The organism is Microbacterium sp. LMC-P-041, assembly GCF_030209555.1.
Lineage (GTDB): Bacteria > Actinomycetota > Actinomycetes > Actinomycetales > Microbacteriaceae > Microbacterium.
In genome coordinates this window covers 54980-168312 of record NZ_JARVRV010000005.1, presented here as the reverse complement: position 1 = coordinate 168312, position 113333 = coordinate 54980, and the positions used below count along the sequence as shown (strand labels likewise).

Below are 113333 nucleotides of genomic sequence, written 5' to 3'. Positions count from 1 at the left end.
ACACGGTGGGCGAGCCGACGTCGGCGGTGAAGATCGCGTCATCCGCGGCCTGCTCATCGAGCAGCCGGGCGAGGTACTGCGGATGGATGGGGCGGCCCGCCTTGGTCGGCGTCGCGAGGTCGTCGAGCTTGGCCCTGGTCTTGCGATAGTGCGCGGTGGAGTCGTCGAGGTGACCGCGGTCTTTCGTCTCGGCGAGTCGCGGCAGCAGCGCCGTGACGGTCGCGCCGACGTCGCCGACCAGGCCCAGATCGAGCGGATGCCGTCTGCCGAGCTGCGAGCCGCGGATGTCGACCTGGATCGTCGTGGCGTGCTCGGGATAGAACTGCTCGTAGGGGAAGTCGCTGCCCAGCACCAGCAGCGTGTCGGCGGCTTCCATCGCCCGGTAGCCGGAGGCGAAGCCGAGCAGCCCCGTCATGCCGACGTCGAACGGGTTGTCGTACTCGATGAACTCCTTGCCCCGGAGCGCGTGCACGATCGGCGCACCGAGTCGGTCGGCGAGTGCGATGACCTCGTCGTGAGCCCCCTCGACACCCGCGCCTGCGAGGATCGTTGTCTTCTTCGAGGCGTTGAGCAGCGTCGCGGCGCGCGCGAGCTCGTCTCCGCTCGGCACGATCACGGGGTGGGAGCGTTCGATGACCACGGCTCGGTCGTCGGCGATCTCCGAGAGCGCGACGTCGCCCGGGATCACGAGCACCGCGACCCCGCGCTGCTCGATGGCGGCGCGCATCGCGATCTCCAACAGGCGCGGCATCTGCTTGGGGTCGGCGACGTACTCGACGTAGACGCTGCACTCGCGGAAGAGCTCCTGCGGGTGGGTCTCCTGGAAGTACCCGGTGCCGATCTCGGTGGTGGGGATGTGCGCGGCGATCGCCAGCACCGGCACCCGCGAGCGGTTCGCGTCGAAGAGTCCGTTGATCAGGTGCAGGTTGCCCGGACCGCACGAACCGGCGACCACCGCGAGCTCACCCGTGAGCGACGCATCGGCCGCCGCCGCGAAGGCCGCAGACTCCTCGTGCCGCACGTGCACCCAGCGGATGCCGCCGTCCTTCCGGAGGGCGTCGGTGAACCCGTTGAGGGAGTCGCCCGGGAGGCCGTAGACACGGTCGATCCCGTTGGCGCGGAGGGTCTTGACGATGTTCGCTGCGACGGTTGCCATGCTTCCAACCTACGCCCGGGTGCTGCGGAGGGATCCGGCATCCGTCGAACATCCGCTCTCCGGATGCCGCACTGCGGAGACGACGATGGGGGCGGATGCCGTGGCATCCGCCCCCATCAGGGAGAGTCGCTCAGCCGATGCGGATCAGCTTCTTGTTGACGAACTCGTCGGCGGCGAGGTGACCCAGCTCACGCGACGTGCCGCTGCGCTTGATGCCGCCGAACGGCAGCTCGGGGCTGTCGGCCAGCACCAGGTTGACGTAGACCATGCCCGCCTCGATGTTGTCGGCGACACGCTCGGCCTGCTCGGCATCGGTCGTGAAGACGTACGAGCCGAGCCCGAAGGTCGTGTCGTTCGCGAGGGCGACAGCGGCATCCTCATCGGCGACCCGGTAGACGACCGCCGCGGGGCCGAAGAGCTCCTCGCGGTAGACGTTCATGTCGGGCGTCACGTCGGCGAGCACGGTCGGGGCGAAGAACGCCCCGTCGCGGGTGCCGCCGGTCAGCAGCGTCGCTCCCTGCTCGACGGCCTGGTCGATCTGCTTCTGCAGGTTCTCCGCCGCCGTCTCCGACGAGACCGGGCCGAGCACGGTGTCGTCGAGCGTCGGGTCGGTCGCCTGCACCGATGCCATCGCGGCCGTGAACTTCTCGACGAACGAGTCGTACAGGTCGTCGACGATGATGAAACGCTTCGCGCCGTTGCACGCCTGGCCGTTGTTGTCGAGACGCGCGTCGACGCCCGCCTGCACGGTAGCGTCGAGGTCGTCGGTCGAGAGCACGATGAACGGGTCGGACCCGCCGAGCTCGAGCGCGACCTTCTTGAGGTTGCGTCCGGCGATCTCGGCGACCGCTGCGCCTGCGCGCTCCGAGCCGGTGAGCGAGACGCCCTGCACGCGCGGGTCGGCGATCATGTCGGCGATCTGCTCGTTGGTCGCGAGGACGTTCTGGTACGCGCCCGTCGGGAATCCGGCGTCGTGGTAGATCGCCTCGATCGCGGTCGACGACTCCGGGCACTGCGGAGCAGGCTTCAGCAGGATCGTGTTGCCGACGATCAGGTTCGGCGCAGCGAAGCGGACGATCTGATAGGCCGGGAAGTTCCACGGCATGATGCCGACGAGCGGTCCGAGCGACGACCGGCGCACGATCGCCGAGCCCTCGCCGAGGATCGCGATCGGCTGGTCGGCCATGATGGCCTCGGCCTGGTCGGCGTAGTACTCGGCGATGTCGGCGGCGAAGTCGACCTCTCCGAGGGCGGCCTCGCGGGGCTTGCCCATCTCGCGCACGAAGACGTCGGCGAGCTCCTCGCGGCGCTCGCGGTGCAGCTCGGCGGCGCGACGGAGGAGCGCTGCGCGCTCAGCCACGGTCGAGGACCGGGACCATTCGCGGTGCGCCTCGTCGGCGGCCGCGACAGCCGCCTCGATCTGCGCATCCGTGAACGTGTCGAAGGACGCCAGCGTCTCTCCGGTGGCGGGGTTGATGACGGCGTAATCGGTCATGTTCTCTCCTCCTCTGGCCGACCGGTCAGGAGACCGGGATCAGCGTGTACTTGGTGGACAGGTACTCGTGGATGCCCTCGAGACCGCCCTCGCGGCCGACGCCGGACTGCTTGACGCCGCCGAAGGGGGCTGCGGCGTTCGACACCACGCCCACGTTGAGACCCATCATGCCGGTCTCGAGCCGGTCGATCATCCGCTGCCCGCGCTGCAGGTTCTCGGTGAACACGTACGAGACCAGCCCGTACTCGGTGTCGTTGGCGAGACGGACGGCCTCGTCCTCGTCCTCGAAGGTCGCGATCGCCAGCACCGGGCCGAAGATCTCCTCGCGGAGGATCGCCGAGCCCGCCACCACGTCGGTGAGCACGGTCGGCTCGTAGAAGGTGCCCGTGCCCTCGACGGCCTTGCCGCCCGCGAGCAGGGTCGCGCCGCGCTCGACGGCGTCGTCGACGAGCTCGCCGGCCTTCGCGACGGCATCCTCGTCGATCAGCGGGCCGATGGCCACGCCCTCTTCGGTGCCGCGGCCGATCTTCATCGCGTTGACGCGCTCGGTGACCTTGCGGCCGAATTCCTCGGCGACGTCCTTGTGCACGATGAAGCGGTTGGCAGCGGTGCACGCCTGGCCGATGTTGCGGAACTTCGCGGCCAGTGCGCCGTCGACGGCCTTGTCGAGGTCGGCATCGTCGAAGACGACGAACGGCGCATTGCCGCCGAGCTCCATCGACACGCGCAGCACGCCCTCAGCGGCCTGGGCGATGAGCTTGCGGCCCACCTCCGTCGAACCGGTGAACGACAGCTTGCGCAGGCGCGGGTCGGCGATGATCGGGGCCGAGAGCGCCGACGACTTGGAGGTCTGCACCACGTTCACGACACCGGCGGGGAGGCCGGCCTTCTCGAGCAGCGACGTGAAGAACATCGTCGTCAGCGGCGTGAGTGCCGGGGGCTTGATCACCACGGTGCAGCCGGCGGCGAGCGCCGGCGCGATCTTGCGAGTGGCCATCGCGAACGGGAAGTTCCACGGCGTCACGAAGAACGAGGGGCCGACGGGCCGCTGCGAGACGACCATGTGGCCGGTGCCCTCCGGGTTGATGCCGTAGCGACCGCTGATGCGCACGGCCTCCTCGCTGAACCAGCGGAGGAACTCGCCCCCGTAGCCGACCTCGCCGCGCGCCTCGGCGAGCGGCTTGCCCATCTCGAGGGTCATCAGCAGCGCGAGATCCTCCTTGTGCTCCTGCACGAGGTCGAATGCCCGGCGCAGGATGTCGCTGCGGGTGCGAGGTGCGGTCGCGGCCCATGCGTCCTGCGCGGCGACTGCCGCATCCAGCGCGCGGATGCCGTCACCCGGTGTCGCGTCGGCGATCGTGCGGATGACCGCACCGGTCGCGGGGTCCTTCACGTCGAACGTGCCCCCGGTCTCGCCGTCGATCCACTCTCCCCCGATGAAGAGGCCGGTGGGGATGCTGTCGAGCAGCGCCTGCTCAGTCTGAGTGCTCATGGAATCTCTTTCTGTGGGGAGGATGGGATGCCGGTGCCGCGGGATTCCGTCAGCGCCGGCGGTTGCTCGCGGGAGCATCCATGCTGAGGGTCTCGCCGCGGAAGAACGCCGGGCGCTTGATGGCCTGCCAGATCATGATGACGATGCCGATCACGATGATGCCGACGCCGAGGACGAACACGAGTCCGAGGCCCCCGATGTTCGATCCGCTGCCGTACGCGGGGTCCATCGAGTCGATGAGCGTCGTGACGAACAGGACGGCGAGGATCGCACCGCCGACGAGCGGGAACAGGAACGTGAAGAAGAAGCTCCTGGCGGAGTCGAACCACTGCTTGCGGAAGTACCAGACGCACGCGAACGCGGTGAGACCGTAGTAGAAGCAGATCATCATGCCGAGCGACAGGATGGTGTCGGTGAGGACGTTCTCGCTGACGAGGCGCATCACGGCGTAGAAGACGGACGCGACGACGGCCGACACGATCGTCGAGTATCCCGGCGTGAAGAACCGCGGGCTGACCCGTGCGAACTTCTTGGGCAGGGCGCCGTAGTGCCCCATCGCCAGCAGCGTGCGAGCGGGTCCGACTGCGGTCGACTGCAGAGAGGCCGCCGAGCTCGACAGCACCGCGAGCGAGACCAGGAACGCCAGCGGTCCGAGGATCGGATCCGAGAGCGCGAAGAACACGTTCGCCGAGATGTCCTCGTTCGCGAGCCCGTAGTCGCCCGTGCCGACGCCGGCGAACATGATGAGGCCGATGGCCAGCAGCAGGTAGAGGGCGACGACGACGACGACCGTGACCATCGCGGCGCGCCCCGGCGTCTTGGCCGGGTCCTTCGTCTCCTCGTTCATGGTGAGGACGACGTCCCAGCCCCAGAAGATGAAGATCGACAGCGAGAGCCCTGCGGCGAAGGCGCTGAAGGACGGAACCTCGAACGGGTTGAACCACGACCACGAGAAGGGGGTCGGCTCGGGAGCGTCTCCGGAGACGGCCTTGACGATCGCGACGGTGGCGAAGACCACGAGCACGAGCACCTGGAAGCCGACGAGGATGTACTGGAACTTCTGCGTCGTCTGCATGTCGCGGTACGACACGAGCGTCGCGCCGAGCATGAAGAGCAGGCACACGACGACGTTGATGATCGGGTTGAACGCCAGGTCGGCGATCTCGGGGTTTCCGCTGAGCTGGGCGATCAGCAGGAAGAGGAACTCGACCGCGATGCCGGCGAGGTTCGACAGCACGATCACGGTGGCGGCGATCAGGCCCCAGCCCGTCATCCAGCCGATCCACGGCCCGAACGCCCGCACTCCCCACGTGAACGAGGTGCCGGAGTCCGGCATCATGCGGTTGAGCTCGCGGTAGCCGAAGGCGGTCAGGAGCATCGGGATGAAGCCGACGAGCATGATCGCGGGCACCTGGGTGCCGACGACGGCGACCGTCGGGCCGAGCGATGCGGTGAGCGTGTAGGCCGGCGCGATGGTCGAGACGCCGATGACGACGGCTCCGAGCACTCCGACGGCACCCGCGCTCAGCCCTTTCTGCGAGATGCCGGTCGTCACACCGGATGCGGGCTCCGTCGCCCGGTTCGTGCTGCTCATCAGCGGACTCCTGCTTCGGCGCGGGTGCGCGGGACGACGATCATGGGAACGGGCAGTTCGTGCAGCATCTTCGCTGCGGTCGAGCCCAGGAACAGGCGGCGCGGCTGCGCCAGGCGACTGGAGCCGACGAGGACGACCTCGCCGGGGAGCCACGAGAGGTTCGCGACGGCATCTTCGACGGTGTCGCCGGGGGCCTCTTCGACCTCGGCCTTCAGCTCGTCGGGCAGCAGGCTCTTGGCGACCTCGAGCACGTCGTTCGCGTGCGCGTCGCCGACCACGCGGATCGCGCCGGTGTCGAGACCGGGCGGCACGTCGAACGGCACGAGCGAGACGAGGCGCAGGCCGACACGGGACTCGGTGGCGATCGCGGCGGCCTCGTCGAGGAGGTTGTCGGCACCCGCGCGGTTGCCGACCGCGGCCGTCACGCGAGGAAGCACGTGATCGTCCTGGTCCGCGGTGCCCGCGGGGGCGAGCGCGACGGGGATGGTCGACGAGTGCAGCAGCTCCGACGCGACGCTGCCGAGGCGGTGGCGGCCGAAGATGCTGCCGCCGGCCGTGCCGATGACGATCAGCCTGGCGCCGAACTCCTCGCCTGCGGCGATCAGCCCTTCGGCGAAGGACTCGCCGAACCGCACGTGGCCCGTGCGGGTGAGCTCCTGCGGCAGTCGGACGACCGCATCCTCGAGCCATTCCTTCGCCTGGCGGCGGATGTGGTCCTCATACGCCCGCTCGGGGGGAACGGCCGCGCTGCGGGTGCCCTCCGACGGCAGCACGATCACGAGGTGCAGCACCGCGCCGAGGCTGCGGGCGAGCCGCGCGCCGAGCGCTGCGGCATCCGCTCCCGCATCCGTCGCGGTGTAGCCGACGACGACCGCGCCGGTCATCAGCCGACCTCGGCGGTGTCGCCGGCGGCGCGCGTCGCTTCGACGATGTTCGAGGCGACGAGGTGCCCCATGCGGATCGCGCCGTCGACGTGCTGATATCCGGCGCCCGCCATGTCGCTGCACGCGAAGTGGATGGGGCCGACGGCCGAGCGGAGGTCGGCGCCATAGCGGTGGAGTCCGCCCATGTCGAAGCTCGCCGCGTACGCTCCGCGGGTCCACTCCTCCGTGCCCCAGTCGCTCTCGTAGTAGACGACCGGGTTCTTCGCCTCGTCGCCGTAGTAGTGCGAGAGGGACTCGAGGATGCGCTCCTTGCGCTCCTCGGCCGACAGCGTGAACAGGTCGTCGGCGTTCTGGTCGCTGACGAAGCCGACCAGGGTGCCGCGCTCGTCGCCGTGGTTCGTGTTGTCGTACGCCTCGTGCGCGAGCTCGTACGGGCTGAACGCGGTGCCGCTGAGGCCCTGCTCGCGCCAGAACGGGCGGTCGTAGACGGCGTGCACCTTGATGACGAAGCCCATCGAGATGTGCTGGTGCATCTGGTGCTGGCGCCGGGGAAGCGGCGGGACGAAGGCGATACGGCTGTAGAGCACCGGAGCATGCGCGAGGATCGCGAAGCGGGCGCGCACGGTGGTGTCGTCGGTCGTGGCGGTCACACCGTCGACGCCCCATTCGAGCGAGCGCACCGGCTGGTTGAGGATGACGTCGTCGCCCAGGCGCTCGGCGAGCAGCAGCGGCACCTTCTGCAGACCGCCCACCACCCGCTTGTCGAGGATGAAGTCGGCGTCGACGAGGTTGGAGTACGACCCGGCGGATGCCGCCATGAGCAGCGACTGCAGCAGCGAGAACGAGTGCGTCGGCTTGGTGAGCATCGCGGAGCCGGTGGCGAAGGCGAGATTGCGCACGGCCTCGTCATCGTCGGTCTGCACACGCAGCCAGGCGTCCCAGGTGATCGAGTCCCATTCCTTCGCGAGCGGGTGCTCCCACGGACGGTCGGGGTCGATCTCGGCGACCATGGCGTCGAGGCGCTCGGTGATCTCGGCGATGACGGCCTCGGTCTCAGCGGACACCGGGAACATCTCGCCGGTGAAGCGATGCGTCTGCCCGTCCGGACCGACGTAGACGCTGTCGCCCTCGCGATAGCGGCTGTAGGTCTCGAGCCCCAGCTCCTCGATGGTGTCCTTCAGGGCGTCCTGGTCGGGCGAGACCCACTGGCCGCCGATCTCGAGCATGGCGCCGTCGATGACGTCGGTCCACAGGCGTCCGCCGACGCGGTCACGCGCCTCGAGTACGGCGACCGACAGGCCGGCCTTGCGCAGGTCGTTCGCCGCCGTGAGCCCTGCGGCTCCGGCTCCGACGATCAGCACGTCGCGAGTGATCTCAGCCATCTGCTTCTCCTTCATTGGAAAGGTTGTGCCGGCCGCGACTCGAAATCCCCCGATCCTCGTCGCGGCCGGACGTGTGGTGGCAGTCGCGGACGAACCGCGGCTGCTGGTCTGTCAGCCCGCGGTGGCGGCGAGCGCGGCCGCGACGACGTCGAGGCCCTCGTTCAGGAGGTCGTCGCCGATCGAGAGCGGCGGGAGGAACCGGATGACGTTGCCGTAGGTGCCGCACGTCAGGACGATGACGCCCTGCGCGACGCAGGCCTTGGCGACCGCGGAGGTGAGGGCGGCGTCGGGCGCGTTGGTCTCGGGGTCGACGAACTCGGCGGCGATCATGGCGCCGTGGCCGCGGATGTCTCCGATGCGGGTGTCCTTCTCCTGCATGGCTCCGAGGCGTGCCGTGAGGATCTCGCCGATCTCGCGAGCGCGCTCGATCACGCCGTCGTTCTCGAACACATCGATCGCGGCGAGCGCCGCAGCGCAGGCGATCGGGTTTCCGCCGTAGGTGCCGCCGAGGCCGCCTGCGTGCGAGGCGTCCATGATCTCGGAGCGCCCCGTGACGGCGGCGAGGGGCAGACCGCCCGCGATGCCCTTGGCGGTCGTGATGAGGTCGGGCTCGATGCCGAAGATCTCGCTCGCGAACATGTGGCCGGTGCGGGCGAAACCGGTCTGCACCTCGTCGGCGATGAACACGACGCCGTTCGCGCGGGACCACGAGGCGATCGCCGGGAGGAAGCCCTCCGCCGGGACGATGAAGCCGCCCTCTCCCTGGATCGGCTCGATGATGACGGCGGCGAGGTTGTCGGCGCCGATCTGCTTCTCGAGCTGCAGGATCACGCGGGCGGCGGCCTCTGCGCCGTCGAGACCGTCGCGGAACGGGTACGACATCGGCGCACGGTACACCTCGGGGGCGAACGGGCCGAAGCCGCTCTTGTACGGCATCGACTTCGCGGTCAGCGCCATGGTGAGGTTGGTGCGGCCGTGGTAGCCGTGGTCGAAGGCGACGACGGCCTGGCGACCGGTGTGCTTGCGGGCGATCTTGATCGCGTTCTCGACGGCCTCGGCGCCGGAGTTGAACAGGGCGCTCTTCTTGGCGAAGTCGCCGGGAGTGAGGCGGTTGAGCGCTTCGGCGACACCGATGTACGACTCGTACGGCGAGATCATGAAGCAGGTGTGCGTGAACTGCGCGGCCTGCGCGGCCACGGCTGCGGCGATCTTGGGGTGCGCGTTGCCGACGGTCGTCACGGCGATGCCGGAGCCGAGGTCGATCAGCGAGTTGCCGTCGGCATCCACGACCACTCCCCCGCCGGCGGCGACAGCCGCGACGGGAACCGTGTGCCCGACGCCGGCGGCGACGGCATCGGCCTTGCGGGCGAGGATCTCGGCCGAGCGGGGGCCGGGAAGGTCGGTGACGAGACGACGCTCCTGGGGGAGGTCGGGTCCGCCGAGCGGGACTGCAACAGCTGCGGTGTCGAGGAGAGCCATGTCCGTGAGCGTACGACCGCATCCGACGTCGGCGCATTCGCCCGGCTGTACAATCTGGGAGAGATCATCGCCGGACCGTATAAGCACTGATCCGGATGCCGAGAGGACCGCAGCGCATGGACGACGCCGAACAGCCCACGCTCCGCGCTCTCTTCCGGCGCCGCGATCTCGGGCTCGTGCTGATCTCGGACGCGGACGGCCTTCCGGACGGCGCCCTCGATCGCCCCCTGCGGTGGGTGCACAGCTCCGACCTCGCCGACCCGACGCCGTTCCTCGCCGAGGACCTCGCACTGCTGACGACGGGCACCCAGTTCGACGTCGGCACTGATTTCGACGTCTACGTCGGGCGGCTGGCGGATCGCGGGGTGCTCGGCCTCGGATTCGGCACGGACGTGCACCGTGCCGCGATCCCCGACGAGCTGATCCTCGAGTGCGCACGCCGCGGGATCCCCCTCTTCGAAGTCCCCTATCGCACGCCCTTCATCGCCGTCGCCCGCGCGCACTCCGAAGCGATCGCGGCGCAGGCCTACGCCCGCAGGTCGTGGGCGCTCGACACCCAGCGCGCACTCGCACTGGCCGCGCTGCGCCCCCGCGGACTCGACGCGACCGTCGCAGAGCTCGGCCGCCGTCTGGATGTCTGGGCCGGAATGTACGACGCGTCCGGCGCCCTGCAGCTGTCGCACCCCCGATCGGCCGTCACTGCAGGACGACTGACCGAGCTCGGCGAACGGGTCACCGAGATCCTCACCCGTGGGCTCGAGGCCGGGCAGTCGCTCACGATCGACGATCAGACGTTCACGCTCTTCACGGTGGGGCGCGGCGGACACCTGCGCGGGGTGATCGCGTTGGCTGTCGATGCGCTCGACGCCGAGGCGCGCACGGTCGTGACGTCGGTGATCGCGATGGCCGGACTCGCGCTCGAGCAGAGCGACCAGCTCGCCCGCAGCAAGCGTCGGCTGAACTCGCAGCTGCTGAGCTCGCTGCTCGACGACGATCCGTCCCTCGCGCGGAAGGTCCTCGGCTCGATGCCCTCTGCACCCGTGGTGGTCGCGATCGCCGCGGATGCTCCGACCGGCCCGTTCGCCGACTGGTGGGATCGGCGCAGGGCCGAGCACGGCACCGCCAGCTTCCTCGCCGAATCATCCGAGGGCGTGGTGCTCTGCCTGTCCATGGCCGATGACGCACTGCTCGACGAGGTCGCCACCCGGTTCGGCATCCGCATCGGCGCGTCCGGTTCCGAGTCGTACGACGCGTTCTCCCGAGCCCACGCACAGGCGCTCGCGGCGCTGCGCCAGCAGTCCGGCGCCGGGGTGTTCCACTTCGCCGATGCCGCCGGATCCAGCATCCTCAGCGCACTGGCCACGGATGAGGCCCGGCTGGTCGCCGAATCGCGGCTCGCGCCGATCCGCGACCACGACGCGCGATCCGGCGGCGACCTCGAACGGTCGCTGCGCACCTGGCTCGAGCACGATGCGAAGGCGGATCCTGCGGCGGCGGCACTCGGTGTGCACCGCCACACGCTGCGGTCGCGGATCGCCCAGGCCGGAGCGCTCCTGGGAAGCGACCTGTCGTCGTTCCCCGCCCGCGCCGAGCTGTGGACGCTGCTGCAGACCGCACGGGACTGAACCGGGGTCCTCGACCGAACGGCCGGCGGTCCCCGCCCGGCGGGGTGGCGGATGCCGGGCCTCCGCCATCCGCGCGCCCTTCAGTCGGGCCGTCGTTCGGCGGGGTGAAGGTAGCGGCCGACGAACTCCTCGAAGAGCGGGACCATGTCGACGGAATCGTCGAGGAGCCACTGGAGCTGGATGCCGTCCATGACCGCGCTGATCAGCCGGGCCGCCCGAGCGGGGTCGATGTCCTCGCGCACCTCTCCGTCGGCCTGACCTCGCCGCAGGATCTCTTCTGCGGCCACGGCGCGCTCGCGGTATCGGGCGGCGAAGTCGGCGTGCGACGGGTGGCCGGGGTCTGTGGCCTCCGCCGAGACGATCGCGTAGAGGGCGGTGAGACCCCGCGAGGTCTGGTTGTGCGCGACGACGCGCGTGGCCTGTTCGATCAGGGTGTGCTCGGCAGGGTCGCCCGCCGCCTCCCGCACCTTCTCGTCACGCTGGTGGAGCACCTCGGCGAAGAGCTCCTCCTTGCCCGCGAAATGGTGCAGCAGGCCGGTCGGCGTCACACCGACGCGCTTCGCGATCTCCCGCAGGGATCCACCGTGGAATCCCGTGCGGGAGAACACCGCGAGCGCTTCGTCGACGATCGCCTGCCTGCGCGCCTGGCCGGTGGCGTAGGGACCGCGAGGCCGTCGCGCCGCCATCGGCTGCTCATCCGTGCTCATGCGCCCGTCCTGTCTCTCGGCGCGAACGCGCGGACCTCAGCCGTGGTGGCCGTTCCCTGTTCCCCACGACGAGCCGAACACCTGCTGCCGCATGGCGGGCCGCAGGCGCTGCTCCATGTCGCGATCCACGAAGTAGTCCTTGAGTGTATCTTTCGTGAGCTCGTTGCCGATCGCGGCCATGATCATCGACTGGTCGAGCGACAGGTAGCGCTCGGCGATCGTGCCGCTCTTCACCGCCACCGCGTCGAAGAACCCGCCGGGGCCGTAGGCGCCGAGGTCCGTCTCGATGCCGCGCAGGTTGTCGAGCGCGCCCGTGCGATCGTACGGAAGCGCCAGGAACGCGGCGTGCGGCGTCACGACCCCGTCACCGAACTCCGGAGCGGGATCGGTCCCCGTGGTGCATCCGGGCCTGTCGATGTCGACGTCGGTCTTCTCCGCGTCCGAGGTGTACCCGTCCGCCCGCATCCCGGCTACGTCGACCCCGTACTCCGCGTACCCGCCGAACGGGTCGCTCGCGGGCGAGAAGCCCCAATAGCCGTATCCGGCCTCGTCCAGCCCGTGCTGCTTCTGCACGGCGACGGTGATCGGGTGGTTGAGCTTCCACGAACGCGGACCCCACGTGGTCTCCGGCACGAGCAGGTCGGGCATCAGCGACTCGAACATGCTGCCGCCCCAGCTCGGCACGAACGACATCCCGTCATATGCGTAGGCGCCCTCCCACACCTCGACGCCGTCATAGGTGCGGTACTCGCCCTGAGGGAGCTGCTCCTGCCACGCCCAGTCGCACCCGGGAGGCATCGTGCGATGCGTGCCGTACAGGGCGGTGGCCGGGATCTGACCGTTCGCGATGCCGAGGTAGGTCGCGATGCGGCTCTCGCTCACGGTCGTGTCGTAGTGGTGGCACGTGTAGAACGCGGTGTCCCCCGAGCCGTTGTACATCGGCGCCTCGACGCTGCAGTCCGGCGGAGCCGCATCCCAGAAGCCCCCGCGGTTCGTGCCTGCAGGGAGTCCTGCCGCGCCTTCGGGGTCGAAGAACGCCGCGAAGTCCATGGAGTCGTACAGCGCGTCCGCCTGCTGCGCGAGGTCGGGCTCCGCTTCGCGGACGATGCGCAGTGCGGCGGCGAGCCACCCGTTGTCGACCGTGCTGAGGAACGGGTGCACCGGGTCTCCCGAGTCGGGCCATGTCGTGAGCTTCTCGCCGGTCGTCGGCGAGTACCAGTTGTAGAACATGCCGCTGGCGTCGTTGCGCTCGAGGGTTCCGAGCGTCTCCAGCGTCGTCGACATGCGATCGCGCGCCTCCTCGTCGCTGATGACTCCGAGGTCGCGAGCCGTGACCGTCGACCACAGGTATCCGCCGATGTTCGTCGGCGAGGTGTAGGCGCTCGGCGTCTCGAGGTCGCCGCTCACGTTGTCGGCGGGAAGGCCGGTCTCCTCATCGGTCATCGCGTCGAGGGAGTGCCAGGTGTCCACCGCCCAGCGGTTCAGGTCACCGGTGCCGGGGCGTCCACCGCCGGCCGTCGCGGGCCCGGCGACCGTCAGGCCCGCAGTCACGAGTCCGATCGTCGCCAGCGTGCTCATCCATCGCTTCATCGTGTCTCCTCATCGAGAACGGCGCCGCCGAGCGCGGCGCTCCGACCTGCGAAAACCTAACACGTGTTCGTTGTTCGCTCAACCCCCTCCTCGTGACAGGAAGGCGACCGGAATCGACGGCGCGTGCGGGCGCTCAGCGCGGCGCGTGCGCCTCGAGGAACTCGTACACATCCGTCGTGTCGACGCCCGGGAAGGCCCCGGTCGGCAGTGTGGCGAGCAGAGTGCGCGGGGTCCTGACGTTCGGCCACGAGTTCTCGCGCCACCGATCTTCGAGGTCGGCGGGCGCCCGGCGGCAGCACACCTCGACCGAGTGCTTCGAGACTCCGCGATGCGGGGTGTCGCGGCCGACGAACCACTTCGTGTCGTCGAATCGCACGCCGACGCTGACCGAATGCAGTCCCTCACTCGACGCCTCGACGCGGGCCGTGCACCAGTAGGTGCCGTTGCCCGTGTCCGTGTACTGGTAGTACGGGTTGAAGCGGTCGTCCTCGTCGAACACCACGCGGCTGGTCCATCGGCGGCAGCACATCTGCCCCTCGATCGATCCGAGGCGATCGGTCGGGAAGTTCACGTCGTCGTTCTCGTACGCCTTCGTGATCGTGCCCGACTCGTGCACCTTGAGGAAGTGCACGGGGATGTCGAGGTGGCGCGTCGCGAGGTTCGTGAATCGGTGCGCGGCGGTCTCGTACGACACCGAGTACGCGTCGCGCAGATCCTCGATCGAGATCGCCCTGCGCGTCTTCGCATCCTTCAGCGCCGGCACGACGTGGGCCTCCGGCACCAGCAGCGCCCCGGTGAGATAGTTCGTCTCGACGCGCTGGCGCAGGAACTCGGCATAGCTGCGCGGCTCGGAGTGACCGAGGATGCGGCTGGACAGCGCTTGCAGCACCGCGGTCCGGGCATCCCCCTTGGCCGGGACGCTGCTCGAGAGGTACAGACGTCCGTTCGCGAGGTCGGCGACGCTGCGGGTGGTCTGCGGCAGGTCCGGGGCGTAGTGCAGGGTGAATCCGAGGTAGGCGGCGATCTCGGAGGCCGTCCGCTGGGTGAGGGGTCCGCCGGGGTGCCCGACCGCCGCGAGGATCTCCGCCGCCTTCGTCTCGAGATCGGCGAAGTGGTTGTCCTGCCGCCGCATGAGGTGGCGGAGCTCGACGTTCGCGCGCCTGGCCTCCTCGGGAGTGGCCGCGCGCTCATCCTTGAGTCGGTCGATCTCGCCGTGCAGTGCGAGCAGGGCCTTGAGCGCGTCCGTCGGCATGCTCTTCGCGATCCGGAAGGGCTCGATGCCGAGAGCCTGGCAGGTCTGCCCCTTCATGGCCCGTTCGAGGGCGATCTCGATCGCACTGCGTTCATCGAGCGGCTCGCCCTCGAGCAGCGCGTCGATCGTGACGCCGAGAGCGCGCGCGATCGACTGCAGCTGCGTGAGCTTGGGCTCGCGCTTGCCCGTCTCGATCATCGACATCTGGCTGGGCGCTCGATCGACCGCCGCCGCGAGGTCGTCGAGGGTCATCCCGCGCGCAGTGCGCAGCTGACGGATGCGGCGTCCGATCGTGAGGGCGTCGGCGTCTTCTTCGACCGCTGGAGTGCTCATGCGGCCGATTCTGTCACAGAAACAGAATTTTAGCTGATCTTCACTCCCCCATCGGCCATCGAAGGGTGCGAACTTCACACACAGTGGAAACACGCCACCCGGCTTCACGATCCGGGCATCCAACGGAGGAGACACCATGACGAACACCGCCCAGAACCACACCCCTCGCCCCGCAGGGCTGCGCGCCGGGGACCAGGTTCAGACGGCCGCCGAGCTCCGGGAGATCTGGGAGACGGATCCCCGCTGGGACGGCGTCGAGCGCACGTACACGGCAGAGGACGTCATCCGCGTCCGCGGCTCGGTCCGCGAGGACGCGACGCTCGCGCACCGCGGAGCCGAGAACCTGTGGAACCTGCTGCACACCGAGGACTACGTCCGGGCACTGGGCGCCTACACAGGCGGGCAGGCGGTGCAGCAGGTGCGGGCGGGCCTCAAGGCCATCTACCTCTCGGGCTGGCAGGTCGCGGCCGACGGCAACCTCGCCGGTCAGACCTACCCCGACCAGTCGCTGTACCCCGCCAACTCGGTGCCGGCGGTCGTGCGTCGCATCAACAACGCGCTGATCCGCCAGGACCAGCTCGAGCACGCCGAGGGCGACGTCACGCAGGACTGGCTCGCGCCGATCGTCGCCGACGCCGAGGCGGGCTTCGGAGGACCGCTCAACGCCTACGAGCTCGCGCAGTCGCTGATCCAGGCCGGCGCCGCGGCCATCCACTGGGAGGACCAGCTCGCGAGCGAGAAGAAGTGCGGCCACCTCGGCGGAAAGGTGCTCGTGCCGACGCAGCAGCACATCCGCACCCTGAACGCCGCGCGTCTCGCCGCCGACGTGGCCGGAGTCCCGACGGTGATCATCGCCAGGACGGATGCTCTCGCGGCCGACCTGCTCACCAGCGATGTCGACGAGCGCGACCAGCAGTTCACCACCGGCGAGCGCACGACCGAGGGCTTCTACCGCATCCGCCCCGGCATCGAGTCGGTCATCAGCCGAGGCCTCGCCTTCGCGCCGTACGCCGATCTGCTGTGGGTCGAGACGGGTGAACCCGACATCGAGCTGGCACGTGAGTTCGCCGCCGCGATCCATGCCGAGTTCCCGGGCAAGCTGCTCGCCTACAACTGCTCACCGAGCTTCAACTGGAAGCGCCACCTGTCGGACGCCGAGATCGCGACGTTCCAGCAGGAGCTGGCTGACCTGGGCTACAAGTTCCAGTTCATCACGCTCGCCGGCTTCCACGCCCTGAACCACTCGATGTTCGACCTCGCCCGTGGCTACGCCGAACGCGCCATGAGCGCGTACGTCGAGCTGCAGGAGGCCGAGTTCGCCGCGGAGGCGAACGGCTACACCGCCACCAAGCACCAGCGCGAGGCGGGCACCGGCTACTTCGACGTCATCTCTACCGCGCTCAACCCCGACAGCGCGACCCTCGCCCTCGCCGGCTCCACCGAAGCCGCGCAGTTCCACTGAGCCACTTGTGAAGGACACACGATCATGACCACTCCCATCGCTCCCCCGACCACCAGCCCGACCACGGCTCCGATCCAGACCACGCAGCAGGGTCCGGCGATCGCGGTCACCGGTCCGCTGCGCGACCGCTACGACGAGATCCTCACCCCCGAGGCGATCGCCTTCCTCACCGAGCTTCACCACCGATTCGCCTCGCGCCGCCACGATCGGCTCGCCGACCGGATGCGCCGTCGGTTCGAGATCGGCAACGGCCACGACCCGCGCTTCCGCGACGACACCGCGCACATCCGCGCGGATGCCGACTGGCGGGTCGCAGGCGCGGGGCCGGGTCTCGAGGACCGCCGCGTCGAGATCACGGGTCCGACCGACCCGAAGATGACGATCAATGCACTGAACTCGGGTGCTCGCGTGTGGCTCGCCGACCAGGAGGATGCCACGAGTCCGACCTGGAAGAACGTCGTCGAGGGGCAGCTGTCGCTGCGCGGCGCGATCCGCGGCGAGCTGTCCTTCCGCTCCCCCGAAGGCAAGGAGTACCACGTCACCGCCGAGCGCACACCGACGATCGTGATGCGTCCGCGTGGCTGGCACCTGCCGGAGAAGCACCTGCAGTTCACCGACCGCGCGGGGCGCCGCACGGCGGCATCCGGCTCGCTCGTCGACTTCGGCCTGTACTTCTTCCACAACGCGCAGGAGCTCATCGCGAACGGTCGGGGCCCCTACTTCTACATCGCGAAGATCGAGTCGAGCGAGGAGGCGAAGCTGTGGGACGACGTGTTCTCCTTCAGCGAGGAGTACATCGGCATCCCGCACGGCACCGTCCGCGCGACCGTGCTGATCGAGACCCTGCCCGCGGCCTTCGAGATGGACGAGATCCTCTACGAGCTGCGCGACCACTGCGCGGGTCTCAACGCCGGGCGCTGGGACTACATCTTCTCGATCATCAAGAACTACCGCGGCCGCGGCGCGCGTTTCGTGCTCCCCGACCGCAGTGAGGTCACGATGACGGTGCCGTTCATGCGGGCGTACACCGAGCTGCTCGTGCAGACCTGCCACAAGCGGGGCGCCTACGCGATCGGCGGCATGAGCGCCTTCATCCCGAACCGCCGCGACCCCGAGGTGACCGAGCGGGCGATCGAGAAGGTCTCCGCCGACAAGAAGCGCGAGGCCGGCGACGGCTTCGACGGCACGTGGGTCGCGCACCCCGATCTGATCCCCACAGCGCTGGCGGAGTTCGACGCCGTGCTCGGCGACCACCCGAACCAGGTCGGCCGCCAGCGCCCCGAGGTCATGGTGACCGCGTCGCAGCTGCTCGACCTGCACATCGGGCGGCCGATCACCGCGCAGGGCGTGCGCGACAACGTGTCGGTGGCGATCCGCTACCTCGAGGCATGGCTGCGAGGGCTCGGCGCCGTGGCGATCGACAACCTGATGGAGGATGCCGCGACGGCGGAGATCAGCCGTTCGCAGGTGTGGCAGTGGATCCACCAGGACCGCTCCACCGAGGACGGCACCGCGATCACCGCCGACTACGTCGAGAGCCTGATCGCGGAGGTCCTCGGCGAGGTCGACCGGCACGACGGCGACAGGTTCGACGATGCCGCGTCGGTGTTCCGCGACGTCGCCCTGCAGGAGGAGTTCCCGGCGTTCCTCACACTCGGCGCCTACAGCAGGTTCCTCGTCGAGGAGGCCTGAGACTCTGACGAGGAGCCCCTCGGATGCCGCCATCGGCAGCCGAGGGGCTCCTCGTGCGTGATGCGGAGGACCGCCGGAGCCCGCCGTCGCCAGCGGGCGTAGCCTGAGAACATGAGCGACGTGTGGTCCGACATCTCGTCCGAGTTCCTTCACCTCTACCCGCGAGGGCGCCGACTGATCGCGGTCGCCGGAGCGGATGCCGAGCGCTCGCGTCGAGCGGCGGACGACCTCGCGACGGCGCTGATCGCCGCCGGGCAGCACGTCGAGCGTGCGCACAGCACGGATGCCGATGAAGCGGCGTTGCGCGGCGACGTGATCGCTCCGTTCCGCACCGGCTCCGATCCGGCGACGGTCCTGATCGTCTCGGGCCCGGCAGTGCTGCTCAGCCCGACGGCGAGGGGCCTCTGGAACTTCATCGTGTGGCAGCTCGCCGGTGATGAGGCCCCGCACTCGATCGCCGGCGCGATCGTCGACGTGACGGACCCGGCGGCTCCGACGCGGCGCTTCGCCGACTACTGCGCGCTGCCTTCCTCGTTCGGCGCGTGACGCCGAGGGGGATTCGCGGGTGCCCCGGTCTCCCCTGACCGAAGCACCCGCACGTCCACCCGCGCCCTCGCGCAGGTGGTCCGTCATGCCCGACGCTTTCGCGCCTGTCCCCCGAACTTCCGGACGGGCGATCCCGCCGCGTCCGGAAGCCGTGACGGCCGATGCGCCAGGAGCGGAGCTCCGTCGCGATCTGCCGTCATGGCCCGCCTGGGGACACGGGCAGGTTCAGGTTAGGAGCGGCTCCGACGATCCGGAAGCGCCGCAGGACGTTGCGTCACCCGGTGCGCTCGGCCCGGCACGCAGAACCCGCGTTGGCACCAGATTCGCGATCATGTGTCACTCTCTGTCGGAGTCGGCGAAGCAGCCGGACAGCACACGGCCGGCCCGCGGGCGCGCGCGTCGGTCCGCGACGGACAGCCCCGACCGGGTCGGCCCGATGGGCCGGCCTCGGTCAGGCGGTCGGGGCGGACTGCTCGTCGCTGAGCAGCATCGCCTCGGCGAGACGCGGCGGCTGCGTGCGGGCCGCGAGGCGGAAGGCACTGGGACTGTGCCCCACGTGCCGGGAGAACTGGGCCCGAAGCGCGGACGCGTCGGCGAAACCGGAGCGGGCTGCGACCGCCGCAAGGTCCTGCGGGGGCGTCGACAGCAGCTCTTCGCGCGCCGTCACGAGACGCCGACGCAGCAAGCGGTTCGCGGGGCTCTCGTCGGCACCTTCATTCAGGCGGAACAGCTGGCGACGGCTGACGTGCAGGTCGGCGGCGAGCTCTGCGATGCCGAATGCCGGATCACGATGCCGCCGCTCGATGATGCGCCCCGCCTCCGCGCGGAACTCACTCGTCCGGCTGGTCTCGCCGTCGCCGGGGAACTGTCGGAAGAGCCCTCGCACGAGCGCGATCAGCGCCGCCTCGGTGCCGGCGAGCGCCCCCTGACCCTGATCCGGATCCTGCGCCCACTCGAACAGCATCCGCGCGAGTGAGGCTCCCGCTGCCCGGGTGAGTGGGGTGTCCGGGAACATGTCGGCCCCTCGAGCGAGGACGTGCCGATAGCCGGGGAGGGCCGCCACGGGAACGACGACCCCGGTCGAGTTGGTGACCCCGAACTGCTCGACGGCCGATGGGCCCAGGCTCGACATGAAGCCGACGCGGCCGACGCCCATGGCCTGCACCCCCGCCGCGGTGTTCAGGCGCTGCCCGCCCTGCTGCACCATCCCGACGATGATGATGTCCTCGCCCTCGGCGATCGCTCGCTCGTAGCTCACGGTGTGCGCCGTCTCGAGGGTGCTGTAGAGCATGGTCGAGCCGATGGACCTGCGAAGCAGCGCCGCCTCGAACGCATCCGGATCGTCGGCCTTCATCGCGCCGAAGTTCGACAGCTGCAGCATGCCGATTCGACCGTCGAGGCGAATGACCTGCTCGGAGAACCACGAGGGAAACGCGAACGCCTCGGCGCCTCCGATCGATGACGACCACAGTCCGCCCGAAAGCCGGACGAGCCAGCCGGCCAACTCCGCGTCGTCGATCATTCGCCCCATCGCAACCCCCAGCGGAAGCCCGCCGCGTGCGCATCGGCTGCTCCGTCCCCGCCCTCACCCTAGGTTCGCGCCAGGAGCCATGCAATATACGTTGCGTGCGCCCGCGACAGCGGCGCGCCGCCAGCCGTCGTGCGGGTCAGCGGAACGACGCAGCCACCGAGTTGCGGTGGTAGTCGAACACGATGCTGGTCCTGGTCGAGGCGACGCTGCTCTGGGCCGAGAGATGCTCGAGCACGAACTCGCGCATCTCCGATGAGTCGGCCACCGCGATGTGCAGGAGGAAGTCGTCGTCCCCGCCGAGGAAGAAGACCTGGATCACCTGCGGCAGGGCGCGCACGCGGTCGGCGAACTCGACGATGCTCTCGCGCCGAGCGCTCGGCCGAAGGCTCACTCCGATGATGGCCTGCAGGCCGGCGCCCAACTTCCGCTCGTCGACGCTGGCATGGAAGCCGCTGATGACTCCGCGTTCGACGAGTGCGCGCAGACGCGCGTGCGCGGTCGACGGCGCGACTCCGAGGTGACCCGCGAGCTCGGCGTTCGTCATCCGACCGTCCGCGCTCAGCAGCTGTACGATCCTCGCATCGATCGCGTCGAGCGCCGGCGCCCGAAGGGTATTCGGCTGAGGGGTTTCGGGTGACGTCTCCATACGAACGATTATGCAGGAATCAGCCGAAGCGCGAATCTTCTTCAGGCATTCTGTCGAATGATCGAAGTTTCTGCGATTCTGAAATGCACTCACGCAACCGTCACTTGGAGGATCGATGAAGATCGGCGTGCCGACCGAGGTCAAGAACAACGAGAACCGCACCGCGCTCACCCCCGCAGGCGCAGACCGTCTGGTGCACGAGGGCCACCGCGTGCTCGTGCAGTCCGGGGCGGGCGTCGGTTCGGGCATCTCCGACGAGGCCTATCGGATCGCGGGTGCCGAGATCGTCGACACCGCCGAGGAGACGTGGGGCGAGGCGGAGCTGCTCATCAAGGTCAAGGAGCCGATCGCCCCGGAGTACGGGTTCCTGCGCTCGGATCTCACCCTCTTCACCTACCTGCATCTCGCCGCCGACCGAGCGCTGACCACGGCGCTCGTCGACGCGGGCACCACCGCCGTCGCCTACGAGACGGTGCAGCTGCCCGACCGCAGCCTCCCTCTGCTCGTGCCGATGAGCGAGATCGCGGGACGCCTGTCCGTGACGATGGGGTCGTACTCCCTCATGCGATCCGCAGGAGGACGGGGCGTGCTCATGGGAGGCATCGCGGGCGCCCCGCGCGCCAAGACCGTCGTGATCGGCGGCGGTGTCGCCGGTGAGCACGCGGCCGCGAACGCGCTCGGGCTCGGATCACAGGTGACCGTCATCGACATCTCGCTGCCGCGACTCCGCGAGCTCGAGCACCGCTACGGCGGTGCTCTGCAGACTCGCGCGTCGAGCCGGTACGACATCGCCGAAGAGCTCGCGACGGCCGACCTGGTCATCGGATCCGTGCTCATCCCCGGGGCTGCGGCGCCGAAGCTCGTGACCGACGACATGGTCGCGACCATGAAGCCCGGATCCGTGCTGGTCGACATCGCCATCGACCAGGGCGGATGCTTCGAAGGCTCGCGCCCCACGACGCACGACGACCCGACGTTCGCGGTGCACGACTCCATCTACTACTGCGTCGCGAACATGCCGGGCGCAGTGCCCGAGACGGCCACGCGCGCACTGACCAACGCCACGCTCCCCTATGTCTCGGCGATCGCCGGCAAGGGGTGGGAGCGTGCAGCAGCCGACGACGCCGCACTGGCCCAGGGCCTCAACGTCCAGGGCGGCCGCATCACCCTGGATGCCGTTGCGCGCGCGCACGGCATGCACACCGCCTGAGCGGAGAGCATCAGCACGAAAGAACCGTGATTCTTGACGACCATTCACTCGTCATCGGCGAGGTCGACCCGGGTACGCTCGTAGTCGTGACCGAACGCGCTCCTCTCTCCCGCAAGCTCTCCGCCATCGCCGAATCCGCGACCCTCAAGGTCGACGCCAAGGCCAAGGCGCTCAAGGCCGAAGGCAAGCCGATCATCTCGTACGCCGCCGGCGAGCCCGATTTCGCGACCCCGCAGTTCATCGTCGACGCGGCCGCCGAGGCGCTCGCCGATCCCGCCAGCTACCGGTACACCCCGGCTCCGGGCCTGCCCGCGCTGCGGGAGGCGATCGCCGCGAAGACGCTGCGTGACTCCGGCCTCGAGGTCTCGCCGAGCCAGGTCATCGTGACCAACGGCGGCAAGCAGTCGGTCTACCAGGCGTTCCAGGCCGTGGTGAACCCGGGCGACGAAGTGCTTCTGCCTGCGCCGTACTGGACGACCTACCCCGAGGCGATCCGTCTTGCGGACGGCACGCCGGTCGAGGTCTTCGCGGGCGCCGATCAGGACTACAAGGTCACCGTCGACCAGCTCGAGGCCGCTCGCACCGAGCGCACGACCGCGCTCGTGTTCGTGTCGCCCTCCAACCCCACCGGATCGGTGTACACGGCCGAGGAGACGGCGGCGATCGGCGAGTGGGCACTCGAGCACGGCATCTGGGTCATCTCCGACGAGATCTACCAGAACCTCACCTATGAGGGCGTCAAGGCGACCTCCATCGTCGAGGCCGTGCCCGCGGTGGCGGGGCAGACGATCCTCGTCAACGGCGTCGCGAAGACCTACGCCATGACCGGCTGGCGCGTGGGCTGGATGGTCGGACCGGCGGATGCCATCAAGGTCGCCGCGAACCTGCAGTCCCACCTGTCGAGCAACGTCAACAACGTCGCGCAGAAGGCGGCGATCGCTGCCCTCAACGGGCCCCAGACCGAAGCCGAGCAGTTCCGCGAGGCGTTCGACCGCCGCCGCCGCCTCATCGTGTCCGAACTGTCGAAGATCGACGGACTCGTGGTGCCGAACCCGCTGGGCGCCTTCTACGTCTACCCCGACGTGCAGGGTCTGCTCGGACGCACGTGGGGCGGCAAGACGCCGACGACCTCGCTCGAGCTCGCCGACCTCATCCTCGAGCAGGCCGAGGTGGCCGTCGTCCCGGGCGAGGCATTCGGTCCCTCCGGGTACATCCGCATGTCGTACGCGCTCGGCGACGACCAGCTCCTCGAGGGTGTACAGCGACTGCAGCGTCTGTTCGCCTGAGGCCGGTCTGCGACGAGATCACTCCTCGTCGTGGAAGCCGATCAGCCAGCGGATGCCGTAGCGGTCGGTGACGGTGCCGTCGTAGTCGCCCCACACGCGCTTCTGCAGGGCGTCGGTCACTCGGCCGTGCTCTGACAGCCGGTCGAACCAGCTCGTCAGCGTCGACGCGTCGGCGGTGCCGAGCAGAGAGAGGAACATCCCGCTCATCTGCACGGCATCGTCGTCCGCGCCGGCATCCGCTCCCGCCAGTTCGACCGGTCCTGAGAGCTGCCCGTGGGCGACCGCATCGGCCGGACCGTCTGCACGACCCGCACTGGCATAGTCGACGAGCTGAAGCTCTCCTCCGAAGACGTCACGGTAGTGCTCCAGCGCTTCGGCCGCGTTTCCGGGAAACAGCAGGTACGGGATCAGTCCGCTCATGCCGCGAGTGTACGGCGAACGGGCGACGTTGTCAGGCGGGCGCGGGCTCGCTGCGTCGCGACTCAGAGCTCGACGCCGAGCAGCACGGGCTCCGGCTGCAGCACGAGACCGAACTCCGAATGGACGCGGCTCTGGATGAATCGTGCGAGCTCCGAGACCTCGGCCGCTGTCGCCCCGCCCCGGTTGGTGAGGGCGAGCGCGTGCTTCGTCGAGACCGAGGCGCGCGAGCGCGGCAGCTTGAACCCCTTGCGGATTCCGGCCTGCTCGATCAGCCACGCTGCGCTCACCTTGACGTCGGGGGCCTCCGGCTTGGCGGGAGGGACATACCCGTCGTACGAGGCGAGCGGGATCACCGTGACGGTATCCAGATCCGGGGTCACCGGCCACCGCGGGCACTCGGGCGGCAGAGCACGGGCCACGACCTCCGGCACGATCGCATTCTGGAAGAACGAGCCGACGCCATGGGTGTCCGGATCGTTCTCGTCGAGCAGCATCCCCTTCGAGGCGCGGGTGGCGAGGATCCGCTCGCGCACCCAGGTCAGCGGCACCGGGGCGTCGGAGTCCAGACCCAGCGCCCTCCTGAGCTGCTCGCCGCGCACCACCCGCTCGTCAGCGACGAGAAGGTCGACCGTGACCGACAGGATGACGGCACGGCGCTGCGGCACGCTGCCGTAGTGATGCTTGAGCACGGAAGTGCGGAAACCGAGCCCCAGTTCGGATGCCGGCACCACCGATACCTCGCCGGTGGCCTCGTCGATCAGCTCGACCTCGACCAGGGTCTCCTGGATCTCCTGCCCGTATGCCCCGATGTTCTGCACGGGTGAGGCGCCGACGGTGCCCGGGATGCCGCTCATCGCCTCGAGACCGGCGTAACCGTGCTCGACCGCATAGGCGACGAGATCGTCCCAGCCATGCCCCGCCTGCACACGCAGCCTGATGCGTCCCGCGTGCGGCGAGGGCAGCTCCTCGATGCCGCGGGTGAGGACGCGGATGACCGTCCCCTCGAACGACTCGTCGCCGATGAACAGGTTGGATCCTCCGCCCAGCACGAACCACTCGTCGCCGCGTGACCAGACATCGGTGAGCGCGTCGATCAGCTCCGCCGTGGTCGATGCCTCGAGCATGCGCTCCGGGGCGCCTCCCGTGCGCAGGGTCGTGAGAGTCGCGAGCCTCAGCGGCTCGACCTCGTGCACAGCGCCGCCCATCAGGAGGCGACGCGCAGCTGCGCCTTGACGAGGACCGTCGTCTCAGCGAACGTGACCTTGAGATCGATCCGAGTCGACTCGTCGTCGACGGCACCGACGGTCGCGATGACGTGGAGGTCCGCTCCCTCGGTCGGGTGCACCACGACCGGCTTGGTGAAGCGCACGCCGTAGTCGAGGATCCGCGTTCCCGGTTCGAGAGCCGCGACGACCACCGACGACGCGATGCCCATCGTGAGCATGCCGTGCGCGAGCACTCCCGGCAGACCCACCTCGGCGGCGATGTCGTCCCGGTAGTGGATCGGATTGAAGTCACCCGATGCTCCTGCGTACCGCACGAGCGATTCGCGGGTGAGATGGACGGTGCGCTCCGCGACGACGTCTCCGACAGCGAACGGCATCACTCGGCTCCTTCTTCCGCGCCGACCAGCAGCACGCTGGTGGCGGTGACGACGTGCTCGCCGTCGGCATCCGTGATCTCGGCCGCGCTGGTGATCATGGCGTTTCCGCCCATCATGCGGATGCCGGTCACGCGCAGTCGACCTGTGAGCTCGTCACCCGCGACGATGGGGCGCGAGTACGCGAACTTCTGCTCGGCGTGGATCGTGCGCGCCAGGACGATGCCAGAGTCCGGTTCGGCGAGGAGCTGCTGGAGGGTGTGGTCCTGGATGACCATCGCGAACGTCGGGGGCGCGACGACGTCGGCGAAACCGGCTGCGCGAGCCGCCTCGACGTCGGTGTGCTGCGGTGCATCGGCGAAGACGGCACGCGCGAACTCACGCACCTTCTCACGGCCGACGAGGTAAGGGGACGTCGGCGGGAACTCCCGGCCGACCAGATCTTGGTTGACTGCCACCCCTCGATCCTACTTTCTCGGTCATGGGGCACGGTGCCCGTAAGCCGGAACTAAGGGCGTTCAGTCCTTCTTCTTGCGCCCCTTGATCGCCTTCATCGCCATCTGCACCGCGATCACCACGAGGTATGCCGCGAACAGCATGTTGCCCACCGTGGGGTCGATCAGAGTGGCCAGCCAGGCTCCGAGCGCGGTGGTCGTGCAGGCGGAGACCCCGACGATCGCCGCGGCGACGAGATCGACGTTGTGATTGCGCAGGTTGCCGATGGTGCCCGAGATCGCGGTCGGGATCATCATGAGCAGCGACGTGCCCTTGGCCACGAGGTCGCTCGTACCGAATGCGAGCATCAGCACGGGCACCACGATCACGCCCCCGCCGACACCGATCAGACCGGCGAGGACTCCGGTGCCGACTCCGACCGCGAGCAGCGCGAGCCCGTTGAGCAGCTCCAGCTCGAACTCGGCATCGCGCGAAGGGACGACCAGGAACAGGCTCACGATCACGATCACGAGGAAGCCGACGAAGAACCAGCGCAGCACCGTCTGCGAGATCTTCGGCAGCAGCCGCGTGCCGATCTGCGCACCCACGACGGCGCCTGCCGCCAGGATGAGAGCGGGGATCCACGCCACCGATCCGTTGATCGCGTAGGAGATCACGCCCACCGTCGCCGTCGGGACGATCGCTGCGAGCGACGTGCCGGCGCCGAGACGCTGATTGAAATGCAGGAAGAGCACGAGCAGCGGAACGATCACCGTGCCGCCGCCGACGCCGAAGAGGCCGGAGAGGAGGCCTGCGATCAGGCCGATCCCGATGAATGCCGTATAGGCGCGAGGCCCTCTGCTCAGGGTCTCTGCATCGCTCACCGGATCAGCCTACTCTCCGCGGCGTCGGCACCTCGGTCATGTGTCCCCCCTACCCCTGGGACCGGGTCTCCTCCTGTGCGACACTGGATCGCATCAGACGGCGTCGTCGATGACCCGGATCGAAGGAGATCTCATGGTGCGCAGTTCCTATCCCGATGTCGAGATCCCCGCGGTCTCCATCCACCAGTTCCTCTTCGGAGACGTCGAGGAAGACCGTCTCGACGCAGTCGCCCTCGTCGACGGAGTCAGCGGCGCCACCACGACCTACCGTCAGCTGATCGCCCAGATCGACCTCTTCGCGGGCGCGCTCGCAGCGCGAGGGGTGGACGTCGGAACGAAGGTCGGGGTCCTCTGTCCCAACATCCCCGCCTTCGCGACGGTCTTCCACGGCATCCTGCGGGCAGGAGCGACGGCGACCACGATCAACTCCCTGTACACGGCCGAGGAGATCGCGAACCAGCTGACCGACGCCGAGGCGACGTGGCTGATCACCGTCTCGCCGCTGCTGCCGGGCGCGAAGGCCGCCGCGGACGCCGTCGGACTCGCCGACGACCACGTGATCGTCCTCGACGGCGCCGAGGGGCATCCATCGCTGCCTGCCCTGCTCGGCGAGGGTCGCCCCGCTCCCGAGGTGAGCTTCGACCCGGCGACGCATCTCGCCGTACTCCCCTACTCCTCGGGAACGACCGGCCGGCCCAAGGGCGTCATGCTGACCCACCGCAACCTGATCGCGAACGTCAGCCAGTGCCGCTCGACGATCTCTCTCGGAGACGACGACCGAGTACTCGCCGTCCTGCCGTTCTTCCACATCTACGGGATGACGGTGCTGCTGAACTTCGCGCTGCGCCAGCGCGCGGCTCTTGTCACGATGCCGAAGTTCGACCTGACGGAGTTCCTCCGGGTCGTGCAGGAGCACCGGACGAGCTGGGTCTTCATCGCGCCGCCGATCGCCGTCGCGCTCGCGAAGCATCCGCTCATCGATCAGTACGACACCTCCGCGATCAAGGTCATCTTCTCGGGGGCTGCTCCGCTCGACGGCGCTCTCGCATCCGCAGTGGCCGATCGGCTGGGGTGCACGGTCTGTCAGGGCTACGGAATGACGGAGACGAGCCCGGTCACGCACGCGATCCCGTACGACCGCCCTGACATCGACCGCTCATCCGTGGGGATGCTGCTCGCGAACACGGAGGCGCGTCTCGTCGCGGAGGACGGCTCCGATGTCACTGCACCGGCCGAGGGCGCCAGCGAACCGGGCGAGCTCCTGATCCGCGGTCCCCAGGTGATGGCCGGATACCTCAACCGGCCGGATGCGACGGCCGAGATGCTCGACAGCGACGGCTGGCTTCACACCGGCGACGTGGCGACGGTGACGCACGACGGCATCTTCCGGATCGTCGACCGTCTCAAGGAGCTCATCAAGTACAAGGGCTACCAGGTCGCGCCGGCCGTGCTCGAGGCGGTCCTGCTCGAGCATCCGGCCATCGCCGATGCGGCCGTGATCGGTGTGCCCGACGCGGATGGACAGGAGGTACCCAAGGCGTTCGTGGTCGCGCAGCAGGGAGCAGACCTCGACGCGGATGCGGTGATGGCGCACGTCGCCGCCCATGTCGCGCCTCATGAGAAGGTGAGGCAGGTCGAGTTCATCGACGCCATTCCCAAGTCGGCATCCGGCAAGATCCTGCGCAAGGATCTGCGCGCACGCTGAGTCCAGGCGCCGGATACACGAAGAAGCCCGCCGTCCCTCACGGGGCGGCGGGCTTCTTCGAGTGAGCGAGGTGCTTACTCGGACTTCTTCTCGACAGCGTCCTCGGCGGCAGCCTCGGCTGCTTCGCCCTCGGCCTGCGACTCGGCGCCGGCCTCGACGGTCTCGTCTGCCGGAGCCTCCTCGACGGGAGCCTCCTCAGCGGGAGCCTCCTCGACGACCTCGGCCGGCTTCTCAGCCTTGGCAGCCTTCTTGGTGGACTTCGCCTTGGGGGTGACGGGCTCGAGAACGAGCTCGATCACTGCCATGGGGGCGTTGTCACCCTTGCGGTTGCCGACCTTCGTGATGCGGGTGTAGCCACCCTCACGGTCTGCGACCAGCGGGGCGATCTCGGCGAAGAGCGTGTGCACGACGCTCTTGTCGCCGATGACCGAGAGAACGCGACGACGAGCGTGCAGGTCTCCGCGCTTGGCGAAGGTGATCAGGCGCTCGGCGAGCGGACGCAGGCGCTTGGCCTTGGTCTCGGTCGTCTTGATCGACTTGTGGGTGTACAGAGCCGCCGCGAGGTTGGCAAGCAGCAGGCGCTCGTGTGCGGGGCCGCCTCCGAGGCGGGGACCCTTAGTGGGCTTGGGCATAATCGTCTAACTCCTGGTCAGAAAGGTCGGGTATCAGAAGGACTCGTCTTCGCTGCCGCCGTAGAAGTGGGCGCCGTCGAAACCGGGCACCGAATCCTTGAGCGACAGACCGAGCGAGATGAGCTTGTCGCGCACCTCGTCGACCGACTTCTGGCCGAAATTGCGGATGTTCATGAGCTGCGTCTCCGACAGGGCGACGAGCTCGGAAACAGTGTTGATGCCCTCACGCTTCAGGCAGTTGTACGAGCGGACGGAGAGGTCGAGGTCCTCGATCGGCATCGACAGCTCGCTGGAGTTCACTGCCTCCACCGGTGCCGGGCCGATCTCGATGCCCTCAGCCTCGACGTTCAGCTCGCGGGCGAGACCGAACAGCTCGGTGAGCGTCTTCGCAGCCGAAGCGACGGCGTCGCGGGGGCTGATGGCGGACTTGGTCTCGACGTCGAGGACGAGCTTGTCGAAGTCGGTGCGCTCACCCGCACGGGTGGCGTCGACGCGGTAGCTGACCTTGAGCACCGGCGAGTAGATCGAGTCGATCGGGATCTGACCGGCCTCGGCGTACTCGTTGCGGTTCTGCGTCGCCGAGACGTAGCCGCGGCCACGCTCGATCGTGAGCTCGAGCTCGAACTTCGCCGTCTCGTTGAGCGTCGCGATGACGAGCTCGGGGTTCTGGACCTCGACACCGGCCGGAGCCGAGATGTCAGCGGCGGTCACTTCGCCCGAACCGGTCTTGCGCAGGTAAGCGGTGATGGGCTCGTCGCGCTCCGACGAGACCACGAGCTGCTTGATGTTGAGGATGATCTCGGTGACATCCTCCTTCACGCCGGGGATGGTGCTGAACTCGTGCAGCACGCCGTCGATGCGAACGCTGGTGACCGCGGCGCCGGGGATCGACGACAGCAGGCTGCGACGAAGCGCGTTGCCGATCGTGTATCCGAAGCCGGGCTCCAGAGGCTCGATGATGAACCGGCTACGGTTCTCGACGATCTTTTCCTCGGTCAGTGTGGGACGCTGTGCAATAAGCACTCTGTGTTCCTTTCGATCACATGCCCGCTATATGACATGTGGTGGGGTGAGGTCTTGAGTTTTGGGAGTCGATGCCCGCGCTGGCGGGCGTCGAGCCGCTCGGACCCGAAGGACCGAGCGGCTCAACAAGCCGGATCAGACGCGGCGGCGCTTCGGCGGGCGGCAGCCGTTGTGCGCCTGCGGCGTGACGTCCTGGATCGAGCCGACCTCGAGGCCGGCGGCCGTCAGCGAACGGATCGCGGTCTCGCGACCCGAGCCCGGTCCCTTGACGAAGACGTCGACCTTCTTGACGCCGTGCTCCTGCGCCTGGCGGGCGGCCGACTCGGCAGCCATTCCAGCGGCGTAGGGCGTCGACTTGCGCGAGCCCTTGAAGCCCACGCCACCCGACGATGCCCAGCTGATGACAGCGCCGGACGGGTCGGTGATCGAGACGATCGTGTTGTTGAACGTCGACTTGATGTGGGCGTGGCCCAGCGCGATGTTCTTCTTTTCCTTGCGGCGCGGCTTGCGCGCGGCGGCCTTGGGTGCAGCCATGAAAGTGTTCTCCTAGTCCCTGGGGCCGCGCTTAGCGGGCCTTCTTCTTGCCTGCGACGGTGCGCTTCGGGCCCTTGCGGGTACGGGCGTTGGTCTTGGTGCGCTGACCACGGACCGGGAGGCCACGACGGTGGCGGATGCCCTCGTAGGAGCCGATCTCGACCTTGCGGCGGATGTCTGCGGCGACCTCGCGGCGCAGGTCACCCTCCACCTTGTAGTTGCCTTCGATGTAGTCGCGGAGGGCGATCAGCTGGTCATCGCTGAGGTCCTTCACGCGGATGCTCTCGTCGATCTCCGTAGCCTTGAGGATCTCGACCGAGCGGGTACGGCCGACGCCGTAGATGTAGGTAAGGGCGATCACCACGCGCTTATCGCGCGGGATGTCAACGCCGGCAAGACGTGCCATGCGGTTCTCCTGAGTGTTGTGGAGGTGTGGAGCAGGATCGGTGCTCGGGCCTCCGCCCCGAGGTGTCCCCCACTCGCGTGGGATCTGATCCTGCCGTTGTGTGTATTGAGTTGTGAGTCAGATCCGAAGAGTCCGTCGGCATCGCCGACGGGCGCTCAGCCCTGGCGCTGCTTGTGGCGCGGGTTGCTCTTGCAGATGACCATGACGCGGCCGTGACGGCGGATCACCTTGCAGTGATCGCACATGGGCTTGACGCTGGGGTTGACCTTCATGATGTGTCCTATTCGCTGTCTTCACCGGGCAGGCTGAGTGCCTGGGGTGTTACTTCTCGACCGATCAGCGGTAGCGGTAGACGATTCGTCCGCGGGTCAGGTCGTAGGGGCTGAGCTCCACGACCACACGGTCTTCGGGGATGATGCGGATGTAGTTCTGCCGCATCTTGCCTGAGATCGTTGCAAGGACCTTGTGTCCGTTGGAGAGCTCAACGCGGAACATCGCGTTGGGCAGAGCCTCGGAGATCACGCCCTCGATCTCGATGACACCGTCTTTCTTAGCCATAGCCTCGCTGACGCTTCTGCAGACCGGTCGATCTGCGGTGGGTGATTGGATTGCGATACCTCTGCCGATTCAGACACGCCGAATCAAGGCGCAAGGCACCAAGGATCTATGTTATCCGACAACGGGAGTTCCGGCAACCTGAGCAGAATGCCGGAACTCCCGTTGATCGGATGAGACGGGATCAGCCGAGGATCTTGGCGAACTCCGCCTCGATCTCGCTGTTCTCGATGCGGTTCCCGTTGACCTCGACGGTCGGGGTTCCGGTGATCTCGTGCGCCTTCGTCTGCGAGTCGGCGAACTTGTTGTAGGTGCCGTCGGCGATGCAGTCAGCCGCGGCGCCTGCTCCGGCCTGCTCGGCGAGCGCGCTCAGCTCCTCGACGCTGAGACCGGCCGAGTTCTCCTCCGGCTGGTTCGCGAAAAGCAGGTTGAAGTAGTCGAGAGTCGAGTCGGGAGCCTCGGCGGCGACGCAGTACATCGAGCCGGCCGACAACGAGGAGTACTCCCCCGTCGTCGAGTAGCGGTTGAGGATCGACACCGGGTGGATGTTCAGCGTGATCTTGTCGTCGGCGGCTGCCGCCTGCAGCTGCTCGCCGTAGACGTCCTCGAACTGCCCGCAGACGGGGCACATGAAGTCGACGTAGGTGTCGATCTCGTCCTCGCCCGACCCGAACGAGATGGCGCCGGTCTCCTCGTTCACGATCGAGCTCTGCGGGGCCGTGCCCGGGGAGGTCGCCTGGTTGTTCAGGAACACGACGACGAAGGCCAGAACGGCCAGCACGACCACCACTGCCGCCGAGACGCCGATCACGAACCAGTTGGTGTTGCTCTTCGCGGCTGCCATTGCTTTCCGTTTCTGTCGCGGTCCGCCGATGGCGGACCCGGCTTGAAGTCCTCGGGCGCACGCGCACCCATACACCCATTGTGCCCGGAGAAACCTATGCGCACGTTGTGATCGAGCGCTGGATCGCCGATCGCGTCGTGACCGACAGCGCCGGCTTCAGGCGATCGGGGTCGGCGTCACGCCGAACGGGGCGAGACCGGCCGCTCCCCCGTCTGCCGCGGTCAGCACCCAGATCCCGTCCGCGTGCAGTGCGACGCTGTGCTCCCAGTGCGAGCCGTCGGTGCCGTCGACCGTCGAGACGGTCCAGTCGTCGTCCTCGACGAAGGTCTCGTCGCTGCCGGCAGTGACCATGGGCTCGATCGCCAGCACGAGACCGGGCTTGACCTCGGCGCCCGGGTCGGGCGTGCGGTAGTTGAAGACGCTGGGCGCCTCGTGCATCTTGCGTCCGATGCCGTGGCCGACGTACTCGCGCAGGATGCCGTACGTCTCGCCGGAGACGGCTGACGGGCCCTGTGCCTCGATGTAACCCTGGATCGCGGCTCCGATGTCACCGAGGTGCGAAGCGGACGCCATGGCGGCGATCCCCGCCCACATCGAACCCTCCGTGACCCGCGAGAGCTCCTCGCGCCGGGCGACCAGCTCGGGGCGCGTCTCATCAGGGACGACGACGGTGATGGCGCTGTCGCCGTTCCAGCCCTGGTACTGCGCGCCGCAGTCGATCGAGACGATGTCGCCTGCCTGAAGGACCCTCTCACCCGGGATGCCGTGGACGACCTCTTCGTTCACCGAGATGCAGGTGGTGTGCCGGTATCCGCGAACGAGCTGGAAGTTCGATTCCGCGCCACGGGCGAGGATCACACGGTTCGCTTCGGCGTCGAGCTCGAGAGTCGTGACACCGGGTCGTATCAGCGGCCGCACGGCGTCGAGCGCAGCCGCCGTGATGAGACCGGGCTCCACCATCGCACGCAGCTGAGCCGCGCTCTTGTAGATCGACTTGCGGAACATCGTTCGGTGATCAGGCCGCGAGGCGCAGACCGCGTGCGGTCAGCGCCGCGAACACGCGCTCGGTGATCTCGTCGAGCGAGCCCACGCCGTCGATGCGGTCGACGATCCCACGGGGGCCGTAGACCTCGAGGATCGGGGCCGTCTCGTGCTCGTAGATGTCGAGACGGTGTGCGATCGCCTCATCCGTGTCATCCGAGCGACCCTGCTCCGCTGCACGGAGCTTGAGACGCTCGATGCTCTCTTCGCGCGGGACGTCGAGCAGGATGACGGCGTCGAGGGACTCCCCCCGGGCACCGAGGAACGCGTCGAGGTGCCCGACCTGCGCGGCATTGCGGGGGTAGCCGTCGAGCAGGAAGCCCTTGGCTGCATCGTCCTGCGAGAGGCGATCGCGAACGATCTCGCTGGTGAGCTCGTCGGGAACGAGATCGCCCTTGTCGAGGATCGCCGTGACCTGCTGGCCGAGCGGCGTGCCCTCCTTGATGTTCGCGCGGAAGATGTCGCCCGTCGAGACGACCGGGATGCCGTAGGACTCTGCGATGCGGACGCCCTGCGTGCCCTTCCCCGAGCCCTGCGGACCGACGATGAGGAGACGAGCTGATCGAGTCATCGGAGGAGCCCTTCGTAGTGTCGCTGCTGCAGCTGTGCGTCGATCTGCTTGACCGTCTCGAGACCGACGCCCACGATGATGAGGATCGAGGCGCCGCCGAACGGGAAGTTCTGGTTGGCGCCCACGGTGGCGAGAGCGATGAGCGGGATCAGCGCGATGAGGCCGAGGTAGATCGACCCGGGCAGCGTGATGCGCGTGAGCACGTAGTCGAGGTACTCGGCAGTCGGACGACCGGCACGGATGCCGGGAATGAATCCGCCGTACTTCTTCATGTTGTCGGCGACCTCGACCGGGTTGAAGGTGATCGCGACGTAGAAGTACGTGAAGCCGATGATCAGCAGGAAGTACACGGCCATGTAGATCGGGCTGTTGCCGGTCGTGAAGTTCGCGCTGATCCAGGTGACCCACGCTGCCGGCTCGGAGCCGTCCTGAGGGGTGTTGAACTGTGCGATGAGCGCCGGGATGTACAGCAGCGACGAGGCGAAGATCACGGGGATCACACCGGCCATGTTGACCTTGATCGGAATGTACGTGTTGGTGCCGCCGTAGGTGCGGCGACCGACCATGCGCTTGGCGTACTGCACCGGGATGCGCCGCTGGGACTGTTCGACGAAGACGACGAGCCCCATGACGATGATTCCCACCAGAAGCACCAGGAGGAAGACCTCGAAGCCCTTGCTCTCCCAGATGAGCCACATGGCTCCGGGGAACGTGGCGGCGATCGAGGTGAAGATGAGCAGCGACATGCCGTTGCCGATACCGCGCTCGGTGACGAGCTCTGCGAACCACATGATGAGGCCCGTGCCGGCGGTCATCGCCATGATGATGAGCAGCTGCGCCCACCACACGTCGTTGGTGAGGAGGTTCTGGCACGCGGCGATGTCGGTGGTGCCGAAGAGCTGACCGCTGCGGGCCACCGTGACCAGCGTCGTCGACTGCAGCAGTGCGAGAGCGATGGTGAGGTAGCGCGTGTACTGGGTCAGACGGGCCTGGCCGGCCTGGCCCTCTTTGTGCAGAGCCTCGAAGTGAGGGATGACCACGCGAAGGAGCTGGGTGATGATCGTCGCGGTGATGTACGGCATCACGCCGAGGGCGAAGATCGAGAGCTGGAGGAGCGCGCCACCCGAGAACAGGTTGACGAGTCCGAGGAGTCCCTCCGTCCCGGAGTTCAGCGCGAGGCACTCCTCGACGTTCGGGAAGTTCACGAACGGAGCAGGCACATTCGAGCCAAGCCGGTAGATGGCGACGATGGCGAGGGTGAAACCGATCTTCCGACGCAGGTCGGGCGTGCGGAAGATCCGCGCGATGGCGCTAAACAAGGACGTCCTCCTGAAAGGTTGCCGATCCCTGAAGGACGGCTGAAAGAACAGGCTAACCCATAAGAGGGGCCGGAGAATCTCCGACCCCTCTCATGAAGTGGTTACTTGACGGATCCGCCAGCCGCCACGATCTTCTGCTCGGCGGAACCCGAGACCTTGTCGACCGCGACGGTGAGCTTCACGGCGATGTCGCCGTCTCCGAGAACCTTGACCTTCTCGTTCTTGCGAACGGCACCCTTGGCGACCAGGTCGCTGATGGTGACGTCGCCACCCGTGGGGTACAGCTCCGCGAGCTTCTCCAGGTTCACGACCTGGTACTCGACGCGGAACGGGTTCTTGAACCCGCGCAGCTTCGGGGTGCGCATGTGCAGAGGCATCTGCCCACCCTCGAAGCCGACGCGAACGGTGTTGCGAGCCTTCGTGCCCTTGGTACCGCGACCCGCGGTCTTACCCTTGGAGCCCTCACCGCGACCGACACGGGTCTTCGCGGTGTTGGATCCGGGGACCGGACGCAGGTGGTGCACCTTCAGCACGCCGGGGCGGGATGCCGGAGCATCCTTCTTCGGCGCAGCCTTCTTGGCAGCCGGCTTCTTGACGGCGTCGGCCTTGGCCTCGGTCGCCTTCGCCGGTGCCTTCTTGGCGGCGGGCTTCTTCTCGGCTGCGGCCTTGGGAGCGGCAGCCTTCTTCGGGGCCTTCTCGGCGCCTGCGGCTTCGTTCTTCTCAGCCATTAGTCGATCTCCTCAACCTTGACGAGGTGGGCGACGGTCTTGACGTAACCGCGCGTCTGCGCGTCGTCGGGGCGAACGGTGCTGTCACCGATTCGCTTCAGACCGAGGCTGCGCAGCGTGTCACGCTGGTTCTGCTTCTCGCTCACCTTGGACTTGACCTGCGTGACCTTCAGGCGCGCAGCCATCAGGCACCTACCTTCTGTGCGGCGATGGCGTCAGCCTCCGCACGGACGAGACGCGCGGGTGCGACCTGGTCGAACTCGAGGCCACGACGTGCGGCGACCGCACGGGGCTCCTCGAGCATCTTCAGGGCCGTCACCGTCGCGTGCACGATGTTGATCGTGTTCGACGAGCCGAGCGACTTCGACAGCACGTCGTGGATGCCGGCGCACTCGAGCACGGCGCGAACCGGACCACCGGCGATGACACCGGTACCGGCAGCGGCCGGACGGAGCAGGACGACGCCTGCTGCGGCCTCACCCTGCACGGGGTGCGGGATGGTGCTGCCGACGCGCGGAACGCGGAAGAAGTTGCGCTTGGCCTCTTCGACACCCTTCGAGATCGCCAGAGGGACCTCGCGGGCCTTGCCGTAGCCGACGCCCACCAGACCGTTGCCGTCGCCGACGACCACGAGAGCGGTGAAGCTGAAGCGACGACCACCCTTCACGACCTTCGAGACGCGGTTGATGGTGACCACGCGCTCGAGGAACTGGTTGTCCCCACGGTCGCGGGAGTTGCGGTCACGGCCACCCTGGTTGCGGTCGCTACGGCCGCCACGGCGGTTGTCGCGCTGAGACGGCTCTGCCTGCGTGGTGCCGGTGGCAGTCTCGGAAGTGGCAGCTGCCGCTTCGGTCACTTCGTTCTCCTTGTTGTCACTCACAGTGCCAGACCCCCTTCGCGGGCGCCGTCGGCGATGGCGGCGACACGACCGGCGTAGCGGTTTCCGCCACGGTCGAACACTGCCTCGGAAACGCCGGCAGACTTCGCACGCTCGGCGAGAAGCTCGCCGACCTTGCGGGCCTTGGCGGTCTTGTCACCCTCGAGCGAACGCAGGTCGGTCTCGAGCGTCGATGCCGACGCGACGGTGTGACCCTTGCTGTCGTCGACAAGCTGCACGAAGACGTGGCGAGCCGAGCGGTTGACGACGAGACGCGGACGCGCCTCGGTGCCGACGACCTTCTTGCGAAGGCGGGCATGACGACGCGCGCGGGCGTCAGACTTTGACTTGAGAGCCATGGTTACTTACCACTCTTTCCGGCCTTGCGACGCACGACCTCGCCGGCGTAACGCACGCCCTTGCCCTTGTACGGCTCGGGCTTGCGGATCTTGCGGATGTTCGCAGCTGCCTCGCCGACAGCCTGCTTGTCGATACCACTGACGGTGAGCTTGTTGGTGCCCTCGACCGTGAGCGTGATACCGGCGGGCGGGTCGATGAGGACCGGGTGCGAGAAGCCGAGGGCGAACTCGACCGAGCTGCCCTTCTGAGCGACACGGTAACCGGTTCCGACGACCTCGAGACCCTTGGTGTAGCCCTGGGTCACGCCGATGATGTTGTTGTTGATGAGCGTGCGGGTCAGGCCGTGAAGCGACCGGGACTCACGCTCGTCGTCGGGACGGGTGACGAGAACCTGGTTCTCCTCGACCGCGACCTCGATGGGCTTGGCGACCGTCAGGGTGAGCTCACCCTTGGGGCCCTTCACCGCGACCTCACGGCCGTCGACCGAGATGGTCACGCCCGCGGGAACGTCGATGGGAAGTCGTCCAATACGCGACATTTTCGATTACCACACGTAGGCGAGAACTTCTCCGCCCACGCCCTTCTGCTCTGCCTGACGGTCAGTGAGGAGACCGGAGGAGGTGGACAGGATGGCCACGCCGAGTCCGCCGAGGACCCTGGGCAGCTCGGTGGACTTCGCGTAGACGCGGAGGCCGGGCTTCGACACGCGCTTGATGCCCGCGATCGAACGCTCACGGTTGGGGCCGTACTTCAGCTGCAGGGTGAGGTTCGATCCGACGCGAGCGTCAGTCGTCTCCCATCCAGCGATGTAGCCCTCCTGCTGGAGGATCTCGGCGATGTGCGTCTTGAGCTTGCTCGACGGCAGGGTCACGGAGTCGTGATGCGCCGAGTTCGCGTTGCGCAGACGGGTCAGCAGATCTGCGACCGGGTCTGTCATTGTCATTGTTGTTTTCCTTTGTTCATGAGGTTCCGGCTGCCGTTACACGACAGACGGCCTGCGATGACACGCAATCTTCAATTGTACGGGATCGGGCGGGGCGCTGTGCGCCCCGCCCGAAACCGCTTACGCCTGGGCGTCTTCCGTACGGAAGGGGAAGCCGAGGTGACGAAGAAGCGCGCGACCTTCGTCGTCCGTCTTCGCGGTGGTGACGACGGTGATGTCGAAACCGCGAACCCGGTCGATCTTGTCCTGATCGATCTCGTGGAACACGCTCTGCTCCTGGAGACCGAAGGTGTAGTTGCCGTTTCCGTCGAACTGCTTGCCCGAGAGGCCGCGGAAGTCGCGGATACGGGGCAGAGCGAGCGAGACGAGACGGTCCAGGAACTCCCACGCACGGTCACCGCGGAGGGTGACGTGTGCGCCGATGGCCTGGCCCTCGCGCAGCTTGAACTGCGCGATCGACTTGCGAGCCTTCGTGACGAGCGGCTTCTGACCGGTGATCTTGGTGAGATCGTCGATCGCGCCGTCGATCACCTTGCTGTCGCGGGCCGCTTCACCGACACCGGTGTTCACAACGACCTTGACCAGACCGGGGATCTGCATCACGTTGGTGTAGCCGAACTCATCCTGCAGCTTCTGCTGGATCTCGGCCTTGTACTTCGCCTTCAGGCGGGGCTGGATCTTGCCAGCCACCGCAGCGTCGGTGGTTGCCATCAGAGGTCCTTACCTGACTTCTTCGCGTACCGCACACGGACGGTGCGCTTGACGCCGTCCTTGGTCTGCTCCTCGACCCGGTGGCCGACCTTGGTCGGCTTCTTGGTCGAGGGGTCGACGAGTGCGACGTTCGAGATGTGGATGGAGGCCTCGACAGTCTCGAGGCCGCCCGTCTTGGTGCCACGCTGCGTCTGTCCGACGCGCGTGTGCTTGGTGACGTAGTTCACGCCTTCGACGATGACGCGGTTCTTGTCGGACAGGATCTCGAGGACCTTGCCCTGCTTGCCGCGGTCGCCGCCACGCTCCTGCGTGGCTCCGGTGATGACCTGAACCAGGTCACCCTTCTTGATCTTCGCCATGACTTAAATAACCTCCGGCGCCAGCGAGACGATCTTCATGAACTTCTTGTCACGAAGCTCGCGACCGACCGGTCCGAAAATACGGGTGCCGCGGGGCTCCCCGTCGTTCTTCAGGATCACGGCGGCGTTCTCGTCGAACTTGATGTACGAGCCGTCGGGACGACGCGTGGACTTGACCGTGCGGACGATGACGGCCTTGACCACATCGCCCTTCTTGACGTTGCCGCCCGGGATCGCGTCCTTGACGGTCGCGACGATCGTGTCACCGAGTCCGGCGTAACGACGGCGCGAGCCGCCGAGCACACGGATGGTGAGCAGTTCCTTCGCGCCGGTGTTGTCGGCGACCTTGAGGCGGGATTCCTGCTGGATCACTTGGCCTTCTCCAGAATCTCCACCAGACGCCAGCGCTTCGTGGCGCTGAGCGGGCGGGTCTCGTTGATCAGGACGAGGTCGCCGATGCCGGCGGAGTTCGCCTCATCGTGCGCCTTGACCTTCGAGGTGCGGCGGATGACCTTGCCGTAAAGCGGGTGCTTCACGCGGTCCTCGACCTCGACCACGATGGTCTTGTCCATCTTGTCGCTGATGACGTAGCCACGACGCGACTTGCGGTACCCACGGGCATCCGCATCGCGAACATCGTGCTCTGCGTGCTCAGCCTCGACGGCAGCTTCCTTCTTGGTGGCCATCACTCAGCCTCTTCCTTCACGGCGTCGTCAGCGGAGTCCGCCTTCTTCGCCTTCGACTTGGTCGCCTTCTTGGCCGGAGCCTCGACCGGAGCGGGCGTCGCACGGATGCCCAGCTCGCGTTCGCGGATCACGGTGTACAGGCGCGCGATGTCGCGCTTGACGGCGCGGATGCGGCCGTGGCTCTCCAGCTGGCCGGTGGCCGACTGGAAACGGAGGTTGAACAGCTCCTCCTTGGCCTTACGCAGCTCCTCAACGAGGCGCTGGTCTTCGAACGTGTCGAGCTCTGCCGGAGCGAGCTCCTTGGTGCCGATCGCCATTACGCGTCGCCCTCCTCGCGCTTGATGATGCGTGCCTTCAGCGGCAGCTTGTGGATTGCTCGGGTGAGGGCCTCGCGAGCGAGCTCCTCATTGACGCCTGCGACCTCGAAGAGGACGCGACCCGGCTTGACGTTGGCGACCCACCACTCGGGGGAACCCTTACCGGAACCCATGCGGGTCTCGGCAGGCTTCTTGGTGAGGGGGCGGTCGGGGTAGATGTTGATCCACACCTTTCCACCACGCTTGATGTGACGCGTCATCGCGATACGAGCGGACTCGATCTGACGGTTGGTCACGTAAGCGGGGGTGAGGGCCTGGATGCCGAAGTCGCCGAAGGAGACCTTCGTGCCACCGGTGGCCTGGCCATCACGCTTGGGGTGATGCTGCTTGCGGTACTTGACCTTGCGGGGAATAAGCATCAGGCAGACGCTCCTTCTGCGACAGGGGCCTCGTTGCGCGGCGCGCGGCGGCGGTCGCCACCACGGTCGTCACGACGGGACTTCGGGGCGTTGGCCTGCTCGCGAGCAAGCTCCTTGTTGGTCAGGTCACCCTTGTAGATCCAGACCTTCACGCCGATGCGGCCGAAGGTGGTCTTCGCCTCGTAGAAGCCGTAGTCGATGTTCGCGCGCAGCGTGTGCAGCGGCACACGACCCTCGCGGTAGAACTCCGAGCGGCTCATCTCGGCGCCGCCGAGGCGGCCGGAGACCTGGATGCGGATGCCCTTGGCGCCAGCGCGCTGCGCGCCCTGGAGACCCTTGCGCATCGCACGACGGAACGCCACGCGAGCAGACAGCTGCTCGGCGATGCCCTGTGCGACGAGCTGAGCGTCAGCCTCGGGGTTCTTGACCTCGAGGATGTTCAGCTGGATCTGCTTGCCCGAGAGCTTCTCGAGGTCGCCGCGGATGCGCTCGGCCTCGGCGCCACGACGACCGATCACGATGCCCGGGCGGGCGGTGTGGATGTCGACGCGGACGCGGTCACGGGTGCGCTCGATCTCGATGTTCGAGACACCGGCGCGGTCGAGCTGCGTCTTCAGCAGGTTGCGGATCTTGATGTCCTCGGCGACGTAGTCGGCGTAACGCTGACCCGGCTTCGTCGAGTCCGAGAACCAACGCGACACGTGGTCCGTGGTGATGCCGAGGCGGAAGCCGTACGGGTTTACTTTCTGTCCCATTACTTGCTCGCCTTCTTGTTGCTGTCGCTTGCAGCGGCCGGAGCCGCCTCAGGCGTCGAGAGCACGACCGTGATGTGGCTCGTGCGCTTCTTGATCTGGAAAGCGCGACCCTGTGCACGAGGCTGGAAACGCTTGAGCGTCGTCCCCTCGTCTACGTAGGCGTTAGCCACGTACAGGTCCTGCTCGTCGAGGTACTCGCCGTCACGATCCGCCTTGACCTGTGCGTTGGCCATGGCCGACGCGACAAGCTTGTAGATCGGCTCACTGGCGCTCTGCTGTGCGAACTTCAGGATCGCCAGAGCCTCCTGGGCCTGCTTGCCCTTGATGAGCGCGACGACACGACGAGCCTTCTGAGGGGTCACGCGGATGTGTCGCACGCGTGCGATGGACTCCACCATTTCTCTCTCCTCTATCGCCACCGCGTCAGCGGCGGCGGCCCTTCTTGTCGTCCTTCTCGTGGCCGCGGAAGGTGCGGGTGGGCGCGAACTCGCCCAGTTTGTGGCCGACCATGGTCTCGGACACAAACACGGGGATGTGCTTGCGACCGTCGTGGACCGCGATCGTGTGACCCAGCATGGCCGGGATGATCATGGACCGGCGAGACCAGGTCTTGATGACGTTCTTGGTGCCGGCTTCGTTCTGCACGACCACCTTGCGAAGCAGGTGATCGTCGACGAAGGGGCCCTTCTTAAGACTGCGAGGCATCTTCTCTTACTCCTACTTACGCTTCTTGCCGGCGTTACGACGACGCACGATGTACTTGTCGCTTTCCTTGTTGGCGTGACGGGTGCGACCCTCAGCCTGGCCCCACGGAGAGACGGGGTGACGTCCACCGGACGTCTTGCCCTCACCACCACCGTGCGGGTGGTCGACCGGGTTCATCGCGACACCACGGACGGTCGGGCGGACGCCCTTCCAGCGCATGCGGCCGGCCTTGCCCCAGTTGATGTTCGACTGCTCGGCGTTGCCGACCTCGCCGATGGTCGCGCGGCAGCGCGCATCGACGTTGCGGATCTCGCCCGAGGGCAGACGCAGCTGGGCGAAGTTGCCATCCTTGGCCACGAGACGGACGGATGCACCGGCCGAACGTGCCATCTTCGCGCCGCCACCGGGACGGAGCTCGATCGCGTGGATGACGGTACCCGTCGGGATGTTCTTCAGCGGGAGGTTGTTGCCCGGCTTGATGTCGGCACCAGCACCCGACTCGACGACGTCGCCCTGCTTCAGCTTCGCCGGCGCGAGGATGTAGCGCTTCTCGCCGTCGAAGTAGTGCAGCAGCGCGATGCGTGCCGTGCGGTTGGGGTCGTACTCGATGTGAGCGACGCGGGCGTCGACGCCGTCCTTGTCATTGCGACGGAAGTCGATGACACGGTACTGGCGCTTGTGGCCACCACCGATGTGACGGGTCGTGATGCGGCCCTGGTTGTTGCGACCACCGGTCTTCGAGAGCGGGCGCAGCAGCGACTTCTCCGGCGTCGATCGGGTGATCTCGGCGAAGTCAGCCACCGACGAGCCGCGACGGCCCGGGGTCGTGGGCTTGTACTTGCGAATAGCCATTATTGTCCTTATCCCCCGGATCAGCCGATTGCCGTGAAGATGTCGATGGTGCCCGACTTCAGGGTCACGATGGCGCGCTTGGTGTCCTTGCGCTTGCCGGTGCCGAAGCGGGTGCGACGAGCCTTGCCGACGCGGTTGAGGGTGTTGACCCCTGCGACCTTGACGCCGAAGATCTTCTCGATGGCGAGCTTGATCTCGGTCTTCGAAGCGCGCGGGTCCACGAGGAAGGTGTACTTACCCTCGTCGATGAGACCGTAGCTCTTCTCGGACACGACCGGCTTCAGGATGACGTCGCGCGGGTCCTTGTTCAGGGCCGTCTGGAGAACAGATGCCTGCTCGCTCATGCGGAGACCTCCTGGTTGGCGCCGGACTTCGAGGCGATGAAGCCCTCGATCGCGGCCTGGGTGAAGACGATGTCGTCGGAGACGAGAACGTCGTAGGCGTTGAGCTGGTCGAACGTCAGAACGTGAACGTTGCTGAGGTTGCGGATGCTCTTGAGCGCGAGCTCGTCGTTGCGCACGATGACGACCAGGACGTTCTTCGACGTGGCGACCTGAGAGAGGAAGCTCACGGCTGCCTTCGTCGAGGGGGCGCCATCGGTGCCGAACGTGTCGATCACGTGCAGACGGTCCCCGCGGAAGCGATCGCTGAGTGCACCACGGAGGGCTGCGGCGATCATCTTCTTGGGGGTGCGCTGCGAGTAGTCGCGCGGCTTGGGGCCGTGCACGATTCCACCACCGGTCATGTGCGGCGCGCGGATCGAGCCCTGACGGGCGTTACCCGTGCCCTTCTGCTTGAAGGGCTTGCGGCCTGCACCCGAGACCTCACCGCGACGCTTGGTCGAGTGGGTTCCCTGGCGAGCCGCCGCGAGCTGCGCGACGACGACCTGGTGGATGAGCGGGATGTTCGTCTTGGCGTCGAACAGTTCGGCGGGAAGCTCGATCGAGCCAGCCTTCTTGCCGTCTGCCTTGAGGACGTCAAGCGCGAGAGTGGAGTCAGCCATGATCAGGCACCCTTCACTGCGTTGCGGACGTAGACGATGCGACCACGAGCACCGGGGACGGCGCCCTTGACGAGCAGCAGACCCTTCTCGATGTCGACGGCGTGCACCGTGAGGTTGAGGACGGTCACGCGCTCGCCACCCATACGGCCGGCCATGCGCATGCCCTTGAAGACGCGGCTCGGGGTCGACGATGCGCCGATGGAGCCGGGCTTGCGGTGGTTGCGGTGCGAACCGTGCGAAGCCGAGACGCCCTTGAAGTTGTGACGCTTCATGACACCGGCGAAGCCCTTGCCCTTGCTCGTGCCGACGACGTCGACGAGCTGGCCTGCTTCGAAGGTGCCGTCGACCGTGAGCTCCTGGCCCAGCGAGTAGTCAGCGGCATCCGCGGTGCGGATCTCGGTGACGTGACGACGCGGCGTGACGCCGGCGGCCTCGAAGTGGGCGGTCAGCGGCTTGTTCACCTTGCGCGGGTCGATCTGGCCGTACGCGATCTGCACGGCGTTGTAGCCGTCCTTCTCGGGGGTACGGATCTGCGTGACCACGTTCGAGGCGAGCTCGATGACGGTGACGGGAACGAGCTTGCCGTTCTCGTTCCACACCTGGGTCATACCGAGCTTGGTGCCGAGCATGCCCTTGGAAATCTTGGAGTTGATGTCAACCATGTCCGACCTCAGAGCTTGATCTCGATGTTGACATCGGCAGGCAGGTCGAGACGCATCAGCGAGTCGACAGCCTTCGGCGTCGGGTCGACGATGTCGATCAGACGCTTGTGGGTGCGCATCTCGAAGTGCTCGCGGCTGTCCTTGTACTTGTGGGGCGACCGGATGACGCACACGACGTTCTTCTCGGTCGGAAGGGGCACGGGGCCGACGACTGTTGCGCCCGCACGGGTCACGGTGTCGACGATCTTGCGTGCGGACGTGTCGATGACCTCGTGGTCATACGACTTCAGGCGAATGCGGATCTTCTGTCCCGCCATTGTCTGCTCTCTCTCTTTAAGCGTCTTACCGACCTGGGCCGGGTGACCCAGGGGCATTGGACGCACGTCGGCGCTGTTCGCGCCTCGGCACTCGAACGGCTCTCGCGAGTCGATCTGCTGCACCACTGTTCTGCTGTCATCCCGCACGCCTCGGCGAGCGGATGTCCGACCTCCGCCGCGCACGGCGAAGCCCTCGTGATGAAGATGTCGGGATCGTTCTGCCACCCGCGGCCTAGGTCCCTGCGCGTCTGCGCCGCCTATGCACTGTCGTGATGGTGATCCGGCTGACGCTGAGCGCGCCGGAATGTCGAACCTGTCTATTCTGCCACGGCCGATTTCACTTGTGCAAACCCGGGCGTGTCGCACTCGCTGAGCATCCCCTGAGTGCGCACCCCAGCCGTCGGATCGGCGCCTCTGATCGACGCCGCCGACGACCCCTCAGCGCGCTGAGGAGAGCGGGGCGAGGCATCCCCATGCCTCGCCCCGCTTGGGGAGGGCGTTCAGTGCGAGGGGGCACACCGAACGCGAGGACTCCGGCGTGAAGGGACGCCGGGTTCCTCGACCGAGGGCGCGGCGAAGAGACCGCCGCGCGGGCGGGAAGACGTCTGAGCGCACAGAGTGCGCGCGTCGCACGATGATCCCCAAAATCGTTATCCCCAGTTTGACGCGGCGAACCGCGTGAATTCGGGAAGTCGAACCCCTTCGACATCCCTGATCGCAAGTTCCCCAGGCGATCGTCATCCATTCTAAGGGGACCCGGGCGTGAAACGCGATACCGGCGGGCCGAATACTTGGTGCCGCACGCAGAGGAGCGGCGACTCCCCCGTGGGGGGAATCGCCGCTCTGCGTCTCAGACGCCTGGTCTCACTCGTTGCCGACGGCCTTGTCGGCGCTGTCGCGGATCTCGTCGATCTTGTCAGCGGCACCCGGTGCGATCTTCTTGGCGAAGTCGGCGACGCCGTCGAGCACCTTGTCGCTGATGTCTTCCGCCTGCTCGCTCTTCACTGCCTCGGCGATCTTGTCCTTGTTCTGCTCGTACAGATCCTTGCCCTTGTTGACAGTCTCATCGATACCCATGCGGGCCCCCTTGCATCTGTTCTGTTGCGCCGGATCCCGACGCACGTTCATTCTGCACGCAACGGGTGGCCGGCGGAAGACGCATCCGGGCCGGTCTAGGACAGCCAGTAGTTCTTCTTGACGGTCACTTCCTGCACGATGATCCCGGTGTTCAGCGCGCGGATCTCAGCGAAGAGGCGCACCGGACCGGAGAGGAAGTACGGCAGCGAATACTGTCCGTAAGTCGGCGATTTGGGGGCCTCCGCTCTGGTGACCGGGACTTCGAACGGCGGCTGCGGCGCGCTGGCGATCGGGGCTCCGCTGGAATTCAGAGTCTCGGCGACGATGCGCAGTTGGAAGCCCTTCGTCACCTTGGCCGTCGTCAGGTAGATCGCGACGTCACCGGTCTCTTTGACTGTCGCACTGCTGTGCGCCAGCCAGTACAGATCTGCGGCCACCGGGATCCTGGTCCAGAGCCCCCTCGGCACGACGGCGTTCCACTGGTAAGTGCTCGACTGATGGATGGGCACGGGGTCCTCCGATGGTGGCTTGATGGGACCGCCTTCGACGTAGTTCTCGAAGTCGACCGAGTTGGTGAACCCGAGCTGGAGCGGTGTTCCGCCGATCCAGAGGGACACATGGACGTGTGGGCCGTAGCCCGTCTCGCTTCCGAAACCGGACGCACCCGAATAGGCGATCAGCTGTCCGCGCGAGACGCGTGCACCCAGCGGCACCGTGCTCGACTGCAGGTGCAGGTAGCGGATGTAGTTGCCGTCGTCCGTCCGCAACGCCAGGTAGCGCCCGGTCGCCGTCGTCGTGGAGTCCTTGCGATCGACGATGACCCCACTGGTGGCCGCGCGGATCGGCGTGCCCCGGACGACCGCGTAGTCGGTGCCCGGCTCGCCCGACGGCGGATTTCGATTCCTGTGCCCCATCCACGAGCTCGAGATCGGCACGATCCCGCACGGTCGCAGGTAGGTTCCCTCGGCGCTCGCACGAAGGGTCGGAGAGAAGAACTCCCACCCGACCGCGGCCGCGCCGAGCACGAAACCGGTGCCGAGAAGCACTCCCCTGCGAGAGACGAACGACTGCGTCGCCTCGGTCGACGAGGGCTCGGAGTCCCCCGCGTCGCACACTAGCGATCGCCGCCTTCGTTCTCGCCGCGGATGAGGTTCTGGATCTGTTCCTCGGGCAGGGGCTCGAGAGATGCCGAGGACATGCCGAGCTGAGGCGCGGCGGCCGATCCCCCGATCGTGCATTGAGCCTGAGCCTCGAGGCCGGAGGCCTGTGCGGGGACCAGGACGAGCCATTCCGGAGACACCAGTCGGTGCTCGATGCGTGTCTTCTCGGCGGAGAAGACGACGTCGGCAGGGAATGCCGAGAGGGTCGCGTCGACACAGATCTGCGCCAGCTCCTCACCGGAGAACTCGCCGAACTCCGCCGATGACGTCGGCGTCGGAGTCGGTGTCGACGTCGGGGTCGGTGTCTCCGACCCGGTTTCGGTCGCCGACGGCGCGGGCGCTGCGCTCGATGTGGGCACGGGGCTCGACGCGCCCGGCAGCGAGGCACAGCCCGAGACGCCACCGATCAGGACGACGACAGCCAGAGCACTCGCGGCTACATGCCGGGCAAGGGGGGATCTCATGATTCTGAATGTACCGAGCGACGCCGCGCAGCCCTGGATACGACGCGGACAGTCGCCGCGAATGTCGTCGTACGGACGTCAGTGCGCACTCGCACCGGGGGCTACCACGGCACGGATGGTGCGGAAGAGAATGATGAGATCCTGGATGAGCGACCAGTTCTCGACGTAGTACAGGTCGAGTCGGATCGTCTCCTCCCACGAGAGCGACGAGCGTCCGCTCACCTGCCACAGTCCGCTCATACCGGGCTTCACCAACAGGCGACGATGGGCGAAGTCGTCGTACAACGCGACCTCGGAAGCGCGCTGCGGGCGAGGCCCCACGAGGCTCATGTCCCCGAGGAACACGTCGATCAGCTGCGGCAGCTCATCGATCGAATGCTTGCGGAAGAAGCGTCCCACTCTGGTGATCCGGGGATCGTCGTTGATCTTGAACAGCGGCGTTCCACCGTCGCCCTGAAGATCGAGCAGCGTCGCCAACTGATCGTCGGCGTCGGCGACCATCGATCGGAACTTGCGCATGCCGAAGGTCTTCCCACCCCGACCGATGCGCTCCTGGTGATAGAAGATGCTTCCCGGGCCTTCGATGCGGATCGCGATGGCCGCGATGAGGAAGACCGGCGAGAGGAGGACCAGCAGCAACGAGGATCCGACGATGTCGAACGCGCGCTTGAGGAACCGCTTGGAGCCCTCCATCCGAGGGAAGTCGACGTGCACGAGGGGCAGGCCGGCAACAGGCGTCGCGTGCATGCGGGGTCCGGCGATGTCGGTCAGCACCGGAGCCATGATGAGCTGGATGTCCCGGTCGGACACCGAGTAGCCCAGCCGACGCATCGTCAGCGGATCGAGGTCGTCGGAGCCGACGATGATCAGCGCGTCGAAGCGCACCTCGTCGAGCACCTTCTCGACGTTCGCGATGTCCCCCAGCACCTCGAAGCCCGAGATGTCTGCCGCCGACGTGTTCTCGGTGATCACGCCGACGATCTCGTACCCGCTGCTCTTCGCCCGCCGGATCTCGCGCGCGACGAGGGCGACCTTCGACGGCTCGCCGATGACCACCGCCCTGTGCAGATACTGGCCGGTCTTCTGCCGCCCCCTCAACCATTGGCGACACATCCATCGCGACATGAGGAGAAGCACCAGGCCGAGCGGGAAGACGACCGCGACGAGCGCCCTCGACAGCTCCATCCCGAGGAAGAACGCGATCGCGACGGTGACGGCGAACACCGCGACCGAGGCGTTCACGATGCGACGGTATTCGTCAGCCCCGTGCCCGACCGTGTGGCGGTCGCGCGAATCCGTGACGTCGAGTGCGACCAGCCAGAGGAATCCGATCGCGCCCAGCACCACGAGATACGAGACGCGAGGGCCGCCGGGCCAGGACACACCGGTGAGCAGCCCGGGAAGGACGACTATCGAGGATACGACCAGCGTGACCAGGACCACGATCACATCGTTGTAGAAGAGACGGCTCGCGTAGAGCCGAGTCCAGGCGACCCGCCGCGCCTTCTTCGCGCGCACCGGAGTCGTCTCCGACGGCTCGCGTGACGAGCCGGAGCCACCGTGCTCGAGCTGAACGACGACGACTCTCACCCCCCTTGACTGTGCTGACGCCAGAACGGGAGCAAGTATATCGGTCTCGGAAGCCCCGGAATCCGGGGCTTCCGCGCACGTCAGCCGGTGCAGTCGTCGGTGACCACGGGCTTCGTGCCGTTGACCATCGGGTTCGTCCGCACCGCGAGCGGGCCGTAATCACCGCTCGGTCCGACGAATGTGGCCGTCACGTCGACCGAGTCTCCCGGATCGAACCACGCTTCGAATGCGACGACGGGGCGTCCGAGATCGTCGATGTCGCGGTGGGCGATCGATACCTCGTCGCCGTTGAACGTCGCGTCGCTGAGAGTGGTCCCCGGAGGCCCGTATACATAGATCGTGTCTCGGAAGCGGGCGCCGAAGGTCATGCTCTGCACGTACCGCGGCAGAGCCTCGGCCTGGCGCTGCGTGAGTGGTAGACCGAGCGACGCAGTCGCGGTGAAGGTGGCGGTGTCGGCCTCGCAGGTGGCCGTGGCGCTCGTCGCCGTCTCGGTGAAGTAGTCGATCTTCGAGCCGTTGGTGTTGTTGAAGTAGATGCCCATGGTCGTCGTGTCGGAGTTCACGGTGGGGAGCACACCACTGATCCTGGCGCCTTCGATCGCCTCGGCGACCTGCGAGTCATCGCTCCAGACCAGCACGCTGCCCTGTGACGCACTTTCCGTGATCGCCCACATCATGTCCTTGAGATCGAAGTCGCCGGCGGCGATCGCTTCGAAGACAGCGGCCGCCGTATCGGCGAAGAACCCGTCGACGAGGTCGGGCTCCTTGTACGAATCCCAGCGGCCGTAGACCTCGCTGAGAAGCAGAGAGACGGCGTTGTCCTCCGAGAGCATCTCGCCGGAGGCCAGCTCGATGGGGCCGGTCGCCTTCAGGATCCGAGACAGGGCGAGGGGGTCGATCGAGATGACGCCGGCGATCTCATCGTCGGCGATGTCCCGCTGCCACCATGCGCGCATGATCTTCGCCGCCGTCGGGAAGTCGGGGCGACTCATGCTCGTGTTGATGTGATCGACCAGGTAGCTCGTGTACAGATCGATGGCGCTCTGCGGGACATCGACGTCGACAGCGACGCCGTTCTGATAGTTGCCGCTGTCACCTTGTCCCCCGATGGCGATCGAGCCGGCATCGACGCGCACGAGAGTCTGGGCCGCTGCGCTGCCTCCGAGGGCGAGGGTCTCCGCATTGTTCTGGAAGACGAGCAGGTAGTTGCGCTCCCCGTCCCCTCCGAGCAGCGTCGGGAGAGCGGCGATCATCGGCGCCGCGGACCCCATGACCTCGTCGACCTTGTCGACGCCGTCACGCACGACGGAGACGAGGAACGGCGACTTCGAGACGGAATCCAGCCCATCGGCGAGCTCAGTGATGTTCTTCGCCTGGTCGTCGGTGGCGGCGAGAAGCCGCTCGGTGATCGAGCCGGTCGAGTCCTCGTCACCCATCACGGGCAGCGCGACGTCGTTGACGAGCGTGTCGAGCGACTGTGCCGCGAGACGCACACCCTTGAGGTTGTCGCCCAGGACGGGGATCCACTCCATGACCCACCACACCGGATCGGAGGCCGCTGCTCCGGCACTGGCGGCACTTTCGGACAGGTCGGGAAGCACTGCATCGACGTCACCGCCGTCCTGGATCTCAGCGATGAGCGCCTGGCTCTCGACGAGGCCGTCCTTCACCGTGATGGCTCGCAGGCCCACCCAGCACACCGCGATGAGGAACGCGATGATGACCACGATGACGATCGCCCAGATCCGCCGTCGGCGCCGCTGGCGGCCCGAGCTCGGGTTGTCGATGACCTTCGCATCCTGACGGTCTGCGCTCATGAAGGACTTGCCTCTCGTGCTGGATTGATCTGGGGAATTGTACCTGCGGCCCCTGAGGCCGCCGTCGACTGCCTCACTCCACCGCGGAGGTGATGAACACCGGAGACGGGCCGAGAGTCAGCGTGACTTCGCCGCCCTCGGGCTCGAACGACTGCGAGAGGCCTGACATGTCCGTGACGGTCAGTGGCGCATCCGATGCGAAGGTGCGCTGGACCTCGCCCTGCGCCGCCCAGGCGATTCGGGTCTCGTCATCTCCGGCTCCGAAGACCTGGACCGTGCTCGTATCGTCGGATTCGTCGGTGGTGAATGCCTTGTCGCGAAGCTGCGTGATCATCAGCGCCTGGGCGAAAGCACCCGGCTTCGGCGCCAACGCCACCACGTTCGCGCGCGGTGCGTGCTCGTAGAGTCCGAAGTTCGCCTCGCCTGCCGCGGGATCGGGCGTGTCGTTGACCAGGTCGTACCAGAAGTACTTCTCGACCCCGTTCGCGAAGGCCAGCGCCTCATTGCGAACCATCATCTGTCCCTGCTCGAGCGCGGAGACGCCGTCGTAGTGCGTCGGGAAACCCATCTCGGTGACCCACACCGGCCGGGTCTCCCCCGCCGTCTCCTGCATGTCGGCATATGACTGCTGCACGGTGCCGGCGATCAGATCGGCGTCGCGATTGATCCACGACTCGTATGGGTGATAGCTCGCTGCATCGGTCACGGCCATCCCACCCGCCTGCCAGAACCCGACGAACCAGTCACGGTCGTAGAGGGCCGTGGATCCCGTGACGATCGGGAGGTCGGGGTACGCGGTGCTGACGTGGTCGCGAACGGACTGCGCGATCGGGACGTAGCACGCGGGCGCCGAACCGCAGGCCGTGTCATTCTCTCGGTGATTGAACTCGTTGAGCACCTCGAGGCCGACGAGGTCGAACCTGTCAGCGACGGCCTTCGCATAGGCGCCATAGGCCTGGATCGCGGCCTCGTCGCCGGGCGCCTTCCTGGCGCCGTAGAGTCGGTTGCCGTACACGACGAGGCCCAGCAGCTTCACGTCGTTCGCGTGCATGCGCTCGAACTCGCGTACGTAATTCTGGTCCCACGCGTACTGGCCGGCCACCTTCTCGTTGCGCTCCCACGAGATGTCGTTGCGCACCTCGGCGAAGCCGATGGCGGCCGCGAGCGAGCCGGTGCCGACGAAGGCCTCCTTCTCGACGTGCGCGCCGACACCGAAGCGTCCGTCCTGCGCCACGGAGAAGCCGTCGGCGTCGATCACGGCGACGTCCGTCTGGACCTGGAGGCCCGCGGCGTCGCTGATCGCGACGGTGTAGTGCCCCTGCGGCACGCCTGCCAGCGGCAGCGCGGACAGCGGTCCGCTCGAGTTCGACTCGCCGGTGATCGGATCGCCGCCGGACGTCGACGTCGCGCTCCACTGCACGGCACCCTCGGCGAGCGAGACGGCGAGCAGAGCGGATTCGTCGGTCATCACGAGGGAGTCGTTGACGATGCCCGCCGGCGTCTGCACCGCCTCGAACGAGCCGTTCGGGACGAGATTGTCGCCGCCGTCCGCCGCGATGGACACGTCGTCGATGCCGAAACCGCGCACAGCGCCCGAGAGCACGACGTCGAACGTGGATGCGGCAGCCTGGTCGGCGGCGGTCGTGAACGGGAACTCGATCGTCTCCCACTCCGCATCCAGCTCGGGAAGAGTGAAGGTCTGACCAGCCACGGTCAGCCGGACGCCGCTCTCGACCTTCTCCTCGGCGAGGACTCGCGCAGAGACGCTGAGCGTGTAGTCGGTGCTGGGCGCGAGAGCGACGGGAGCGGATGCGGCGACGATGTCGGCATCGTCGGCCGGAGCATCCACACGCAGCGATACAGCACCCTCTGCGGTGTCACCGACTTCGGGAAGCACCGTGCCGACGACCGTGCGGTCCGCGAGTGTCCATCCGTCGATCGACGCCCGCGCGACGTTCGTGACGGGTACCTCGGCCGGCGGATCGGACACGACCGGCGTCGGAGAGACCTCGGGCGATGCCTCTGATTGCGGTTGAGGCTGAGGCTGCTGTCCCGCGATCACCATCGCTGCGGCAGCACCGCCTCCGACCAGAAGCACGGCGACCGCGCTCGCGATGATGATCGTCTTCTTCGTCGCGCGCAGAGCCATCATGTCTTTCCCCCCAAGTGTCCGATTCCCAACATATCGGGTCGAGTCGAAACGAACCTGACAGCCGTCGCGGCCGTGTGCGCGGAACTTCCCTAGACTCGACGCATGCGTGCCGAGGCTTCGTCGAGACTCCGCGCCCCCGCGCCCCCTGGGGAGAGGGCGGCGCTGTGAGCGGCGTGCTGGTGCACGAATGGCTCGCACCGCGGGGCGGCTCCGAGAACGTCTTCGAGGCGCTGAACGAGGTGTTCCCGGACGCCGCGCGGTATTGCCTGTGGAACGAGAGCGACGGCCGATTCGTCGTCGACGGCGAGACCTGGCTCGCTCGCACGCCGCTGCGCGGACACAAGGCCGCAGCCGTCCCGCTGATGCCTCTCGCCTGGCGGGCCCTTCCTCGCGTGGATGCCGACTGGATCCTCACGAGTTCGCATCTCTTCGCGCACCATGCGAGGTTCGCGGGCTCTGCGCGGGATGCTCCGAAGCTCGTGTACGCGCACACTCCGGCGCGATACATCTGGAACCCCGAGCTCGATCTGCGCGGCGACACGCTCGCTGCCCGAGCCGCGGCGAAAGTGCTCAAGGGGGTCGATCGCAAGCGCGCTCAGGAACCGGTGGCGATCGCCGCCAACAGCGTGTTCGTGCAGAGGCGCATAGCCCAGGCATGGCATCGCGAGAGCACGGTGATCCACCCGCCCGTCGACGTAGCAGGCTTCACCCGTCCGCCCGCGCCGGACGAACGCGATGAGCGCGTCCTCGCGGCGCTGCCTGAGACATTCCTTCTCGGCTTCTCACGGTTGATCCCCTACAAGCGGCTGGATCTGGTGATCGAGGCCGGGATCGCCGCCGACGTGCCCGTCGTGCTGGCAGGATCGGGATCGGACGAGGCTCGCCTGCGTTCGATCGCCGAGGAGCGCGCGCCCGGTCGTGTCTTCTTCGTCGCGTCACCGGGGGCGGAGCTCTATCGCGCTCTGCTGCAGAGGTGCATCGCCCTCGTGTTCCCGGCGGTGGAGGACTTCGGCATCGTCCCGGTCGAGGCCATGGCGGCAGGCAAGCCGGTGATCGCCGCGGCCGTCGGCGGCACCGCGGAGACGATCGTCGAGGGCAGCACCGGTGCGTTCGTCGAGCACTGGTCGCGCGACGAGCTGCGCAGCGCGGTCGACGTGGTGGCCGGCCTGTCAGCCGATGCCTGTCGTGCGCAGGCGCAGAGGTTCTCGGAAGCGGTCTTCGCCGACCGCATCAGAGAATGGGTGACCGAATCGGTCGACGACGCACGCCTGCCTGAGACGAGGAGCGCGTGACGCTCCTCGTCGACGACCGCTACCGCGGCACGCACGGCATCGGCCGATACGCCTCGGAAGTGCTCCCCCGGCTGACCCTGCCCTGGGAACCACTTGGCCTGGGCGGCACTCCGTTCTCGGGGGTCGACGCCTTCCATTCGGTGGGACCGGCGGCGGCGCACGACGCTCTCGTCTATTCCCCCGGCTACGGCGCGCTCCTTCGCAGCAGACGACAGCTCCTCACGCTGCACGATCTCATCCAACTGAGCAGTCCGGGACTCGACCGCTGGAAGTTCGCCGCCTACTATTCAGGCCCGGTACGTGCCGTCGTGCGCCGGGCCGGCATCGTGCTCACCGTGTCCGAGACGTCCGCCAGAGCCATTCGATCGTGGGTGGACGACGACGACGTCGAGATCGTCAACGCGGGCAATGGATGCTCCGAGGCCTTCCGTCCGCCAGAAGGCGCGCTGCAGCGGTCCGACCCCTACATCCTGTTCGTCGGAAACGGCCGTGCACACAAGAATCTCGATGTGGTCCTCGACGCTCTGAGCGCCGCACGCGACGTGCGCCTCGTTGCCGTCGTCCCTGAGCGCGAGGTCGCGGAGCTCACCGCCAGGGCGACGCAACGGCACGTCGACGCCAGAGTGCGCTGGGTGAGCAACCTCGGTGACGAGGAGCTCGCCGACCTCTATCGCGGCGCCTCATCGACCGTGATGCCCTCGACGCTCGAAGGGTTCGGGCTGCCCGCCTTGGAATCGATCCGCTGCGGCACGCCGGTCGTGTACTGGGCCGGATGCGAAGCAGTCGGGGAGATCGTGGGATACCGCGGTCGTGCGGTGGCCTCCGCCGACGACGCTCACGAGTGGGCCAGCGCCCTGACGGAGGCCGTGTCCGCCGAACGCCGGGTCGATCCCCCCGAAGGCTATGACTGGGACCGTACCGCGGGGATCATCTCGGCGACCATCACCCGGCTGCTCGACTGACTAGACGCTGCGACTCGGAACCGTCCGGAGGAACTGCTCGAGCGAGTCCGTCTTGCGCTCCCACGACGCGGACGATGCGAGGGCGCCACCGGAACGGTTCGGCGACGGGTGCGCCAGCGCGCGTTCGAGCGCAGCATCCGCGTCTCCGTCATCGGTGTAGACCTCGATGCCGAGGTCGGATGATGCGCCGATGCCGGGCGTCTCGCGCGCCAGGACTGCCAGCCCGGCTGCGAGGTACTCATAGAGCTTCATCGGGCTGCGCCCCGCGTTGAGCGGGCTGTCGGAGAGCGGGAGGAGACCGACGCGCGCCGTGTGCAGCAGGCTCGGTACGTCGGCGTACGGAACGGGCCCCACGATCTCGACATTCGCCGGCAGGGCTCGGGGCGGGCGTGCATCGGGCCCCGCGATGACGAACTCGACGTCCGGCCGAGCCAGAGCCCAGCCCTCGATGCGCCCCCAATCGAATCGGTCGTCGAGCGCTCCGACATACACGCAGCGGGCGCCGCGGGGACTCGCATCAGCGCGCGGCGGTGCGAATCGAGCGGATTCCGCCCCGTTGGCCAGTATCAGCGAGGGCACGTGCAGGTCGCCGAGCCCGCGCAGCACTTCGTCGGAGGTGGCGATCACACCGTCGGCGCGGTCGAGAATTCGTCGCTGCAGGGCGTGCTTCACCCCGCCGGGGTAGAGGTCGGTCGGTCGATAGATCACGCGGCTCGAGAGCGACCGTACGGATGAGTCCCAGAGCAGCGGCTGATCGATGAGCACCGCATCGAACGCCGCATCGATGCCCTCGCGTTGCAGCATCCGGGCGACGGTCGGCACCGCCAGAGGCCTCGGCAGGACGGTGCTCGGGACGATCTGCAGCACGCCGTCCCGGTCTCGCTCGGCTCGACGAGGGATGCCGGTGAGGCGCGATGTGTTCACCCGCCCGGTCAGCCGATGCACCAGGGAGATCGGAGTGCTCACGTGGACGACATCGACCCCGCGGTCGGACAGCACTCGGGCGTAGTGGTGGCTGCCGACCCGGAAGACCCCGAACGGATGGCTGTGCGAGAGGAAGAGGATCCGCCCGGTCGGGGTGCCGGTGCGCGCCGAGGCGTCGGTCATGCTCGCGTCCTGCGGACGCCGTCGCGGATCATCCGCTGGACGCTCTCGAGAGTCGACGCTGCCATGCGCACCCGCTCGCAGACCTCTGCCGCGCGTTCCGGCGTCGGACGGAGGGCCTCCTGCAGGCGCGGCGGGTCGCTCGCAGAGGCGTCGACGGAGAGTCCGTGCAGACCGATCGCCGCGAAGGCCTTCGAGATCTTCGGCGTGGGGCTGGGCACGAGCTCCACCGGAATGGCCCCGCTCAGCGCGGCGAGCACCAGAACGTGCATGCGGTCGCTGACCACGATCTGCGCGGTGTCATAGCGCTGTCGAAGGCGCTCCTCCTGTACGAGGGCATCGGTGTCTCCCCAGGCCTCGAACTCGCCGCCGAGCAGCTGCGCGAGCTCGCGCGCCCGGCTCTCGTCCTCCCGCACCTGGACGACGGTTCGGATCGAGAGGCCAGCGGACTCGGCGGCCTCACGCACCGCGCTCAGCCACGCCGCGTCCGGCAGAGGGCGTGCGCCGCGGAGACTCACCAGCAGCTCGGAGCGTTCGCTCCATGGGCGCCCGTCCCGTACGCCGGCCGAGAATCCGATGTCGGGTGCGAGTGCGCCGCAGCGCGCGATCGCCAGCGTCGACTCGTCGCGCCACAGTGTCACCTGCGACAGGCGGGCTGCCGCACGATGGATGGCGAGAGCGGGCGACGACGGCGCGCGGATCCCCCGCGGCGGACGGACGACCACGCCGCCCTTGAGACGGACGACGAGGGTCTCGGCCAGGAACACCAGCTCTCTGAGTCCGTTGCCGCGGTCGAGCGGGATCTCCCCCGCTTCGAAGACCAGCACGGGGTGCCGCGGGGCGATGAGGAGAAGCCAGAGCCAGCGCGGAACCGACTTCTTCGACCGCAGGACGATGGCGTCCGGCGGCAGGTTCAGCTGCCTCAGCCACACATCGGGTGCGTCTCCCGTGTAAGCGACCAGCTGATCGCTCGTTCCCAGCGCCCAGCCGAGGGTTTCACGCCGGATCAGCGCATCTCCGATGTTGCCGGCGGGGCCGGTGAGGGACACGAACGTCCGGGTTCGCCGGGGCGCTCTGGATGAGAGAGGAACCAGGCGGCGCATGAGGTAAATCTAGTCGCTCTCAGCGCTCGGGCCGGTCAGGGATGCCGCGGAACTCGGCGGTCCCCGCGCTCAGGGGGTGGTCGTTCCGGTGCCTGGGTCGAAGACGGGAGGCTCGGTGACCGGCGGCAGTGACGGCTCGGGCGTCGGCTCGACCGGCGGAGTGGTCGGCTGCGGCTCCACCGGCGGCGCGGGTTCGCTCGGAGGAACCGGCTCGGGCTCGATCGGCTGCGACGGCTCCTGGTCGGGCCGGGAGTCCCGGTTGTCGGGCTCTTCGGTCTCCACAGGCAGTGCGCGCGTCACGGTGACGGGAGCGCTGACCCTCACACCGTCGCCGTTCTCCGCAGTGACGGTGTACACGGTGGCCTCGGAGCCGCACGCGAAGGGAACCGCTCGATCGGTGAGGTTGGCCGGCAGCGCCGCTGCGATCGGGAACTCGAGCGCATCGACCTGAGCGTCGCCTGCCGCGATCGCGACGCTCTCGGCATCGTCGATCTGCCAGCTCAGCAGCACCTGTGCTTCCGCTTCCTCTGAGGCGCATTCGACCGTCGCCGTGTTGGCGGTGAAGCTCTTGATCACGGGGTCCGCGGCGGGGGCCGGGGCCGAGGGGGTCGGACGCACCGAGGGCTCGGGGTCAGCGGGCGCCGCGACGCTGCTGAGGGTGCCGATGATCGCTCCGGCTGCGACCGCGAGCAGCAGCGCGACTCCGGAGAGGACCATCAGCAGCACGCTGCGCTTTCTCGTACGCTTCTCGGCGCGACGATGGCGCTCACGACGGGCGAGAGCGCGCGGCTCCTCAGCTCCGGACGAGAGTGCGGATGCGGCATGCGTTCCGCCTCCGGACCGACCACTCTGCAGATGCTCGCCTGCGTCGAACCCGACGGCGACCGGCGCGTTCTTCGTCGCCGGCTTCGCGGCGGAGGCGGCTCCGACAGCACTCGACCCGGGGTTCTTGGTCCAGGCGACATACTCGGCGATGACATCGTCGGTGGGTCCGTCGGCGATGAGCTCGCCCTTGTGCACCCAGAGCACTCTCTCGCAGGTCTGCTTGAGCGAACCGGTCGAGTGGCTGACGATCATCACGAGGCCGGCGCTGTCACGCAGTTCGTTGATGCGCTTCTCGCTCTTCGCGCGGAATCGCCTGTCCCCCACGGCCAGTGCCTCATCGATGAGGAGGATCGAATGCGCCTTCGCCGATGCGATCGCGAACTTGAGTCGCGCCCCCATGCCTGACGAGTACGTGCGCATCGGGTGGTAGATGAAGTCGTTGAGCTCCGCGAAGTCGGCGATCTCGTCGACGCGCGCAGCCGCTTCCTCGGGGCTGAATCCCATCGCCAGCAGTCCGAGCCTGATGTTGTTCTCGCCCGAGAGCTCCGGGACGAGCGCAGCGTTCACACCGAGGAGCACGGGGCGGTCACGAGCGTAGATCGCGCCCTCGGAAGGCGGGATGAGTCCGGTCATCGCCCGGAACAGCGTGGACTTCCCCGAGCCGTTGTGGCCGACGACGCCGATCGACTCGCCCTCCGTCGCCGTGAAGCTCACTCCTCGCAGCGCCGGGACCGTGTGGAGGTCTCGACCGCCTCGGAAGGAGCGCAGACTCGTCAGCGATTCGCGCGTCGTCATCCGCTTGCCGGATGCGTACACGCGATAGTTGACGTGCACGTTGTCGGCCACGATCATCGGCCGTGGCGAGGTGTCGAGCGAGTTCGCTCGCGTGTCCGGGAGCAGAAGATCAGTCACTGAGGCCATACCTCGGCTCGCCCTGCCAGAAGAAGATCGTCCCCCCGACGATCGCCACCAGTGCCCAGATCGGCGCAGCGATCCATGCGAGGAGCGGCGCGGCATAGCCGTCCAGCATCACGTCGCGGGCCAGGGCGATGAATTCATACGTCGGCAGGAGGTGCGCGATCGTGAGCAGCACCGGGTACCCCCCGAGCGCGCCGTCGATGTTGAAGAAGATGCCGCTGGCGTAGAAGAGCACGCGGTTGATGATCGGGACGAGCTGCTGGATGTCACGCGTGCGCACCGAGATCCGCGCGACGATGAGAGCGATGCCCAGATTGAACACGCCCATGACCGCGAGGATCGGGATGATCAGGAGCCACGACCACGCCACCGGCTCGCCCAGGATGAGCAGCAGGATGCCGAGCAGCAGCACGACGGGCACCATTCGCATCGCCTGCTCCGCGATCACCGAGATCGGCAGGAGGATGCGCGGGAATCCGAAGCTCTGGACGAGCTTGGAGTTGCTCGTGATCGCCTTGGATCCGCTGCCGAAGCAGCCGGTGAAGAACTCGAAGACGAACACGCCGACGATGAGGTACGGCACGAAGTTCGCCGGCCGCGCGGCGCCGGCGAGGATGAAGTTGAAGATCGTGCCGTAGACGATCGCGAGGGAGAGCGGTTTGAGGACCACCCACAGCACACCGAGACGGTTCGGCAGCAGTCCCGCGATCAGACGGCTGCCAGCCAGCCGCAGGGCGAAGGTGCGAAGCTGCCAGGTGTCGGCGAGGTAGTCGCCGAAGCGAGGACGCGTCCCGACTTCGCTCAGACCGGAGGTCGCGGGCACAGCAGTCGCTCCCATACCGAATCCTCTACCTCTCTACCGCGTCGCACGATGCGCATGCACGAAGCCGGCATATCGGATCATGCTACCCCACCGGGTGAGTCCGTCGTCTGGACCCAGGCTCAGTCGCGACCGTAGATGTCGCGGGTGTAGATCTTATGGACGACGTCGTCGAGCGCATCCGTGGAGCGGTTGGCGATGATGACATCGGCCCTGGACTTGAACTCGTCGAGATCGCGAACGACCTCGGAGTGGAAGAACTCGTCCTCCTCGAGCGAGGGCTCGTACACGACGACTTCGACGCCCTTCGCCTTGATGCGCTTCATGATGCCCTGGATCGACGACGCGCGGAAGTTGTCCGACCCGGACTTCATGACGAGGCGATAGACGCCCACGGTCCGGGGCTCTCGGGCGAGGATGTCGGAGGCGACGAAGTCCTTGCGGGTGCTGTTGGCATCGACGATCGCCGCGATGAGGTTCTGCGGCACCTTCGAGTAGTTCGCCAGCAGCTGCTTGGTGTCCTTGGGCAGGCAGTATCCGCCGTAGCCGAAGGAGGGGTTGTTGTAGTGCGACCCGATGCGCGGGTCGAGTCCCACTCCCTCGATGATCTGCTTCGTGTCGAGCCCGTGCACCACTGCGTAGGTGTCGAGCTCGTTGAAGTACGCCACGCGCAATGCCAGGTAGGTGTTGGCGAAGAGCTTGATCGCCTCGGCCTCGGTCGACTCGGTGAGCAGCACGGGCACGTCGGTGGCGATCGCCCCTTCGAGCAGAAGGGCGGCGAATGCCTCGCCGACGGGGCCGCGGTCGCCGACGACGATGCGCGACGGATAGAGGTTGTCGTGCAGCGCGCGCCCCTCTCGCAGGAACTCCGGAGAGAAGACGATCGTCGCCTGTCCATGCTCCGCGTTCATGCGCGCGGTGAATCCCACCGGCACCGTCGACTTGATCACGATCGCGGCGTCCGGGTTCACGGCGAGCACGGTGTCGATGACGTTCTCGACCGACGAGGTGTCGAAGTAGTTGGTCACCTCGTCGTAGTTCGTCGGCGTGGCCACGACGACGAAGTCGGCGTCCCGGTAGGCCTCCTCGGCGTCGACGGTCGCCGTGAGATCGAGCTCGTGCGTGGCGAGATAGTCCTCGAGCTCGACGTCGGCGATGGGCGAGACGCGGCGACTGAGCAGCTCGACCTTCGCAGGGTCGATGTCGACGGCGAACACCTCGTGGTGCTGGGCGAGGATGACGGCGTTGGACAGGCCGACGTATCCGGTCCCGGCGATGGCGATCTTCATGCCCTCAGGCTATCCCGGCCCGCGGATAGACTCGTGCGCGATGACACCGCGCCCTCTGCTCTCCATCGTCATACCGGTCTCGGGTGACGACGCGACTGTCGCGACGGCTCTCGAGAGCGCCCTCGCGCAGAGCCTCGTCGACATCGAGATCATCTGCGTCGATGACGCCTCGACCGACGGCACTGCCGGCGTGCTCGAGCGATTCCGCCGACGGGACCCGCGAGTGCGCGTCGTGCGACACGAACGCAACCTGTCGGCCTTCCAGGCTCGCCGCACGGGGATCCTCGCGGCGACCGCCGATCGCGTGATGTTCCTCGACGGCGACGACGAGCTGACCCCGGATGCCGCCGCGGTCGCGGTCGCGAAGGCCGAGGGGACGGACGCGGACATCGTCGGGTTCGGTGTCACGGTGATCGAGCGCGACGGCCGCACCGGCAGCCCGTACGAGGTGCGCCTGCAGGTGCCGCAGCATCCGCACGCCGGCGATGACGTGCTGCGCACCCTCTTCCCGGTGGGAAAGCCTGCTCAGGGTCAGCTCTGGCGATTCCTCTTCCGCACGAGCGTGCTGCGCGAGGCGTACTCCCTCGTCCCCGACGACCTCGTGCTCCCGCGCATCAACGACCTGCCGCTTCTCTTCCTCGTGGCCATACTCGCCGAGAGCTACGCGGCGGTCCCCGACAAGCTGTACCGCTATCACTTCGGTCGCGGTGGCAGCGGGCACCGGGTCGACACCCTCGAACGGGCGCGGTTCTACACAGGGGCGATCCGCTCGGTCGACGCGATCGGATCGGCTGTCGAGGCACTCGCAACCGCACATGCCGATCCGACCCTCGTCCGCGACACCTACGCGTCGGTGCGCTTCTCGATCATCGGATACGTGTGCTTCCAGCTGGTCGAGCACAGCGACGAGGGCATGCTCGACGGCGCTCTCGCACATCTGCACACGGTCGTCAGCGGCCCGGACATCATCCATGCCGCTGCGCGGTTCTATCCGGCGACTCTCAAGGCTCTCAGGTTCCACACGACGTGGCAGGGGCTGCCTGACCGGCCCGCACGCAGCATCCTGCTCGTCACGTCGACCCTCCGTACCGGCGGCGTGTCGGCCGTGCTCACCTCGCAGGCGCGCTATCTGCATGAGGCGGGCTACCGGGTGACCGTCGTCGCCCGCAACGGCGGCAGCGACGCGACCGTTCTTCCCGCCGGCATCCCGTTCGTCGAGCTGACCTCACGTCAACTGCCCGCCCAGCTCACGCAGTGGGCCGAGATCTGTCGCGCCCACGAGGTCGACGTGGTCATCGACCACCAACTGCTCTACACCGACACCTGGCCCGAGTTCGCGCTCGTGGCACGAGCCGAGGGCGCGGCGACGATCGGCTGGCTGCACAACTTCGTCGCTCGACCGGTCTACGACGGCAACGATCGGCTCACCCTGATCGAGCGCTGCAGTTCGACGCTCGCTCAGCTCATCACGCTGTCACCGCTCGACGTCGCCTACTTCCGCCTGCGCGGCATCGAGAACGTGGCGTACCTGCCGAACCCGCCCTCGCCGTTGATGCTCGAGTCGGCGGCTCGCACAGGTGCGAAGACGCCGCCGTCCGACCGTCTCGAGCTGGTGTGGTGGGGGCGACTCGAGCAGCGGACCAAGCAGGTGCGGGAGCTCGTCGAGGTCGGAGTGCAGCTGCGCGCCCTCGGCGTGCCTTTCACACTGCGGATCGTCGGCCCGGACTGGGATGACGTCACCGCGAAGAAGCTCAACGCCCTCGCGCGTCGTCGCGGCGTCGGAGATGCCGTCGTCGCCGTCGGGCCTCTGCGAGGGGCTGCGCTGGTCTCGGCCATCGACTCCGCGGATGCCTTCGTCTCGACCAGCATCATCGAGGGGTATCAGCTCACGATCGCCGAAGCACAGGCCCGGGGGCTCCCGGTCTTCATGTACGAGCTCCCCTGGCTCACGCTCGTGCAGGACAACCAGGGTGTCGTCGCCGTGCCCCAGGGGGACGCCCGGGGGCTCGCCGCCCGGCTCGCCGAGACGCTCGCTGATCCGGAGGGCTATCGTCAGCTGTCTCTGGCGTCGGTGGATGCCGCGAGACGGGCGCGCGACCAGGACTTCGCGCAGCTGTATCGCGAAGTGGTAACCGGCGAGCTGTCGCCGATGTACTCGCCCGAGCCGACGCTCGACGATGCCGGTCGCCTGCTCGGTCTGCTGGTGTTCTTCGCCCAGCGCGCGGATGGCCGCTCCGTCTCGTCCGCCGATTCGTCGACCTGGGGCCAGCGCGCCTGGCAGTCCGCGGCGCCACTCGGCCGCGCGACCCTGCGGCGGATCCCGGGACTCCAGCCGCTCGCGCACCGCGCGAAAGGCTGGCTCGGCGCGCGCTGAGTCTCGAAGTCGGCGTTATGCCACGGCATCCATCGCCGCGTGGATGCGCGCGGTCAGGCGGACGATGTCTTCACGGGCCGAGTGGACCGCCGGCGCGAGCGACGGCAGGTGCGACTCGAACTGCTCGGCGAATTCGCCGAGCTGTTCGTATCGACCGACGAGGTCACCGAGTCCGACGGCTGTCAGAAGGCGTGAGATCTTGTGCGGGTCGCTGCCCGAACCTATCGGGTATGCCCCCTCGGTCGCACCGATGATGAGGCCGTGCGCCCGGTCGCTGATGACGGCGAGCGACTGCCGGTACACCGCGCGCACGTAGTCGTCGAGCACGTCGTGCCGCATGCTCGAGGGCATCACGTACTCACCGCCGAGAGCCTCTGCGAGCCGAACCGCTCGAGGCGCGTCGCGCGCCACCTGGGCGACGGTGACGATCCGCGTCTGAGTCGCAGCCGCGAACGCACGGACGTCCGCGAGCCACTGCTCACCGGGCCACGCCCGGTCGAAGCGCATGGTCACCGCGATGAGCGGTCGATCGCCGGCCGCAGCCCACTCGTCGACCGCTCGCCCCTCCGAGTAGGCCCAGTCCGGCGCGAAATCGCCGAATCCCGCACCGTCGCGAGAGCCTCGATCGCGCCACGACATCACCGAGGCGTCGCGCATGACCGGGTCGAACACCACGCCATGCAGCGTGTCGACGTTCTTGATGCCGATGCCGGCGAAGATCAGCGCCCCGCCCGCGTCGAGGACCCGTGCGCATTCGGCCGCACGGCGTGGCACCGGGAAGTGCCCCGCACGCGGATTGATCTCCCCGGCGTTGAACGCGTGCACGGGACGAGCGGCCGCGGCCTCGGCCTGGGCCCACTCCCCTCTCGCGTCATAGAACGTGAGGTCTGACGCCGGTGTGAACCCGGCCGTGAAATCACTCGTCGCCTCACCGAGATAGACGTGCACGTGCCGCCCCGCACCTCTCAAGGCTTCGAGATAGGCGAGTCGCAGTGCGGAGTCGCCGAGGTTGTCGTCCTGCCCGCTGAGATGGGCGAACACATGCTGAGTCGGTTTCACAATCACTGCACCCCACTATATGGTGGCTCTGTGTTCTCCGTGCCCCTCCCCAGGACCGGAGCAGCGACTGAACCGGGCGCGACCGAGGCTTCCGTTCCGACGGTGCTCGTCACCTCGCGCCCGCCGCGGCATCGCGTCGACTACGTCGATGAACTCGTCGGCGACGACTCGGAGGGTCGTGCTCCGACCGGCGCCGTGCTGGAGTTCCGCACCGACCCGTTTCGGGCGCACGGCGTGGATGTGATCCACCTGACCGACATCGCGACGGTCATCGGCGGCCCCCGCACTCGCGACCGAGAGCGCACACGGCGGGCGAAGCGCTTCACGAAGATGCTCCGACGCCGAGGCATCGCCCTCGTGCGCACCGTGCGCGAGACGGAGGCGGATCGGTCGCGGTCCCGAGCGGAGGCGATCGTCGATGCGGCAGCGACGACCGTGACATCGCTCGATGCCGTGACGGCGGCGGACGGCAGAGCGACGGTCGTCATCGGCCACAGCCACCTTCGCGACCGGTTCCTCGGCTTCCCTCGGGAAGAGGCCGTCGCGGGCCGCGTGCTGATCACGGCGGTCAACACCCTGCATCCGTCGTCCCGACCGGCCGTGAGCGTCTTCGGAGTCGCTGACCCGCCCGGCTGGACGCTGCGCCTCGCAGGCAAGGTGCCGATCGACCTCGAGGACTCCTACGCGCGAACGCTTGCCGACCTCACCGACACGGTGTCGCTGCGCGACGAGCTCCTCTCCGATGCAGAATGCGTCTCGGAGATCAGCCAGGCGGAGATCGTGCTCATCACAGCGCCGACGAACCACAGGTCCCAGAGCGTCCTCATGCTCGCTCTGTCGCTGGATCGGCCCGTGCTCGTCGAGGACAGCCCGCAGACGCGGGCGCTCGCTGACGAGGTCGGCCCTTCATGGGTGCGGCGCCATGCCGGTCCGCTGACCGCCCAGACACTCGAGAACGAGCTCGCCGCATTGCGAGCAGATCCGCCCACCGGTCGCCCCCGCCTCGATGCGCGCGACCCCAACCTGGTCAGCGAGCAGTACTTCGCGGTGTATCGCGCCGCCGCGGCCGCGCGCTGACGCCGGACGACTCTCATGCCGACGCCTTCGACTCCTCTCGTCTCCTTCATCGTCCCCGCCGACGCAGAAGCAGACTCCGTCGCGCGCAGCCTTCGATCGTGTCTCACCCAGTCACTCGCCCAGATCGAGATCGTCTGCGTGCTCCCCGACGGAACCGGACTCGCCTCCGCAGAGGCGACCTCGGATCCGCGTGTCGTCACCATCACCCGACCTTCCGATTCCGCCCGCTCGCAGCTCCGGCGGGCGGGGGTCGAAGCCGCGACGGCGCCGTACGTGCTGCTGCTCGAGCCGGGAGACACCGTGGCTCGCGGCGCCGCGATGCGGCTCCACCGCTGCGCCGTGGAATCGCAGGCGCAGCTCGTCGGATTCGCCGTCCAGACGTCGCCCGATGACCGCAAGGGCGAGACGCACCCGGCTGAGTCGGGGCCTCTCCACGGACCCGACATCCTCCGCGCCCTCGTCCCCCGGGACACCGTCGCCGAGCTCGTGCCCTCGCGACACCTGTTCCAGACCGACCTGCTGCGACGGGCGTACGCGACGTCCGCAACCGACTCCGGCCCGCTCATGGACGACCGGGGCACCGTGCTGCTGGCCTACGCATCCGCGGAGTCGTATGGAGCGGTCAGCACGGTCGAGTACCTGCGCCGATCGCAGCAGCGCGACATCGCCGCTGACCCGGTGCGCCTCGAACAAGCGATGCACCACGTCAGGTCGTTGCAAGCCGTCGAGCCGGCCGTCCGGGAGAAGGCCCGACACAGCGCGGACCCCGAGCCACTGCTCGACGGGTACACCACGGGCTATCTCACCGCGATCGGGGAAGCACTCGACGCCTTCGCCGCGCTGCCGCAGGAGGCGCGGGCCCACGCGCACGAGACGCTGCGATCCTGCGTCGGTGACCTCGACCTGATCGCGGCGGCCGTGACCTTCGCGCCCGACGCGATCCCCGCGCTCGTCACGCACGGGGAACGTCTCGAACTCGGCCGCGCGCCGGTGCGGAGCGTGCTGCTGACGACCAATGTGCTGACCACCGGCGGGGTCTCGGGTGTGCTGCTCACGCAGGCGCGGTTCCTTCTCAGAGCCGGATACCGGGTGACGATCGTCACGCATCGCCCCGGGAGCGCCGAATCGCTCGTTCCCGAAGGCGCCACGCTCGTTCAACTGACCGGCACGAGCCGACGTCAGCGCGTTTCGCAGTGGGCGCAGTTCTGCCGACGCTTCGCCGTCGATGTGGTCATCGACCACCGCATCCTGTATTCGCGCGACTGGCCTTCGTTCGCGCTCGCGGCCCGCTCGGCAGGGTCGGCGACCATCGGCTGGATACACAACTTCGCAGGCCGCCCCACGTACAACGGGAACGACCTCCAGACGCTGCTCCAGACCCATCTGAGCGCGCTCGCGCACCTGGTGGTGCTCTCTCCGCTCGATGTGGCGTTCTGGAAGCTCCGGGGCATCCGTCACGTGAGCTACCTCCCGAACCCGCCGTCGCCGTTCCTCCTCGCCGTCGGCGAACCGCGCAGCGCGAAGCCGGCGCCGGCGGGTCGCCGGCTGGAGCTCGTCTGGTGGGGGCGGTTGGAAGAGCACACCAAGAAGGTCACGCAGCTGGTGGAGGTGGCCGCGGCGCTCCAGCGGCTCGGGATCGACTTCCGGCTGCGGATCGTCGGTCCGGACTGGGCCGACATGAGCGCGGATCGGCTGCGGGATCTGGCCGCGACCCGAGGCGTGGCCGACCGCGTCGAGCCCACCGGTCCTCGGCATGGATCGGATCTCCTCGAGGTGATCGATTCGTCGGACATCTTCGTCAACACGAGCATCATCGAGGGGTACCCTCTCACCCTCCCCGAGGCACAGTCACGCGGTCTTCCGATCGCGATGTACGACCTGCCGTGGCTGTCGCTCATCCAGGACAACGCCGGCGTCGTCACCACGGCGCAGCAGGATCCGGAGTCGCTCGCCCAGGCGATCGCGGATGTCGCCGCGGATCCGGCCCGGTATGAAGCGATGTCGAGAGCCTCCGTCCTGGCCGCGGCTGACGCCACCTCGTTCGACTTCGCCCAGCTCTACGAGCAGCTGCTGCATGGTGGCCTTCCAGCGGAGCTCTCTCCCGAGCCCACGCTCGACGACGGACGCAAGGTGCTCGAACTGCTCGTCTTCTTCGCCGAGCGGAGCACCCCGCCGCCACGAGCGGCGCCCTCTCGGTCGACGGCGCTCGCGCCCGCAGCACTCCGCCCTCGGTCGCAGCCGCGTACGTTCGGGGAGCGTCTCGAGCGGAAGCTGACCCCCATCGGCCACCGCGTCATCGATGCTGCTCCGTGGCTTCGACCGGCGGCGAACAAAGTCAAGCGCGTATTGCTGCGCCGATAGCGAGAGACCACATGCAAGCGACTCCCCTCGTCTCGATCGTCGTCCCCGTCTTCAACGATGCCGACGTGATCGCCACCGCTCTCGACAGCTGTCTTCGGCAGACGCTGGCAGCGATCGAGGTCATCGTGGTCGACGACGCGTCGACCGACGACACCGCCGCGATCGTCGAACGCTACAGCGCTCGGGACTCGCGCGTGCGACTCATCCGCCAGCAGCAGAACGCGTCGGCGTACCAGGCTCGTCGCGTCGGGATCCTCGCGGCGAAGGCCGATCATCTGCTGTTCCTCGACGGTGACGATGAACTCGCGGAGACGGCTGCCCGGGCAGCTCTCGAGAAGGCGACGGAGACCGGCGCTGATCTCGTGCAGTTCGGAGTCGAGGTCGTGCGTCTCGATGGGCGCACCGGGGGGCCGTTCGAGTCACGCCTGCAGCCGAAGCACCCCACTCTCACAGGCAGCGATGTCCTGCGCGGCCTCTTCCCGCTGGATCGCCCTGCCCAAGGGCAGTTGTGGCGCTACCTGTTCCGTACCCGCCTCCTCGCCGATGCCTATGCGCTCATGCCCGCAGACCTGGTGCTGCCGAGGGTCAACGACCTGCCGATCTCCTTCCTCGCCGCGGCGCTGGCCGCTCGCTTCGAATCGATCCCGGACCGCCTGTACCGTTATCACTTCGGGCGAGGCGGAAGCGGCCAGAAGGTGCGTGACCTCAGCACCGCATCGTTCTACGCAGGAGCCATCCGATCCATCGATTCGATCGAGCCGGCCGTCCTCCGGGTCGCCGGCACGAGCATCGACCCTGACCTCGTGCTCTCGACCTACGCATCCGTACGACGCGCCATCATCGGATACACCACCCACTACCTGGCAGAGCACACACGTGCGGATCTGCGCGATGCGATGTTCGCCGACCTGTACACCCGGGCGTCCGCCCACGACATCGTGCAGGCGACCGCCCTGCACTGGCCGAAGGCGATGGACACGCTCGCCGCCCACGGCGACGCGATCGAGCTCGTCGCTCGACCGGTGCACAGCATCATCCTCGCAACGAACCATCTGCGCACCGGTGGAATCTCCGGCGTCGTGATCTCTCAGGCTCGGGTGCTGCACGACTCCGGCTTCCGCGTGACGGTCGTGGCCCGCGAGCCGGGCAGCGATCTCTCGAACCTTCCGGCCGGCGTCGGCTTCGCCGAGGTGTCGGCGGACACCCTGGGCGGCTCGCTCGCCCAGTGGGCCGAGATCTGCACGCAGCACGAGGTGGATCTCGTGATCGACCACCAGTGGCAGTACTCACCGTCGTGGCAGGCCTTCGCGCTCGCGGCACGCGCTGAGGGTGTCGCCACGATCGGGTGGTCGCACAACTTCGCCGGTCGATCGCTGCTGCTCGGTCTCGATCGCCTCGAATCCGCGCCGCGATACTTCGCGCTGCTCTCGCATCTCGTCGTTCTCTCGCCACTCGACGTCGCGTTCTGGAAGCTGCGAGGGATGCCGCGTGTGTCCTACCTTCCCAATCCGCCGTCGTCTAACCTGCTCTCTGCCGGAATCGCGACCGCGCCGCGGCGCCCACCTGCGGGGCGGCGCGTCGAGCTGGTCTGGTGGGGCCGCCTGCAGCAACGCACCAAGAGGGTCAGCGAGCTGATCGACGTCGCCGAGCACCTCGAGCGGATGGGCGTCGATTTCCGGCTCCGGATCATCGGCCCCGACTGGCGCGACATGACGGCGTCACGGCTGAACGGGATGGCGAAGGCGCGACGCTTCGCGCACCGCGTCGAAGCGGTGGGACCGCTTCATGGTGCCGCCCTCAGTGCCGCCATCGACTCGTCCGATCTGTTCGTGAACACCAGCATCATCGAGGGCTACCCCCTCACGATCCCGGAGGCACAGGCGCGGGGGCTCCCGGTCGCGATGTACGACCTGCCGTGGTTGGCCGTGACCGATGGAAACGGGGGCGTCGCGAAGACGGCCTGGGGGGATGCCGAGGCTCTCGCCCGACAGATCGCCGAGGTCGTCGCCGACGCCGACGTCTACACCCGCATGTCGGCGGCGTCGCTGGCCGCAGCCGAGCGAGAGCTCTCACACGATTTCGCGGTGCTGTATCGCCGGCTGGTCGAGGGCGCGCTTCCGTCCGAGCTGTCACCCGTACCGACAGTCGACGACGTCCGGCAGCTCATCGACCTCTCCATCACCTTCGCCGAGGAGCACGCGGCGACGCGCTCCGGGCCTCAGCGCTCTCGCGGTGCGGCCGGAAGCACGCCCGGGACGCCGGCGAGGGTCGCGACGACGTGGCGGGCGCGCGCCACACAGCGTGCCGCTCCGGCAGCGAGAAGACTCATCGAGGTCGCTCCCTGGATGGGTCCGATCGCTCGAAGGATCAAGCGCACGCTCACGTGACACCCCGTCGCGAGAGTTCGATGATCGACATCACAGCAGGTCGGTGACGGCCATCGCGCCGGGTCGGTGACGGCGGTTGCCGATCAGCCGCGCTTGCCCGTGATGCGCGACGCTCGGTGACCGACCCGCTCGACGATCGAGTCCCTCACACGGATCATGGAGCGGTTCTTGCCCGCGCTGGCCGCCGTCAGGCGCTGGAACCGACCGGGGAAGAACCGGTTGGCCGCCTCTTCGATCTTCAGGGGCGACCGGCGCATCCCGAGTGAGTCCTCATACTCGAGCTCGATCACCCACACCCCTGCCCGAGGGAAGAGCTCGGGGGAGATCTCTGCCGACCAGGTGCGATCGTCGAAGTCGAAGTGGCGGATCGGGAACCGGACTCGATCCCGGTCTCGGTACTGTCGAGCGACGAGACGCGTGACTCCCCCGGGTCGCAGTCCCGTCATCGCGCCTGACAGCGTGGTCCGCGCCCCGCTTCTCAGCGTGGCGGCGATGCCGGCGGACGGAGGACTGATCGACTGCCGGGCGAGGTCGACGTCATCTGACTCGACGATGGCACCCGCGAGCCGTTCTTCCAGACTGTGGGGAACGACAGCAAGGGGGACGTTCGGATCCAGAAGACGTCTCCGCAGCACCGGCAGGGCCGGCGAGAAGGCATCGGTCCGCCATGACGGATCACTGATGAACCGGCGCATCAGGTATTTCAGTGAGAGGCTGTCGATCGTGGCCCGAGGGATCGTCGGCAGCGCCTCGGCAGCCGACAGCGCACGGATGAGCTGGTCGGCGTTCAGCGTGGATGCCGACTTCTCGGCGCGCAGCATGATCCGCGCCTCGTTGAATCGACCGTCCGCGGCGAGCGCCCAGACGACCTGGTTCTCTGCTTTCAGTCTGCGGAGCTCGTTGCGGGGCGCACGCGAGAGCAGCTTCGCGATCTGTTCCGCGACCCGACGGTCCTCGGCGCGGTCGCCGGAGCGACGCTCGAGGAACTTGCCGATGTTCTGCCAGGCGTCGGCGTTGAGCACCATCGCCCAGTACTCGCGGGTCACCGGCGCCGACTCGCGTTGCTGGACCAGCGCGGCGCACGTCGCCTCTTCGCTGAAGTAGCTCACCGTGTAATCCGTCGAGCCCGCGCGCGAGGTCATGGAGCCCCCGCCCGGACGGTCTCTGTAGACGTACGCCGGCAGCGGGGACACCGCGATCGATCGCGCGCTCAAGAGGACGCTCGTCATCGCGACGATGTCGTTCGATCGCGGAACCCCGGGAAAGGGGAATGCGGTCTGCTGCCAGTGCTCGCGCCGGATGAGACGGTTCCACACCGCCCGGTGCCTGACCAGCTGGGGGTGGGTCTCGATCGTGACGTTCTCGAGAGGGAGCGCATAGGCCTGATTGAAACCGGTGCCCGCGTCCCACGTCGAGGTCGTGAAGAACTTCAGATAGCTGCCGTTGATGACATCCGGATCCGACCTGCGCGCGAGCGACAGCAGGTGCGCGTACGCGCGTGGCGGGACGACGTCATCACCGTCGGCGAACGCGAGGTACTTTCCGCGGGCGAGCTCGATGCCGGCGTCGCGCGCCTGTCCGCCGCCCGCCCCGGGCGACCTCACCAGACGCACCCGGGGGTCCGCGCGCTGATGCGCGAGGACTCTGTCCTGAGTCCCGTCGGTCGACCCGTCGTCGACGACGATGATCTCGATCCTGACGCCCACGGAGGCCCGGATGCTCTCGAGGAGCTCGTCCACGTAGTGGACCACGTTGTAGGTGGGGATGATGACGGAGATGTCGATGGCATCGGAGTCGGTGTCGGGGTCCCCCGATGTCGCCCCGGGTCGCGACACGAATCGATCGATGAACGCGTCCCGGAGGTCCTCCTCCCCGCGCAGCCCGAGCGGGGCCCAGGCGTCGACGAGAAGGGGGGTCGAATCGAAGCTCGGCACGTCGTCGACCCCGATGGGGCGGCCATCGGGCCGTGCGACGTCCACCAGGGCAGCATGGCCCATCGCGATCAGCGCGAGCTGCCAGCGCTTCCAGATCGTCAGATTCGACAACGAGGTCGTCGAGAGGTCTCGCGCGAGATCGTTGACGAGCTCCTTCGCATCGGGTCGTTCCTGACCGGCGGCGAGGAGATCGAGCGCCTTCGGGTTCAGCACGTCACGGGAGATCACCTCGCGGGCATACAACTGGCGCACTGCCAGCGGAGCAGCGGCGAGCGCAGCCCAGATGCGAGATTCGTCCGTGACCCAGCGCGAGGACATCGGTGCAGCCGGGCTCTTGCTCGGACGTTCCCGGCAGAAGACGACGGAACGCGAGACGATATCGACGCGGCCCGCAGCCAGATACAGCCGGGCTACGAGAAGCTCCTCGAGCCACGGATCCTCCGCGTGCACGAGCGAACGGATCAGATCGCGCCGCATCACCTTGCCGCACAGGATGTCATCCGAGACCAGGCCGGGCCGGTCCTCCAGCAGGATGCTCGTCGCGTCCGTGTCGAGCGCGCCGTCGACTGCACGACCGATCCGGTAGCGGTGCTTGGCGATCGACTCCGCGGTTCCGACAGCCATGTCCGATCCGGACGCCTGCAGGCTGGCGACCAAGGCTCGGTAGCCGCCCCGGATCGAGAGCCCGTCGGCATCCGCGACCGTCACCCAGGAGGCTGAGCAGCGCTCGAGAGCAGCGGCGAGCGCTGCGCTTCGCCCCCGTGCGCTGTCCGCGTCGATCACGTGAACACGCGCATCAGAGCGCGCCGCCGTGCGCACGACCGACGCGACGTCCGGGCTGCTGCGCCCGTCGACGACGACGACGACGTCCAGGGTCGGGGAATCCTCTCGCAGGGTCGACCACAGGAGGTCGCTCACATGCATGGGCGATTCGGGGAAGATGACGACCACGCTCAGATCAGCGACCTCGTTCATGGCACCTCCGTGGTCTGCGTGGAAGAGTCGGTCAGGTCCTCGATGATCGACACATAGTCCCAGGCCATGTGCAGCGTCGAGTATTCGGATGCGAATCGCGTCGCCGCAGCTCGCACGTCCTCCCTCACGGGGAAGGCAGCCGCGATCGTGTCCGCCAGGGCAGACACGGGATCGCGCCGGGTGTCGTAGAAGGTCACCCACGGCTGCGCGCCGTACTCCGCGATGAGATGAGGCTCGGCGGGCAGGATGCACGGTCGCGCGAACGTCGCCGAGAGCAGGACGCTGCCGGAGTTGAGCACGCGCTCATAGGGGAAGACCAGCACGTCGCACGCCGCGAACCACGCCGAGATGTTCGCGTCGCTGATGAACGAGTGCCGTCGCACGGTCGGCACGCCCGTCGGCAGCTCCCGTTCGATCAGAGCGATATCCTCGGGTGCCGTCTTTCCGGCGAGCACCAGAACGAGATCGTCGACGTGGGATGACGCCTTCCCCACCGCGCGCAGCAGGGTCGGGATGCCCTTGTATCCGCGGATCTGCCCGACGAATCCGACCACCGATGCGGACGACGGTATCCCGAGAAGCTCACGAGCCTGGTCCTGGGAGGGCGGGTCGGAGTAGATACCCGCATAGCTGGCGTGCCTCAGGGTGACGATCTTCTCGGGTGGGAGATCGTAGAACTCCGAGACGGCCTCGCTGGTGCTGGCGTTCAGCTGGATGATCCGATCGGCGCGCTCCGCGAGGAGGCGCGCCAGCTTGACCTCCAGGTCCGGATACGGGGTGTTGTGAGCCAGCGTGTTGTGGACGGTCCAGATGATCCGCACGCCCGCCTTGCGCAGCCTCAGGAGGATCCCCGCGAAGCGCTTGAGGGAGCGCTCTGCGATGTCACGAGTGCCGTCCGAGTTCACGATGGGACTCGTCCAGTGGATGTGGAAGATGTCGCCGTCCGTCAGGCCGGGCAGAGCGTCGACCAGCGTCTCGATGGTCTTGGACCCCTCGACGCGCCATCCTTCCGAGCGTGCCCCGACATAGAGCATGTTCAGATACGGATTCTGCGCCCAGGCGGGGAAGACGTGGATTTTTCCGCTCACGCTGTGAATGTCCCATTCTGAAGACTGATGTCGGCACCGGCTTCCCGCCACGGCACGGAGTCCGCGAGCGACGGGTACCCCACGAGGGTGCTCTGGTCCTGGGTCCCCCGCATGACGGGGATCTGCGAGGATGACCCGTCCGCGTGGGTCACGCGGACGATGACCGAATCGATCTCGACCTCCGAGCCCATGGCGACGGATGCGGTGAGGTCGATCGACCATTGGCGGTGGTACATCGCGAAGACGGGCAGGTCGGCGGTGCTCTCCCTGCCGGCGTCATCCTGACAGACCACCTCGATGGCGGACACCTGGTTGGTGGGGGTCCCCACGCGCAGGGCTATCGAGAGGACGTGCAGCCCCTCAGCCGAGCGCACAGCTCGCATCAGTGCGTGCGGCCCTTCGCGCTCGAGCCAGAGTGCGCGGAGGAATCTGTCGGGGTCCCCTCCGTCGAGCGCCGCGAGCAGGCCTGCATCGGCCGTCGACAGGTCCGTGTGCTCGAGTCCGGGCACCAGCGCGAGTCGGTATGCGTGCGCTTCCGCGAAGCTGCCGTCGAATGCACGACGAGACACGGAGCGGACCGTCCCGTCATCGCCCTCGATCAGGGCGCGGCCCGCCTCGACGACATGAGGGAACACCTCCTGCACGAAGTGGTCACGGCTCCCGGATTCGTCGGGTCCCGACGCGACACCCACGTCGGCCCACGCCGCGAGAATGACGTCGCGGTCGTCGAAGACGGCGGGTCGCGCGTACGACGCTGCACGACCCCACAGGTCGTGTGGGAATGCGGAGAGCAGGGCGTCGAGGTCGACGTCCGGCGCCGTGTGTCCGCCGAGGTCGATGGCAGCGGAGATGTCCCCCGAGATCCTAGTGAGCGGCCGACCGGTTCCCGCCAGATAGTCGCGGTACTTGAGTGCTCCCTCGGCGGCGGACACCACGAAGCGGGCCGGGATGCCGAGCGAATCCGCGATCGCGATGGCGTGCAGCGAACTCCCCACGACGAAGCCGCTCCCGGCGATCGTCCGGAGCACTGCGTTCAACGGCGCTCTCGGATCGAGCACTGTGTAGCCGAGCGAGGTCGCGGTCTGCGACATCTCTTCGAAGTCGTTGAGGTTCGGGGCGATGAGCATCCCGCCCGCTCCGGTACGGCCCCAGCTTCTCAGCTCCGGCATGAACCGCGGGAGCAGAAGCGCAGGATCGCCGAACACGGCCGGCACCCTGCCCCCCTTGGCCGTGATGAGACGGGCGGAGTGGGGACCCCGAACGCTGCGGATGTCGAGCGTCTCGAAGTGGGGCGGCAGCTTGGATGCGAGTTTGAAGTTCACCCCGGTGCCCCAGACGACCGCGCCCTCCGGTGCGAAGTGAAGCACCGAACCGATCGTGATCAGCACCGGCGCCTCGGAGGACTCCGTCGAAGACGCCCTCATGCTCAGGTCACCGAGTATCCGCTCCACCAGCAGAGGTCCGAGCAGATCTCCGAAGTTGTTGACCAGACGGCCTCCGGGTTCGCCCTCGGCCGTTCGCAGCGGGTTCCACGAGAGGACGTCGATGCCTCCGAGACGGGTCAGCAGAGCTCCGCTCGTGGCTGTCACGATCCTGCCTTCATCGGGTCGCCACTCGCCGGCGATTGGCCCGGCTCACCGAGCCAATCGTAGAATCCGGTCGCGAGCGCGGCGGCGAAAGACCTGTTCATGTGGTAGAAATCTCCACGGGAATAGAACGAATCGGCTCCGGTGTCGGAGGGATCGCCCATCGCGTAGACGTTCTCGGTGAAACCGTCGGCGGTGAGAGTCGGGCCGGGCTGTGAGAACACCCGCACACCCTCGTCCTCGAGCCGACGCACCTGTCGCGCGAAGTCCGAGCGCACTCTGTTCCAGTCGCCGCTCGACGCCAGGCGCCCGTACAGCGCGAACTTCTCGCCGTCTCTCGAAGACACCCACTCCGCAGGAGCAGGTTGCGGAATCACGATCACCTGCGCGGCTCCGACGTCCACCAGCAGTCGGGTGAGGCGCGCCATGAAGATCTGGTCGAACGCCGCATCGACATACGCGTTCCAGACCGCGTCGCTGAGCGACGGCACTCCGTAGTCTCCGACGGCGTCGACGGGAGCGAAGCTCTGCCAGAGCTTGACCATCTGGACCAAGGAGAAGTTGAGGCCGACCGCGACGACGGCGTCGGCGCGTCGCACATCGATCTCCGCGCCGTATCGCGGCGGATCCTCCAGCTTGATGAAAGGGAGCTCGACCGTGCCCGAGTCGCTGACGACGACCGCATCGACAGTCCCGTACGTTCGCGAGATGAAGTGCGCGACATCTCGATCGCCTCGCGCCTTCGTCAGCGCGGGCGCGATGGTTCCCAGGTGGGAGTTCCCCACGAATTCAATCCTCATCGGCGAAAGCCTCCAGAATCGCTTCCTCGCAGAAGACGCGCTCGTCGACGGCCTCATAGTCGGCCGACTTCGGATTCCGGCCGGCGGCCTCGGGGGACGCCGGAGGGGCGACCGGGTGTCCGGCATCCGCATCCGCGTCCGCCTCGGCGCCTCGCGCCACATGCTCGGACAGGAAGTAGGCCATCACCTTCTCGACAGTCTCGGGCCGCACGTTTCGCCCGGTCTCGTCGAACGGCTCATTGCCGGGCGCGTGGGAGGTGACGATCTCGTAGGACGGGAAGTAGTCGATGTCATCGAATTCCGATGCCAGCATCCCCGCCGCTGCACGCAGTACGGCTTTGGAGTAGGTGGTGGCGACCAGGACGTTGTCGTCGGTTGCGGTCGCGGCGAGCGGGACGGGCGAAACCGTCAGCAGGAACTTGATGCCGGGGTTCACGGTCCGCACGAGGGTGCGGAACTCGGTGAAGTCCTGCACGATCTCGGAGACGGTGAAATTGTGGAACCGGTAACGGTCAGGATCGTAATCGCCCGCGATGGTGCCGGGAGCGGTCGGGTAGATCGTTCCGGATCGGACATCCTCCCATCCCTCCGTGAGCCCCAGCGTGAAGACGAGGACATCGGAGTCCGTGAGGACCGATCTCACTGCGACGATGTGCTCGGCGCGCTGTCGTTCCACGTGTGCAGCACTGGCGAGGCCCTCGGGCTCGACGGCAGGACGGAGTGCGTCGAACCAGCGATCGCCCCGCTGCCAGGCGATGTCCTCGCGCACGGAGCCGGAGAACGCCTCCTGGGCGAGCTGCAGCAGTTGCCGGACGAAGTAGATGTTGCCGTAGCGGGCGGAGTAGACGCCGTAGCCGTGCTCTCGCAGCAGTTCGACGTCGACGTTGCCGGGTCCGGGCTCGGCGTCCACGACGTTGTAGCCGGCCCCGCGCAGGTACCGGGAGATGTGCTGTGCGAAACAGCTGCCCGCGGTAGCCACGGAGGAGCTCGGATCGATCTCGAACTTCTTCGTGTAGATGCCCTGCAGGTCGGCGACATCTCGACCCGAGATGGACTTCTTCCAGAAAGTACGACCAGGCCGCCCCCGGTAGGGCGATCGCGCGACCGGTGTGCCTGACTGTGATTCGGTGCTCATCTGATATCCATCTCCCCCGATATCCTCTACTGCCATTTCGCTCGGCCCAGGGCCGACGTCGGGATGGACCCGACCTTCGATCCTGGGCCGTGCGCGCCTCATGTCACGCGGAGCCGGAGTGCTCGACTTCCTCGATCAGCTGGTCACGGAGACGGTTCATGAAGGCCGTGGACCTCTCGCGCAGCATAGCCACCTGCTGCGGATCGATCGGAGCGGGGCCCGTCTCACCGAAGATCTCGATCAGCTTGTCGGAGTGGTGAGCCGCGACGAGCTCGCTCCGCCCGATGCGCTCCATGAACGCGCGGTTCTTGTTCGTGGGCACCAGGACGATCGACGGCACGCCGTACATGGTCGCGACGACTGTCCCGTGGAACTTCATGCTCGCGAGCACGGTGCACTCGCCGATCGCGCGGGTCAGGACGTCGAGGTCCTCGGAGTGCACGACCTCCTTGTCCTCGACCTGAAGCGCCGGAGCGTTCGCGAAGTCGCGCTCGCCCACCGAACCCGTGCCGAGGATGATGTGACGAATGCGGAAACCACGCCGCTTCGCGTGTGCGGCCAGCTCTTCGAGCTTCGTGTAGTCGTCAGGCGTGTCGACGCGCCGCTGGCGCGTGACGATTCCGAGAATGGGCTGCCCTGCGGGCTTCGTCACCTCGGGCAGGTCGAGCGAGCAGACGATGTCCGGCTCACTCGTCACCGGTGCGGTGGGCTCGAGCTTCTCGCGGATCCAGTTCGCACCGAAATCGTCGCGCATCCCGATCAGCTGAACGTTCTCGTGGCCGAAGAAGCTCCGCAGACGGTTGATGATGTGCGGCTTCTCCTTGTGCTTCTCGGAGCCGTGATAGATCGGCACTCCCACTCCGGCCACGTAGAACGGCTTCTGGAGGTAGGTGCGATCGAAGTAGCGCGGGTCGGTGTTCCACTGCTGGACGAGATCGCCGCCGCCCATCACGATGGCATCGACCTCAGCGACCTTCTCCTCCACGGGACGGCTGAAGTAGGGCTGGCGCTCGAGGTCAGGGATGATCTGGATGTCGAACGTCGGAGCGAGGAACTGCTGGAAGACATCGACGAACAGCTCATCACCGTAGTTGCCGTGACCGAAGAATCCGACGAGTCCGATCGACTTCTTGGTCGCCGGGGTCTGGGCACTGATCTGCTTCGTGGCGACAGGGGCCGGCGCGGTGACGGCCTTCGCTGTCCGCTGCTCACTCGCGTTCGGGAGCGCGGGCGCGGCGGACGCGACCTGCTTCTCGAGAGACTCGCGCAGCGCGGCGAGCTCGCTGTGCACGCCGGCCACCTCCGACTTCACAGCTGAGAGTTCCCTCCGGCTGAGTGAGATGTCGGAGACGAGACCTCGTGCGACGTCCGCCGTCTGATCCGCTGCGGTGCGGGCCGAGCGGGAGAGCTGGCCCAGCCGGCGGATGGCGCCTCGTCGACTGGCGAACTGAAGCTGGGCGAACACGCCGATCAGTGCAGCCAGGATGGCGACCACGGCGACCGCCCAGTCGGTCAACCCCACGAGCGCGAGGGTGGCGGCGATGCTGCCCCCCACGAGGAACACGGCGGCAGACGCGATATCGCGACCCGTGTAGCGGGACATAAAACTCCTTCAGAGCCCACGGGCGCGGGCCAGCAACTTCGATCGACGGTCAGGGGGTGGCGCGGCTGCACCGGATACGGCTGTGATCAGCCTACAGTCCTGGAGAATATCGGTCAGAACGGTGACCGTCCGAGATTTCCGACGACTCGACCTGACGCCTGCTCGCGCCTCAGACAGGAATCCGCACCGTAGGAGCGTCGCCCGTCTCCCAGAAGTCCGTGTCCAAGACGCGGGTCACCGGGTCGGGCTCCTCCGCCCACACCGCAGCACGCCGTGCTCCCTCTGCCGAGCGCGCTGTGGCTCGAGCCGCATTCTGGCGCTGCAGTTCGGCCGCGGCAGCGCGACGCTCCCACAGCTCGCGTTCGATCATGGTGCGATCTCTGGCGTGGATCATCGCCCTCAGGATCATCGCGAGCAGCAGCCCCAGGTACCCGCCGACCGTGTTCGACAGCACGTCGAGAACGGTCGACACGCGCTCGTCCAGGGCGATGCCCTGCGTGAACTCGATCGCTCCGGAGAAAGCCGGCAGCAGGAAGATCGCGAGCCACCAGGCCTTGCGCGCGAGCGCGAGTCCGAGCAGGAATCCGAGCGGCACGAACATGCCGATGTTGGCGACGAACTCCAGTTCGTCGTAGCCGAATCGCTCGGGCACACCGAGGTTGTGCAGTGCGCGGAGCACACGGCCTGCGATGCTGTCGAACTCGAGCTGCTCAGGCTGCGGCCACATCGTCACGAGCAGTACGAAGGCGGAGTAGACGATGAGCAGCAGCGTCGAGATCCACAGCCGCGCATGGCTTCGAGGAGGCGGCGGTCCCACGTGGATCTGTGTCATGGTCGCGTTCCTCTCATGCCCGGGGCCGGGCGACGACGCCTGCGGACAGACTCGGGCCATGCTATCGATCGTCGATCGCATCTCGCCGCGAAGTCACCGAGAAACCGCCTCGGAGGCCCACTGCCCCGGGTACGACACAGGGGCCGGACCCGAAGGCCCGACCCCTGTGCGAGAAAGCAGATGCTTACTTGATGATCTTCGTGACCGTACCGGCGCCGACGGTGCGTCCACCCTCACGGATGGCGAAGCCGAGGCCCTCCTCCATGGCGATCGGCTGGATCAGCTCGACCGTCACGTCGGTGGTGTCGCCGGGCATGACCATCTCGGTGCCCTCGGGCAGCGTGATGACGCCGGTGACGTCGGTGGTGCGGAAGTAGAACTGCGGGCGGTAGTTCGTGTAGAACGGGTTGTGACGCCCACCCTCATCCTTGGACAGGATGTACGCGGTACCGGCGAAGTCGGTGTGCGGCGTGACCGAACCCGGCTTGACGATGACCTGACCGCGCTCGACGTCCTCACGCTTCGTGCCACGGAGCAGGAGACCACAGTTCTCTCCGGCCCATGCCTCGTCGAGCTGCTTGTGGAACATCTCGATACCCGTGACCGTGGTCTTGACGGTCGGACGGAGTCCGACGATCTCGACCTCGGAGTTGATGGCCAGCGTGCCACGCTCGGCGCGGCCGGTGACGACGGTTCCACGACCGGTGATCGTGAAGACGTCCTCGACGGGCATGAGGAACGGCTTGTCCTTGTCGCGCACGGGGTCGGGAACGTTGTTGTCGACGGCCTCCATGAGGTCGAGGATGGACTGGGTCCACTTCTCGTCACCCTCGAGTGCCTTCAGAGCGGAGACGCGGACGACAGGAGCGTCCTCGGCGAAGCCCTGCGAGGCGAGCAGCTCGGAGACCTCGAGCTCGACGAGCTCCAGGATCTCCTCGTCGTCGACCATGTCGGCCTTGTTCAGTGCGACGAGCAGGTAGGGGACGCCGACCTGCTTGGCGAGCAGCACGTGCTCACGCGTCTGAGCCATCGGGCCGTCGGTGGCGGCGACCACGAGGATCGCGCCGTCCATCTGAGCAGCACCGGTGATCATGTTCTTGACGTAGTCGGCGTGGCCGGGAGCGTCAACGTGCGCGTAGTGGCGCTTCGGGGTCTCGTACTCGATGTGCGAGATGTTGATGGTGATTCCACGCTGGCGCTCTTCCGGCGCCGAGTCGATGGAAGCGAAGTCGCGCTGCACGTTCGTGTCGGAGGGGTACTTGTCAGCAAGCACCTTCGAGATCGCTGCGGAGAGCGTGGTCTTGCCGTGGTCGACGTGACCGATGGTTCCGATGTTGACGTGCGGCTTGGTCCGCTCGAACTTGGCCTTAGCCACTTGGTCCTCCTCAGGACGTCGTGTAGAGGTCACCGGGCACTGGATTGCGACCGGATCTCTACGGGTTAGGTTCTCAGTTTAGTAGAGAGGGAATGTGAAGTTGTAGGGGACCTGGGAGCCGGGCGTGAACCCGGCTCCCAGGAAAGTGTTACTCGCCGCCGCCCTGGTGCTTCTGGACGATCTCGTCGGCCACAGCGCGGGGAACCTCAGCGTAGCTGTTGAACTCCATCGAGTAGACGGCGCGGCCCGAGGTCTTCGAGCGCAGGTCGCCGATGTAGCCGAACATCTCGGACAGCGGGACGTGTGCACGGACGACCTTGACGCCTGCGGCGTCCTCCATCGACTGGATCTGGCCACGACGCGAGTTCAGGTCGCCGATGACGTCGCCCATGTACTCCTCGGGAGTACGCACCTCGACCGCCATGAGCGGCTCGAGAAGCGCCGGGTTCGCCCGACGAAGGGCTTCCTTCATGCCCATCGATCCTGCGATCTTGAACGCCATCTCCGAGGAGTCGACGTCGTGAGCAGCACCATCGACGATGGTCGCCTTGACACCCACGATGGGGTATCCGGCGAGCACGCCGACGTTCATCGCGTCCTGGAAGCCGGCATCGATCGAGCCGATGTACTCACGCGGGATGCGACCACCGGTGACCGCGTTGACGAACTCATACGTCTTCTCGTCGTCGAGGTCGAGCGGCTCGATGTTGAACTGGATCTTCGCGAACTGACCCGATCCACCGGTCTGCTTCTTGTGCGTGTAGTCGTACTTCTCGACGCCCTTGCGGATCGTCTCGCGGTACGCCACCTGCGGCTTGCCGACGTTGGCCTCGACGTTGAACTCGCGCTTCATGCGATCGACGAGGATGTCGAGGTGCAGCTCGCCCATGCCCTTGATGGTCGTCTGACCGGTCTCGGGGTTGAGCTCCGTGCGGAAGGTCGGGTCCTCTTCAGCGAGCTTCTGGATGGCGACACCCAGCTTCTCCTGGTCGGCCTTGGTCTTCGGCTCGATCGCGACCTCGATGACGGGCTCGGGGAACGTCATCGACTCGAGGACGACCGGCGAGGCCGGGTCGGTGAGGGTGTCACCGGTGGTGGTGTCCTTCAGACCGATGACGGCGTAGATGTTGCCGGCGGTGACCGAGGGAACCGGGATCTCCTTGTTGGCGTGCATCTGGAAGATCTTCCCGATGCGCTCCTTCTTGCCCTTGGTCGAGTTGATGACCGCAGCGCCGGAGTCGAGCTGTCCCGAGTAGACGCGGACGTAGGTCAGGCGACCGAAGAACGGGTGCACGGCGACCTTGAACGCGAGAGCCGCGAACGGGTCCTTCGCGTCGGGGTGACGCTCGATGATCGTGTCGTAGTCCTTGGGGTCGTGCGCCTCGATCGAGCCCACGTCGAGCGGGTTCGGGAGGTAGTCGACGACGGCATCCAGCATCGGCTGCACGCCACGGTTCTTGAACGCGGAACCGCAGAGGACCGGGTAGATCTCGGAAGCCACGGTGAGCTTGCGGATCGCGCCCTTGATCTCGGCGACGGTCAGCTCCTCGCCACCGAAGAACTTCTCGAGCAGCGCGTCGTCGGTCTCGGCGACGGTCTCGAGGAGCTGCTGACGGTACTCGTCGGCCTTCTCCTTGAGGTCGGCCGGGATCTCCTGGATCTCGTAGGAGGCACCCATGGTGACGTCACCCTTGGAGTCACCCGCCCAGACGAGCGCGCGCATCTCGACGAGGTCGACGACGCCGATGAAGTCGTTCTCCGCACCGATGGGCAGCTGGATGACCAGCGGCTTGGCGCCGAGGCGGTTGATGATGGTGTCGACGGTGAAGTAGAAGTCCGCGCCGAGCTTGTCCATCTTGTTGACGAAGCAGATGCGGGGGACGTTGTACTTGTCGGCCTGACGCCACACGGTCTCGGACTGGGGCTCGACGCCCTCCTTGCCGTCGAAGACGGCGACAGCACCGTCGAGGACGCGGAGCGAGCGCTCCACCTCGACCGTGAAGTCCACGTGACCGGGGGTGTCGATGATGTTGATCTGGTTCTTGTTCCAGTAGCAGGTCACGGCGGCAGACGTGATCGTGATGCCGCGCTCCTTCTCCTGCTCCATCCAGTCGGTGGTCGAGGCACCGTCGTGGGTCTCGCCGAGCTTGTGGTTGACGCCCGTGTAGAACAGGATGCGCTCGGTCGTGGTGGTCTTGCCAGCATCGATGTGAGCCATGATGCCGATGTTCCGAACCTTGCTCAGGTCGGTGAGCACGTCTTGTGCCACAGGAGTGTCCTTATCTTTTGTGCAGTCGTACTGCGAAGAGGGGGGTGCCCGCCCCCGATGTGTGATCGGGGGCGGGCGAAGCTGTTTACCAGCGGTAGTGAGCGAACGCGCGGTTCGACTCGGCCATCTTGTGCGTGTCCTCGCGGCGCTTGACCGCTGCACCGAGACCGTTCGACGCGTCGAGGATCTCGTTCTGGAGACGCTCGGTCATCGTCTTCTCACGACGACCCTTGGCGTAGCTGACGAGCCAGCGCAGCGCGAGGGTGTTCGCGCGGTGCGGCTTGACCTCGACCGGAACCTGGTAGGTCGAGCCACCGACGCGGCGGCTCTTGACCTCGAGAGTCGGGCGCACGTTGTCGAGCGCCTTCTTCAGAGTGGCGACGGCATCCTGACCGTTCTTCGCCTCGACGCCACGGAGGGCGTTGTAGACGATCGACTCGGCGAGGGACTTCTTGCCGTCGACCAGGATCTTGTTGACCAGCTGGCTGACGATCGGAGCGCCGTATACCGGGTCGTTGACGACGGGACGCTTGGGGGCGGGACCCTTACGAGGCATTGGACTCAGCCCTTCTTTGCGCCGTAGCGGCTGCGAGCCTGCTTACGGTTCTTGACGGCCTGGGTGTCCAGGGCGCCACGGACGATCTTGTAACGGACACCGGGGAGGTCCTTGACACGGCCTCCACGGACGAGCACCAGCGAGTGCTCCTGGAGGTTGTGACCCTCACCGGGGATGTAGGCGGTGACCTCGGTGCCGTTGCGGAGCTTCACACGAGCGACCTTGCGCATCGCCGAGTTCGGCTTCTTCGGGGTGGTGGTGTAGACGCGGGTGCAGACCCCGGCCTGCTGCGGGTTCGACTTGAGTGCAGGCGCCTTGGTCTTCGAGACCTTGGGCGAGCGACCCTTGCGAACCAACTGCTGAATGGTTGGCACGTTCTCTCCTCATAGTGCTGCACGGTGACAGCGTGATGGGTTTCACATCAGTGACCCACCGGCACGCCGGAATCGACGAGCCTTTGTGGTGGTGGGTATGCCGTGGGGGCGGACCGGCATGGTGCCGACGCCCAGCGCGCACGTCGAGACGTGCACACACCTGGTCAAGTGTAATGCCGCGTAACGTGGTGGTCAAATGAAGGCCGCTCAGCGGCGGTCGCTAGGCCTGGTCCGAGTCGAACGGGGAGTCGAGCGAATCGGTGAGCTCGGCGAGCAGCGCCTCGATCTGCGGCTCGACATGCTGCGAGATCGCGGCCTGGATGTAGATGCGGTGGCGCAGCAGGATGCCGCAGATCTCACGGCCGACCATGTTCGCGTACTCGTCGGCGAGGGCGACCTCCTGTCGCAGCGCCACCTTCGCCTCGTCGCTCAGCGGCGGCAACGGCGGCAGATCGTCGACCGCCTCGTCCGCCAGTCCCGCGATCGTGAAGAGGAACGGCGCACCGGGGACCGGCTCAGGATCGAGCGGGAGGCCGTCGAACTCCGGATCCAGCCCGTCGGCCGGACGGTAGCTGCGCGCCCGGTTCCGTGCGGCCTGCTGGTCGAGCTCGCGCTGGAGCATCGGGAGGTTCCTCGCGGTGTACTCGGCCACGGCATGATCGACGATCGTCTTGATCCGGGTCGAGAGGCCGTGCTGCACGCCGTGCGGCGTGTTCGATCCGATGCCCGCCGCCGACAGGATCGGCGAGCCCAGGCAACGCCGACAGGGCGCGACCCGACCACGATGCGTCGCCGGCTCCCAGCGCGGCACCCACCGCAACCAGGCCTCGACGGCCTGGTCGACCTGCGTCTCCAACGAGCGCTCCACACGTAGAGCGTACGGCGCGTGCACCGCTGCTGCCGAGATTTCGTCTCGACGGCGGGGCGTCATTCCTCGTCGTCGCGCTCCCACGGCCACTGCGGCTGCTGCGCGCGCGTGCGGCGCAGCGCGATGCCGCCCCAGGCGGCGATGGCCCCGGCGGCCAACAGCACCGCGCTCGCCCCGCCACGGACGAGATCGCCCGCGACGACCGTCGCGACGATCAGGTCACCGCTCGCGACCGCGACCGCGACCCAGAGGACGACCAGATGCGCGAGCGCCGTGGCCAGCGCGACGGCGGGCGCCGCGAGGAACGACGGATGCGATCGCCGCAGCGACCCCCAGAGCGACAGCGCGAACGCCACCACCGCCGCGAGCATCCCGACCGCTCCCGGCACCTGCCCCAGGCCAGGGACGGCGATGATGTCCCGGTCGGTGGCCACGCTCAGCGCGCCGAGGCCGAACACCGCCAGGGCGAAGAAACTGATCGTGGCGAGAACCAGAGCCAGGATGGCCGAAACCCCCGGGGACGCGGGTCCACGGGGGTTCGGCGATGACATGTTCGTGATTACCTCGAGAGCGTCGGACCGGCCTCGAGCGTGCGCTCGTACTCACGCTGCGCCTCGGCGTTGAGCTCGGTCTTGCGCGCCCCGCTGCGGGCGACCCACGCGCCGAACCAGATGGTCAGCTCGCGGCCGAAGACGAACGCCGCGATGGCGAGCGGGTGGAAGAGCTGGGCTCCGATGAGCTCGCTCCCCTCCCGAGCCGTGAGCAGCCAGAACGGCGCCTCGAAGAGAGCACCGAGGATGTGTCCGCCGTAGGCGATGAGCCCGACGATGATGCCGAAGACCACCCAGAGTCCCCAGCGTCCGCGGTTGATGAACGCTCCGAGAAGCCAGAAGCCGAGGAAGAACACCACGACGGGGACCCAGAAGCCCCAGGTCATCAGCGGAGCGAGAGCCGCTTCGCCGATGTTCTCGCCCGTGATGTCACCCGCGACGGCACGAAGGCCGAGCGTCGCACCCAGGTAGAGGATCGCGAAGGCGACGGTCGCGAGCAGACCGATCGCACCGGCGGTGCCGCGGTTTCCCCGCTCGCGGGGCGGCTCGGGAGCCTGGACGAAGATCGGCTGCTGCTGGACCGGCGCGATGACTGGTTCGGCGGCGGCAGGCTCGGACGGGACGATCCGGGTCTCGGTGTGGTCGGCCGACGAGTACGCGGCTCCGGCGAGAGCAGACTGCTCGTGCGCGACCGGCGGCGTGTAGGCGGGGGGTGCATCCGCATCCGTGCTGAACGACTTCGTCGTGTCGGCATCCGTGTTCCGCCACGTCGTCGTGTCGTCTGCGTCGAGGTACTTCGGGTCGTTGAGCTCGGGCGTCGCGAAGGTACCGGGGTGATCCTTCTCGGCGGCTTCGAACGCGGCGACATCCGGGTCGACGGCGGGCTGGGCAGGTGTCGGAGCCGACGTGTCGTGCGCAGCGTCCGCGGGCGTGCCATGCACGCCTGCACCCGCTGCGGCGGCGGCGTCGAGTCCAGCGTTCGCGCTGTCGACGACGTCGTTGACGTCCTTCGGCCGCTCGGGCTGGGGAACCTCGGGGTCACTCATGGGGGTGCGCCTCTCATCGGATGTGTGCATTGCGAGATTACCGCCGCCCGACCGCACCCCGAGGGAGGCGTGCCGACGTGTCGTGCAGCCCGTGATCGCTAGGGAAGCGTCGAACGGAGGGTGTCGCCGACGAACGATGCGACGACCGGCACGATCGGCATCGAGAACCAGACGAGAGCGCCGATCACGCCCGCGCACAGCACTCCGGCGACCCAGCTGATCGCCACGTTCCGCCCGGCCACACGCGTCATGCCATCACGCTACGGCCGCCGTCGCACGACGGGTGATCGCAACGCCGCGAACGCTGCGACCATGATCGCGGATCAGCCCTTCGTGGCGCCCGCGGTCAGTCCGCCGACGATGTACCGCTGCAGGAACAGGAACAGGATCATCACCGGGATGGCGGCCATCACCGCGCCGGCCGAGAAGGCCGACCAGTCCGCGTATCGCGGGTTGGCGACGAGCTTGGTGAGACCGACGACCAGGGTCTGCTGCTCGACATCGACGAGCATGACGCTCGCGATCACGTACTCGTTCACCGTGCCGATGAACGACAGCAGCGCGACGACCGCGAGGATCGGCGCGACCAGCGGCAGGATCATCGTGAAGAAGATGCGCGCGTGTCCGGCGCCGTCGATGCGGGCCGCTTCATCGAGCTCCATCGGCAGGGTGTTGAAGAACCCGTACATCAGGTAGGTGTTCACCCCGAGCGCGCCGCCGAGGTAGACGAGGATCAGCCCCGTGTGCGTGTTCAGTCCGATCGCGGGGAACCAGTCCCCCAGCGTCGACATCAGCAGGAAGATCGCGACCACGGCGAGGAGCTGCGGGAACATCTGCACGACGACGATCGTGACGAGGCCGATGCGGCGACCCGCGAAGCGCATGCGCGAGAAGGCGTATGCCGCGAGGGCACCGATGAACACCGTCACGGCTCCCGTGACCACGGCGATGACGAGCGTGTTCAGGAACCACAGCCCGTAGGGGTTCTGCGGGTCGCTCAGGATGCGCACGTAGCTGTCGAAGCCGAACGCCGAGAACAGCTGGTTCGATCCGGTCAGTGTTCCTCTCGGATTGAGCGAGGCCGAGACGACGTACAGCAGCGGGAACAGCGCGAAGGCGCTGACGACGATGGCGACCACATGGCGCCATCCGGTGTCGGCGAACCATGCGCCGAAGCTGCGGCGACGCGGCGCGAGGTTCTGCTCGACGGCGACGGTGCGGGCGGTGGTGCCGATGTCCGTGGTGCTCATGTCAGTTCAGCTCCTCGAGGGCCTTGGTCTTGCGGAAGCTGATGATCGAGATCGTCGCGACCACGATGAAGATCAGGATCGTGAACGCGGAGGCGAGTCCGTAGTCGCGGGACTGCCCCGTGAAGGCCACCTTGTAGACCATCGAGATCAGGATGTCGGTGTGCCCGACCGGGATGCTGACATCGTCGAACCGCGGCCCGCCCTTGGTCAGCATGTAGATCAGGTTGAAGTTGTTGAAGTTGAACGCGAACGACGAGATCAGCAGCGGCGCCACCGTGACGAGCAGCAGCGGAAGCTTGATGCGCCGGAAGACCTGCCACGGGTTGGCGCCGTCCATCACCGCGGCCTCGTTGACGTCTTCGGGGATGCCCTGGAGGGCGCCCATGCAGACGAGGAACATGTAGGGGAAGCCGAGCCAGAGGTTCACCAGCAGCACCGAGACCTTCGCGAGGTTCGGATCGGTGAGCCAGGGGATGTCCGCTCCCCCGAAGATCACCTGGTTGATGAAGCCGAAGCTCTCGTTCATCATCCCGGCCCAGACGAGCGCGGAGAGGAAGGCCGGGAACGCGTACGGGAGGATCAGGATGATCCGGTACCCGTTGCGGAAGCGCATCCGCGTGTTGTTGAACACCAGCGCGAGGAGCAGGCCGAGGAAGAACGTCGTCGCCACGGAGAGCACCGCGAACACGAAGGTCCAGATCGTCACCGAGATGAGCGGGCCGCGGATGGAGTCGTCGGTGACCGCGCGCACGAAGTTGTCGAACCCGACGGTGGTCTGCCAACCGGGGAGCAGCTCGGCGCCGTCCTCGGCGATGAACGACCCCTCCCCCGTGTCGGAGTACACCGCGCCGGTCGTGGTGTCGGTGATGGTGTCGGCATCCGCGTCGTACTCGAGCGTCGAGACGTACAGGTAGCCCTTCTGGCCGTCGGGCGCACGCAGGCTGCCGTCGTTGGGGTCGTCGCTGAACGGCACCGAGAGCTTCTCCAGCTCTTCCGAGAGCGTGAACACCTTCGCGAGGGGCAGCGTGGTCCAGCCGTCGACGGCCACAGCCTGGTCGCCGTCGAACTCGGCGTCGACCTCCTCCAGGGGCTGCTCGGCCGTGCCGAGCAGCGCGTCGCCGGAGTCGGGGTCGGTCACCAGCAGGCCGTAGGTGCCGAACTGCTCGACGACCGTGACCGGGTACGTCGGGGAGTCCTCGACGCGCTCCTGGGCGGAGGCGAGGAGCGACGAGATCGCCTGGTCCTTCGTGCCGTTGTGGCCGGTGCCGTAGTTGGTGAAGCCGATGTACCCGGTGTACAGCAGCGTGAACACCTGGAAGATGATCAGGAAGATGATGCCGGGCGTGAGGTACTTCGCGGGGATGCGCTTGCGCGAGAAGTAGATGTAGTTGACGAGCACGGTGACGGCCACGACCAGGCCGAGCACCAGCCACTCCTGCTGCCCGAAGAGGACGAACGCCGCATACAGCGCGATGGCGTCGACGATCGCCAGCAGCAGGATCTTCAGGAGCATCCAGCCGATCGGCCCGGATGCGGCCTCGGCGATGCCGGCGGCCTGGCGCTGGCGCTTGGTGAGTGGAGCCGTGGGCTCGGCGGTGTCTGTCATCTCGTCCCCGTCGTCGAGCTGCCGGGGCGGACGAGGTCCGCCCCGGCAGGGATGGTGCTGGGTGTCTTACTTGATCGCTGCGGTGACGTCGTCGACGAGCTTCTGCCACGTCGACGCCGGGTCGGAGCCGTTGATGATCGCGGCCTCGGCCACGCCCCAGAACTCCCAGACCGATCCCATCGCGGGGATCGCGGGCATCGGGACGGCATCCGCACCGACGGCCTGGAAGCCGGCGATGATCGGGTCGGAGGCGGCGGAATCGGCGGCGGCCGTCAGCGCGGGGAGGATGTTGCCGGCCTCGAACAGCTCGAGCTGCACCTCTTCGGTGCCGATGTAGTTCACGAGGAAGTCGTTCGCGGCGACCTTGTTCTTCGACTCGGAGCTCACGAAGAAGCCCTTGACACCGGCGAACGGCGACGCGGTCTCACCCGTGGGGCTGGGGATCGGGTCGATCGCGACGTTGATGCCGGCGTCGACTGCGGCGCCGACGTTCCACGGGCCGGTCAGCCAGAAGGACGCGGTGCCGTCGAGGAACTGCTGCTTGGCGATCTCGCCGTCGACGTCGGTGTTCAGCGTGCCTGCGGCGCCCTGAGCGGCGAGCCAGTCGGCGAAGGCCGTTCCGCCCTCGCTGCCGAGCTGCAGATCTGCGGAGTCGTAGCTGCCCGAGTCGTCGGTGCCGAAGACCGGAGCGCCGAACGCCGTCTGGAACGGGTACAGGTGGTACGGGTTGCCCTCGGTGCCCTGCTCGACGACGAACGCGCCCTTCGAGACCATGTCGTCGAAGCTCGTCGCGGCGGCGGGCACCATGTCGGCGTTGCGCAGCACGGCGATGTTCTCGACCGCGTAGGGAAGCATGTAGACGGTTCCGTCGTAGGTCGCCGCCTGAAGGGCGACGGGCAGGTAGTCGGCCGACGAGTCGCCGAGCTCGAGCGGGGCGACCACGCCGTTGGTCGAGAGCTCTCCGAGCCAGTCGTGAGCGCCCATGACCACATCGGGGCCCTTGCCGGTCGGCACCTGCTGGATGAAGTCATCCTTCATGTCGTCGACGGACTTGCCGACGAGCTCGACCTTGACTCCGGTCTTCTCCTCGTAGGAGTCGGCGGCGCTCTGCAGCGCGTCGACGCGCTCGGCGTCGACCCAGACGGTCAGCGTGCCGCCGTTCTCACCCTCGGATGCGTCGCCGCCGTCGGTCGCGGTCGAGCAACCGGCCAGGGAAAGAGTCGAAACGATCGCGATGACGCCGGCGGCGACGATGCCCCTCTTGTTCACCTTCATTGGTGTGTGCCTCTCTGAGTACTGGTGGCCTGCAAGGACTGCAAGCGCTTACAGTATGCATCGAGAACGACGGGAATCGCAATGCAAAAGCCCTTCGATATCAAGCTGTAACCGCGGATTGGTGCGTGAGAGTCGATGGAAGCGCTTCCAAGCGAGCGTGAAAACGGCGGTGTCGATACACTTTGCGTATGGCTGACAGTTCCTTTGACATCGTCTCGAAAGTGGATCACCAGGAGGCCGAGAACGCCCTGAACCAGGCGCGCAAGGAGATCGAGCAGCGCTACGACTTCAAGGGCACGGGCGCCTCCATCGCCTGGAGCGGCGAGCAGATCCTGATCATCGCCGGCACCGAGGAGCGCGCGAAGGCCGTTCTCGACGTCTTCCAGTCGAAGCTCATCAAGCGCGGCATCTCGCTCAAGAGCCTCGAGTCGGGCGAACCCTTCGCCAGCGGCAAGGAGTTCCGCATCGTCTCGACCCTCAAGGACGGCATCTCCTCGGAGAACGCGAAGAAGATCAACAAGCTCATCCGCGACGAGGGTCCGAAGGGCGTGAAGAGCCAGATCCAGGGCGACGAGCTGCGCGTGCAGTCGAAGAGCCGCGACGACCTCCAGTCGGTGATCGCGCTGCTCAAGGGCGCGGATCTCGATCTCGACCTGCAGTTCATCAACTACCGCTGATCCCACAACGCAGGGGACGGATGCCGCCGCATCCGTCCCCTTTTCTGTGCCCTCGGATCCCATTCCGATATATGGGTCGGAGTGACCGAGACTGGATGCAGTCGCGTCCCGATGCGACAGACGATGCGGCGATGCATGACGCGCTGCCGAACCACGGTTCCGCGCTTCGCGGATCGCGGTTCCCGCCTTGTGGGGACTGGGCGCAGTTCAGCTCCGTGCACGCCATCGTCTGTGGTCGGCGAGTGTCCCAACACTCGCCGACCACAGAATCACCCGTACTCAATCCTGCGACGACGCGCCGACGACAAGCGCCTGCGTGCTCGTCGGAAAACTCGTCTGTGGATTATTGGCATCGCGATCCACTTCGTGATGTAGTGGCCGTCCGGGCACATCATGGGGAGCCCGGATCTGGAAAGCAACTGGGGGCAGTCCATGAACACCAACAACTCGATGACGAGTATTCGAGAAAGCAAGCAGCTCTTGGCGGAGGAGGTGTTTCAGCACATCGGCGCGCAGATCGTCGACGGTGTGCTGGAGCCGGGGTATCGCATCCGCGATGTCGACGTCGCCGAAGAACTGCATGTGTCACGGACTCCGGTGCGAGAGGCGTTACAGCGTCTCGAGCGTCTCGGGCTCGTGACGATGTACCCGAGCAGATACACCGAGGTCACCGCCGTCACGGCAGAGACCGTCGAGCAGACGCTCGAGTTCGCGGGGTATCAGGCGGGGATGGCCGCGCGGATGGGCGTCGCACGGATGAGCCAGCAGGACCGCGAGAGTCTCGCCGCACTGGTCGAGGAGATGTACACGGCGCTCGATGACGACGTGCACATCTCCAACACACGGTGGGCGGTGTTCTCGTTCCTCAGCGCGCGCAGTCGTAACGCGCAGCACCAGGTGCTGATCAACGACGCGAGCATGGCTCTCTTCCGCAATCTCCGCGGCTGGAGCGTGCCCGAGAACGACCGCGAGCGCATGCTCCAGGTCTACCGGGACTTCCACGACGCGGTGCTGCGCGGCGATGCCGACGAGGCCGAGCAGCAGGCACGTCTGATGCACTACGTCTGACCACTGGGTCGGACACTGCGCCTGATCACTGTCGGCGCGCGGCCGTCCAGCCTCTGACCCATCGGTCGAGGCGGCGATACGCTTCCTCTCTGGCCCCATGCCGCGAGAGGAAGACGTCGTGCAGGGCTCCGTCGATGCGCTCGACAGTGACAGACGGACCGAGCTTCAGCGACGCCCGCGCGATGTCGTCGACGACCAAGACCGAGTCTGCTCGGGTGAGGTCCTCCGACCATCGCGTGGGCGTCGCTGAGCGCGCGGACAGCAGCACGCACACGGGCGCGTCGATCGTCAGCCCCGCCGCGACCTTGGCGTGTCCGGTGAGTATCGCGTGGAACCACCCCGCGTGGACGGCCATCGTCTGCGCCGGACGCCAGAGGAGGTTCACCTCGACCGGATCGTCGGGGTCGGCGACCTCCTGCTGCGCGCGGGTGTAGAAGCCGAGATCGACCTGCGGCGCGACCTCCCGAGGAGCCCACCTGGCCTGCAGCTCGGCGACCGGAGCGATGAGCGGGCGGGCGGAAGCGACCTGGAACTCGAGCCAGGGGCTGTTCAGGATCACGGCATCCGCCGTCTCGGGGTGCCGCGACGCCCACAGGCTCAGGGTGAGTCCGCCGGTCGAGTGGCCGAGCAGCACGAGCCGCCGGGGGGATGCCGCGGCTCCAGTCCCGTGCCCCATCGCGGACAGAGCCGCGGCGATGTCCTCGTCGTACGCGACGAGGTCGGTGATGTAGCCGGGAGTCTGCCCATCGCGCAGACTCCGGCCGTACTTGCGCAGGTCGAGCGCGAAGAAGCGCGCCCCGCGAGACGTCCAGAAGCGAGCGAGCCGCTTCTGGAAGAAGTAGTCCGACCAGCCGTGCACATAGAGCACGTCGACATCGTCCAGCGGGAGGCTCTGCCCGCGCAGCCGGTCCCACCAGGGCCGGTCCCGCGGCACCGCACGCACGAGCGTGGCGACGAGCGGTCCCTCATCGTCCTCGCCGAGCTCGAGCGTGAGCTGCTCGAACTCGTCGCCGAGGACGTCCGGTATCCACTCAGGCATGCCGCCAGGCTATCGAAACGGTGTCGACTACTGGGGAGCGGTGTGTCCGCCCGTGAGGCTGCGCACGACCTGCTGCGCGAGTGGTGCCGGATCAGCGGCCCCGGCTCCGTTGTCGAAGGTCACCAGCCGGATCCAGTCCGGACCGACTCGCACGTCGACGATCTTCTCGCCGTTCGCACCCGCGCTCGCCGTGGCGGCATCGGCTCCCTCGAGTTCGACGGGTTCGCCGTCGATCTTCTCGAACGCCCATGCCCCGGCGGGAAGCGTCGTGAGCATCAGATAGCTGGATCCTTCGTACTCGCTCCCGGCCGACTTGAAATAGCAGATGCGCGATCCGTTGACGACCTCGTACACCTCCGCTGGGATGCCCCAGCCGCCGAAGTCCGAGAAGAGCGCGGCATCCGTCACTCCGAATTCGGCATTCACCTGCTCCGGTGTGATGAAGCGCTCGCACGGCGCACCGACGATGTCGCTCTCGACGTAGTCGACCTCGCGCAGGCTCGCAGCCGCCGAGGCGGCGATCTGACGCAGCGCCTCTTCGATCGATGCAGTGTCATCCCCTCCCAGATCGGGGTCGACGACGGTGGCCGACAGCAGCACGTCTCCGTCGGGAAGCTCGAAGCCGCAGCGCCCGTCCTCGCAACTCGCCTGCTCACCCCAGAAGCCCTGACGCTCGGTCGCGCCGGCGATCACAGCCTGGGCATCCGGCACGATCGTGACCTCCCAGCTGCGCTCCGTGTCACCCGCGGAGCACGCGATCCCCCCTGCGCGCTGGAACATGTACTGCCCGGGGCCTGGCAGCCAGCCCATCGCAGACACCAGCGACAGCGCCGGTGCGACCGGCGTCGACGGCTCCCCCACGAGTTCGGCCATGGTGGCGGCGACGTCGTCGCACGTCACATCGAACGCCGCCGCCGGTTCGACGATGGGCGCCGGCGTCTGGGACGGTGTGCCGGTCGACGACGCCGTCGCAGACGGCGACCCTGATGGCTTCGGCTCGGCGGCCGGCTCGGCAGTGCACCCTGACACCAGCAGCAGAGCGGCGGTGCCGAGGACGATCAGGGATCGCAGTCGCATCCCTTCACCCTACGGATGCCGCCCCGCAGGCGCACCGGGTGCCGACAACGATCCGGCGTCGGTCACTCTCCGCGGGAGACGCGCACCATCTCATCACGCGGCACGACCTTGACGCGCGCGCGCTCGTGCGGCGCACCGAGAGCGACCTCATGCTCGTCGAGCCGGTGCCAGCCTTCGAGGTCGGTCCACTTCACACCGCGCTCGAGCAGCAGGGCGGGGATCGCCTCTTCAGACGGGTCCTCCGGGTGCCACCACGAGCCCTGGTCGTTGATGATGTGCCGCACGGTCTCCATGGCATCCGACTTGGTGTGGCCGATCAGGCCCACCGGTCCGCGCTTGATCCACCCTGTCGCGTAGATGCCGGGCATCTGCTGGTTCGAGTCCTTGGCGAGCACCTGGCCCTCGCGGTTGGGGATGACGCCGTGCTTCTTGTCGAAGGGGACGCCCGGAAGCGGCGAGCCGAAGTAGCCGATGGCGCGGTAGAGCGCCTGCAGCGGAACCTCGCGCATCTCGCCCGTGCCCACGGCACCGCCCTGCCCGTCGGGCTTCGTGCGCTCGTAGACGAGGGCCGCGACACGACCGGCGTCGTCCTTGCGGACCTCGACCGGGCGGGCCCAGAAGTGCAGGTGCAGACGACGCGATGCCGTGCCTCCCGCATTGTTGACCGAGTCGCGCTTGCGCCACGACTGCAGGATGCGGTCGATCACCATGACCTGCTTGTTGCTGGCCACCGCGTCTTTCGACGCCTCGTCGTAGTCGAAGTCCTCGTCGTAGACGACCATGTCGACGTCACGCAGCTCGCCGAGCTCACGCAGCTCGAGCGGGGTGAACTTGACCTGAGCGGGTCCGCGGCGTCCGAACACGTGCACATCGGTGACGGCGCTCGCCTTGAGACCCTCGTAGACGTTCTCCGGCACCTCGGTGACGAGCAGGTCTTCGGCGTGCTTCGCCAGCATGCGGGCGACGTCGAGAGCGACGTTGCCATTGCCCAGCACACCGACGGATGCGGCGTCGAGCGGCCACTCGCGCGGCACATCGGGGTGGCCGTCGAACCAGCTCACGTAGTCTGCTGCCCCGTAGGCGCCGACCGCGTCGATACCGGGGATGTCGAGCGTCGTGTCACGGATCGCGCCGGTGGCGAAGATGACCGCGTTGTAGTGCTTCTTCAGGTCGTCGAGGGTGATGTCCTCGCCGAACCGCACGTTGCCGAACAGCCGGATGTCACCGCGGTCGAGCACATCGCGCAGCGCGTTGACGATGCCCTTGATGCGCGGGTGGTCGGGTGCGACGCCGTAGCGGACCAGGCCGTAGGGGGCGGGGAGCTGCTCGAAGAGATCGATGGAGACGTCGAACTTGCGCTCGGCCTTCAGCAGGATGTCTGCTGCGTAGATGCCGGCGGGGCCCGCTCCGACGATGGCCAGTCTGAGCTTGGTCATAAGGGGTCCTTTCGTATGCCGTCACGCCCGGCGCACGCGGCCGAGGGCCGCGATGCGATCAGCTGGAGCGTTCGACGAGGGTCTCTGCGAAACGAGTGAGCGCTTCGCGCACGGTGCCACGCGGGAGCGGGGCGAGCGCGTCGATCGCATCCTGGGTCCAGGAGTGCGCGAGCGCGAGGGTCTTCTGCGTTCCGACGTGGTCGCGGAGCTCGGTCAGCGGTCCGTCGAGGATCGCGGGGTCGGCCCCTTCGGCGATGCGCGCCACCCCGTCGTCGATGCGAGCGGCGAGACCGATCGAGGCGTCATCGGCCTCGGCCTTCAGCAGCAGGTACGGCATCGTCGGAACCCCGGCCCGCAGGTCGGTGCCCGGCACCTTGCCGGTGTCCTCGGGCTTCGCCGACAGGTCGATCACGTCGTCGAGCAGCTGGAAGGCGACGCCGATCTTCTCGCCGTACACGCGCAGCGGCTCTTCGTACTCCGACGGTGCGTTGGAGAAGATCACGCCGCCCTGCGTCGCCGCGGCGATGAGAGAGCCGGTCTTGTCGGCCAGCACCTGGAGGTAGAACTCGATGGGATCATCGTCGGGCTGAGCGCCGATCGTCTCGTGCATCTGTCCGAGGACGAGGCGCTCGAAGGTGTCGGCCTGCAGCCGGATGGCCCGCTCACCCAGACGCGACATCAGCTGGCTCGCACGGGAGAAGAGGATGTCGCCGGTCAGGATCGCGATGTTGTTGCCCCACACGGTCTGCGCCGCGGGCACTCCGCGACGGCGATCCGCACCGTCCATGACGTCGTCGTGATACAGCGAGCCGAGATGGGTGATCTCGAGCGCCTTCGCGACATCGATCACCTGATCGGTGTTGCCGTCGCCGAGCTGGGCCGCGAGCAGCGTCAGCACGGGGCGGATGCGCTTGCCTCCCGCCTCGTACAGATAGCGGCTGGCGGCATCGGCGAGCGGATCGGCCACACGCACGTCGTCGGCAAGACCGGTCTCGACGAGCTCGAGCCCGTCTTCGATCGCCTGCGCGATGCGTCGACCGGCGGTGCCGATGAAGACACGGTCGCTGAAACCGAGACGGCTCGCCAGTCGCGAACCCGGGGCTACGCGGCTCGAAGTCACGGTCTCAGCCTACCGTCGTCAGCTGGGCGGGTACGCGCGTCGCATTCACGCGGGCTTGAACGCCCGGTGCAGCGCGACGATACCGAACGAGAGGTTGCGGTATTCGACCTCGGTCCACCCGGCCTCGCGGATCCACGCGGCGAGCTTCTTCTGGTCGGGCCAGTCACGGATCGACTCGTTCAGGTAGTCGTAGGCGTCGCCGTTGGTGCCGGCGACGCGAGCCACCCGAGGAAGCACCTGCGAGTTGTAGAAGCGGTACGCGGCGCGGAAGACCGAGCCCGGCGGGGTCGAGAACTCGTTGATCACCAGACGACCGCCCGGCTTCGTGACGCGCAGCAGCTCACGCAGCGCCTTCTTCGGGTCGTTGACGTTGCGCAGCGCGTACGACATGGTGACGGCGTCGAACTCGCCGTCGTCGAACGGCAGATCGGTGGCATCCGCCTGCACGAACGAGAGATTGCGGATGCTGCCGTGGCGGCGCTGCCCCTCGGCGAGCATGCCCGGCGAGAAGTCGGCGGCGACGACCTGCGCACCGCTGCGGGCGAGGGATGCCGACGAGGACGCGGTGCCCGCACCGAGGTCGAGGATCTTCTCCCCCGGCTTCGGGGCGACGGCCCTCGTCGTGGCCGCGCGCCAGAGCGCGTCGTTGCCGACCGTCATCGCCGTATTCGTCCGGTCGTAGCCCGCGGCGACCTGGTCGAACATGCCGCTGACGCGGGCGGGGTCCTTGCCGAGATCGGCGCGGTTGGCTTCGTTCGAGGTCACACGCCCAGTCTAGGCGCGAGGTGCAGCGCGTCGAGGCGGTCGAGCCAGAGATCCGGCGTGGCATCGTCGAAAGGGGCGAGGCGATCTCGCACCCGCCGCTCGAGATCGAGGGCCAGAGCCTCGAGTCCGGCCATGATCTCGGCGGGGTATCCGTAGCTCACGCTGTGCTCGGCCCACTCGTCGCGGTCGTCGACCCATGTGCCGCGCGGACCCTCGACCCGCACGACGTCGAGGTCCATGTCGATGCCGACGGCGAGGAGCGGGTCGTCCGACCAGCGCACCTCCCATCCGATGTCGATGTAGATCCGCATGCCCTTCGGGTGGTCCCGGTTCACGGTCAGGGCGAAGTCGGACCGCCTCGGCACGAGCGTGACATTGGGGGCCTCGGCGATGTAGCCCGCGCCCGGTCGAGCGCTCGACCAGCCGACGGGCTGGCCGAGCCAGTCGCCCCACTCGTCGGCGCCGAGGTACACGCACTCATGACGCCAGTGCGGAGACCCGTCCCACTTGCGCCACTGGAAGATCATCTCGGTGCCGGGTGCGGGGCGGACGTCGCTCATGCACTCAGCGTAGGCGTGGCCTCTCACATCCCGGTCGACGGGTGACGAACTAGGCTGGAGGGGTGAGCAGCAGGCTGGTCGTGGAGACCCGTGAGATCGATCCGGTCGAGGATCTCCTGGCCTACGCCGACCCGTCGCGGCCTCTCGCCTGGCTGCGCCGCGGCGACGGCATCGTCGCCGTCGGCGACGCCATCGTCGAGACGGTCCGCATCCCCGCCGGCGCAGCGGCCCTGCGATCCGCTGCGATCGCTCGGGCATGGCGAGAGCTCGCGCAGGATGCCGAGATCGACGACGAGCTCGGGCTCCCCGGCTCCGGACTGGTCGCCTTCGGTGCGCTGACCTTCGACGAGGACTCCGCCGCCGACAGCATCCTCGTCGTGCCGGCGCTCGTGATCGGTCGACACCACGGGCGCACCTGGATCACCCGCATGCGCTCGGCGTCGGCACCCGCGCCCGCGCCGCGGCCCACTGCAACCGAGCCGCGGCCAGAAGCGGCGACGATCGCCTACGGCCCGCACTGGGCCGGCACCGTCGGCCCCGGTGCCCAGAGCCCGCAGGGCTATCAGGACTCGGTGCGCCAGGCACTCGAACGCATCGCCGCCGGCGAGCTCAGCAAGGTCGTGCTCGCACGCGACCTCACCGGCAGCATCCCGGCCGGTTCCGACCTGCGTCGACTCGTGCGCGCGCTGTCGACCGGATACCCCGACACGTGGGCGTTCGCTGTCGACGGGCTGATCGGCGCGAGTCCCGAGACCCTCGTCACCGTGCAGCAGCGCACCGTCACCGCCCGCGTGCTCGCCGGAACGATCGGTCGCGGAGCCGACGCGGATGCCGACACCGTCGCATCCAGCCACCTGGCCTCCAGCACCAAGGACCTCGACGAGCACGAGTACGCGGTGCAGAGCGTGCTGGCCTCGCTGCGTCCGCACACCCGCGCACTGGCGGCGAGCGAGCAGCCGTTCCTGCTCAAGCTGCCGAACCTCTTCCACCTGGCGACCGACGTCGAGGGCGAGCTGGCCGATGGCGGCTCGTCACTCGACCTGGTCGGGGCCCTGCATCCGACCGCCGCCGTGGCCGGCACCCCGACGTCTGCGGCGATCGCGGCGATCCGCGAGCTCGAGCCGTTCGACCGTGGACGGTACGCCGGTCCGGTGGGATGGGTCGACGCGGCCGGCAACGGCGAGTGGGCGATCGCGCTGCGCTGCGCGCAGTTCACCCCCGCCGAGACCGACATCGCCGTCACCGCCTACGCGGGCGCAGGCATCGTCGCGGGCTCCGACCCCGAGTCCGAGCTGCTCGAGACCCGGGTCAAGTTCCGTCCGCTGGTCGACGCGCTCGCCTGACCCGCGCCCGGACCGGCCGCGGTCAGCTCGCCGCGAGCCGCTCCTTCTCCGCGTCGACATCGAAGTCGGCCGCCGGCCACTGCGGATCGATCCGCTGCAGCGCGTCGAGCAGCAGCTCCTGCACGGCGAGGCGGGCGAACCACTTGTGGTTCGCCGGGATCACATGCCACGGAGCCGCCTCGGTCGAGGTGCGCTCGAACATGATCTGATACGCCGCCATGTAGTCGTCCCACAGCAGTCGCTCGTCGACATCGCCCGGGTTGTACTTCCAGTGCTTGTCGGGTCGCTCGAGCCGCTCCATCAGTCTCGACTTCTGCTCGTCCGGCGAGATGTGCAGCATGACCTTGACGATGCGCGTGCCCGATGCGGCAACCGCGGCCTCGAACTCGTTGATCGCGTCGTACCGGCGCTCGATCTCGTCCGCCGGGGCCAGCGAACGCACCCGACCGATCAGCACGTCCTCGTAGTGCGAGCGGTCGAAGACGCCGATGAACCCGGGCTCCGGGAGGCGCCTGGACACACGCCACAGGAAGTCGTGCTCGAGCTCTTCGTCGGTCGGCGCCTTGAACGCCGTGAGCGCGACGCCCTGCGGATCGACCCCGCCGACCACGTGGCGCACGATGCCTCCCTTGCCCGCGGAGTCCATCGCCTGCAGGATCAGCAGCACCGAGTCCTTCGCCACGCCGACGCGGCTCTCGGCGAAGAGCCGCTCCTGCAGCTGATTGAGCTCGTCGAGGCCCGCCTCGAGATCGCGCTTGCCGTCGGCTTTCGCGCCGCTGTAGCCGGGTGTGCTCTGCGGATCGAGGTCGGAGAGGCGGAATCCGTTGCCGACCTGGAGGGCCTTGGCCCACTCATGCGCTGTCATGCGTTCATCCTGCCACTGCGCATCCGCAGCGGAGGCGAAGATCCTCAGCGGGACAGCGGGACCTCGATCAGCTGACGGCCACCGGCCGGGGTGGTGAGGGCCTGGTCGAGTGCCGTGCGGGTCGTCACGCGCTGGTATTCCCATCCGTAGGCGAGTGCCAGCTGTTCGAGCCGCACGGCATGGGGCGTGTAGAACGCGCGATCGAGATCGGCCCGATCCGCCGTGCCCGCGACCTCGAGGCCGTCGAAGATCGTGCCGCCGCCGTCGTTGCCCACGATGACCTGGATGCGAGGCTCGTGCTCGTCGGGCGGGAGCAGCAGGGCGCCGACATCGTGCAGGAAAGTCAGATCGCCGAGCAGCACGCGGGTGACCCCGGGCGCTCCCCCGGCCTGACTGGCGAGCGCGATGCCCGTGGCGGTGGCGATCGTGCCGTCGATCCCCGCGAGCCCGCGGTTGGCGTGCACCGGGACCTTCTTGCCACCGAGCACCGCATCGGCCACCCGCACGAGCCGCGACGAGCCGAAGACGAGTCGATCGTGCGGCCAGGTCGCCCGCCAGACGGCGTCGGCGAGCAGCTCACGGTCGAGCGGCCGGCGCACCGCCGCCAGCTCGGCCTTCACCGCGTCGCGCCGCGCTGACGGATCGGTCGACGTGAGACCGTCCTGGTCGGGCGCCCGCTCGCTGAGATCGACGGCGTGAGCCGCGGATGCCGTGAGCCACGCACCGAGCCACTCGCGGTCGGCGACGCCGGGTGCGACCGACACGGACGCCGCGGCCGTCGTGCGGCCGTTGAGATCGAGAGCCTCGCCGCCACGTCGGACGGCGATCACGTCGACATCCGGCCGCGACAGCAGGCGAGCCACCTCACGGCTGAGGGTCGGGTGCCCGAGCACGACGGCGCGCTCGATGCGACCGCCCAGCTCGTCGTCGCCCAACAGCGCGCGATAGCCGTGCACGACCTGGCGGCCGAAGCGCGCACCGCTGACGATCTCGGCGATCAACGGCCAGGATCCGGCGTGCGCGATCTCTTCGGCATCCGGCCCCGCGTCGGCGCCGGCGATGACGACCGTGCGCGGCCCCCGCTCGAGCAGGAGCGCTTCTGCCGCCACCGGTCTGGGCACGTCGCCCGGCACGATGTCGACGGTCGGGACGTCGCCCGACAGCGGCTCGCGCGACGGCAGGTTCAGGTGCACGGGGCCGGCGACACCGGCCAGACCGTGGGTGGCATCCGCGCCCATCGCCGCGGCGACGGCGCGCATCGCGAGACCCGCCCAGTCACCGTCGCCCGGCACGGGGGCATCGATCTGCTCGCGCACCCAGGAGGCGAACATGCCCGGCTGGATGGTGGCCTGATTGGCTCCCACTCCGCGCAGCTCGGGCGGCCGATCGGCCGTCAGCAGCAGCAGCGGCACCCCCGAGTGGAAGGCCTCCATCGCTGCGGGAAGGAGGTTGGCGGCAGCGGTCCCCGAAGTGCAGAGCACCGCCGCGGGCACACCCGTCTCACGCGAGAGACCGAGCGCGGTGAATCCTGCGACCCTCTCGTCGATGCGCACGTGCAGACGCAGCTGCCCCTGATTCGCGGCATGCACCGCGGCGAGCGCGAGCGCCTGAGATCGAGACCCCGGCGAGAGCACGAGATCGCGCACGCCGTGGCCGATCAGGTCGGCGATCAGGGATGCCGCAGCATCCGTCGCGGGCGATGACGTCACGGACGCGCGTCCGGCGCCGTACCGTCCGGTGCGGCTCCGTCGTCGGTCTCGTCCTCGAGACGAGCGAGCTCCTCCTCGAGACGGCGGATGCGCGCATCCTGCTCGCTCTTGCTGATGCTGCGGAGGAACTGGGGGTCGTCGTCGGGCGCGATGATCGTGATCGCTCCGCCGTTGTCGTTCGCGCGGCGTCGGCCGATCGTGAACCAGAGGATGCCCCCGATGACCGGGATGAGGATGACGATGGCGATCCAGGCGGCCTTGGGCACGCCCCGGTGTCGCGTCGGCGGCTGCACTGCGCAGTCGACGATGCTGTACACCCAGAATATGGCGGCCAGGAAGCCGCCAACGATCAACAGTCTCGCCACCCCTCCAGTGTAGGCGGGTCTGTGACGCGTGGATCTGCCTGGGCGCTCAGCGCGGGCGCCGATGCCCGATTGTTAGACTGCGCGGACCATGCCTGCCCCGTCGATGCCGCTGCGTCACCAGGGCGTCGAGCGGATGCTGATCTTCCGGGTCGGTCTCGCCCTCGGCCTCGCCCTGCTGCTCGTGATCGGCGCGTGGTCGGCGTCGCACGGCAAGGCGGATGCGCACACGACGCTGTGCCTCGCTCCGGGCGCGAGCGTCGCGTCGGTCACGGCGCACCACGACGAGACGAGCGTGGTCGAGTCCGCTCCATCGGACGACGCCGGGATCGTCATGGTCGCGGCGCTCTGCTGCGTCTTCCTCGTGCTGCTCTCGTTGCGCTCCGTCAGAGGCGCGCCGCTGATCGGTCGCGCTGCGGTGGTGCGCGCCTCGGCTCCGAGCCGCGCCGGTCCTCGTCTGCACGTCCCCGCGCTCACCCTCGCTCAGCTCTCGGTCTCCCTCACCTGAATCAGGCACGCCGCTCGTCGGCGACCCCGGCCGCGCTCGTCGCGGCTCACTCACCCTGCCTGATCCGAACCGTTGGAGAACCCCATGAAGACCCCTGTCAAGGTGGCCCTGATCACCGTCGCCGCCGCGATCGTCCTCGCGATCGTCGGCGTCGCCTACGCCCTGTCGCAGCGCCCCGCATAACCCCTGTCGCCCGAGGGTGAGAAGCGGCAGACAGTGCGCACCGACTCGCACGTCCTCGACGACGGAGGACCGGTGGGGCGAGAAGTCCGAGGAGACGCCCGAGGTGTTCCGGGGAATCGCGGCCGAGCTCGGACTCGACATGGCCGCCTACGATGCGGCGATCACCGACCCGGCGACGCTCGATCGCGTGCAGGCCGACAGGAGCGACGGCGAGCGGCTCGGAGTGCGCAGCACCCCCAGCTTCTTCATCGACGGCGAGCCCGTGGTGCTGGAGGCGTGGGGGGACCTCGAAGCGGCTCTGGAGAAGGCCGTGGAGCAGTAGCCCGCAGAGCCGTCGTCAGAGGAGTCCTCGGGCGAGGAGCGCCTCCTGGTACGCGCCCGCCTTCGCGCTGACGACCTGACGGCAGGCGATCAGCGTCTCGATCTGCGCGTCGAGAGAGCGCTCGTGCGCGCGCAGCAGGGCGAGACGCTCGGCCTCGTTGCCGCTGCCGGCGCGCACCAGGGCGGCGTACTCACGCAGCAGGGCGATGGGGGCGCCGGATTCGCGCAGTCGCGCCAGCAGCGCGAGCCACGCGAGCGAGTCGTGCGCGTAGACCCTCCGACCGCCGGGGGTGCGCGGCACGTCGCGAGGGAAGAGCCCTTCTGCCTCGTACCAGCGCAGCGTGTGCACGCTCACGCCGGCCAGACGGGCGAGCTCGCCGATGCTGAACGTGCGCGTCGTGTCGATCACATCCTCCACGAGGACTCCTCCTTGACTTCGAGTGCACTCTAGATCGTACGGTCGGAGCATGACAGATGCACTCCCCCCTCTCGACATGATCGCCCGTCAGCAGCCCCTCGCCTCGGAGTTCGGCTACCGCTCCACTGCGGCCGAGGTGATCGCCGGGGTCGACCTCTCGGGCAAGACCGCGATCGTCTCGGGCGGATACTCGGGACTCGGACTCGAGACGGTGCGTGCGCTCGCGAATGCCGGAGTGCACGTGATCGTGCCTGCGCGTCGTCTCGACGCCGCGCAGGAGGCGCTCGCAGGGATCGACGCGGTCGACGTCCGCAGCGCCGACCTCGGCGACCTCGACTCGGTGGCAGCGTTCACCGAGACCGTCCGTCGCGACGGACGCCCGATCGATCTCGTGCTCGATGTCGCCGGCATCATGGCCACCCCGTTCGGTCACACCGCGCAGGGCTTCGAGTCGCAGTTCGGCACCAACCACCTCGGCCACTTCGCCCTGGTCAACGGAGTGGCCGAACTGCTGCCGGAGGGCGCTCGCGTCGTCTCCTACTCCTCGGGAGGGCACTTCCGCTCCCCTGTGCGATTCGAGGACATCGACTTCGAGACGACGCCCTACGACCCGTGGGTCGCCTACGGGCAGTCGAAGACGGCGAACGCGCTGTTCGCCGTCGGGCTGGCCCGTCGTGGCGCGGCCCGTGGCATCCTCGCCTTCTCGGTGCACCCGGGCGGGATCATGACCGACCTGCAGAGGCACGTGCCCCGTGAGGAGCTGATCTCACGCGGCTGGATCGACGAAAACGGCACGCCGAACCCGCGCTTCAAGACTCCGGCAGAGGGAGCGTCGACGGGTCTCTGGGCCGCGACGGCTTCCGAGCTGGCCGATCGCAGCGGCGCGTACTGCGAGGACTGCTCGATCAAGGGCATCGTCCCGCCCGAGCACACGGACATGACGACCGGCGGCGTGAAGCACTGGGCGATCGATCCCGAGGCCGCCGAGCGGCTGTGGGCGCTCTCGGTCACGGCGATCGGAGTCGACGGCTTCGCCTGAGCGGCGGCCCGCGTCGGGCTGCTGCCGTCAGTCGGCGGCGAGACGGAGGATGCGGTCGTCGCCGGGCGAGGGGCTTCCGCGTCCGTCGGTATTGTTCGTGAGCACCCAGAGCATGCCGTCCGGTCCGGCGACGACGTCGCGCAGCCGGCCGAGCTCCCCGACGAACCGCTCGGTGCCGGAGGTCAGGTCATCGAGTGGCACGACGCGCAGCCGCTCGCCGCGGAGCGTGGCGATCACGATGTCCGCGCCGACGACAGCGATGCCGCTCGGGCTCGCCTCGTCGGGCCTCCACTGCTGCACGGGATCGATGTGCTCGTCGTCATCGGCGATCCCCTCGACCTCGGGCCAGCCGTAGTCGCCGCCGGCCTCGATGACGTTGAGCTCGTCCCAGGTGTCCTGTCCGAACTCGCTCGCATACATCGTGCCCTCGGCATCCCAGGCGATGCCCTGCGGGTTGCGGTGTCCGTAGCTGTAGACGGGCGACTGATCGAACGGGTTGTCGGGCGGCACCTCACCCGCGGGAGTGAGGCGCAGGATCTTGCCCGACAGCGCGTCGAGATCCTGCGCACTGTCGCCGTCGCCGGCATCGCCCGTCGTGACGTAGAGCATCCCGTCAGGGCCGAACGCGATGCGCCCGCCGTTGTGATTTCCCGCGGCGGGGATGCCGTCGACCACAGTGGTGGCGGGTCCAAGCGACAGCGCACCGGCGGCTCCGACGATCGGCCGCCGCTCGACCCGGTTCTCGTCGTCGGCGGTGACGTATGTGTAGAGCTCGCCGTCGTGCACCGCGAGCCCGAGCAGGCCTCCCTCGCCACCCGGCGAGACCCCGTCGATCACGTCGACCTCGCGCGCCTCGCCGTCCTCGGCGATCTCGAGCACGCGGGCGGTGTCGCGCTCGCTCACCAGGGGCACGTCGCCGTGGAATGCGATCGACCAGGGGGCGTCGAGATCCTCCGTGAACGACTCCGCCCCCGACACCGACGTCGACGTCGGCTGCGCCACACAGGCAGCGAGCAGGGCGACGCTCGCCGTGATCGACGCGATGGATGCGCGCCGACGTGTCGTCGAGGAGCGATCGGATCGGTGCGCGGACATGACTCCATCCAACGCGGAATCGACGCCGAGCGACAGCGTCGACCGGGTGTGCGTGCCGATGAACCCATTTCGGAGAGTCGGATGCAGGAGCACAATACCGATATGAACGAGGGCGCTTCCGTGGAGCAGCCCGTGCCTGCGGAGGGGCCGGCAGGGCCGCACGACGATGTCGCGCCGCCACGGACGAGCGGGGAGTCGGATGCGGTGCTGGGCCGCCGTGCGCAGCTTCTCGCCACCGAGCACTGGGGGCTTCTCGCCGCCCGCAGCACCGCGCAGAGCGAGGTGCTGTCGCGCATCACGATCTTCCTGACCCTCGTCTCCGCCGGACTCGTGACCATCGGACTGCTGGGGCAGGCGTCGGACTTCGGCGGGTGGTTCGGCGGCGCGTCACTCGCGATCCTCGCGTTCCTCGCGGTCATCGGCTTCATGACCCAGGTGCGCGTGATGAACGTGTCGGAGGAGGACATGATGTACGTCGTCGCGATGAACCGCATCCGCGGCGCGTACGTCGACCTGGATCCGGAGGTCGCCGATGTCTTCCTCGCCTCGCCGCACGACGATGAACCGGGGATGAAGCGCACGTACTCGTTCCTCCGTCCCCGTCGCCTGAGCATCCTGCTCGGCAGCTCGGTCATGCTGCTGATCGTCGTGAACGCCTGCGTCGTGGGGATGCTGGTCGGCTCGGCCGTGATCGCGGGTGGCGGCGCTTTCGCCGGGGCGATCGCGCTCGGCATCGTCGCCGGACTGGTGCTCGCCGCCGGCTTCATGACGTTCGGCGGCGTCGGCTACCGCTGGGCATGGAGCCATCACGCGCCACGACGTTCCACTCCGGAAGGCGACGGTCGGTCGCTACGCTGAGCGCATGACCGAGGCGCGAACCCCGACATCGCATCCCGTCGCCGCCGTACTGCGGCGCATTCCTGCCACCCTCGCGATGGTGGCTGTGATCCTCGCCGTCGGCGTGATCTGGCAGGGCCTGTGGACCCCGTTCGAGAAGACCGACCTGTTCGGCACCGTCGCATACGGCCTGCCCAACCTCGCGCAGGGGATGTGGTGGACGCCGCTCACCGGCACGTTCTTCGTCAACGAGCCGTGGGTGTACCTGTTCACGATCTCGGGATTCTGGGGCATGGCGTATCTCGAATACCGACGTGGCACCAGGGTCGCCCTCGCGTACTACTGGGTCGGACAGCTCTTCGCGATCCTCGCCACCGCGCTCGTGCTGTTCGTCGCCTCGCAACTGCCCTGGGCCTGGGCTCAGGAGCAGGCCCAGGCGCTCGATGTCGGCGCCTCCGGCGGCACCATGGCGTGCATCGCCGCCGCGATCGGGCTCTTCCGCCCGCCATGGCGAGTGCGCGGCTGGCTCGTGCTGCTCGGTTTCGTGTTCATCGCGATGCTGTTCTGGGGTGCGGTCGCCGATCTCGAGCACCTGCTCGCGGTGCTGCTCATCCTCGTCGTCGACCGCACCCTGCGTGTGCAGCGGACCACGGTGCGAGAGCAGCGTCTGATCGCCGTGATCTCGCTCATGGTGCTCGGAGCGGTCGAGATCATCACGACTCTCGTCGCCACCGACGGCCCGTTCGGCCCGACCGAGCCCGCGTCGGGAGGGTTCATCGACCTCGCGCTCGACCTCGTCGTCATCGTGGTGCTCGTGAACGGACTCCTGCGCGGCCGTCGCTGGGCGTGGGTTCTCGTGATGCTGCTCGGTCTCTTCAACATCCTGGTCGCAGCTCTGGTCCTCATCCTCATCACGGTGTTCTCGCAGGCGCAGGTCGATCTGCGGTGGGACGGCGAGACGGAGCTCGCGCTCGCCAACGGCTTCCTCTGGGTGATCCTGCTCGTCTACCTGATCGCCGTGCGCCGCGCGTTCCGGGCGAAGCGCAAGTCTCTCCTCGGCATCCAGCCCGCCCCCACGGTCGACGACGTGAAGACCGAGCTGCGCGCGCACGGCGGGGGCACCCTGTCGTGGATGACGACCTGGGAGGGCAACAGCTACGCCCGCAGCGATGCCGGGATCGTCGCCTACCAGCGACGGGCCGGTGTGGCGCTCGCGCTCGCGGATCCGATCGGGCCGCCCGCATCCCGCGCGGTCGCCGTCACGGAGTTCATCCGCACGGCGGAGCTGGCGGGCCTCGTCCCGTGCTTCTTCAGTGCAGACGACGCCACCCGGGCCGCTGTGCCCGCCGGCTGGCGCAGCTTGGTCGTCGCCGACGACACCATCGTCGACCTGCCGGGTCTGGAGTTCACCGGCAAGCGCTGGAACTCGGTGCGCAGCTCTCTCAATCGGGCGGGGCGCGAGGAGATGACCTTCCGGATGACGCGCCTGGCGGACGAATCGTGGGGCGTACGGCAGCAGCTGCGTGCGATCTCCGAGGCATGGGTCGGTGACAAGGACCTGCCTGAGATGCGGTTCACTCTCGGCACGCTGGATGAGGCGGAGGACCGCGAGGTGCGACTCGCTCTCGCGATCGCCCCGAACGGTGACGTCGACGGCTTCCTCTCGTGGCTGCCGGTCTATGGCGAAGGCGGCGTCGTGCGCGGCTGGACGCTCGACCTGATGCGCCGCCGCGACGGCGGCTTCGCACCCGTCATGGAGTACCTGATCGGTTCGTCCGCGAAGCAGTTCTCCGAGGAGGGTGCCGAGATCATGTCGCTCTCGGGTGCTCCGCTCGCGCACGACTATCCGCCGGACGCGGGCATCATCGCCGTCCTCAGCGAACGCCTCGCCGAAGCGCTCGAGCCCGTGTACGGCTTCGGCTCGCTGCACCGCTTCAAGCAGAAGTTCCACCCGCGGTACGAGACCATGTATCTGCTCTTCCGCGACGAGAGCGATCTCGCGGCGATCGGCACAGCGCTCACCCGCGCGTTCCTGCCGGATGCGACGCTGAGGCAGTTCGCGGGAGCGGGGCTGGAGCTGGTGCGCGGCAGCAAGGACTGAGGCCTCACCTTCCTGAGGCGATGATTCCGCGCTCGCCGAGACCGGCAGCGCCAGGATGAAGCCATGACCGACACCTCCGTTCCCGTCACGTTCGCGAACTTCGCCGAGATCGAGACGGCCCGCATGTTCGCCGCGATCGCGGCGTCGGCCGACGGTTCCAACCGGTGGAACCACTATCGAGTGCCCACGCCGATCGACCAGCAGACCGTGATCAGGATGAATCGCGACACCCTCTACAGCGCTGCGATCATCGACATCTCCGAAGGGGCGACGATCACCGTGCCGGATGCCGGCGACCGGTACGTCTCGGTGATGCTGGTGAACGAGGGCCACTACATCGACAAGGTGCTGCACGACCCCGGCGTCCACTCGCTCTCGGCCGAAGACCTCGGTTCCGATTTCGTGCTCGCGGCCACTCGCATCCTGGTGGATTCCGAGGATCCTGATGATGTCTCGATCGTGAACGCCCTCCAGGACGAACTCGCTGTGAGCTCGACCGGCGCGCGGGAGTTCGCTGCGCCGGCCTACGACGAATCGAGCTTCGCCGAGACCCGCCAGGCGCTCCTCACCCTCGCGAAGGGCCTCGGCGGTCTGGAGCGCTGCTTCGGTCGAGCCGAGGACGTCGACCCCGTGCGGCACCTTCTGGGGACCGCAGCCGCCTGGGGCGGTCTGCCCGAGAACGAGGCCTTCTACCTCAACGTCGATCCCCGGCTCCCGGTCGGCGAGTACACGCTGCGGGTCGGCGATGTGCCGGTGGACGGCTTCTGGTCCGTCTCGCTGTACGACGCGCAAGGCTATTTCGCTCCGAACGACGCCGGTGCATACAGCGTCAACAGCGTGACGGGCGTGCGGGATCCGGACGGGTCGATCACCGTGCGCTTCGGCGGCTACCCCGCACTGCCCAACGTGCTTCCCCTCACGCAAGGGTGGAACTACCTGGTGCGTCTCTACCGACCTCGACCCGAAGTGCTGGACGGCACGTGGTCGTTCCCCGCGCTCACGGCGAGCTGATCCCGCACCCGAGGGGTGGCTCTACGGGGTCGAGCGGAGCGGCACCGAGACGTCGCCGCCCGCTTCCTCCGTCAGTCGCTCCCCCATCTGCACGAACGTCGGCTCGGCGATGAACCCCCCGGCGAAGAGGGCCTGACCCTGTGTGAAGGTCTGGGACCTGCGGATCGCCGCCTCCGGCGCGAAGCCGAACACCTCGGCCAGCTCCGCCAGGTCGCGCGGCGCGTTGACGCGCATCAGACCGAGGTTGTCGCACTGCGAGAGCACGTTCGGATGGATCTTCGTCGGCCGCTGTGTCGACAGGAACAGCCACAGCCCGAACTTGCGACCCTCGGCGGCGATCTGCACGAGCTGCTCGGTGAGCGCCCGCTCGACCTCGGTGCGCGGGTCGGGAGGGCACAGATTGTGCGCCTCGTCGATCACGATGAGCAGGGGCTTTCGCTCCTCGCGACGAGCCCACAGGTGCTCGAGCACCGCGAGGGCTGCGACCTTCGGTTCGGCGGGGTGGTCGAATCCGCCGAGGTCGAGCACCGTCACCCGCGGTCGCTGCTCGATCACGTCGACGACCGACGGCTCGCCGCGGGACCAGAGCTCCCACTCCAGCACCTGCAGGTTCTCCATGCGGTCGGCGAGTCTGTTGCGGGCGTCGTGCCCGCCGTCGCGCAGGTGGGGGACGATGCGATCCGAGCCGAGCAGCCTCGCGTTCTGATCGAGATGGAGAAGGACGTTGTACTCCTCGGCATCCTGGATCGGACTCATCCGCAGCACGGCTGCCTTGGATGCCGGCGACAGATCGATGTAGCGCACGCGCAACGGCTCGCCCTCGACGCGCCCCGAGCGGAACACCCGGATGTCGGAGTCCGCGCGATGCGCTCGGCGTGATGCGGGGCCGCGGACGGCCGCGTGCTCTGCAGCCGCACGAAGTCGGCGTTCGGGTCGAGGATCAGCATCGGCAGCTCGGTCTCGAGCAGGAGCTGCTCGAGCACGACGCCCAGCGCGTAGGTCTTGCCGCTGCCGCTCTGGCCGCACCAGAAGGTGTGCCGGTTGAAGCGCCGCGGATCGAGGGTGACGGTTCCGAGCCCGCTGTCGAGAGGCGTGCCGATGCTGAGTGCGGTCATGAACTCAGAGTGCCTGCAGAGGGCGGGTGGCGAAAGCGGACCTCACCTTGTCGGTGCGATGCGCGGGTCAGTCGCTCGGGCGCCTGCGCAGCTGCTTGACATCGGTGCGCCGCTGCTTCGCCTTGAGCCGCCGCTCTTTCGACCCTCGACTCGGCTTGGTCGCGCGGCGCTGCGGTGCCGGCGGACGCAGCGCCTCGGCGACGATGCTCGCGAGTCGTTCACGTGCGGCGTCGCGGTTGCGCAGCTGGGCGCGGTGCTCGGATGCGGCGATGGTCAGCACGCCGTTCACGAGACGCCCGCTCAGCCGATCGAGGAGGCGATCCCGCTGGTGCGGGGTGAGCGCCGTGCTGCCCGCGGCATCCCAGAGGAGTTCGACCCGCGAGTCCGCCGTGTTCACACCCTGTCCGCCGGGGCCCGACGACCGCGAGAAACGCCACGACAGCTCGGCCTCGGGGATCGTGAGACCCGACGAGACCCGCAGACCGGGGCGATGAGGACTGGGCATGTGTCCATCATCCCCCGGCTGCGGAGCCTGCGTCTCAGCTGCGGGCGTCCGTGACCGCGACCGGGACGCCTCTCGCGCCTGCCTCCACTTCTGCCCCTGCATCCAGCGTCCGCGCATCCTTCTTCGCCGTGTTCGCGATGTGCGCACGGGACACGACGATCACGGCGACGATCATCAGCGCGACGCCGAGCCAGTAGGGA

At 67.8% G+C, this 113333-nt stretch carries 114 protein-coding genes and 1 pseudogene (2 of these 115 running past the window's edge); 23 read left to right on the top strand and 92 right to left on the bottom strand.

What is annotated here, in order from left to right; translation table 11 throughout:
• From poxB to gabT, 7 genes are all read right to left on the bottom strand, one after another.
• Positions 1 to 1156, bottom strand: the 5' portion of a protein-coding gene (gene poxB, locus QRN21_RS10935) for a ubiquinone-dependent pyruvate dehydrogenase (RefSeq protein WP_285364035.1). It extends 569 nt beyond the left edge of the window; the window shows 1156 of its 1725 coding nt (coding positions 1-1156); its start codon is at positions 1154 to 1156; the stop codon falls past the left edge of the window.
• 130 nt (positions 1157 to 1286) lie between these two features.
• A complete protein-coding gene (locus QRN21_RS10930) occupies positions 1287 to 2651 on the bottom strand; it encodes an NAD-dependent succinate-semialdehyde dehydrogenase (RefSeq protein WP_056279780.1) in 1365 nt (454 codons plus the stop codon).
• Between the two features lie 25 nt (positions 2652 to 2676).
• The gene (locus QRN21_RS10925; RefSeq protein WP_053097450.1) at positions 2677 to 4143 is read right to left on the bottom strand and encodes an NAD-dependent succinate-semialdehyde dehydrogenase; all 1467 of its coding nucleotides are present in this window, start codon (positions 4141 to 4143) and stop codon (positions 2677 to 2679) included.
• A 49-nt stretch (positions 4144 to 4192) separates the two neighbouring features.
• On the bottom strand, positions 4193 to 5737 hold the full coding sequence (locus QRN21_RS10920; protein ID WP_285364031.1) for an APC family permease: 1545 nt from the start codon (positions 5735 to 5737) through the stop codon (positions 4193 to 4195).
• Positions 5737 to 6621 (bottom strand): universal stress protein, encoded by an 885-nt coding sequence (locus tag QRN21_RS10915; protein WP_053097452.1) that lies wholly within the window; start codon positions 6619 to 6621, stop codon positions 5737 to 5739. The genes QRN21_RS10920 and QRN21_RS10915 overlap by 1 nt, the downstream gene beginning before the upstream one ends.
• Positions 6621 to 8003, bottom strand: a complete 1383-nt coding sequence (locus QRN21_RS10910; protein WP_053097453.1) for a flavin monoamine oxidase family protein — start codon at positions 8001 to 8003, stop codon at positions 6621 to 6623. The genes QRN21_RS10915 and QRN21_RS10910 overlap by 1 nt, the downstream gene beginning before the upstream one ends.
• Positions 8004 to 8114: 111 nt before the next feature.
• The gene (gabT, locus tag QRN21_RS10905; RefSeq protein WP_053097454.1) at positions 8115 to 9482 is read right to left on the bottom strand and encodes a 4-aminobutyrate--2-oxoglutarate transaminase; all 1368 of its coding nucleotides are present in this window, start codon (positions 9480 to 9482) and stop codon (positions 8115 to 8117) included.
• A gap of 116 nt (positions 9483 to 9598) precedes the next feature.
• Here gabT and QRN21_RS10900 point away from each other — a divergent pair, with 116 nt between their 5' ends.
• Positions 9599 to 11107 carry a PucR family transcriptional regulator gene (locus QRN21_RS10900; RefSeq protein WP_072591661.1) on the top strand — a complete coding sequence of 503 codons (1509 nt, stop codon included), beginning with the start codon at positions 9599 to 9601 and terminating at the stop codon, positions 11105 to 11107.
• Positions 11108 to 11187: 80 nt separating this feature from the next.
• Here the strand turns inward: QRN21_RS10900 and QRN21_RS10895 are convergent, their stop codons facing one another.
• The 3 genes from QRN21_RS10895 to QRN21_RS10885 form a co-directional block, all read right to left on the bottom strand.
• Positions 11188 to 11814, bottom strand: a complete 627-nt coding sequence (locus QRN21_RS10895; protein ID WP_056279772.1) for a TetR/AcrR family transcriptional regulator — start codon at positions 11812 to 11814, stop codon at positions 11188 to 11190.
• A gap of 36 nt (positions 11815 to 11850) precedes the next feature.
• On the bottom strand, positions 11851 to 13404 hold the full coding sequence (locus tag QRN21_RS10890; protein ID WP_056279770.1) for a glucoamylase family protein: 1554 nt from the start codon (positions 13402 to 13404) through the stop codon (positions 11851 to 11853).
• 133 nt (positions 13405 to 13537) lie between these two features.
• Positions 13538 to 14989: a helix-turn-helix domain-containing protein gene (locus QRN21_RS10885; protein WP_285364030.1), complete on the bottom strand. Its 1452-nt coding sequence runs from the start codon at positions 14987 to 14989 to the stop codon at positions 13538 to 13540.
• Between the two features lie 136 nt (positions 14990 to 15125).
• On the opposite strand from QRN21_RS10885, the gene aceA reads away from it, so the two are divergent.
• The 3 genes from aceA to QRN21_RS10870 all read left to right on the top strand — a co-directional run bounded on the left by aceA (position 15126) and on the right by QRN21_RS10870 (position 18689).
• Positions 15126 to 16451: an isocitrate lyase gene (gene aceA, locus QRN21_RS10880; protein WP_056279769.1), complete on the top strand. Its 1326-nt coding sequence runs from the start codon at positions 15126 to 15128 to the stop codon at positions 16449 to 16451.
• Positions 16452 to 16475: 24 nt separating this feature from the next.
• Complete coding sequence (aceB, locus tag QRN21_RS10875; protein ID WP_285364029.1) at positions 16476 to 18143, top strand: malate synthase A; 1668 nt, start codon at positions 16476 to 16478, stop codon at positions 18141 to 18143.
• 111 nt (positions 18144 to 18254) lie between these two features.
• Positions 18255 to 18689, top strand: coding sequence for a hypothetical protein (locus tag QRN21_RS10870; protein ID WP_056279767.1), 435 nt, complete (start codon positions 18255 to 18257; stop codon positions 18687 to 18689).
• A 451-nt stretch (positions 18690 to 19140) separates the two neighbouring features.
• Here QRN21_RS10870 and QRN21_RS10865 read toward each other — a convergent pair whose 3' ends face one another.
• Together QRN21_RS10865 and QRN21_RS10860 are read right to left on the bottom strand one after the other, a co-directional pair.
• Positions 19141 to 20220 (bottom strand): AraC family transcriptional regulator, encoded by a 1080-nt coding sequence (locus QRN21_RS10865; RefSeq protein WP_285364027.1) that lies wholly within the window; start codon positions 20218 to 20220, stop codon positions 19141 to 19143.
• Between the two features lie 136 nt (positions 20221 to 20356).
• On the bottom strand, positions 20357 to 20866 hold the full coding sequence (locus tag QRN21_RS10860; RefSeq protein WP_053097462.1) for an Lrp/AsnC family transcriptional regulator: 510 nt from the start codon (positions 20864 to 20866) through the stop codon (positions 20357 to 20359).
• A gap of 115 nt (positions 20867 to 20981) precedes the next feature.
• On the opposite strand from QRN21_RS10860, the gene ald reads away from it, so the two are divergent.
• A complete protein-coding gene (ald, locus tag QRN21_RS10855; protein ID WP_285364025.1) occupies positions 20982 to 22076 on the top strand; it encodes an alanine dehydrogenase in 1095 nt (364 codons plus the stop codon).
• An 86-nt stretch (positions 22077 to 22162) separates the two neighbouring features.
• Positions 22163 to 23362: a pyridoxal phosphate-dependent aminotransferase gene (locus tag QRN21_RS10850; RefSeq protein WP_053099212.1), complete on the top strand. Its 1200-nt coding sequence runs from the start codon at positions 22163 to 22165 to the stop codon at positions 23360 to 23362.
• A gap of 18 nt (positions 23363 to 23380) precedes the next feature.
• On the opposite strand, the gene QRN21_RS10845 is transcribed toward QRN21_RS10850, so the two are convergent.
• The 5 genes from QRN21_RS10845 to QRN21_RS10825 all read right to left on the bottom strand — a co-directional run bounded on the left by QRN21_RS10845 (position 23381) and on the right by QRN21_RS10825 (position 26701).
• Entirely contained in the window at positions 23381 to 23782 is a 402-nt protein-coding gene (locus QRN21_RS10845; protein WP_285364024.1) for a VOC family protein, read from the bottom strand.
• Between the two features lie 62 nt (positions 23783 to 23844).
• On the bottom strand, positions 23845 to 24975 hold the full coding sequence (locus QRN21_RS10840; RefSeq protein WP_053097465.1) for a UDP-N-acetylmuramate dehydrogenase: 1131 nt from the start codon (positions 24973 to 24975) through the stop codon (positions 23845 to 23847).
• A gap of 11 nt (positions 24976 to 24986) precedes the next feature.
• A complete protein-coding gene (locus tag QRN21_RS10835) occupies positions 24987 to 25385 on the bottom strand; it encodes a MaoC/PaaZ C-terminal domain-containing protein (RefSeq protein ID WP_056279756.1) in 399 nt (132 codons plus the stop codon).
• Positions 25385 to 25840, bottom strand: coding sequence for an FAS1-like dehydratase domain-containing protein (locus QRN21_RS10830; RefSeq protein ID WP_056279753.1), 456 nt, complete (start codon positions 25838 to 25840; stop codon positions 25385 to 25387). Before QRN21_RS10830 ends, QRN21_RS10835 begins: the two co-directional genes overlap by 1 nt.
• A 60-nt stretch (positions 25841 to 25900) precedes the next feature.
• A complete protein-coding gene (locus QRN21_RS10825) occupies positions 25901 to 26701 on the bottom strand; it encodes a sulfite exporter TauE/SafE family protein (protein ID WP_053097468.1) in 801 nt (266 codons plus the stop codon).
• A 133-nt stretch (positions 26702 to 26834) separates the two neighbouring features.
• Here QRN21_RS10825 and QRN21_RS10820 point away from each other — a divergent pair, with 133 nt between their 5' ends.
• The gene (locus QRN21_RS10820; RefSeq protein WP_187250332.1) at positions 26835 to 28406 is read left to right on the top strand and encodes an AMP-binding protein; all 1572 of its coding nucleotides are present in this window, start codon (positions 26835 to 26837) and stop codon (positions 28404 to 28406) included.
• Positions 28407 to 28480: 74 nt separating this feature from the next.
• Here the strand turns inward: QRN21_RS10820 and rplQ are convergent, their stop codons facing one another.
• The 36 genes from rplQ to QRN21_RS10640 all read right to left on the bottom strand — a co-directional run bounded on the left by rplQ (position 28481) and on the right by QRN21_RS10640 (position 53285).
• Positions 28481 to 29038 carry a 50S ribosomal protein L17 gene (rplQ, locus tag QRN21_RS10815; RefSeq protein ID WP_053097470.1) on the bottom strand — a complete coding sequence of 186 codons (558 nt, stop codon included), beginning with the start codon at positions 29036 to 29038 and terminating at the stop codon, positions 28481 to 28483.
• A 33-nt stretch (positions 29039 to 29071) separates the two neighbouring features.
• On the bottom strand, positions 29072 to 30061 hold the full coding sequence (locus QRN21_RS10810) for a DNA-directed RNA polymerase subunit alpha (RefSeq protein WP_042538798.1): 990 nt from the start codon (positions 30059 to 30061) through the stop codon (positions 29072 to 29074).
• Positions 30062 to 30196: 135 nt separating this feature from the next.
• Positions 30197 to 30595, bottom strand: coding sequence for a 30S ribosomal protein S11 (rpsK, locus tag QRN21_RS10805; protein ID WP_045253826.1), 399 nt, complete (start codon positions 30593 to 30595; stop codon positions 30197 to 30199).
• Between the two features lie 31 nt (positions 30596 to 30626).
• Positions 30627 to 31001, bottom strand: a complete 375-nt coding sequence (rpsM, locus tag QRN21_RS10800; RefSeq protein ID WP_047524098.1) for a 30S ribosomal protein S13 — start codon at positions 30999 to 31001, stop codon at positions 30627 to 30629.
• Between the two features lie 155 nt (positions 31002 to 31156).
• Positions 31157 to 31273, bottom strand: a complete 117-nt coding sequence (rpmJ, locus tag QRN21_RS10795; protein ID WP_033106073.1) for a 50S ribosomal protein L36 — start codon at positions 31271 to 31273, stop codon at positions 31157 to 31159.
• Between the two features lie 64 nt (positions 31274 to 31337).
• Entirely contained in the window at positions 31338 to 31559 is a 222-nt protein-coding gene (gene infA, locus QRN21_RS10790; RefSeq protein WP_017201569.1) for a translation initiation factor IF-1, read from the bottom strand.
• A 181-nt stretch (positions 31560 to 31740) separates the two neighbouring features.
• On the bottom strand, positions 31741 to 32400 hold the full coding sequence (locus QRN21_RS10785) for a DsbA family protein (RefSeq protein WP_053097471.1): 660 nt from the start codon (positions 32398 to 32400) through the stop codon (positions 31741 to 31743).
• Positions 32401 to 32556: 156 nt separating this feature from the next.
• Positions 32557 to 33405, bottom strand: coding sequence for a type I methionyl aminopeptidase (map, locus tag QRN21_RS10780; RefSeq protein WP_285364019.1), 849 nt, complete (start codon positions 33403 to 33405; stop codon positions 32557 to 32559).
• Positions 33406 to 33415: 10 nt separating this feature from the next.
• Positions 33416 to 34012, bottom strand: coding sequence for an adenylate kinase (locus tag QRN21_RS10775; RefSeq protein ID WP_285364018.1), 597 nt, complete (start codon positions 34010 to 34012; stop codon positions 33416 to 33418).
• Complete coding sequence (secY, locus tag QRN21_RS10770) at positions 34009 to 35331, bottom strand: preprotein translocase subunit SecY (protein ID WP_053097474.1); 1323 nt, start codon at positions 35329 to 35331, stop codon at positions 34009 to 34011. The genes QRN21_RS10775 and secY overlap by 4 nt, the downstream gene beginning before the upstream one ends.
• A 101-nt stretch (positions 35332 to 35432) precedes the next feature.
• Positions 35433 to 36059 carry a 50S ribosomal protein L15 gene (gene rplO / locus QRN21_RS10765; protein ID WP_072591670.1) on the bottom strand — a complete coding sequence of 209 codons (627 nt, stop codon included), beginning with the start codon at positions 36057 to 36059 and terminating at the stop codon, positions 35433 to 35435.
• Complete coding sequence (gene rpmD / locus QRN21_RS10760; protein WP_042538783.1) at positions 36059 to 36244, bottom strand: 50S ribosomal protein L30; 186 nt, start codon at positions 36242 to 36244, stop codon at positions 36059 to 36061. The genes rplO and rpmD overlap by 1 nt, the downstream gene beginning before the upstream one ends.
• A complete protein-coding gene (gene rpsE / locus QRN21_RS10755; RefSeq protein ID WP_072591671.1) occupies positions 36244 to 36939 on the bottom strand; it encodes a 30S ribosomal protein S5 in 696 nt (231 codons plus the stop codon). Before rpsE ends, rpmD begins: the two co-directional genes overlap by 1 nt.
• Positions 36936 to 37295, bottom strand: a complete 360-nt coding sequence (gene rplR / locus QRN21_RS10750) for a 50S ribosomal protein L18 (RefSeq protein ID WP_053097476.1) — start codon at positions 37293 to 37295, stop codon at positions 36936 to 36938. The genes rpsE and rplR overlap by 4 nt, the downstream gene beginning before the upstream one ends.
• A gap of 2 nt (positions 37296 to 37297) precedes the next feature.
• A complete protein-coding gene (rplF, locus tag QRN21_RS10745; protein ID WP_053097477.1) occupies positions 37298 to 37834 on the bottom strand; it encodes a 50S ribosomal protein L6 in 537 nt (178 codons plus the stop codon).
• Between the two features lie 6 nt (positions 37835 to 37840).
• The gene (rpsH, locus tag QRN21_RS10740) at positions 37841 to 38239 is read right to left on the bottom strand and encodes a 30S ribosomal protein S8 (RefSeq protein WP_045253835.1); all 399 of its coding nucleotides are present in this window, start codon (positions 38237 to 38239) and stop codon (positions 37841 to 37843) included.
• A 120-nt stretch (positions 38240 to 38359) separates the two neighbouring features.
• A complete protein-coding gene (gene rplE / locus QRN21_RS10735; protein WP_053097478.1) occupies positions 38360 to 38950 on the bottom strand; it encodes a 50S ribosomal protein L5 in 591 nt (196 codons plus the stop codon).
• Positions 38950 to 39309: a 50S ribosomal protein L24 gene (gene rplX, locus QRN21_RS10730; RefSeq protein ID WP_045253837.1), complete on the bottom strand. Its 360-nt coding sequence runs from the start codon at positions 39307 to 39309 to the stop codon at positions 38950 to 38952. The genes rplE and rplX overlap by 1 nt, the downstream gene beginning before the upstream one ends.
• A gap of 3 nt (positions 39310 to 39312) precedes the next feature.
• Positions 39313 to 39681 (bottom strand): 50S ribosomal protein L14, encoded by a 369-nt coding sequence (rplN, locus tag QRN21_RS10725; protein ID WP_053097479.1) that lies wholly within the window; start codon positions 39679 to 39681, stop codon positions 39313 to 39315.
• Positions 39678 to 39995, bottom strand: a complete 318-nt coding sequence (gene rpsQ, locus QRN21_RS10720; RefSeq protein WP_053097480.1) for a 30S ribosomal protein S17 — start codon at positions 39993 to 39995, stop codon at positions 39678 to 39680. The genes rplN and rpsQ overlap by 4 nt, the downstream gene beginning before the upstream one ends.
• Positions 39995 to 40312 carry a 50S ribosomal protein L29 gene (gene rpmC / locus QRN21_RS10715; RefSeq protein ID WP_017829202.1) on the bottom strand — a complete coding sequence of 106 codons (318 nt, stop codon included), beginning with the start codon at positions 40310 to 40312 and terminating at the stop codon, positions 39995 to 39997. The genes rpsQ and rpmC overlap by 1 nt, the downstream gene beginning before the upstream one ends.
• On the bottom strand, positions 40312 to 40731 hold the full coding sequence (gene rplP / locus QRN21_RS10710) for a 50S ribosomal protein L16 (RefSeq protein WP_053097481.1): 420 nt from the start codon (positions 40729 to 40731) through the stop codon (positions 40312 to 40314). The genes rpmC and rplP overlap by 1 nt, the downstream gene beginning before the upstream one ends.
• Entirely contained in the window at positions 40731 to 41486 is a 756-nt protein-coding gene (gene rpsC, locus QRN21_RS10705; RefSeq protein WP_042538759.1) for a 30S ribosomal protein S3, read from the bottom strand. The genes rplP and rpsC overlap by 1 nt, the downstream gene beginning before the upstream one ends.
• Positions 41486 to 41884 carry a 50S ribosomal protein L22 gene (gene rplV / locus QRN21_RS10700; RefSeq protein ID WP_053097482.1) on the bottom strand — a complete coding sequence of 133 codons (399 nt, stop codon included), beginning with the start codon at positions 41882 to 41884 and terminating at the stop codon, positions 41486 to 41488. Before rplV ends, rpsC begins: the two co-directional genes overlap by 1 nt.
• 25 nt (positions 41885 to 41909) lie before the next feature.
• A complete protein-coding gene (rpsS, locus tag QRN21_RS10695) occupies positions 41910 to 42191 on the bottom strand; it encodes a 30S ribosomal protein S19 (RefSeq protein WP_017829205.1) in 282 nt (93 codons plus the stop codon).
• Between the two features lie 12 nt (positions 42192 to 42203).
• On the bottom strand, positions 42204 to 43043 hold the full coding sequence (rplB, locus tag QRN21_RS10690) for a 50S ribosomal protein L2 (protein ID WP_053097483.1): 840 nt from the start codon (positions 43041 to 43043) through the stop codon (positions 42204 to 42206).
• A gap of 20 nt (positions 43044 to 43063) precedes the next feature.
• Positions 43064 to 43387: a 50S ribosomal protein L23 gene (gene rplW / locus QRN21_RS10685; RefSeq protein ID WP_053097484.1), complete on the bottom strand. Its 324-nt coding sequence runs from the start codon at positions 43385 to 43387 to the stop codon at positions 43064 to 43066.
• A complete protein-coding gene (gene rplD, locus QRN21_RS10680) occupies positions 43384 to 44046 on the bottom strand; it encodes a 50S ribosomal protein L4 (protein ID WP_053097485.1) in 663 nt (220 codons plus the stop codon). The genes rplW and rplD overlap by 4 nt, the downstream gene beginning before the upstream one ends.
• Positions 44047 to 44048: 2 nt before the next feature.
• The gene (gene rplC, locus QRN21_RS10675; RefSeq protein WP_053097486.1) at positions 44049 to 44708 is read right to left on the bottom strand and encodes a 50S ribosomal protein L3; all 660 of its coding nucleotides are present in this window, start codon (positions 44706 to 44708) and stop codon (positions 44049 to 44051) included.
• An 8-nt stretch (positions 44709 to 44716) separates the two neighbouring features.
• Positions 44717 to 45025, bottom strand: coding sequence for a 30S ribosomal protein S10 (gene rpsJ / locus QRN21_RS10670; RefSeq protein WP_017201594.1), 309 nt, complete (start codon positions 45023 to 45025; stop codon positions 44717 to 44719).
• 864 nt (positions 45026 to 45889) lie between these two features.
• A complete protein-coding gene (locus QRN21_RS10665; RefSeq protein ID WP_053099214.1) occupies positions 45890 to 46102 on the bottom strand; it encodes a hypothetical protein in 213 nt (70 codons plus the stop codon).
• 95 nt (positions 46103 to 46197) lie between these two features.
• Positions 46198 to 47217, bottom strand: a complete 1020-nt coding sequence (locus QRN21_RS10660) for a M23 family metallopeptidase (protein WP_285364017.1) — start codon at positions 47215 to 47217, stop codon at positions 46198 to 46200.
• The gene (locus QRN21_RS10655) at positions 47217 to 47726 is read right to left on the bottom strand and encodes a hypothetical protein (protein WP_285364016.1); all 510 of its coding nucleotides are present in this window, start codon (positions 47724 to 47726) and stop codon (positions 47217 to 47219) included. Before QRN21_RS10655 ends, QRN21_RS10660 begins: the two co-directional genes overlap by 1 nt.
• A gap of 78 nt (positions 47727 to 47804) precedes the next feature.
• On the bottom strand, positions 47805 to 49316 hold the full coding sequence (locus tag QRN21_RS10650; protein WP_230100392.1) for a sugar transferase: 1512 nt from the start codon (positions 49314 to 49316) through the stop codon (positions 47805 to 47807).
• Positions 49317 to 49396: 80 nt separating this feature from the next.
• Positions 49397 to 51133, bottom strand: a complete 1737-nt coding sequence (locus QRN21_RS10645) for a DUF4012 domain-containing protein (protein ID WP_285364015.1) — start codon at positions 51131 to 51133, stop codon at positions 49397 to 49399.
• A gap of 73 nt (positions 51134 to 51206) precedes the next feature.
• Positions 51207 to 53285, bottom strand: a complete 2079-nt coding sequence (locus QRN21_RS10640; RefSeq protein WP_285364014.1) for a glycosyl hydrolase — start codon at positions 53283 to 53285, stop codon at positions 51207 to 51209.
• A 164-nt stretch (positions 53286 to 53449) separates the two neighbouring features.
• On the opposite strand from QRN21_RS10640, the gene QRN21_RS10635 reads away from it, so the two are divergent.
• Both QRN21_RS10635 and QRN21_RS10630 read left to right on the top strand, forming a co-directional pair.
• Positions 53450 to 54577: a glycosyltransferase gene (locus QRN21_RS10635; RefSeq protein ID WP_056279740.1), complete on the top strand. Its 1128-nt coding sequence runs from the start codon at positions 53450 to 53452 to the stop codon at positions 54575 to 54577.
• Positions 54574 to 55539 carry a glycosyltransferase family 4 protein gene (locus QRN21_RS10630; RefSeq protein ID WP_285364013.1) on the top strand — a complete coding sequence of 322 codons (966 nt, stop codon included), beginning with the start codon at positions 54574 to 54576 and terminating at the stop codon, positions 55537 to 55539. Before QRN21_RS10635 ends, QRN21_RS10630 begins: the two co-directional genes overlap by 4 nt.
• Here the strand turns inward: QRN21_RS10630 and QRN21_RS10625 are convergent, their stop codons facing one another.
• The 5 genes from QRN21_RS10625 to QRN21_RS10605 form a co-directional block, all read right to left on the bottom strand.
• On the bottom strand, positions 55540 to 56646 hold the full coding sequence (locus tag QRN21_RS10625) for a glycosyltransferase (RefSeq protein ID WP_285364012.1): 1107 nt from the start codon (positions 56644 to 56646) through the stop codon (positions 55540 to 55542).
• Positions 56643 to 57692, bottom strand: a complete 1050-nt coding sequence (locus tag QRN21_RS10620) for a hypothetical protein (protein WP_285364011.1) — start codon at positions 57690 to 57692, stop codon at positions 56643 to 56645. The genes QRN21_RS10625 and QRN21_RS10620 overlap by 4 nt, the downstream gene beginning before the upstream one ends.
• 123 nt (positions 57693 to 57815) lie before the next feature.
• Positions 57816 to 59483, bottom strand: coding sequence for an ABC transporter ATP-binding protein (locus tag QRN21_RS10615; RefSeq protein WP_230100393.1), 1668 nt, complete (start codon positions 59481 to 59483; stop codon positions 57816 to 57818).
• Positions 59476 to 60327, bottom strand: coding sequence for an ABC transporter permease (locus QRN21_RS10610; protein WP_056279731.1), 852 nt, complete (start codon positions 60325 to 60327; stop codon positions 59476 to 59478). Before QRN21_RS10610 ends, QRN21_RS10615 begins: the two co-directional genes overlap by 8 nt.
• A gap of 104 nt (positions 60328 to 60431) precedes the next feature.
• Entirely contained in the window at positions 60432 to 61598 is a 1167-nt protein-coding gene (locus QRN21_RS10605) for a nucleotide sugar dehydrogenase (protein WP_187250323.1), read from the bottom strand.
• Between the two features lie 40 nt (positions 61599 to 61638).
• Here QRN21_RS10605 and QRN21_RS10600 point away from each other — a divergent pair, with 40 nt between their 5' ends.
• Complete coding sequence (locus tag QRN21_RS10600; RefSeq protein WP_285364010.1) at positions 61639 to 63972, top strand: glycosyltransferase; 2334 nt, start codon at positions 61639 to 61641, stop codon at positions 63970 to 63972.
• Positions 63973 to 63987: 15 nt separating this feature from the next.
• Here the strand turns inward: QRN21_RS10600 and QRN21_RS10595 are convergent, their stop codons facing one another.
• Positions 63988 to 65037 (bottom strand): hypothetical protein, encoded by a 1050-nt coding sequence (locus QRN21_RS10595; protein ID WP_285364009.1) that lies wholly within the window; start codon positions 65035 to 65037, stop codon positions 63988 to 63990.
• A gap of 24 nt (positions 65038 to 65061) precedes the next feature.
• Between QRN21_RS10595 and QRN21_RS10590 the strand changes: the two genes are divergently transcribed.
• From QRN21_RS10590 to QRN21_RS10580, 3 genes are read left to right on the top strand one after another with little or no spacing between them, the layout of a single operon-like run.
• A complete protein-coding gene (locus QRN21_RS10590; protein WP_285364008.1) occupies positions 65062 to 66108 on the top strand; it encodes a hypothetical protein in 1047 nt (348 codons plus the stop codon).
• A 15-nt stretch (positions 66109 to 66123) separates the two neighbouring features.
• On the top strand, positions 66124 to 68469 hold the full coding sequence (locus tag QRN21_RS10585) for a glycosyltransferase (RefSeq protein ID WP_285364007.1): 2346 nt from the start codon (positions 66124 to 66126) through the stop codon (positions 68467 to 68469).
• Between the two features lie 11 nt (positions 68470 to 68480).
• A complete protein-coding gene (locus tag QRN21_RS10580; protein WP_285364006.1) occupies positions 68481 to 70856 on the top strand; it encodes a glycosyltransferase in 2376 nt (791 codons plus the stop codon).
• An 83-nt stretch (positions 70857 to 70939) separates the two neighbouring features.
• On the opposite strand, the gene QRN21_RS10575 is transcribed toward QRN21_RS10580, so the two are convergent.
• Genes QRN21_RS10575 through QRN21_RS10555 form a run of 5 tightly spaced genes read right to left on the bottom strand, consistent with a single transcriptional unit; the run spans position 70940 to position 78374 of the window.
• Complete coding sequence (locus tag QRN21_RS10575; RefSeq protein WP_285364005.1) at positions 70940 to 73765, bottom strand: glycosyltransferase family 2 protein; 2826 nt, start codon at positions 73763 to 73765, stop codon at positions 70940 to 70942.
• The gene (locus tag QRN21_RS10570) at positions 73762 to 74853 is read right to left on the bottom strand and encodes a glycosyltransferase family 4 protein (RefSeq protein ID WP_285364004.1); all 1092 of its coding nucleotides are present in this window, start codon (positions 74851 to 74853) and stop codon (positions 73762 to 73764) included. The genes QRN21_RS10575 and QRN21_RS10570 overlap by 4 nt, the downstream gene beginning before the upstream one ends.
• Entirely contained in the window at positions 74850 to 76442 is a 1593-nt protein-coding gene (locus QRN21_RS10565) for a polysaccharide pyruvyl transferase family protein (protein WP_285364002.1), read from the bottom strand. The genes QRN21_RS10570 and QRN21_RS10565 overlap by 4 nt, the downstream gene beginning before the upstream one ends.
• Positions 76439 to 77224, bottom strand: coding sequence for a hypothetical protein (locus QRN21_RS10560; RefSeq protein WP_187250316.1), 786 nt, complete (start codon positions 77222 to 77224; stop codon positions 76439 to 76441). The genes QRN21_RS10565 and QRN21_RS10560 overlap by 4 nt, the downstream gene beginning before the upstream one ends.
• Positions 77225 to 77228: 4 nt before the next feature.
• Positions 77229 to 78374: a GSCFA domain-containing protein gene (locus tag QRN21_RS10555; RefSeq protein ID WP_285364000.1), complete on the bottom strand. Its 1146-nt coding sequence runs from the start codon at positions 78372 to 78374 to the stop codon at positions 77229 to 77231.
• Between the two features lie 158 nt (positions 78375 to 78532).
• On the opposite strand from QRN21_RS10555, the gene QRN21_RS18020 reads away from it, so the two are divergent.
• Positions 78533 to 78634 carry a hypothetical protein gene (locus QRN21_RS18020; RefSeq protein ID WP_350223955.1) on the top strand — a complete coding sequence of 34 codons (102 nt, stop codon included), beginning with the start codon at positions 78533 to 78535 and terminating at the stop codon, positions 78632 to 78634.
• Positions 78635 to 78705: 71 nt separating this feature from the next.
• Here the strand turns inward: QRN21_RS18020 and QRN21_RS10550 are convergent.
• The 13 genes and pseudogenes from QRN21_RS10550 to QRN21_RS10490 form a co-directional block, all read right to left on the bottom strand.
• Positions 78706 to 79977 (bottom strand): annotated as a pseudogene (locus QRN21_RS10550) (polysaccharide pyruvyl transferase family protein); the annotation flags it as partial.
• 169 nt (positions 79978 to 80146) lie between these two features.
• On the bottom strand, positions 80147 to 80809 hold the full coding sequence (locus QRN21_RS10545) for a VanZ family protein (protein ID WP_285363997.1): 663 nt from the start codon (positions 80807 to 80809) through the stop codon (positions 80147 to 80149).
• A gap of 184 nt (positions 80810 to 80993) precedes the next feature.
• Positions 80994 to 82184 carry an elongation factor Tu gene (tuf, locus tag QRN21_RS10540; RefSeq protein WP_053097508.1) on the bottom strand — a complete coding sequence of 397 codons (1191 nt, stop codon included), beginning with the start codon at positions 82182 to 82184 and terminating at the stop codon, positions 80994 to 80996.
• A 148-nt stretch (positions 82185 to 82332) separates the two neighbouring features.
• Positions 82333 to 84453: an elongation factor G gene (gene fusA, locus QRN21_RS10535; RefSeq protein WP_053097509.1), complete on the bottom strand. Its 2121-nt coding sequence runs from the start codon at positions 84451 to 84453 to the stop codon at positions 82333 to 82335.
• An 85-nt stretch (positions 84454 to 84538) separates the two neighbouring features.
• Positions 84539 to 85009 (bottom strand): 30S ribosomal protein S7, encoded by a 471-nt coding sequence (gene rpsG / locus QRN21_RS10530; protein WP_050722490.1) that lies wholly within the window; start codon positions 85007 to 85009, stop codon positions 84539 to 84541.
• A 5-nt stretch (positions 85010 to 85014) separates the two neighbouring features.
• The gene (gene rpsL, locus QRN21_RS10525) at positions 85015 to 85383 is read right to left on the bottom strand and encodes a 30S ribosomal protein S12 (protein ID WP_013584051.1); all 369 of its coding nucleotides are present in this window, start codon (positions 85381 to 85383) and stop codon (positions 85015 to 85017) included.
• A 220-nt stretch (positions 85384 to 85603) separates the two neighbouring features.
• Positions 85604 to 86251 (bottom strand): hypothetical protein, encoded by a 648-nt coding sequence (locus tag QRN21_RS10520; RefSeq protein ID WP_053099216.1) that lies wholly within the window; start codon positions 86249 to 86251, stop codon positions 85604 to 85606.
• Positions 86252 to 86310: 59 nt separating this feature from the next.
• Positions 86311 to 86802 carry a DUF6121 family protein gene (locus QRN21_RS10515; protein ID WP_285363987.1) on the bottom strand — a complete coding sequence of 164 codons (492 nt, stop codon included), beginning with the start codon at positions 86800 to 86802 and terminating at the stop codon, positions 86311 to 86313.
• An 8-nt stretch (positions 86803 to 86810) separates the two neighbouring features.
• Positions 86811 to 87848, bottom strand: a complete 1038-nt coding sequence (locus QRN21_RS10510) for an MFS transporter (protein WP_285363986.1) — start codon at positions 87846 to 87848, stop codon at positions 86811 to 86813.
• Positions 87849 to 87946: 98 nt separating this feature from the next.
• Positions 87947 to 88099, bottom strand: a complete 153-nt coding sequence (locus tag QRN21_RS10505) for a hypothetical protein (RefSeq protein WP_171821933.1) — start codon at positions 88097 to 88099, stop codon at positions 87947 to 87949.
• A gap of 72 nt (positions 88100 to 88171) precedes the next feature.
• Complete coding sequence (locus tag QRN21_RS10500) at positions 88172 to 89098, bottom strand: sugar ABC transporter permease (protein ID WP_053097512.1); 927 nt, start codon at positions 89096 to 89098, stop codon at positions 88172 to 88174.
• A 1-nt stretch (position 89099) separates the two neighbouring features.
• Positions 89100 to 90704, bottom strand: a complete 1605-nt coding sequence (locus tag QRN21_RS10495; protein ID WP_056279698.1) for an ABC transporter permease subunit — start codon at positions 90702 to 90704, stop codon at positions 89100 to 89102.
• Between the two features lie 66 nt (positions 90705 to 90770).
• Positions 90771 to 91979 (bottom strand): sugar ABC transporter substrate-binding protein, encoded by a 1209-nt coding sequence (locus tag QRN21_RS10490; RefSeq protein WP_053097514.1) that lies wholly within the window; start codon positions 91977 to 91979, stop codon positions 90771 to 90773.
• A gap of 188 nt (positions 91980 to 92167) precedes the next feature.
• Here QRN21_RS10490 and QRN21_RS10485 point away from each other — a divergent pair, with 188 nt between their 5' ends.
• Together QRN21_RS10485 and QRN21_RS10480 are read left to right on the top strand one after the other, a co-directional pair.
• Positions 92168 to 92656, top strand: coding sequence for a YajQ family cyclic di-GMP-binding protein (locus QRN21_RS10485; RefSeq protein WP_053097515.1), 489 nt, complete (start codon positions 92168 to 92170; stop codon positions 92654 to 92656).
• Positions 92657 to 93088: 432 nt separating this feature from the next.
• Positions 93089 to 93724, top strand: coding sequence for a GntR family transcriptional regulator (locus QRN21_RS10480; protein ID WP_053097531.1), 636 nt, complete (start codon positions 93089 to 93091; stop codon positions 93722 to 93724).
• Positions 93725 to 93749: 25 nt separating this feature from the next.
• On the opposite strand, the gene QRN21_RS10475 is transcribed toward QRN21_RS10480, so the two are convergent.
• The 6 genes from QRN21_RS10475 to QRN21_RS10450 form a co-directional block, all read right to left on the bottom strand.
• Positions 93750 to 94763: an alpha/beta hydrolase gene (locus tag QRN21_RS10475; RefSeq protein ID WP_053097532.1), complete on the bottom strand. Its 1014-nt coding sequence runs from the start codon at positions 94761 to 94763 to the stop codon at positions 93750 to 93752.
• 27 nt (positions 94764 to 94790) lie between these two features.
• The gene (locus QRN21_RS10470; protein ID WP_285363985.1) at positions 94791 to 95840 is read right to left on the bottom strand and encodes a DUF3558 domain-containing protein; all 1050 of its coding nucleotides are present in this window, start codon (positions 95838 to 95840) and stop codon (positions 94791 to 94793) included.
• A 62-nt stretch (positions 95841 to 95902) separates the two neighbouring features.
• Complete coding sequence (locus tag QRN21_RS10465) at positions 95903 to 97276, bottom strand: FAD-dependent oxidoreductase (protein WP_053097534.1); 1374 nt, start codon at positions 97274 to 97276, stop codon at positions 95903 to 95905.
• Between the two features lie 58 nt (positions 97277 to 97334).
• Positions 97335 to 98396 (bottom strand): polyprenyl synthetase family protein, encoded by a 1062-nt coding sequence (locus QRN21_RS10460; RefSeq protein ID WP_053097535.1) that lies wholly within the window; start codon positions 98394 to 98396, stop codon positions 97335 to 97337.
• Positions 98397 to 98441: 45 nt separating this feature from the next.
• A complete protein-coding gene (locus QRN21_RS10455) occupies positions 98442 to 99101 on the bottom strand; it encodes a ubiquinone/menaquinone biosynthesis methyltransferase (RefSeq protein ID WP_222839434.1) in 660 nt (219 codons plus the stop codon).
• A 56-nt stretch (positions 99102 to 99157) separates the two neighbouring features.
• Entirely contained in the window at positions 99158 to 99721 is a 564-nt protein-coding gene (locus QRN21_RS10450; protein ID WP_056279688.1) for a DUF402 domain-containing protein, read from the bottom strand.
• Positions 99722 to 99783: 62 nt separating this feature from the next.
• Here QRN21_RS10450 and QRN21_RS10445 point away from each other — a divergent pair, with 62 nt between their 5' ends.
• Entirely contained in the window at positions 99784 to 101064 is a 1281-nt protein-coding gene (locus QRN21_RS10445) for an isochorismate synthase (protein ID WP_056279686.1), read from the top strand.
• 22 nt (positions 101065 to 101086) lie between these two features.
• On the opposite strand, the gene QRN21_RS10440 is transcribed toward QRN21_RS10445, so the two are convergent.
• The 3 genes from QRN21_RS10440 to QRN21_RS10430 are packed head-to-tail and all read right to left on the bottom strand — an operon-like array spanning position 101087 to position 104003.
• The gene (locus QRN21_RS10440; protein ID WP_285363984.1) at positions 101087 to 101929 is read right to left on the bottom strand and encodes a polyphosphate kinase 2 family protein; all 843 of its coding nucleotides are present in this window, start codon (positions 101927 to 101929) and stop codon (positions 101087 to 101089) included.
• 44 nt (positions 101930 to 101973) lie between these two features.
• Positions 101974 to 103638 carry a 2-succinyl-5-enolpyruvyl-6-hydroxy-3-cyclohexene-1-carboxylic-acid synthase gene (menD, locus tag QRN21_RS10435; RefSeq protein WP_056279681.1) on the bottom strand — a complete coding sequence of 555 codons (1665 nt, stop codon included), beginning with the start codon at positions 103636 to 103638 and terminating at the stop codon, positions 101974 to 101976.
• Positions 103635 to 104003 carry a PLD nuclease N-terminal domain-containing protein gene (locus tag QRN21_RS10430; protein ID WP_053097541.1) on the bottom strand — a complete coding sequence of 123 codons (369 nt, stop codon included), beginning with the start codon at positions 104001 to 104003 and terminating at the stop codon, positions 103635 to 103637. The genes menD and QRN21_RS10430 overlap by 4 nt, the downstream gene beginning before the upstream one ends.
• A gap of 88 nt (positions 104004 to 104091) precedes the next feature.
• On the opposite strand from QRN21_RS10430, the gene QRN21_RS10425 reads away from it, so the two are divergent.
• Positions 104092 to 104508: a hypothetical protein gene (locus QRN21_RS10425; RefSeq protein WP_285363983.1), complete on the top strand. Its 417-nt coding sequence runs from the start codon at positions 104092 to 104094 to the stop codon at positions 104506 to 104508.
• A 286-nt stretch (positions 104509 to 104794) separates the two neighbouring features.
• The gene (locus tag QRN21_RS10420; protein ID WP_285363982.1) at positions 104795 to 105013 is read left to right on the top strand and encodes a DsbA family protein; all 219 of its coding nucleotides are present in this window, start codon (positions 104795 to 104797) and stop codon (positions 105011 to 105013) included.
• Positions 105014 to 105028: 15 nt separating this feature from the next.
• Here QRN21_RS10420 and QRN21_RS10415 read toward each other — a convergent pair whose 3' ends face one another.
• A complete protein-coding gene (locus QRN21_RS10415; RefSeq protein ID WP_056279678.1) occupies positions 105029 to 105430 on the bottom strand; it encodes a MerR family transcriptional regulator in 402 nt (133 codons plus the stop codon).
• 49 nt (positions 105431 to 105479) lie between these two features.
• Between QRN21_RS10415 and QRN21_RS10410 the strand changes: the two genes are divergently transcribed.
• Entirely contained in the window at positions 105480 to 106469 is a 990-nt protein-coding gene (locus QRN21_RS10410) for an oxidoreductase (RefSeq protein ID WP_285363979.1), read from the top strand.
• 27 nt (positions 106470 to 106496) lie between these two features.
• Here QRN21_RS10410 and QRN21_RS10405 read toward each other — a convergent pair whose 3' ends face one another.
• Positions 106497 to 107564, bottom strand: a complete 1068-nt coding sequence (locus tag QRN21_RS10405; protein WP_285363978.1) for a PQQ-dependent sugar dehydrogenase — start codon at positions 107562 to 107564, stop codon at positions 106497 to 106499.
• Positions 107565 to 107666: 102 nt separating this feature from the next.
• Here QRN21_RS10405 and QRN21_RS10400 point away from each other — a divergent pair, with 102 nt between their 5' ends.
• From QRN21_RS10400 to QRN21_RS10390, 3 genes are all read left to right on the top strand, one after another.
• Complete coding sequence (locus QRN21_RS10400) at positions 107667 to 108422, top strand: hypothetical protein (RefSeq protein ID WP_150115106.1); 756 nt, start codon at positions 107667 to 107669, stop codon at positions 108420 to 108422.
• A 4-nt stretch (positions 108423 to 108426) separates the two neighbouring features.
• Positions 108427 to 110502, top strand: a complete 2076-nt coding sequence (locus QRN21_RS10395) for a bifunctional lysylphosphatidylglycerol flippase/synthetase MprF (protein WP_285363976.1) — start codon at positions 108427 to 108429, stop codon at positions 110500 to 110502.
• 63 nt (positions 110503 to 110565) lie between these two features.
• Positions 110566 to 111513, top strand: a complete 948-nt coding sequence (locus QRN21_RS10390) for a DUF1214 domain-containing protein (protein ID WP_285363975.1) — start codon at positions 110566 to 110568, stop codon at positions 111511 to 111513.
• Between the two features lie 21 nt (positions 111514 to 111534).
• On the opposite strand, the gene QRN21_RS10385 is transcribed toward QRN21_RS10390, so the two are convergent.
• From QRN21_RS10385 to QRN21_RS10370, 4 genes are all read right to left on the bottom strand, one after another.
• A complete protein-coding gene (locus tag QRN21_RS10385) occupies positions 111535 to 112317 on the bottom strand; it encodes an ATP-binding protein (RefSeq protein WP_285363973.1) in 783 nt (260 codons plus the stop codon).
• On the bottom strand, positions 112266 to 112628 hold the full coding sequence (locus QRN21_RS10380) for a helicase HerA domain-containing protein (protein WP_285363971.1): 363 nt from the start codon (positions 112626 to 112628) through the stop codon (positions 112266 to 112268). The genes QRN21_RS10385 and QRN21_RS10380 overlap by 52 nt, the downstream gene beginning before the upstream one ends.
• Before the next feature lie 67 nt (positions 112629 to 112695).
• Positions 112696 to 113133, bottom strand: coding sequence for an alternative ribosome rescue aminoacyl-tRNA hydrolase ArfB (gene arfB, locus QRN21_RS10375; RefSeq protein ID WP_072591703.1), 438 nt, complete (start codon positions 113131 to 113133; stop codon positions 112696 to 112698).
• A gap of 34 nt (positions 113134 to 113167) precedes the next feature.
• Positions 113168 to 113333, bottom strand: partial view of an MFS transporter gene (locus tag QRN21_RS10370; protein ID WP_285363969.1) — the end only. It continues 1148 nt past the right edge of the window; the window shows 166 of its 1314 coding nt (coding positions 1149-1314); its start codon lies off the right edge, out of view; its stop codon occupies positions 113168 to 113170.

Bases quoted from the DNA above. Each gene is read 5' to 3' on its own strand.
- QRN21_RS18020 (WP_350223955.1), top strand. From the start codon at position 78,533: ATGAAGGCCGTGGACCTCTCGCGCAGCATAGCCACCTGCTGCGGATCG.
- QRN21_RS10400 (WP_150115106.1), top strand. From the start codon at position 107,667: ATGAACGAGGGCGCTTCCGTGGAGCAGCCCGTGCCTGCGGAGGGGCCG.
- QRN21_RS10545 (WP_285363997.1), bottom strand. From the start codon at position 80,809: ATGACACAGATCCACGTGGGACCGCCGCCTCCTCGAAGCCATGCGCGG.
- aceA (WP_056279769.1), top strand. From the start codon at position 15,126: ATGACGAACACCGCCCAGAACCACACCCCTCGCCCCGCAGGGCTGCGC.
- QRN21_RS10605 (WP_187250323.1), bottom strand. From the start codon at position 61,598: ATGAAGATCGCCATCGCCGGGACCGGATACGTCGGCCTGTCCAACGCC.
- rplW (WP_053097484.1), bottom strand. From the start codon at position 43,387: ATGAGCGAGCAGGCATCTGTTCTCCAGACGGCCCTGAACAAGGACCCG.
- rpsH (WP_045253835.1), bottom strand. From the start codon at position 38,239: ATGACAATGACAGACCCGGTCGCAGATCTGCTGACCCGTCTGCGCAAC.
- QRN21_RS10820 (WP_187250332.1), top strand. From the start codon at position 26,835: ATGGTGCGCAGTTCCTATCCCGATGTCGAGATCCCCGCGGTCTCCATC.
- QRN21_RS10610 (WP_056279731.1), bottom strand. From the start codon at position 60,327: ATGGGAGCGACTGCTGTGCCCGCGACCTCCGGTCTGAGCGAAGTCGGG.
- QRN21_RS10480 (WP_053097531.1), top strand. From the start codon at position 93,089: ATGAACACCAACAACTCGATGACGAGTATTCGAGAAAGCAAGCAGCTC.
- QRN21_RS10465 (WP_053097534.1), bottom strand. From the start codon at position 97,276: ATGACCAAGCTCAGACTGGCCATCGTCGGAGCGGGCCCCGCCGGCATC.
- QRN21_RS10490 (WP_053097514.1), bottom strand. From the start codon at position 91,979: ATGAAGGTGAACAAGAGGGGCATCGTCGCCGCCGGCGTCATCGCGATC.
- QRN21_RS10930 (WP_056279780.1), bottom strand. From the start codon at position 2,651: ATGACCGATTACGCCGTCATCAACCCCGCCACCGGAGAGACGCTGGCG.
- QRN21_RS10910 (WP_053097453.1), bottom strand. From the start codon at position 8,003: ATGGCTGAGATCACTCGCGACGTGCTGATCGTCGGAGCCGGAGCCGCA.
- QRN21_RS10600 (WP_285364010.1), top strand. From the start codon at position 61,639: ATGACACCGCGCCCTCTGCTCTCCATCGTCATACCGGTCTCGGGTGAC.
- rplV (WP_053097482.1), bottom strand. From the start codon at position 41,884: ATGGTGGAGTCCATCGCACGCGTGCGACACATCCGCGTGACCCCTCAG.
- rpsJ (WP_017201594.1), bottom strand. From the start codon at position 45,025: ATGGCGGGACAGAAGATCCGCATTCGCCTGAAGTCGTATGACCACGAG.
- rplB (WP_053097483.1), bottom strand. From the start codon at position 43,043: ATGGCTATTCGCAAGTACAAGCCCACGACCCCGGGCCGTCGCGGCTCG.
- rpsK (WP_045253826.1), bottom strand. From the start codon at position 30,595: ATGGCTGCACCCAAGGCCGCCGCGCGCAAGCCGCGCCGCAAGGAAAAG.
- QRN21_RS10410 (WP_285363979.1), top strand. From the start codon at position 105,480: ATGACAGATGCACTCCCCCCTCTCGACATGATCGCCCGTCAGCAGCCC.
- QRN21_RS10475 (WP_053097532.1), bottom strand. From the start codon at position 94,763: ATGCCTGAGTGGATACCGGACGTCCTCGGCGACGAGTTCGAGCAGCTC.
- QRN21_RS10900 (WP_072591661.1), top strand. From the start codon at position 9,599: ATGGACGACGCCGAACAGCCCACGCTCCGCGCTCTCTTCCGGCGCCGC.
- aceB (WP_285364029.1), top strand. From the start codon at position 16,476: ATGACCACTCCCATCGCTCCCCCGACCACCAGCCCGACCACGGCTCCG.
- QRN21_RS10835 (WP_056279756.1), bottom strand. From the start codon at position 25,385: ATGCCGTTCGCTGTCGGAGACGTCGTCGCGGAGCGCACCGTCCATCTC.
- rplE (WP_053097478.1), bottom strand. From the start codon at position 38,950: ATGGCAACCACCGACGCTGCGGTGGCTGGCAAGATCCAGCCCCGCCTG.
- rplD (WP_053097485.1), bottom strand. From the start codon at position 44,046: ATGGCTGACTCCACTCTCGCGCTTGACGTCCTCAAGGCAGACGGCAAG.
- arfB (WP_072591703.1), bottom strand. From the start codon at position 113,133: ATGCCCAGTCCTCATCGCCCCGGTCTGCGGGTCTCGTCGGGTCTCACG.
- rpsC (WP_042538759.1), bottom strand. From the start codon at position 41,486: ATGGGACAGAAAGTAAACCCGTACGGCTTCCGCCTCGGCATCACCACG.
- QRN21_RS10495 (WP_056279698.1), bottom strand. From the start codon at position 90,704: ATGACAGACACCGCCGAGCCCACGGCTCCACTCACCAAGCGCCAGCGC.
- infA (WP_017201569.1), bottom strand. From the start codon at position 31,559: ATGGCTAAGAAAGACGGTGTCATCGAGATCGAGGGCGTGATCTCCGAG.
- rpsG (WP_050722490.1), bottom strand. From the start codon at position 85,009: ATGCCTCGTAAGGGTCCCGCCCCCAAGCGTCCCGTCGTCAACGACCCG.
- rplF (WP_053097477.1), bottom strand. From the start codon at position 37,834: ATGTCGCGTATTGGACGACTTCCCATCGACGTTCCCGCGGGCGTGACC.
- QRN21_RS10775 (WP_285364018.1), bottom strand. From the start codon at position 34,012: ATGACTCGATCAGCTCGTCTCCTCATCGTCGGTCCGCAGGGCTCGGGG.
- QRN21_RS10485 (WP_053097515.1), top strand. From the start codon at position 92,168: ATGGCTGACAGTTCCTTTGACATCGTCTCGAAAGTGGATCACCAGGAG.
- QRN21_RS10580 (WP_285364006.1), top strand. From the start codon at position 68,481: ATGCAAGCGACTCCCCTCGTCTCGATCGTCGTCCCCGTCTTCAACGAT.
- QRN21_RS10500 (WP_053097512.1), bottom strand. From the start codon at position 89,098: ATGAGCACCACGGACATCGGCACCACCGCCCGCACCGTCGCCGTCGAG.
- rpmD (WP_042538783.1), bottom strand. From the start codon at position 36,244: ATGGCTGCGCGCCTGAAGGTCACGCAGGTCAAGTCCAAGGTGAGCGAG.
- rpmJ (WP_033106073.1), bottom strand. From the start codon at position 31,273: ATGAAGGTCAACCCCAGCGTCAAGCCCATGTGCGATCACTGCAAGGTG.
- rpsM (WP_047524098.1), bottom strand. From the start codon at position 31,001: ATGGCACGTCTTGCCGGCGTTGACATCCCGCGCGATAAGCGCGTGGTG.
- QRN21_RS10665 (WP_053099214.1), bottom strand. From the start codon at position 46,102: ATGGGTATCGATGAGACTGTCAACAAGGGCAAGGATCTGTACGAGCAG.
- QRN21_RS10845 (WP_285364024.1), bottom strand. From the start codon at position 23,782: ATGAGCGGACTGATCCCGTACCTGCTGTTTCCCGGAAACGCGGCCGAA.
- QRN21_RS10885 (WP_285364030.1), bottom strand. From the start codon at position 14,989: ATGAGCACTCCAGCGGTCGAAGAAGACGCCGACGCCCTCACGATCGGA.
- rpsS (WP_017829205.1), bottom strand. From the start codon at position 42,191: ATGCCTCGCAGTCTTAAGAAGGGCCCCTTCGTCGACGATCACCTGCTT.
- QRN21_RS10925 (WP_053097450.1), bottom strand. From the start codon at position 4,143: ATGAGCACTCAGACTGAGCAGGCGCTGCTCGACAGCATCCCCACCGGC.
- QRN21_RS10575 (WP_285364005.1), bottom strand. From the start codon at position 73,765: ATGAACGAGGTCGCTGATCTGAGCGTGGTCGTCATCTTCCCCGAATCG.
- QRN21_RS10450 (WP_056279688.1), bottom strand. From the start codon at position 99,721: ATGAGCGACGTCCGCCCCGCACCCGGCACCGAGATGATCTTCCAGTGG.
- QRN21_RS10555 (WP_285364000.1), bottom strand. From the start codon at position 78,374: ATGAGCACCGAATCACAGTCAGGCACACCGGTCGCGCGATCGCCCTAC.
- QRN21_RS10860 (WP_053097462.1), bottom strand. From the start codon at position 20,866: ATGGAGACGTCACCCGAAACCCCTCAGCCGAATACCCTTCGGGCGCCG.
- rplC (WP_053097486.1), bottom strand. From the start codon at position 44,708: ATGGTTGACATCAACTCCAAGATTTCCAAGGGCATGCTCGGCACCAAG.
- QRN21_RS10505 (WP_171821933.1), bottom strand. From the start codon at position 88,099: ATGACGCGTGTGGCCGGGCGGAACGTGGCGATCAGCTGGGTCGCCGGA.
- rplX (WP_045253837.1), bottom strand. From the start codon at position 39,309: ATGGCGAAGATCAAGAAGGGTGACCTGGTTCAGGTCATCACCGGAGCC.
- QRN21_RS10915 (WP_053097452.1), bottom strand. From the start codon at position 6,621: ATGACCGGCGCGGTCGTCGTCGGCTACACCGCGACGGATGCGGGAGCG.
- QRN21_RS10405 (WP_285363978.1), bottom strand. From the start codon at position 107,564: ATGTCCGCGCACCGATCCGATCGCTCCTCGACGACACGTCGGCGCGCA.
- QRN21_RS10785 (WP_053097471.1), bottom strand. From the start codon at position 32,400: ATGGCAGCCGCGAAGAGCAACACCAACTGGTTCGTGATCGGCGTCTCG.
- rplP (WP_053097481.1), bottom strand. From the start codon at position 40,731: ATGCTTATTCCCCGCAAGGTCAAGTACCGCAAGCAGCATCACCCCAAG.
- QRN21_RS10515 (WP_285363987.1), bottom strand. From the start codon at position 86,802: ATGTCATCGCCGAACCCCCGTGGACCCGCGTCCCCGGGGGTTTCGGCC.
- QRN21_RS10645 (WP_285364015.1), bottom strand. From the start codon at position 51,133: ATGAGCGCAGACCGTCAGGATGCGAAGGTCATCGACAACCCGAGCTCG.
- QRN21_RS10390 (WP_285363975.1), top strand. From the start codon at position 110,566: ATGACCGACACCTCCGTTCCCGTCACGTTCGCGAACTTCGCCGAGATC.
- QRN21_RS10865 (WP_285364027.1), bottom strand. From the start codon at position 20,220: ATGGGGCGAATGATCGACGACGCGGAGTTGGCCGGCTGGCTCGTCCGG.
- QRN21_RS10895 (WP_056279772.1), bottom strand. From the start codon at position 11,814: ATGAGCACGGATGAGCAGCCGATGGCGGCGCGACGGCCTCGCGGTCCC.
- map (WP_285364019.1), bottom strand. From the start codon at position 33,405: ATGTTCCGCAAGTCGATCTACAAGAGCGCGGCTCAGCTGCGTGCGATG.
- ald (WP_285364025.1), top strand. From the start codon at position 20,982: ATGAAGATCGGCGTGCCGACCGAGGTCAAGAACAACGAGAACCGCACC.
- QRN21_RS10625 (WP_285364012.1), bottom strand. From the start codon at position 56,646: ATGACCGACGCCTCGGCGCGCACCGGCACCCCGACCGGGCGGATCCTC.
- gabT (WP_053097454.1), bottom strand. From the start codon at position 9,482: ATGGCTCTCCTCGACACCGCAGCTGTTGCAGTCCCGCTCGGCGGACCC.
- QRN21_RS10380 (WP_285363971.1), bottom strand. From the start codon at position 112,628: ATGACCGCACTCAGCATCGGCACGCCTCTCGACAGCGGGCTCGGAACC.
- rplO (WP_072591670.1), bottom strand. From the start codon at position 36,059: ATGGCTGAGAAGAACGAAGCCGCAGGCGCCGAGAAGGCCCCGAAGAAG.
- QRN21_RS10455 (WP_222839434.1), bottom strand. From the start codon at position 99,101: ATGTTCGACCAGGTCGCCGCGGGCTACGACCGGACGAATACGGCGATG.
- rplR (WP_053097476.1), bottom strand. From the start codon at position 37,295: ATGGCTCTCAAGTCAAAGTCTGACGCCCGCGCGCGTCGTCATGCCCGC.
- QRN21_RS10640 (WP_285364014.1), bottom strand. From the start codon at position 53,285: ATGATGGCTCTGCGCGCGACGAAGAAGACGATCATCATCGCGAGCGCG.
- QRN21_RS10585 (WP_285364007.1), top strand. From the start codon at position 66,124: ATGCCGACGCCTTCGACTCCTCTCGTCTCCTTCATCGTCCCCGCCGAC.
- QRN21_RS10920 (WP_285364031.1), bottom strand. From the start codon at position 5,737: ATGAGCAGCACGAACCGGGCGACGGAGCCCGCATCCGGTGTGACGACC.
- QRN21_RS10425 (WP_285363983.1), top strand. From the start codon at position 104,092: ATGCCTGCCCCGTCGATGCCGCTGCGTCACCAGGGCGTCGAGCGGATG.
- rplQ (WP_053097470.1), bottom strand. From the start codon at position 29,038: ATGCCCAAGCCCACTAAGGGTCCCCGCCTCGGAGGCGGCCCCGCACAC.
- QRN21_RS10890 (WP_056279770.1), bottom strand. From the start codon at position 13,404: ATGAAGCGATGGATGAGCACGCTGGCGACGATCGGACTCGTGACTGCG.
- QRN21_RS10395 (WP_285363976.1), top strand. From the start codon at position 108,427: ATGACCGAGGCGCGAACCCCGACATCGCATCCCGTCGCCGCCGTACTG.
- QRN21_RS10870 (WP_056279767.1), top strand. From the start codon at position 18,255: ATGAGCGACGTGTGGTCCGACATCTCGTCCGAGTTCCTTCACCTCTAC.
- rpmC (WP_017829202.1), bottom strand. From the start codon at position 40,312: ATGGCGATCGGCACCAAGGAGCTCGCTCCGGCAGAGCTCGACACGTTC.
- QRN21_RS10510 (WP_285363986.1), bottom strand. From the start codon at position 87,848: ATGAGTGACCCCGAGGTTCCCCAGCCCGAGCGGCCGAAGGACGTCAAC.
- QRN21_RS10655 (WP_285364016.1), bottom strand. From the start codon at position 47,726: ATGAGATCCCCCCTTGCCCGGCATGTAGCCGCGAGTGCTCTGGCTGTC.
- QRN21_RS10440 (WP_285363984.1), bottom strand. From the start codon at position 101,929: ATGACAGCGCATGAGTGGGCCAAGGCCCTCCAGGTCGGCAACGGATTC.
- QRN21_RS10470 (WP_285363985.1), bottom strand. From the start codon at position 95,840: ATGCGACTGCGATCCCTGATCGTCCTCGGCACCGCCGCTCTGCTGCTG.
- rpsQ (WP_053097480.1), bottom strand. From the start codon at position 39,995: ATGGCCACCAAGAAGGAAGCTGCCGTCGAGGCTGAGCACGCAGAGCAC.